This window comes from Adhaeretor mobilis (assembly GCF_007741515.1).
Taxonomy (GTDB): domain Bacteria; phylum Planctomycetota; class Planctomycetia; order Pirellulales; family Lacipirellulaceae; genus Adhaeretor; species Adhaeretor mobilis.
Map to the genome: position 1 here is coordinate 1,958,114 of NZ_CP036263.1, position 86,887 is coordinate 2,045,000.

Below are 86,887 nucleotides of genomic sequence, written 5' to 3' on the forward strand. Positions count from 1 at the left end.
CCTCGGCCACCATCTGCTCCGGTGAATCGGCCGGGTAGTTCGCCACGTCGTTGGAGGCGATGGCCACCACGGCGATACCCTTCTGCATGGTTTCCGCCCCTAACTGTGCCAAATGGTCCGCCACGTGTTTCACGTAAGGGCAATGGTTACTGAGGAACATGACCAATAGCCCTTTAGAGTCGGCTAGGTCCGCTAGCGAAACGGTCTTGCTATCTACGTTGATCAGTGAGAAATCAGGGGCAGCGGTGCCAATGGGCAGCATGGTGCTAGGGGTACGTACCATGGTTGAAATTCCTTGAGAGCGGAGATTTGGTTTTAGCGTGGTCTACGCATGATTATTACGCGTCAGGGATTCTAGGCAATTCCCCTGCGGACTCTACTAGAATGGACACCCTAAAGGTGCGATTTCGGCCGCCTCACTCGTTGACAGGTCCTCCGAACTGGTGCGATAATCCTTCTATTCTGCCGGGGTAACTGGGGTATCCACTAAGCGGGTGTCCCGGGATGATCGTTCATCTTCGATCGTGGCGAACCTTTCCCTGCGGATTTCGTACCTAACTGTAACAACGACGGTTTTTTGCTGGCCAAGCATGCTGGCTCGTCGTTGCCAAAAGATTTTTTTGAGAAAGAGGCCAGAAATGGGTGTATTGGAAATCACCGACGACAATTTTGAGAACGAAGTCACAAAATCTTCCGAGCCAGTCCTTCTAGACTTTTGGGCCCCGTGGTGCGGTCCTTGCCGTCAGATAGCCCCCGTGGTTGAGGAGCTTGCAGGCGAGAACACAGGTTCAGCGAAAGTCGCCAAGCTCAACGTAGACGATGCACCGAATGCTGCTCAGAACTACGGTGTGAGCAGTATTCCGACAATCATGGTCTTCAAGGACGGCGAAGTGGTCGACCGCTTCGTAGGCGTCCAGCCGAAGGCTCGTCTGCAGGAAGCAATCGATGCCGCCAAGGGTTAAATCCCCTCAGCCATCTACTAGCAACGCAAGCAGCACCGGACACAAGTTCGGTGCTGCTTTTTTATTGGTCGAGCGCTCCGTATGTCCAAACTCGCTTCGCGACTTACGGCAATCTAACCTGCTAGCACTGCCTGCTGGAAAAAACGTTGTAATCAGCAAAGTTTACCAGCCCCGCGCGACGATACTTCTCTACAAGGCAACCACTGCGCAAGCGGTTGCGCAGGGTGCGCGACATAGCAACAGAGCTGTACTGCAGCGAGAAAGCTTCGATGGCAAGTGACCAACAACAAGCCGACGAAATCAGACCGATAGATCCCCTCGAGCTGCGCATCGACGATGCCCACCCCATGCGCCGCGATGGCGATGAGGAGCGCGCGCCGCAGGCTTCCGTCTTGAATGCACCTCAATTTGCAGCGGTTGGCACCGGAGCTGAGTTGTCAGCGGGGCTTGCCCCTTTGCCACTAGAAGGCCAACAGCTTGATGGCCTTCAGGAAGGACGTCGACCCAAGCTGGTTGGCTCGCCTCAAGTGCTGGCACAACATGCGGCCGATCTCGCTGAGCGTTTACAGACACAACTTAGCGAAGTGGACCGTCGTGAGTCCCGTCTCAACTCGCAAGAGGCAGAATTCGACAGCCGCATTCGCAATGCTCGCCTGTGGATCGAAGAACGCGAAGGAGTACTCTCCGAACGCGATCAGCAATTGGCTGAGCAGGCCGAATCGCTGCAGCAAGAGCGGGAAGCGGCTGAGGAAACGCTCAGTGCCGCCGCAGGACTCGCCGAACGATTGGCCGAGGTTGAGGCACGCGAGCAAGCTGCCACGCGAGTGCAGTTGGAGCTGGAGATCGCCCTCACCGAACAGCAAACTAAGAACGATGCACTCGACTTCCAACGAGCGACTTCTCGCACGCGTGAGGAAGAGTCAGAAGCCGCTCGTAAACAGTGCGAGCAGCGGCAGCGCGATCTCGATGAGCGTGAAGCGGCTTTGTATGTCGAGCAAGAACGCCATAGCGAGCAACGGCTCGCCTTCGATCGCCTGCAGGAAGACCATCAGATTAGAGAGTCCAACCTTACCAAGCGTGAAGCGATGCTCGCTGAAACTGAGGAAAAGCTCTGCGAGCGAGCCAGCGAGTTAGAATTCGAACGGGCGGAACTGAATCGTAAAATCGATCAGCAACAGGCTAACAGTCGAGACTTCGAGGAACGTAAGTCACGCTTACTTGTGAGACAACGCGAGATTGAGACAGCGTTAGAAAGATTCCACCGGCTTGGCGTTGTCGAAGAGTGCATGGACGATCTGCAGCAACAGGCCGAAGAGTTCGCACAGCGAAGCAAATATCTCGACAATGCGGAGTCCCTGCTGGCTGAGCAGCAGAAAAAGAATTCTGAAGATCAGCGGGCGATCGAGCAGCAGCGTCTGGAGTTTGAGAACCAGATTGTTCGAGAGCGTCGCACTCTCAATCGCGAGAATGAAGCCCGTCAACGTGAGCAGGATGCCCGCGCTGCGGACTTAGCGCGTCGGGAGGCGGAACTCGACAAGCACCAACTCGCTTGCGACCAACTCACCAGCGAATTACGCGACGCCCAGCGTGAAGCTCTGGAAATGCGTTTGGCCACGGAAGAGACTTGGCAGCAGTTGCAGGGTGTGTTGGCGCCGGCAACGCTTAGCCGTTCGATCTCGATGGTGCGGGCACGCATTGCCGATCACTACAAATTAGCTGCCGAAGAAGTGAGCCAGCAGCGCCGACAGCTGGAAGCGGTTCGCTGCGATCTTGGCGAACAGCACGACCGCCTCTCCGAGCGATCGCGCGAACTACAGCGCTGGTCGCACATGAGGGAGAAAGACCTCGAAGAACAAGCCGCCCGCTTGGTCGCTCGCGAACAAGAATTGAGCGAGCAGGCACGCGAGTTCCAGCGTAGGGAGCAGCAATGGCAGGCCGATCGTAGCGAACAGCAGCAAGAGACTCAGCAGCTACTAGCTGCCTTACGCCGCAATCAGTTGCCTGCCGCAGCTTAGCACGTTACCAGGTTGGCACTAGCCCGCAGGCACAGGATAGTTCGAGTTGGCTCGCGCGGTTTTTCAACTGCTAAAGTGACTCGGGCTTTTCTAGCTAACTGCTTCCACCGTGACTTCGGAATCCGCAACCTCAGATTCGGCTTCTACCTCGACCTTAGCTTCTTCAGCTACTTCGCCCGGTGAAGTTTCTTCCAGTTCCCCTGGCGATACCTCTTCAGTCGGTTTCCGCAATGACTTTCTCGGCGTGACTTCTTGGCCGTAGGTCATTTGCTTCGCTCGCTCCGCAATGGCAACCGCGGCGCGGATCTGGTCGTTGCTAAAGTAAGAGCTCCGAACCGCATGGCGTTTTGTGCCGGTGAGTTTGGCCGAGAGTTCTTGCCAGCTCACGTCGTTGTTGAGATTCCAAACTGCCGCTTGAGCAGCCGCAGCAGGGAGTTCGCCATTGGCATAACCCTTTACAACGGCAATAACTTCTGGGCGATCGATGTAATTCTCGATAGGACGGATGTCGTAAGGCTTGCTGGAACTAGGGTCCTTCTTTCCATGGTCCAAGCACAGCAGAGGAACATCAACTCGCGTGACTTTCTCTGGCGGCAAGTTGAATCCGCCGCCTCGCCCGCCTCGCCCGCCGCCGCGTCCACCGCCACCGCGTCCGCCGCCACCGAAACCACCGCCGCCACCACCGACATTCTGCTGTTGGCCACCGCCACCGCCACCGAAACCACCGCCACCTTGCCCACCCCCACCAAATTGGGCGAGTACTGGAACGCCAATGAAGGCTTCGGGAAGTTTGACGTTGAGTGGCTTATCGGTGCGATTGGTCATCACAATACGACCCTTGCTCGCGCTTCGGGCGACGAACTTAACGTCCACCAAATCCTTGTCCATGGCGTCGAACAAATCGACGAGCGCTTCCTGGGCCGCTGAATCTGCTGGGGTGCTGACGGCAGGGTCCGCCGCAATGGCTCCACTAAGGAGTAGCTCCGCGTTACCGAGCACGCCAGTGCCGAGGATCAGTGCAGCAACTGCTGCATAAGTGAAAAGTCGTTTTAGCATAGGATTTACCAAGATCATGGGATTTACCAAGAACGATAGGTGTTTTGAATCAAGGAAGTGGCCGGAACCGTACAGTCAGCTCCATACCATTTCCGCAGCGGCCGGCGAGTTGACTTTCTAGCAGCTGCATTCTCCAGCAGCTATGTATCCTCCAGCATAAACGGAGCAGGTCGGAAATCCAAGCAAATAGGCCGGTTTCCCTTGCCCTGGGTCAATCTCGCCAACGCCCCGGGCCGTTAGTGAGTGTCATAATGGTTAAGTGACCAGATTTTCCCCGTTTCCGCTATGAATCGCCCGAGAGGCTGACCGCCCCGTGTCCACCGCCGTTCCCAGTGCTGAAAGTGCCGCGCCGGAGAAAATCGGCTCGTCCTCACCGGAGGAGGCTCCTCGACGGGCGTGGATTATCTCTCCTGCCTGGGACTTGGCTTACCTAGTCGCGACCCCGTTGGTGATCGTACCGGCCGTGCTCCTGGTCGTACGCAATTGGGTATCGCCTGAAAAAGTCGCCCTGACGGTCATTTCATTCGCTTCGTTGGGGCATCATCTGCCCGGGTTCATGCGTGCCTACGGGGATCGCGAGTTGTTCGCTAGGTTCCGCTGGCGGTTCCTGCTTGCTCCACCACTACTATTTCTGCTGGCTCTGCTGTTCTCTCCACCGGCTTGGCTTGCCCAGCGGTTGGATTTGCCGTGGGGGCATCTGCATGGTTTGGAACTCATTCTGCTTGTGTGGGGTACATGGCACGGGTTGATGCAAACTTATGGATTCATGCGCATCTACGATGTGAAACTCGGCGAGACAAAGCCGCGCGAAGCGCGACTCGATCATGCGTTGTGCCTTGTGATGTTCATCGCGGGCGTAGTGTTTAGCGATTCCCGAGTGTTCGGTATCGCTACTGCCATGTGGCAGGCGGGGCTGCCGGTATTCGGACCGGAGTGGCTTACCACGGTGCGCTGGACCGTCGGCTTGGCGGGTACGGTTGTCGGGTTGCTCTACGTCGTGAACCTCTTCGTTCGCTGGCGCGAAGGTCGCCCAGTGAATGGGGTGAAGCTGCTGCTCGCGTTGAGCACCGGTTGGTTCTATTGGTACACGGGGCGCCTCTCCACCAATTTACTGATCGGTCTCGCCATGTTCGAGATTTATCACGCGGTGCAATACTTCGCGATTGTGTGGATCTACAATCGGAGGCTCTTTGAGCGTGCCGGCGAGCGGTTTGGCTGGCTAGGCTTTCTGTTTCGTGATCGTGCTTCGATGCTCGGCATCTACTTGGCTTTGATCGCGGCCTATAGTTCGATTCGCTACTTCACAGGCGACGCCAGTAGCTACATTTTTACTTCCGGTGGTAACGATGCCTACCAGTGGCTATTTGCCTTGTTTGTCACTTCCTCGCTGCTGCATTTCTATTTTGATGGGTTCATCTGGAAGGTGAGCGACCGTCGCACACAGCAGAATCTGGTCGATTCGCAATCCAGCGCTTCACGACTGGAACTCTCCGTGCCAGCGATGAAGCACACAGCGAAATGGGCCGTGTTTGCGGTGTTGGCCTGTGGCTTGTTACTAAGTGAGCGAAAACTCTTGAGTGGCGAAACCGGCAAGCGGGAGGCTGAGATTCGAGAAGGACTTGCCGAGCTAACACCCGATTTACCCGAAGTACAGCTATTGCGAAGTCGTGCGGAACTCCTAGCTGGGAATAAGGTAGAAGCGGTGCGGCTTGCTCGAGCAGCCGTCCGTCTGCGTCCCAACGCTGCGAACATCCATCTTAATGCTGCGGCAGTTCTGATGGGCTCTGGGGATTTGGAAGCGGCCCGCGAACTCCTAGAGCCTTTAGTCGCAAAGAATTCCAAAGAATTCCAACCTGCCGCTGATTTGGCTTTCGTCTACGACCGCCAGGGCAACCCTGAAAAAGCGGACGCGATGTACCGCGAAGCAATTCGCCGCCAGCCAAGTCTAGCCGAACCACGTCAGCAGCTTGTGGAGTTCTTGCGTAGACATGATCGCCCGATCGAGGCGCTCAAAGAAATGCAGCGAGTCGCTCAGCTCTTGCCAAAGGACTACCAAACGGCTTTAGCGTTGGGCGATGTGCTTAAAGCCACGGGTGAGTTCGACACAGCTGAGCAAGAATTCCTACGCGCTGCTTCCTTGAAGCCCAACTCTTCTGAGCCGTACTACCAGCTAGGGCTACTCCACTTAAGTCAGCAAGCGCTGCCCCAGGCGACTTTGGCTTTCGAGCAAGCCATTGCGCTAAAGCCCAAGCGATTCGACGCGCAGCGACTGTTGGGCGAGTGCTACTACGAGCAACAGGCGTGGCCCGCCGCTATCGAGACCTTCAAGGAGTGCCTGCGATTGCGCCCTGAGTTGGAAGAAAACTATATCAACCTCGCCAGCGCGCACGACCAGAATGGCAATCTCACTGCCGCACGGGCGGTTCTCCAGGCGGGAATCAAACGGCTGCCTGACGCTCAGCAGCTGCAACGGGCGATTGAGTTGTTGGCGGAGTAGGTGCGAGTCTCTGGCAGGATTTTTGGCGATTTGCGGCTATAAAGGGAGTTGTTCAACGAATACCCTTCAGAAGTTGCTCCCGTCTACTAATCACAGGAACCCATGATTCGCGTCGTCAACCTTACGCAACATTACAGTGTCCGCCCGGTACTGATCGACATCTCTATGGAGATTGCCACGGGCGAGTTGGTCACCGTGCTTGGCCCGAACGGAATGGGCAAGAGCACGCTCATCCAGGCCTTGGCGGGAATCCTCGCTCCACAGGAGGGGTATGTGGAGTTCGACGGTGTCAGGCGCCGCAGCTCTCCCGAGGGAGAACTGGCGATCCGCAGCAAGGTCGCCTACTTGCCAGACAAGCCCTGGCTGCCAACTTCGTGGACCGGGCGCGACTTCATTCTCGCTGCCGCTCAGCTCTACGACATTCCGGCCAGCGGTGCGATGGACCACGCGGAGCGACTGCTCAAGTTGTTTCATTTAGAGAAAGAAGGTAACTGGCCCGTCAATAGCTACTCTGCCGGTCAGCAGAAGAAAATCGCGCTGGCCAGCGCGCTCATCACTGAAGCACCCTATCTATTGCTCGACGAGCCATTTTCAGGAGGGCTTGATCCAGCTGGCATCCTGGCATTGAAGCGAGTGCTCAAACGGCTAGCGCAAGATCAAGACGTGACCGTCGTTATGACCACTCCGGTGCCAGAGCTAGTGGAAGAGCTTTCCAGCCGCGTGGCGATCATCCGCGAGGGGCGACTGGCGACGTTCGATACGGTGGAGAATATCAAACGCGCCGCGGGTGTGGGCGAGAGTCTCGAGGAAGCCCTACAGAAGATGCTTGATCCCGATGCGCTGGCCAATATTGAGAGCTACTTTGAGGAGCTCCCATGAATCACCTAAGACAAGTTACCAACAGGTTCCTAAGACAGCACCCATTCTTGCTTGGGTACCTTGTTTTTCTGCTCTTGGTTATTGTCGTGGAGACATTCTGTGCCCACGTCGTCACACAATGGTACGGAGTTCCTTGGACAGGCGGCTACCTAGTTGCCTACCGTTTCTTTCTTCTGCTCGGATTTTTCTTCTTGGGAATCAGTCGTGCGGTCCAAGGGAATCCAGCCTACCAAGACGAGTATCGCCAGTGGCTGTTGACGACTCCCTGGAGTCCCGAGAAACCCTTGCCACTTGGTCCGGTCCGCTTGACGGTACTCGACCTCGTGTTGTTGCTCGTTGGTACTGTGGTCAGGCCTGTGGATAGTGCACCTTGGGCGGTCGCGCTGGCGTTTCTGGGCACCTATTCTGGTGTGCTCATTGCGACCAACTATCGTAGCGGGCAAGACGGCGCGACTTTTTTCTGTATTACTACAGCATCGCTTTTGCCGTTGGCAATTTTTTACAGCATCACCGATTCGATCGATTGGCCAGTCTTTGCCCTACTTTTTGTGATCACTGCCGTTTGTCAGTGGGCTTGGCTGAGAACGCTAAACTCATTTCCTTGGGAAAACTTGCCGGGATGGAAATTCCAGTTCTTGGGATCAAAAACCAAGAGACCAGAGCGACGCGACAACCTGTGGCCTCGCGTTCATCCATGGGAAGAGTTTGACGTCCAGACGCAAGTCACTCCGAGACAAATCCTCTACCTCGCTTGCCTGTGGGGTTGGGTGGCAGCAATGACTGTCTTCACAATCCAGGAAACGATAAAGTCTGCCGTTGGCGATTACAGCGAGGAAGAATTCGCACTAGTTGCCAGTTTGGCGTGGGGCATTCCGCTAGTGGCGGCGGTTACGCTCGCCTTGATGCGTTTTATTCGTTACCGACCGCATTGCTCGCCTCCGCTCAGCCTATGGGCTAGATTGCGTACGGGGCGCTGGCTGCTTTCTAAGCACGACCATGTTTATACTGCGCCCCTGGCAGTTCTACTTGGTGGACTAATGGGGGCAGGAGTGTTAGCACTGCTGCCATTTCACTTAGCTCTGGAGGCGTTTATTGGTACAGCTATACCGACTGCTCTCGCCTTCGGCCTGGGCCCGTCGCTCGCCGAGTGGCGGCTGACCGGTGGCTATCGCATGTCGGTCGCTCCGCCAACTGAAAACCGCACTCAGTGGGGCAAGGGAATCGAGCAACCAAGCAGACCTCCGATGAGCGTCCATTCGCAGTAGAGATTGGCCACCTAGGATGCCGCCTGATGACGGTCGGTGCTATGGATTCGCTGTGGACCAGCGAAGTTCTCACCCTCAGGGACGGTCCTTGTGAGCCTGCGCTGGCGATTTCTAATCCGGTCAAGCAGGTTGTAACACTTACGCCGCCCACTACGGACTCTCTCCTCTCGCTCAGTAAGCTACGTTTTTACTGTGCCTCCCTGCGCATTTTGCGCTAAGGCTGCAATGACCAACGAGCTTGCAAATGAATCCATCGAGTCTTGTATCAAGAGCTCAGCGCTCAAGTACCCGTCAAATAGATCGCCAGGGATTTACGTTGGTCGAATTAGCGATGGTCCTGCTGGTCATGGGTATCCTTGTCGCTGTGGCAGCTCCGAAGTACTGGACAGCGATCACCCAATATAGTTGCGACTTAGCGGCCAAGGAAATGGAAGCGGATCTCGCTTATGCCGCTGGTGTCGCCCAGCACACAAGCCAACCCGTTACTGTACAGTTCAACACCGCCAACCATAGGTACCGAATCCTCGGCGTCGACGATCACGATCACCCTGGGCAAGTTTTTGAGAGGAACCTCTCCACCGGCTCTGCCGGGGGCGTCACGCTGCTCTCGGCTGATTTCGCGGGGACCCAGGAAGTGACTTTCGACATCCACGGCCGGCCCGATTCCGCCGGTGTCGTAGTGTTGGAAGCTTCTTCAGAGCAACGCACTATCAGTGTGGATGTTACGGGCAGATCGGTTTCAGCGGTGACCGCAACTTATAATACCGGACCTTAAAAGGGTTTTCTTGTAGCTGCTTCGCTGAAGGTAACAAAGACTGTTCCGAGAACACCATGATATCACGTACTCCAGCACGACGCGGCTACACGCTAGTTGAGCTCATGCTCAGCTCGGCGATTACCGCCGCGTTGACAGGTGGGTTGGCGTCTTCGCTATACATCGCTTCCCAGTCTTTAGACGTGGCCGATGGCGAGTGGCAAGATACACGCGAGGCGCATCGCGTGCTCGCGACACTGAATCGCGATGTGCAGTCGGCACTGTCGTTTTCTGAATTGACGTCTACTTCTGTCACGATGGAAGTCCCCGATCGCGACGGTGATGACGCAGCGGAAACCATTCGCTACTCCTGGAGTGGCACGGTTGGCGATCCGCTCACGTATCAATTCAATGGCGGAACCGTGCAGACCGTTGCTGGAGATGTGCAGTCGTTTTCCTTGGAATGGGTCTCCAGGTTGATCGAAGGAGTGACACGTGGGTCTTAGAAGTTTACTCGTAGCTAGTGCGCGGCATCCTCAGCGCCGCGCTTTCACCATGGTCGAAACCGTTATTTGCTCATTGCTGGTGGGAGTTGTGATTACTGGGGCTTTGGCTTCGCTAGGGGCCTCAGTGCGGACCCAAGTGGAGATGACCAGTCTGATTGATGGTCCGCTTCTGGTGGATCAGCTTCTGGCCGAAATTATGGCGCTTCCCTACAACGACCCAGAGAACAACGGGAATTCTCTTGGCACGAACGCTGGGGAGAACGAAACGGACCGTACCACCTTCGACGATGTCGATGACTACGACGGCTGGTCGGCCAGTCCCGCACAGAACCACGATGGCACGGCTATGGTGACTTACTCAGGCTGGTCGCGTAGCGTGGACGTGGCATGGGCCGCGCGAACTAATGGTGGTGTATGGGGATTTTACGATACCGGACTCAAGCGAATTCGCGTCACCGTGACTGCCCCGGACGGTACCAGTACCGAGCGACTTGCCTATCGCTCAGAGGATGGTTCCCTGGAGCAGAAACCCGCGGTTGATCGCACAGCGGTTACTCAATTACAAGGCAAACTTCAAATAGGCAGTGGTAGTGCTGCTCAATGGACCACGAACCTCCTGAACCACGCGGAGGATCCCAATGCGAGCTAGGTGGATATCCCGCAGGATGCGTCGGGGATCAGCATACATCTCCGTCGCCGGCGTAGCGATGCTGGTTTCAATGATCAGTCTGACCTCCATGCATTTGTCGCGTTTGGAGCTTCGTGAATCCGTATCTCGCAGCGACATGGCCTATGCGAAGTGTTTAGCTCAATCGAGTGTCGAATTCGCTTTGGGTCGAATGAGTTATTATAGCAACTGGAGAACTCGCTACGCACACGATGAGACGATCAGCGTAAGTCCTCCCGACTCCGACGCAACCCTGAGCTATCGGTTGCTGGACGAGGACGGGGATCTGGCTGATGATGTTGATGATCCCGTCGAAATTCAGGGGATTGGTCGCTTCGGAACGGCAACCTACCTCCACAGTGTGACATGTGCGAATCGTAACACTCAGACGAAAAACTTGGGGCCGCAGGAAGTGAAAAGCTACGATGAAGGTTACAGCACCAGCGCGCCAATCAGCAATAGCAACTATCTTGGACAGTACTTCAAGCCAGTACTTCCTCCTGATGCATTAGATTGGAGAGTGAGTAGCGTCGAAGTTTATGCCGGCAATCAAAGCTTGGCGATTAGAGTGCTAGGAGTGAAACTCTATGCAGCTGATTCGAGCGGCATGCCTACTGAACAACTCGATTCGGACAATGTGGTTCTCGTTGCGTTGACGGGCCACGCGTGGCGCACCGCGACATTTGAGAATCACTCAGGGCTCGATCCCGAGGGCGGCTATTGTATCGGTCTGGAAGGAGACTCTGGGAATACAGCGGCTGACATTCGCTACCATACCTCCGTCTCGCAAACAAACGCCCACCTTCTGCGCGGGGGCAATAATGTTTGGTGGTCAAGCGAACCCACCCAATCGTTATTGTATCGGGTGTACGGCGAGTACACGACCATTGATGGCGATGTCAATGAATTCCAGATCGAACCTGGCAGCTGGAAGCGCGTCGCTGCACCTTAGAGGTGTCGATTGCTCTGTTCGCCTGCCCGCATGCTAGTAGTTTGCGACACTGAATCTACAGCTCGCAAGGTAGCCTATTTGCCCCTTCTTCGTATATGTTAGTAGCAACTGACTACTAGGTTCTTTCACGGAGACGTGTGTCAATGAAATCGCTAATTGTCGCTATCTGTTTGCTCGGATCTCTCTTGGCAATGCCCTCCCGAGCAGCCGAGCCCCTCAAAGCACTGATCATCGATGGCCAAAACAATCACGAAATGTGGCCCAAGACCACATTCATGATGAAAAGGTACCTAGAGGATACGGGGCTATTCGAAGTGGACATCGAGCGCACGAAGTTTACTTGGAAGGGCGAGTCGCAATTGCCGGACTATCCGTTGGAGGGCATCGAAACACAGGTGGTCGGCAAGCCGAGGACCGACCCTGATTTTTCGCCTACGTTTTCCGACTACGATGTCGTCATATCCAACTTCGGCTACAACGCTGCGCCGTGGCCTGAAGAGACGAAGAACAATTTCGAGGAATACGTGCGCACAGGCGGCGGCTTTGTGGTGGTGCACGCGGCCGATAATTCCTTTGGCGATTGGACCGAGTTCAACCAGATGATCGGGCTGGGAGGCTGGGGCGGCCGCACCGAGAAGACAGGCCCCTATGTGTACTACAACGACGAAGATGAAATCGTCCGCAACACTGACCCGGGTAAAGGTGGCAACCACGGACCGCAGCATGAGTTCGAACTCGTCACGCGAGTCGAAGATCACCCTATCACCAGCGGCATGCCCAAGCGTTGGCTACACACCAAGGACGAGCTCTACGAACGCCTGCGCGGTCCGGCCGAGAACATGACGATCCTCGCAACCGCCTACGCGCATCCCAAAAAGAGAGGCAGCGGTCGCCACGAGCCCATGCTCATAACCATCGACTATTATAAGGGACGCATCTTCCACACGCCCTTGGGTCACGCGGATTACTCCATGGAGTGCGTTGGCTTTATCACCAGCCTACAACGCGGCACCGAATGGGCCGCCACAGGTAAAGTCACACAAGAAATCCCTGAGGACTTCCCCAACGAGGAAAAATCCAGCGGGAGGAAGTACGAGCGGGAAGCCGTGTCGCAGTGATCGGTCGGTGACTTCAGCTTCGCTTTAGTGATCCTCGTGCTCGTCGTGATCATGCTTGATTTCGCCACGATATTGCTTGCCTTTTATCGTGAGCACGAGCGTAGCTTCGCGGCTTTCAAGATCCTCGGCCAGATGCACGTCTGAGGATTCAAATCTCGAGGAAGTTTCGGCAGGGTCGGTCGTGTCTGCATTGGCTGTTAGTGTGAATTGCTCTGCTTCGCCGTCGTGGCTCAGGTTGACGGTGACCTCGCTCGCCTCAATCGCGACGGATTCTTTGGCGGTAGAATCTAATACATAGATCGTGATGCTGCCTGCAATCTCGTCGTGGATCAGCTCGGCATGGTACTCCTCGTTACCCAACTCGATCAGTTCGCCCTGATGAGGCCCTTCGGTGGGATGCGCATCAACCACGCCAGCGCCACCATTACCCGTATCTTCTCCGCCAGGGCTTGCGTCTTCGCCGGAACAGCCAGCCAGGATCAGTAGTGCGAGGCTCAAACTCGCGGATAAGCCAATAGTTGTCGCGTGTGTTTTCATCGTTCGTCTCCTCATCGATTTAATAGAATTGCCACAGGGGCGTAGGAATATTTCCACTCCATCGGGTTGCATCATAGGTCAGGCAATCGCACTCTCCGCGACGAGTTCGACTCGTGCGCTGCCCCGTTCAAGCGCTCGTTGCGCGGAAGCCATACCTAGTTGCCAGAACAGGGCAGGGCGGACAAGAAACTCCAGCAAGGTACTCGTCACGAGCCCGCCGATAATGACCGTTGCGACGGGATAAAGAATCTCTTTGCCCGGCTCGCCCGCGGCCATAGCTAAAGGCACGAGCCCGATACCTGAAGTCAGCGCCGTCATTAGTACTGGTGCGAGTCGATCCTTGCCGGCCCGCACGATCATGTCGCTCGTCCACTGCTCTCCTTCGTGCTTTACGAGATGGAGGTAATGGTTGATAAGCAGGATTCCGTTACGCGAAGCGATACCACATAGCGAGATGAACCCGACCATACTGGCCACGGTGAGCGTTTGGTTGGTGAGATAGAGCGACGCCACGCTTCCGATGAATGCCATGGGCAGTGCCACCATCACCTGGAGGGCAAGATTCGCCGAGCCGAACATCTTGAAGAGTACTAGGAACATACCCACTAGCGAAATGGTAAATAGAATCGCAATCGCGCGAGATGCCGACTGCTGACTCTCAAATTGCCCGCTAAACTCAATAAAGTAGCCAGTTGGCAGTTCTTCGCGCACCCGCGTTAATCGCGTCTTGATGTCGCCCACGACATCCACGAGTCCTCGACCCGATACATTGCATTGCACCACGATGCGGCGGCTGACTTGCTCGCGATTGACCGTGTTAGGACCGCCTGCCTTGTAAATGCGAGCGACGTCTTCTAGCTTCACGCTGCCACCGTCGGGCAAGTCGATGCGCAGGCGTTTGAGGGCTGCCATATCTTCGCGGAACTCCTCCTCCAGTCGCACCAACAGATCGAAGGAACGTTGCCCGTGAAGGACCTGCGAAACGACTTCGCCTTGCATGGCTGTTTCGACGAATTCATTCACATCGCTGCGCCTCAGACCGAAAGTCTTGAGCTTCGCTCCATCGGCCTCAATGCGAAGCTGGGGCACGATGGTTTGCTGTTCGACTTGCAGATCACGGATGCCGGGAATGTCTGCAATTGTGTTCTTGATTCCCTCAGCCTGACGGCGCAATTCGTCTAGGTCTTCGCCAAACAGTTTGATTGCAACCTGTGCCTTCACGCCCGAAAGCATGTGCGATATCAAGTGCGCAAGCGGCTGCTCGACCGAGGTGACAATGCCTGGAATGTCTGCCAGCGCTTCGCTGATCTCTTCGAGTACTTCTTCGCGAGATCGCTCGCTGTGGGGGTCGACGGTCGCGATAAATTCTGACACGTTCACGCCCTCGGCATGTTCATCGAGCTCGGCTCGTCCGGTCTTGCGAACGAAGGCGACCAAATCGTCAATTTGTGCGAGGCGCTTCTCGACTCGGGCTGCCACTTGGTTGGAAGTTTCCAGCGAAGTCCCCGGAGGGAGCAGCACATTGATCTGCACAGCACCTTCATTAAACGGTGGCAGGAAGTCATTCTCCAGCTGCAGCAACGCCCACCCAGCCACTGCGACAGCCAAGGCGGCAGCGGCAAGGATTGGCCACGCTACTCGCAGGCTTATGCGAATCGCAACCTCGGCGATGCGTTTCAAGCCGCGTAGGAGCAGGCTGTCGCGTTCTTCATGGCCCTCTCCTTTGCGGTTGAGTAACCAGTAGCTCAGCACGGGAGTCACGGTGAGTGACACCAGTAGGGACGAGGCGATGGACACCAGATAGGAAATGCCCAGCGGCGTGAACAGCCGGCCTTCCATGCCTGAAAGCGCAAATAGCGGGATAAATACAATCATGACGATCAGTGTGCCGAAGACAATCGAGTTCCGTATCTCAACGCTTGCTTGGTACACAACCAGTAGCGGGTGCTTCGGGCTCTTGCTTAGCCGATTCTCACGCAGCCGGCGAAAGATGTTTTCTACATCCACGATCGCGTCATCCACTAGCTCGCCGATAGCAACCGCCAGGCCGCCGAGGGTCATCGTGTTCACCGAGAGCCCGAACGCAGCAAAGACGAGCGCCGTGATCGCTATCGACAGCGGAATTGCGGTGAGGGTGATCAGCGTCGTGCGCAGATTCATCAGGAACAGAAACAAGATAATCACCACCAGCACGGCACCGTCGCGAAGCGCTTCACTCACGTTGTCGATTGCCAGATCAATAAACTCCTTCTGCTGGTAGAGCTCGGGGTGGACGACGACATCGCTTGGCAAGGCGGATCGCATCTCCTTGAGCGCGGCAGTCACTCGATTAGTGACGGTCCGCGTATCCGCTTCCGGCTGCTTGAGAATCGTGAGCAGTACCGATGGACCGCCGATCATCTCGCCTTGTTCGTTTCGTGCGAACGCGGAGCTATCTCCCCGTTTGACTTGGGCGCCTTCCTCAATGCGGGCAATTTGCGCAAGCGTGATCGATTGCCGATTCCGCTGCTTCACCACGATGTCGCCAATTTCCTGCGTGGTGCGGACGCGTCCCAGCGAACGGACGAGGAACTCATTGGGACCCTGCTCGTCAAGGTAGCCGCCAGCGGTGTTCTGGTTGCTGTCCGCAATCGCCTGCTTCACTTCATGTAGCGACACCCCAAACTGCTGTAAAAGATCGGGATCGACCAATACTTGGTACTGCTTGCGATCCCCTCCCATGACAATCACCTGAGACACGCCGGGAATTGTTAAAAGACGCTGTCGCACCGCCCAATCGGCGAGCGTGCGTAGCTCCATTGCAGATGTATCCCCTTCGGCCGTCATGCCGATGATCATAATTTGGCCCATGATCGAGGAGATTGGCATCAACTGAGGAGAGACGTCTTCGGGTAGTAGGTCGCTAGCAAGTGCCATGCGTTCGGCAACGACTTGCCGATCGTTATAGATGTCCGTGCCCCAGTCGAATTCCACGTAAACCACTGAGAGCCCAATGCCGGAGGAACTTCGAACCGCTTGAACGCCGGTAGCTCCATTAAAAGCCGTTTCCAGCGGGAACGTCACGAGGGATTCAACTTCTTCAGGCGCCAGCCCGTGAGCTTCGGTCATGACCACAACGCGGGGCCGGTTGAGATTCGGAAACACGTCAATCGGCAACTGAGTCGCCTGCCACGCTCCATACCCAAGCAATGCCAGCGCAGCTGCCGCCACAAGTAGCCGGTTATAGAGCGCAAATCTGATAATGGCGTTGAGCATGGAGAGTCTAGAGTTGAGGGTCTAGAGACTAGGGTCTAGAGGTTGGTGGTTGGTGGCGTTCAATTAAGTTGTGGCGGGTCCGAATCGCAGCCAAGCTCCAATCGTTGCGCTCGCTAGGACGATTCCCAACCCAAAGCAGGGCCAAAAACTAAGCCCGAGCTGCTTGCTAAATGCTAACGGCACGAAAAACGGCAATCCCAGCGGCACGAGAATTAACGTCTCTCGTGCAAGTCGTGAGATGGTCGCCAAGTCGCGATGTTCCACCCAAGTGAAACCGAACGCGAGTAAGCTAACGATGGGAAGACTCAACAACAGCGCTCCTAGTCGAGGCTGTTTCTGAGCCAGCGTGGAAGTTGCTGCGATGAGCACGGCCGATATAATGACTTTTGCAATCTGCCAGTACATAGTTTTCAATCCCTCTAGGTCTCAGTGATTGTGTCCGGCATGTGGGTCGATAGCTCCGCCGGACTTGTTCTTCAGAGCTAGGTGCATTTGATACGCGCCCTTTCCAGCGATCACATCGCCAGGGAATAGTGCGCCATCATTGGCAACCACGATGGCGTCCTGTTCGCGATGTAACACATGCACTGCGATTTGATCGAAGTGGTCGCCATTCTGGCGATACACGTAGTTCTCTGCACCTTCCTCTGCGAGAGCTGTGGGGGGCAATACAATTTGATTCTCCCAGGTTTCCACAGGGATATGTATTTGCATGCGCTGTCCCGGCTTGTATCGCCATTCGAGAAATCGCCTCTTACCTTTGCCATTACGATCAAGGGCCACCTCATTAGGAAGGCGGAGGTACGCTTTCAGTGCCCGTGAGGTTGGGTCGATTTGGTCGGCCACGTTGAGCAGCTCTAATCCTTTGACGGTTGCCTCTTGCGTATCTCCATTTAGCAGGCGGGCGCTCACTTCTTTGCCAGATTTCGCCGCTGCCCGGATCGCTGCTGCATCGTCTGCAAAACCTAGCCCCTCTACGTGGAGCTCACAGTGGTCGCTCAAGACAGCCAGCTCTTGCCCCGCTTCCACCTGTTCCCCTCGGGCAATTTTCAAGCGTTGGACAGTGAACAAGTGATGGCCTTCGTCTATTGCCTCCGTATCGCTGTGCTGTGGCGCGTGGACTTTTAAGCTGCGAAACAATCGCTGCGAGGTTCGAATGTCAGCAATTTGCTCCTCGCTCAATCCGTGCAGCAGCATGGCTTGCTCATCAGCTCGCAGTGCGACCTCCAGCTTCTGCTTCTCGTACTTTTGCTCCAAGACTCGTTTCCCGGCTACAACTCCTTCGCCAAGGCTTTCCAATCGACTGATTTCCTGCTCGGCTATCTTCAGATTGGCAAGTGTCTTCAGGTAGTCTCGCTGCGAAACGACCAACTCTTCGTGCGTGAGCTCTAGGTCGAACAGCTCATCCCCGGCATCTACCGCTTCGCCATCGACGGCATGAATGGCAGAGATGTTGCCCGTAAACGGTGCCGTGATGTGAATTTGCGACCGGCCTGGTCGTTCGACAACAATTGCCGGCAGCGTGAGACTCCTCTCATAGTCGGACGCCTCTACGGTAAACGGCACGAAGCCAATGTTCTTGAGCCCCTTATCGCTCAAGTCGACCGAGGCAGTCGCGCTCGCTGCGCCGTGATCGTGCCCAGCATGAGGGTCGACGTGATCAGTTCCTCCGGTCGCAACTTGGGAGCTACGAACCAGTGGTAGCCAGCGATCTTGTGTGAAGTAGCCAGCGGCAGTCAGCAGCACTAAGCCAACGATAATAGCAGGAGTAACGGCCCGCCGCTGCGATGGTGTCGTCTGCGACGAGTTTTGGGGGGGCGTGTGCGTAGTCATAGAACGGGGCTCCCAACCAGCAAGCGCTGCACAACGGCAGGCTCGGAGGCAATGGGATACGATGAAGGCTAAACAACAGAAATCAAGAACCACAGAGAGGAGCAATAACGAGAAACGCCGCAGCAAGCTTCAAGACGCTCAGTTATCGCCAGTGGCTCAGATGAGTTGTACGTTCAGCGCCAGATGGGTGCGCACCGGTGGCGCCGGGCAGAGTCTGACCGAAGCAGCAGCTTCCGATGTAAATGTCGCGGGTAAGCAACAACCAGCGAGATCGCCAGCTGCTTCCAGCGCATTTAGCCAAGTGCTGTCGAGAAGCAAGCTCGGCAAGACGCTAAACTCACCAGCCGTCCATAGGCAATTGCGGTGATCGCACTCGGTGGGAGCAGCCGGCTGAGGGATCGGCTCTTCAGCATGCTGGCAAGCTTGTGGGCACTTGCGGTGATGAGCGTGTTCCAGGCTCTCAGTTGGGCAGCAAGAAGCGCCGGCCGCATGAGAATGATGCGCGCAGCAGCCAAGCGATGCGTGAGCCAAGATGGCTAAGGCAAGCAGGCTTTTGATAACTTGCTGCACGGTCAAATCGCAATGGGGTAATAGCAACACTGGGTGACGTCATTATAGCCAAGACCTCGTGAGATGGCGACCTCGTTATTCTCCGGAGACGGTCGCCAGGCTGTTCTCGAGTAGCAGTCCATCGATGCGGTTCTTACTTTGCCAGAGGGACTTTAGGGCATCGAGATACGAGAGATTCGCCTGTGAGAATGTTTGCTGGGCCGCTAGCAGGTCAAGGTAGCCCACTTCGCCCTCTTCGTAGCCTCTCTGGACTAGCGAGAAGGTTCTTTTCGAGCGGGGTAGCACCTCGTTCTCGTAGGTGGCAGCGGTGACTCGAGCGTCGGCGTACTGGCGAACGGTGTCGGCCAGTCGCCGCTGTAGATTCAGCTCTATACGTTCGACATTTCGCATTGCCTCGCTGATCTCTGCCTGCGCTTGGCGAATGCCTCCCTGGTTGCGATCCCAAATAGGCAGCGGAATGCCCACTTGCACACCGGTGATCGTGTCGCTGGTCGAATCGTCATACTGCACGCTCACCTGTGTGCTGATGTTGGGCACCGACTCAACGCACGCTCGATTGAGCGCCCGGCGGGCTCGCTCGACCTGGGCCATCGCGATGGCCAGCTCGGGGCTTTCTGTTTGCAACCGTGCGAGTTGTTCCTGCCAATCGAGCGCCTCGGGCAATGCGCTCACATCGCCGGTCAGTTGTTGAAACGCGAGTTGGCCATTTGCAACCACGGCAGACAATTCGCGCCAGGCTTGGTCTAATCCATTTTCTGCGGTTCGCAGCATTACCCGAGCGTTCTGTTGCTGGATTTCCGTTTGCAACAATCCGGCCAGGGGTATCTCTTCCGCTTCGAGCAACGACTTGGAAGCGCTTGCCGCTTTGGTGGTCACTTGCACGAGTTCTTCAGCCAACTCAACACGTCGTTGGGCAAGCAGCGCGCCATAGTAGCTTTGTCGTACGTCGGTGCGAACTCGGGCCTGCGTGGCGGCAAGCTGCTGCTCTGCTCGGTGTATTTCTGCCGCGACGATTGCTCGATTGCGTTGGAGCTTCTGCGCCGTAATAAAGTTCTTGCCAACAAACACTCCCTGCTGACCGGCCGCCCCATCGTTACCAATTTCGCCAGCGGTGTAGCCAACCGTCGGATTGGTCGGCAGCCCCACTTGCACCCATTTGCCGCGCAACGCGCAGATACGTGCTGCCTGTTGTGCGATCGCCGGATTGCTCTCGAAAGCCAACTCTTGAAGTGCCTCAAGCGTCAGTGCACCAACGCTTTCGCTAGCGATTGCTGGCAATCGTTGTGGCTCTGGTAGTGCGGCCTCGTTCTTAGTCTCATCAACTGCAGAGGGCTGCAGCAGTTCCGATGAATCGGGCTTCGTATTCTCAGTCGAGCCGCTATCGACATTAGCGATATCAGCAAATTCAGACTGCTTCTCCTCGGCAGACTCTTGATAGCTCGCCCGAGTAATTGCGGCCGAACCGATCATTGCAGGCGCACGCAACGGAGCAGATTTGTGCGCATCCGACGCGCAGCCGACTGCTAGCAGTAACGCCAACGGACAAAGAAAATTAGTTTTGATCATATTGTTCCCCTTCGTCCCCCGTTATCGGCGTTCTCGGGAGGGAGACTCAGGCAAGACATTGCGCGACCCGGAGACCTTACCTAGCTTGGCCATTGTTTTTCCCTAGGTGGGAACGGAAAATAAGCGAATTCCTCAGCCTCTATAGGGCCTCTATGCGTCAATTGGCCTGGGCCGGCTGCACGGGAGCAGTTCAGTGAGTACATTGGCGTGTGAAGCGATTCTTAAGAAAAACAGAAAACACGACTTCGATATCAGAAAAATGGGAGACCAGATGAACAACGAATCAGTCACACGGCGCAACTTCATAAGCGGCACGGTAGCTGGGGTCACGTCGCTGGCCATGAATACCAAGGCATTGGCGGCGACCACGGGTGCTCAGGGGAATGCGAATGAACGTTTGCGAATTGGCTTCATTGGCGTAGGCGGGCGTTGCAACGCACATCTGGACAGTGCGATCGCGATCTTCAAGAAATCGGGAACCGTTGAGCTTGCCTCCGTATGCGACGTGTTCAACCGTCGCATAGAAGAAGCGGCTACCAGAGTCGAGCAGGGCACCGGCAAGCGCCCCACCACGACGAGCGACTATCGTGAAATTCTCGCTGATGACTCGATCGACGCGGTGGTCATCGCAACGCCCGACCATTGGCACGCGCGGCAAACGATTGACGCCTTCAACGCAGGCAAGCATGTTTACTGCGAGAAGCCGATGACGCACAGCGTGGAAGAGGCGCTGGAGGTGCATAAGCAATGGAAGCAGTCTGGCAAGGTCATGCAGGTGGGCGTGCAATCGACTTCGCTACCCGTTTGGGACCACCTGAATCTGGCGATTCGCGAAGGCAAGATCGGCAAGGTCATGCAGTACCAAACGGAGTACTTCCGCAATTCAGATATGGGGCAGTGGCGCTACTATCCATTGGCTGAGGACATGACTCCCAAGAATGTCGATTGGAAGATGTTCCTCGGAACTGAATTCGGACTAGCCCCAGACATGGCTTTCGATCGTGCGAAGTTCGCCCAGTGGCGTTGCTACTGGGCATTCGGCTCAGGCATGTTCACGGATTTGTTTGTTCATCGCACAACGACCATGCTCAAGGGTACTGGACTGCGATTTCCAGGGCGTGTTGTTGGAGCGGGCGGACTATTCCTAGAATACGATGGCCGTCAGGTTCCCGATGTGGCAACCGTGGTTGCCGACTTTGACGAGGGTGTACAAGGACTAGTCACCGCAACTATGTGTAGCAACAATACGCCAATCAAGCAGGTCATTCGGGGCCACCACGGGGCGATGGTGCTAGGATCGGGCGATGCATTCACCGGCTACGATTTTGTCGCTGAACGCCCACAGGTGACTCACGACAGCTCGATTGTTGACGAACGAATTGAGTTGGGCAGAATCGGAAATCAATCGCTCGCTCACTTCCAAAACTTTGTCGATGCTGTTGCTAAGGGTGATCCCGAAGCGGTCAATTGCACTCCCGAACTGGGGGCTGCCGCGATGACGGTGGTGAAACTCGGCACGCGAAGTTACCGCGAAGGCAAGGTCTTCCACTTCGACAAGGAGAGCATGCAAATCTCCGACGGATCTCCAGCCTGGGCAAAAAAATGGGAGCAAGTGTCAGCCAATCGTGGCACACCCAATCACGTGCCCGGCTGGACAGCCGGAGACACAGGGAGTGTCATGCACCCGCAGTCTTACCAACGCCTAGAAGGTGAGTGGAACGACGGCGTAGATCCTGCGAAGGTGAGTTGAACGGGGAACTCGATTGGGGACCCGAATTTGGACTTGCAAAAAAGATCCACTGGCCGGGGTGTTCAAGAACCCCGGCCCATAGGTCTGAAACGGCCCGCATACCTACCGGAGTACGAGCCGTGCTTCTTTGGAAATTGAAGCATCATATGGAGCGGAGAGGACAGGATTCGAACCTGCGGACCAGCGTGAACCGGTCACCGATTTAGCAAACCGGCGCTTTCGACCACTCAGCCACCTCTCCAGGTGGACGGGATAAACCCGTGGGCGGAACACGCGGGGTGTTCCTCTGCGAACATAGATTCTAAGCGAAACGCGGAGGTTCGCAAGATTGAAAACTTTGCCGGCGAGCAGGAAGCGTTAGCGACCAGAGTATCTAGGCCTTGCTCGCACGGTAGCTACCCGGGCGCTTACGCTTCCGGCTCGCTTGATATCCTCCTTAAAACAGCCCCCAGGCTTCTAGGCTGTGTCTTACTACTAGTCCTGCGATTACCACGCTGGTCATGCTCATTAGCTTGATGAGGATGTTCAGGCTCGGGCCGCTGGTGTCTTTGAAGGGGTCGCCCACGGTGTCGCCCACAACGGCTGCTTTGTGGGCTTCGGTGCCTTTGCCGCCTTGGGCTCCGGCTTCGATGTACTTTTTGGCGTTGTCCCAGGCACCGCCCGAGTTAGCCATGAAAATTGCTAGGCAGAATCCTGTGGTGAGTGTGCCCATGAGCAAGCCGAGCACGCCAGCCACGCCGAGGATGAGTCCCACCACCAGCGGCAGTAGCAATCCTAGCAAAGCGGGCATGACCATTTCCCGTTGGGCGGCCAGTGTACTGATCGCTACCGGGCGCTCGTAATCGGGCTTGGTAGTGCCTTCCATGATGCCGGCTATTTCGCGGAACTGGCGGCGGACTTCCTCGACCATACCCTGCGCTGCACGACCCACGGCTTTCATCGTCATGGCACAAAACGCGAAAGTGGCCATCGCACCCAGGAACACACCGACAAGAACCTTGGGGTTCATGAGCGTGGCGTCGTAATATTGCGTGAACTGTGGCAGTGTGGCTGCGGATACCGGTAGCAGTTTGCGCCCGGTGGCATTGAAGGCCAACTTGTCGTCGGGTAATTCAGTTAGTCCGTTGGTGACTTTGCCGACGGGAATCTCCGCATTCAACTCCAATTTTGGCCATGATTCGCGAAGCTTTGGTGCACGCAGTAGCTCTGGCATAATGAGGTAAGGAGTGGAACTATTGGGCTTACCTTCTTCCGTGGATTTGTCGACACGTACCACGAAGCGGTTCGTTACTTTGTAATAAGCGTGATCCTCTCCCTCGGCGACCACGGTTTGTTCTGCAAACGACTCGCCCCAACGCTCGAAGCCGACACGCACGCCTTCCACGTAGGCAGCTAACAGGGCGAGTGCTGTGAGCGCGGCCGAGCCAATCGCAAAGCCTTTGCCCGTGGCGGCTGTTGTGTTGCCGAGCGAATCGAGTGCATCGGTACGTTGACGCACGATCTCTGGCAGACCAGACATCTCCGCATTTCCGCCGGCGTTATCGGCGATTGGGCCGTAAGCATCAGTGGCGAGCGTGATCCCGAGCGTGCTCAGCATTCCCACTGCTGCAATTCCCACACCGTAGAGTCCCAGTGAGAAGTACGTGACGTCTTGGAAATTCCATCCGCTGGCGAAACCGAAGGACATCATGGTCGCTAAGCACACCAGCAGCACGGGCACCCAGACGCTAGACATGCCGTCGGCGATGCCGCCGATGATGACTGTGGCCGGGCCTGTTTCTGCCTGAGCGGCGAGTCGCTGCGTCGGGCCATATTCGTCGCTAGTCACGTATTCCGTCCACCAGCCGATCAGAACGCCGGCGATCAGGCCAACCACGACACTCACTCCTACGCCGGGGATGCCGAAGCCGATTTCCGTTTCTGCGGTAGATGGCATGAGCAGCCGTGCGGCGATGATAGCACCCACGATCACGAGCCCCGTAGAGAGGTTAATTCCCTTGGCCAGTGCGTGTAACAAACTCTTTTGCGAGGCTTCGTCGCCCGTGCGAACGAAGTAAATGCCAATGATCGAGCAGGCAATGCCGATGCCGGCTACCACCATCGGCAATAGGAGAGCGCGGAGCTGTGCTTCCACCTGGGTCATGCCCTCAGGCAAGATCGCAGTCGCGCTGAAGGCAGCGGCACCGAGCGCGGCGGCGGCGAGGATCGAACCAGCGTAGGATTCGTAAAGGTCGGCACCCATACCGGCCACATCACCCACATTGTCACCCACGTTGTCGGCGATGGTCGCCGGGTTGCGTGGATCGTCTTCGGGAATGCCGGCTTCCACTTTGCCGACAAGGTCCGCACCCACGTCGGCCGCCTTGGTGAAGATGCCGCCACCCACGCGGGCAAACAATGCCTGAGCGCTGGCACCCATGCCAAAGCAAATCATGGTGGCCGTGATGTTTACCAGACTCAGCGGCTCGTTGCCCATCGCAGGCCAGATCCAGTAAAGGAACGCAAACCACAGAGCGATATCCATGAGCCCGAGGCCTACGACGGTGAGCCCCATGACCGCACCGCTGCGAAATGCAACTTGTAGACCTTGATTGAGCGATTTCTCTGCCGCGGCGGCGGTGCGACTACTTGCGGCAGTGGCCGTTCGCATGCCGAACCAGCCAGCCAGGCCGGAGAAAAAGCCACCGGTCAAGAAAGCGAAAGGAACGAACGGGCTTTGCACTTTGAGTCCGAAGGCAGCAAAGCCGAGCAGGATGGCAATGATCACGAAGAAAATTGTGACCACTCGAAATTGCTGATCGAGATAGGCCCGTGCACCATCGCGCACGTAGCCAGCGATCTCGCGCATGCGCTCGTTGCCTTGGCTGGCCCGCTGCATTTGAGCGTAGAACAGTCGTGCCTGAATCAGCGCGGCGAGTGAGCCGATAAACGCGATCGACCAGCAGATGATGACTAACTTGTCGTAAGGTTCTGCACCGCTATTGCCAGCCTCAAGCGTGGCATCGGCTGCAGACTGCGCCATCGCACTGTTGGCAGCGAGCCAACCAGTAAGCGCCGCAATGGCAGTAAGCAATCCCTTTACGCTGCTAAACTTGAGAAACTGATGAAATGCTTCCCGCCTAAACGTTCCAATCATTACTTCGTCATTCCTTAAAGGCTTCGTCGATCGAGGCTTCGCTGGGTGATTCAAGTTAACCGAGAATGGCTCGAATTGCTCTTCTCGACAGCAACGCAAGCCGTGAGTTTACGCTAGAGCGGCAGGGTGGGGAACAGCGGAATTGCGCTGGATTTTCTTAGAAATCGACCGTCGCTACGTGGGCCGCTGTTGCAACTCGGCGAGGTCGTCCAGCCAACTCTCCAGTAGCGTGCTTTGGTTGGCATTGCGGCTCAGTTGCTCTTCAGCTTCCAAGCAACGATCTAGCGCCGCCAAGGTGACCCCAGGGTCGTAGCCAGAGTCCTGTCCGGGTGTGCGAAGCTGGTGCGAGAATTTGCCGATTGCGGAAGAGAGGAGAGTGCGAAACCGCTGTCGACGTGCTTCCGCATCCTTCCCAGCCGAGGTGATCACGTCCATGAGGTCGGATGAAAGTCGTGGCACGTCCATGTTGGGACTGGTGAGTTGGGTAGTGAGCCGCTGCTGGGCGTCTCGAAGCTGCTCGTCCGCAAATTCGCTAGCCTTACTAAGGCTTCCACCGGCAGCAGCTGCGAGTTGCTCAGCCGTGGTTGATTCGGTTGTCAAATCCTGTTCGATGAGCAGAGCTGCCAAATCAGCGTTGGGTAGCGGGTTGAACCGCACGATTTGCGAGCGTGAGAGAATCGTTGGTAGCTGGCGGCTACGGCTGGTGCCGATCAGGAAGATGACGGCTCCGCGTGGCGGCTCCTCAAGAGTTTTTAGCAGGCAATTGGCACTTTCGGGCGAAAACCAGTCGGCATCTTCGATGATAGCCACCCGTCGCCGACCCAGCAGGGGACGCATCGCGATATTGTGACACATACCTTCCTTATTGCGATGTTCTCGATCGCCCAGGAACAGGTCGATTGGCAACGTGCGTTTCCCCGGGGGCCGAGCCACGCGGTCGACATCCGGGTGATTGCCGGCAGCGAACATTTTGCATGATTCACATTGTCCGCAGGGCGAGAGGGCGACTTCGTCCGGGTTGGCGCACAGCAGCACTGCAGAAAGGGCTTCGGCGAAGGTTCGTTTCCCAATGCCATCGGGACCTACGAAGAGATAGGTCGACGCCAAGCGACCACACGCCAAACTCTGGCGGAATCGCTCGGCAATTCGGTCGTGCCCTCGAACTCCTTGCCACATGGTCGTAATTCCCAGGGAATTGTTGAGTGTTACGGGCCATAATAGCGAATCGAACTGTGAGAAGGGAGTGTGGCAGTGGAAACTGTCTAAGATGGTGCATCAATAGCCTGCGATCGTAACTCTGTCAGAGTTTGGCTCCAGCGGCGTGCGAAGGAGGTAAGGCGCGCCGGCTAAGCTGTAAGCGGCCCAGATCGCGGACAATTCCTGAATTTTCTATAACCAAACGCATGTCTTCGACTGGACCACCTCCGGAGTACACTTCCTTTGGCTGCACGCTGTGCGGCACGCGACTTAGCTTTCGAGTGAAGTATGTGGGTAAAAAGACCAAATGCCCAGACTGCGGCAGAGTAAACGTCATTCCTCCACCGGAAGTGAAGCGGGCAGTGCCCAAGCCGCTTGCTATGGAGGGTGAGCAGTTCGAGCTGTGGGGCGTGGACGAAGCACCCTTGCCAGCGGAGCAAATTGCCAAGCAGCCGACGTTAATTCCCGTGAGCTGCCGGCTGTGCTACACGCTGATGTACGCTCGCGAAGCGCATTTGGGCAAGCAGGCGAAATGCCCAGACTGTGGAACCAAGACGCTGATCAAGAGACCGGCGGCTGAGCCAACAAGCGGACCGGTGGGCGTGCCCGATGGGCAAGAGTACCAGCTCGACCCGACCTCTGCCCCCACGCCGCGGCCTGTGCCCAAGCCAGTTGCGGTGCGTCAGGCGGAGATTCGTGAGGCGGAGCGGAGGGCCTACGAGGAAAAAGAAGGAGGAACTAGTGACAGTGATGCGCCCAGGAAAAAGAAGCGGAAGAAGAAACGGGCCGCATTGCGAGAACAGCCGGTGAAATTTCCGCTGGTGCAGCGTGTGCCGGCCATGTTGCTTACCGCTCCGATCCTGATTCGGTGGTTCGTGCTGTCGGTTTTTCTAGTCGTCGTGAGCAGTTTCGGAAGTTTTGGGGCGGGCGATGCCGCCAGCAAGTTTCATGCGGTTGCGATGGTCTGCTTTTTCGTCATCAGTTGTATCTTAGGGATCTTGTGGCTTGCGGCGGCATCGGCGGTGTGGCTAGCGATTCTCACGGAAAGCGCTGACGGTCACGATGAGTTACACAACCCACCTAGCACGGATTTCGTGGAATGGATTGGCGAGGCAATGTATTTTCTCATTTCGGCTGTGGCCAGCGCCGTACCGGCTGCACTCATCGGAAAAGCGATGACCCAACTCGCTGAGTCGCTATCTCCTTCGGTCGCGGACCTCGGTCCAGTGCTAGCAGGCACGGGTTGGCTATTGGCATTCCCGGTAGCAATTCTCTCATCGCTAGAACAAGGTTCCCCGATGGCCGTATTCTCACCTAAGATCGGCAAAAGCTTGCTGACCTGTCTGCCCACGTGGCTGCTCTACTACGCGGAAACCATGCTGCTGATCGGTGCTGCAGCGGCAGGTAGTGTTTGGCTGATCGGCAGGCATCCTCTGCTGGGAATGGCCGCTGCACCGGTGCTGTTTGCTGCCACGCTCCTTTATTTCCGCCTGCTGGGGCGATTGGCTTGGCAGTTGAGCGAGTTGACTTCGATTGAAATCGAGGGTGCTGAGTAGGCCATGCAAGAATCACTGTTTATTCAATGCTTGGTCAGAGGGCGCACCCCCTGCGTCGTAATCCAATGATCCACGATGGCCCCGAAGACGACGCCCACCGTGTAACACGCCAGGTCACTCCAGAGAAATCCAAATCCGAGAACTAGTCCTCCCAAGCGAGTCGCACGGAGAGAGTCGATCCACGGAGCGTGGTAGAGCTGACTCGCTTCAATGAGAAACGCAAAGCTCAAGGCGACTGCCGCTCGCAGAGCAATCTGCCGACAGGGCCAGAGGCAACTCACCAAAAAGAATACCATCAGGGCCCACAGCGAGTCTCCGGCATAGTCGGCAAGAAGAGTCGGAAGTGAGCTTCCAAAGTGACGCGAAGCCAAGCCGAGAGTAACTACGATTAAGGTTGCAATCAAATAGGCGAGTCTTCTCTTCCACGTGGGCATTCCAGAGTCCCTGCAACTCAATCAAAATAGCGCACTGCGTTCTTGAAAATTGCCAGTCCTGCGCCCTCGTCTCCATCCTTGGATTCCGGTAGGCGAGTCCACTGCGGGTGTTGCGTACGATCAACGAATCGCTCGGGGTGTGGCATTAGCCCAAATACTCGACCGGATGTATCCGTCATCCCCGCTACGTCTCCAGCTGCGCCGTTTGGATTGTAATCGCCGCTTGCGCTGTTCATTTCTCCTGGGTTGCCCTCATTCGGTACATAGCGCAGAACCAACTGCCCGGAGTTCGCCAGTTTTTCCAGTGTTGACGAATCCTTCGTTGCGAAACGTCCCTCGGCATGAGCGATGGGCAGATACATACGCTCGATGCCACTAAGGAAAACACAACGCGATGAGTCTGCTTCGAGATGCACCCAACGATCGATGAAACGCCCTGATGCGTTCCAGTCGAGTGTGGATGTGGGGCCCTCAGGGCCGTCGTTGTCAAGCAGGCCGCTCTTGATCAGTACCTGAAAACCGTTGCAAATGCCAAGGATCAGCTTGCCCGCTTCGCGAAACTCAGCGAGCGCGTCAGCTAGATGGTGACGCAACTGGTTAGCGAATATTCGCCCCGCGGCCACGTCGTCGCCGTAGCTAAAGCCTCCGGGCAGGCAGAGGATTTCATGATCCGCAATGCGGGTCGGCGATTCAAGCCAGCGATTCAAGTGAACCACACTCGGGGAACTGCCGGCCATTTGGAAGGCGTGGGCCGTCTCAGCATCGCAGTTGGTGCCAGGAGCTCGGAGAACTAGAACGCGGGGAGACATGTCGCTTAGGAGTAAGGATGAGGGAGGAATGTGGACGTGTTAAGTGCTTACCAGTCGAGCGGTGCTTGCCATGCGGCTTTCAATTCACTCAGCGAGCAATCGACTTGTCGCTTAGCAGATTCAGAAATCGTCAACCGATCTGTTTCGTTGACCGCGCCAACTTGAGCGTGAGCAACTTCAGACATCGCGGCCTCGAAGGCCTGTTGTTTCTCTGGCGGCACTTCGCACAGGAAGCGGCTGTTGGACTCGCTGAAGAGCCTTGTCGTTGCACAGATCGAATCGCCCTCGGCGGGCACTGCAGCGAGCGAAATCTCTGCACCAAGGCCACCAGCAAAGGCCATTTCGGCGGCTGCTACAGCCAAGCCGCCTTCGCTCAAGTCGTGACACGCGGCTAGGCAGCCTTGATTGATCGCGTTGTGGATGGCGTGAAAGGTTTGCAGTGCACTCTGCGTGTTTACCTGTGGCGGGCGGCCGCCTTGGAGATCGTTCACCAAGGAAAAGTGCGAGCCGCCAAGTTCGTCATCGGTGTTGCCCACAAGATACAACAGATTGCCGGACTGCTTGAGGTCCATCGTGACAGCGCTCGCCACGTCGGCGATTTGCCCCATGGCGCTGATCAAAAGCGTGGGCGGGATTGCGATGGTTTCTTTCTTGCCGTCTGGGCCCGCATAGCTGAACTCGTTGTTCAGGCTGTCTTTGCCGCTAATGAAAGGTGTTCCGAATGCGATCGACAGGTCGTGGCATGCCAGGGCGGCACGTACGAGCGAGCCGAGCGTTTCGTTGCGTTCGCAATCGCCCCAGCAGAAGTTGTCGAGAATCGCGATACGCGTTGGGTCGGCACCCACGGCCACGCAGTTGCGAATCGCTTCGTCGATGGCACTGGCGGCCATATGGTAGGGGTCGTAATCACCGTAGCACGGGTTCATGCCGTTGCTAATCACCACGCCACGCCGCGAAGTGAGCACGGGACGAACGATGGCCGCATCACTCGGGCCGTCGCTGGCGACTCCGACCAGCGGTTTCACGACGCTGCCACCTTGGACTTCGTGATCGTACTGGCGGATGATCCATTCCTTGCTGGCCACGTTTAGCGAGCCGAGGATGTTCAGCAAGTCGTCGTTGTGATTGTCCCGTTCGGGTAGTGAAATAGGTTTCGTGGCGAGAGGTTTGTAGTTTGCTTCACGAATCACCGGCGGACGACCGTTGTGGAGGAAGTCCATCGACAGATCGGCAACCGTTTCGCCGGCGTACTTTAATACGAGGCGTCCGGTCGGTTCGAACTTGCCGAGGATCGTGGCTTCCACGTCTTCGCTCTCGCAAAGACTACAAACCGCCTCCCACTTTTCTTCTGGTACGCTTAGGACCATACGCTCTTGGGCTTCGGAAATCCAAATTTCCGTGTAGGTGAGCCCGGCATACTTGGTAGGCGCCCGCTCCAGCCAAACTTCCGCGCCAAGTTCCTCGCCCATCTCGCCCACGGCACTGCTGAAGCCACCAGCACCGCAGTCGGTAATGGACGTGAACAGGTTTTGGTCGCGGGCGGCGAGCAGCACATCGAGAACTTTTTTCTCTTCGATTGCATTGCCAATTTGCACGGCACCACCGGATAGGCTCTCGCTCTCGCTGGTGAGTTCGGCACTGGAGAAAGTTGCCCCGTGGATGCCATCGCGACCAGTGCGACCGCCAACGGCGACAATGAAGTCGCCCGGCTGCGGCTCTTTGAACGACTTGTCTTTGGGAATGAGTCCCACGTTACCGCAGTACACCAGCGGATTGCCGAGGTAGCGGGAATCGAAGAATACGGAGCCGTTCACCGTGGGGATGCCCATGCGATTGCCGTAGTCACGCACGCCTTCCACGACGCCGCGCATCACGAGTTTTGGATGCAGCACGCCTGGCGGTAACGATTCAGGCGGGGTATCGGGCGGTGCGAAGCAAAACACATCCGTATTGCAAATCGGCTTGGCCCCGAGGCCCGTACCTATCGTGTCACGGATAACCCCGCCCATGCCCGTGTTGGCACCGCCGTACGGCTCGAGCGCCGAAGGGTGATTGTGCGTCTCCACTTTAAAGGCCAGATTGAACTGGTCGTCGAAACGCACGATGCCGGCGTTGTCTTTGAACACGCTCACGCACCAATCGTCCTGGGTCTCATCCTTGGCCCACTGGCGGCGCAGATGTTGGGTTGCCTCGAAAATGGTCTCTTTGAGCATGTTGTCAAACTGCCGCTCGCCGTTTTCATCTTTATAGGCAATTCGCCCGGCAAGCGTTTTGTGACTGCAGTGCTCGCTCCAGGTTTGGGCAATGGTTTCTAGCTCGATGTCCGTCGGATCACGCTGCATGTCCGTGTACAGTTGCCGAATGGTTTGCATTTCGGCAAGTTGCAAGTAGAGCTGCCCCTCGCGACTCAATCGCATGAGGCCTTCATCATCTAGCTCGCGGATCGGCGTGGTTCGGATCTCAAATTTGTAGTCCCCCCCCAATTGCAACCGATCAAACGGGAGCGGGCCGACGACCACTTGCTCGATGGCATCGTTGGCGAGCAATCGCGTGGCGAGCTGCTGGGCTTTCTCCTCGCTCAGTTTGGAACTGTCCTCACCAGCGATCCAGTATTTGCGGAGCGTACGCACGGCGTCGATCTCCAGGCCAAAATCGCGGGCCGCGGCTTCGGCGCTTTGAGCAACGGGGTCCATCACGCCCGGCTTAAGCAGCACGTGGACCAATTGAGCGTTTTCGCTTGCTTCCAGCCGTTGCGGAGTGGCGTGCAGCGACGCGTCGCCAATGGGCGCGACAATAGCCGTCTCAACAACCGGGTCGCTGAATAGTTCGCCGGCAAGTTTCTCAGCAGACTCCGCATTGAGTGCTTCGCCCTGCACGAGATAGCTACGGGCCGAGGCCGCTTGTAGCGGCTCGTCCCAGTGCAAATCGGCAGCGTCCGCAACAAGCTGTGCCGCAGCTCGATCGTCTTCCGCGTGGCGGGGGTGGAGGTCAATCTCCCAGAGCATTTCGAATCCGTTGTGCGTTTTGCAGGTGTTTTTCGAGAGTTGACCAATCCTGCTGTTCGCAAGCCTGGCGCAACAAACCCAAGTTATCCTCGTAACGAGTGAGCGCGTCGAGGAGCGCTTCGCGATTGGTGGCAAAAATTTGTCGCCAGAGAGCCGGATCGCTGGCGGCAATCCGTGTCGTGTCCGACCAGCCTGTGGCGGCTAGCGGCAGGAATTCTTCCGGGGTAGCACCTGAGAGGGCAAAAGCCGCCAGATGAGGTAAGTGACTCGTGGCGGCGAGAGCCTGGTCGTGCTCGGCGGGCGTCATTTGTTTGACAATTGCACCAAGAAGCCTCCAGAAATCGGAAATCTTTGCCGCAATCTCCGGCGGAGTTGAGGCGAAAGGAGTGACCACGACGGTTCGAGCTAAGAGCAAATCACCATCAGCATGTTCGGGCCCGCTACGATGTCCCCCGGCCAGTGGATGACTACCCACAAAGCGGCTGGCCAACTCCGGGTCTGCTGAAAGGATGGACTCGCAAATAGAGGCCTTTGTGCTGCCAGCGTCGGTGAGTAGCGATTCAGGAGCCGCCTTTGCCGCGGCGAGTGCTAGTGGTGCAATTTGATCTACCGGTGTAGCAACGACGATCAATTCAGAGCCGGCGACACCTTCTTTCAGATTGAGGGTCGCACGATCCACGGCCCCGATTTCGAGAGCCGCGTCGAGGCTCGATTGTCGTCGGCCGATGCCGACGACTTCGCTCGCCAGCTTACGTTGACGTATGGCTTTTCCAATGGAGCCCCCCAGCAGCCCGACTCCGATGATCGCAATTCTCTGGTAACGTGGCATGGGGCAGGGCAGGGTGTGAAAATTGGTAAGACCGTGGAGTCTACCAAATTCACCCCACCTGCGGCATGGGGCGCGTTCGAGTCGAATTTCGGGTGTCCATTCTGAGGCGGTAGGTCCAGATTCTCGAAGCCGGATTCGACAACGTCCCCTCTGGACTTTGCGGCTGCGGGGGTGGTGAAGAGGAGGAGGAAGAGGAAGGAGAGGAGGAGAGCCTTGCCGGCGGTGATTGGTCTGCCAACACCACCCGAGAGCTATCCGACAACAACAAGGGCGTTGACCACCCGGCTGACATAGATGGCGATGGCGACTTCGATCGCGCCGACCTGGACCTGTGGGGCGAGGAGCTCAAGTCGCTGGAGTAGCCGGCTACAGAGTGGCTGCGAAGTCAGGTTCCAGGGTAGGCCGCTATCAAATAGGGGCAATCCTCAGGTGCGCCGTTTGCCGACCAGTGGCCGTCTCATTCCAGAGAGAATCAATGCAGCGAAAACTAAGGCGGCTGAACTAGGCTCAGGCACCGCACCCACGAAGCCAAACCCGGGGGCCAACGACCAGTTACGCTCCCGCTGAAAAGCGAGCAAGTCCGCGCCGTTGACGGTGCCATCGCCTGTGATGTCCCCGGTGCTTCCCAGAGTGCCAAACTCCTGCGACCAGAGAGCCAGGTCGAGTCCATTTACACCCCCGTCGAGGTTTACGTCTGCCGGTGAATCCTCGGGCGGCGTACCCCATCCGAAGGCGAGCGTGCGGAAGCGAACTTGGCTGGGCCCGGCGGGACCCTCGTCGCCAAACTTGAATACGTTGGCGTGGTTGCCGATGTTTGGTGCCCAATCGGCAATAAACGCACCATCAAAGTAGAGTTGTCCATCGCCACCACCGGGAGCAGCACGAATTTCCAGCGTGTGATATTCCGTCCCGCTACCGTCGGTCGTGAGCGGGACGAATTGCTCCGTTTCTCCGAATAGCCGAGCCTGTAGATTATTGGAACTATCCAAATCGACGTAGGCGAAGTAGGCACGGTTGTTGAAATAGACGCTCATGCCGGTTGTGGGATCTGCGGTATCGCCGGGCAAACGAAAATGACTGCGGAACCACCAGCCCTGGCTCGTCGCGTTATTCAGGAAGTCTGAATAAAGATAAGCGTAGTACTCTGAGTCAAATAGCCCAGGGCCGCCTGTTACGTCCACTTCCCAACCGGCGTAGCCGGGACCCGCGTCATCGGGCACGGCACCGACCGACACCTGACTCCCAAAATTTGTGGAGTGAAAAAAGTTGCCGTAGAGCTGCGGATCGAAAGCCGCATTCCGGTCGCCCACCGCATAGTAGCCAGCAACCTCAGCACGGCAGGACGAAGTGTCCAGCGCCGCTAGCACTAGGCTGCACCTTGCAAAGAAAAGTATCAGCTGCGGCGCGTCCGCTAAAAATGGTGAGTATCGCCTCATGTTCGAGCTTTCTCTGAGTCCTGGAGAGCGGTTGCATAGAACGCCTTATCGTTACTATGCAAATTGCTGTTCCCATGATCCGCGAAAACTGGGAAAAATCACTTGAAAATCGTCCAAAGCTATGCCCTTTGCGGTGTGCCGCGGTACAATTCCGAAAAGAAAGGCATTTTGCCGTCGGTGTTTCACTAGGGAGCACCGCTGCCCGAGCACGATACTTGGAGCAGTACGACATTGAGGACCGCGTTGGCAAGACGAATTGCGAGGCGGCGACGGCCAATTCTCGCGAATTGGCCCAGCGGGGTGCATTGCCCCAAGGAAAATAAGATGCTTCAAGTAAAAACTATCGGTCTGACGCTGCTGCTTACAACGCTTTCTGTACCCGCTTTCGCCCAGCAGTGGGCGGAGCAAATGTTCGAGAAGCGCGAGCATAATTTCGGCACCGTCGCTGCCGGATCGGACACGGTCTACAAGTTTAAGCTTACCAACAAGTACAAGCAAACAATGAATATTGTGGGCGTTCGCACCAGCTGCGGCTGCACCACGCCGACTATCGAGAACGGTACCTTCAAGACACACGAGTCCGCTTACATAGTATGTCGATTCAACACGCACTCGCACTCAGGGCAAAAGGGTGCCACGGTAACGGTTACTTTCGGTGCCCCTTATCCTGCAGAGGTGCAGGTTCGCGTCCATGGCAACATACGTAGCGACGTGGTGTTTTCGCCCGGTGCTATCGAGTTCGGAGAGGTGGCGGAGGGGTCAACCCGCGAGCAAGTGATCAACGTGACCTACGCAGGCCGTGAAACATGGGAAATCTTAGATGTAACCAACGATAACGAGCATTTCGAGGTGGAGCTCAAGGAAAAAGCTCGTGGCAATGGGCGCGTCTCCTACGCTCTGCTCGTGCGTCTCAAGGACGACCTGCCAGTTGGGTATCTCAAGGACCAGCTCACGATCTTAACAAACGACGTCGGGGCAGACGCCCAGCGCATTCCGCTTTTCATCGGCGGCAGGATTCGGCCCGAGTTTTCCATTACCCCAGAGAACATCGTGCTCGGCACAGTCGCCCCTGGACAGGATGTGGTCAAACGCATCGTAGTCCGCGGTAGCGAGCCATTTAAGATCACCGAGGTTAAGTGCGAAGACAACCATTTCGACTTCAAAGTCGATCCTGCAAGCAAGCGGGTTCACCTCGTGGAAGTGCGATTCAAAGCGGGTGAGCAGGCTGGCAAAATGCGAGCCCCGATCCGCATCTTGACCGATCGTGGCAAGAATCGTGGCGCAACTTGCGTAGTTTCCGCCATCGTCGTCCCTGATTTGCAGCCGGCATCTACGTTCAGCAAGCAAACCGCTGCTAGCACTCCTCGCTAGTCTCCTACCCACTACTGGGTGCCATTTGGTTGGGCGTACGTAGCTAGTCCGCTAGCGGTACGCACGTAGGCTCCGATTGACGTGCCGCACTCTCGCTGGCATACTCCGCCACCGCATCCGGTTCGTGGTGCGTCTCGTTCTGCGCTAAATTCTTGAAGTCGAGCCCATGGGACAACTTTTGCTCCGTAGATTCTGCCTGATGCTGCTCTCGTTGGCAGTATGGTTGGAATGTTGCCCGTGCGTTGCCCAGCAGGCACCGTTGCCTTCGCTAGTATCTGGGCCCGAGATAGTACCCTACGAAGAGAGTGGCTACGAAGAGCCGGGCTCCAATGAGCAGGACGTTGAATGCGTCGGCTGCGACTCGTTTGGCGATGACTTTGGCTACGACGAAGAAATGGCCATGCACTGGGACGAACCGCTATGGCGACCATTTGATGTACTGCGCGACTTGGGATTCCGGCATTCCTCCACGCATGGCCGGCATATTGGCCGAGGTGTGCCGTTGGAGCGTTCGAGTTGGCTCAATCGTCCGTACCACGTTGATTACTTCATCGGACCACTGCTGAGCGACGATCTCGTAGCAGGTAGCGTGGGGCAATCGGACGGCGTGTTTAGCGGCTTTCGCATTGGCTGGGACTTCGACTACTACTGGGGTATCCAGGGGCGATTGGGTTGGTCAGATCCAGAGATTCAAACTCCCGACACGACAGCCAATCCACGCAGCGGAAACTATTTTGTTGGAGACGTAGACCTGCTGTACTACCCGTGGGGCGATACCAAGGTGCGTCCCTACATGCTGTTGGGCGTAGGCATGGCCGAGGTGGGATCGATCAACAACGACGGCACGGGCAATGAAGTGACCCTGCTTGGCATGCCGTTCGGCGCAGGAATCGAATTCCCTCAAACACCGTGGCTCGCCTGGCGACTGGAAGTGCTGGATAACCTTGCGTTTGGTGACAATGGAGTGTCCACCATGCACAACATATCACTTACTGCGAGTATGGAACTACGTTTGGGTGCCCGCCCCAGGTCGTACTGGCCCTGGCGATCTAGTCGCAACGTCTGGTAGAACAGAAGGTGCTATGGCTTGTTGCGCCACGGCCATTCTTTGTCTTTAGTTCTCCGCGATTTTCCGCCGTGTCTCCCCATCCCCCCCAAGATCAGTTTCAGAGTGGTAGGCCATTGCGAATTGCCGTCGTCGGGGGCGGTATCAGCGGACTGGTGGCTGCGCTTGAGGTGCAGCAGCAGTTGCCTGAGGCAGAGCTGCACTTATACGAGGCATCTCCCCGGCTGGGCGGTGCCTTGAACACGTTGCACGCGGGTGATTTCCTCATCGAGCAAGGCGCGGATAGCTTCATCACAAAAACGCCCGCCGCTTTGGACCTGTGCCGCGAGCTGGGCCTGGAAGATCGCCTGATTCCGACCAACGAGCAGCATCGTCGAGCACTGATCGTCCACCGAGGCCAGCTCGTGCCGGTTCCCGCGGGGTTTGTCCTCATGCGGGCCAACAATCTTGAGTCGATCAAGCAGACGCCGATTCTTAGCGACCAGGGGAGGCAGCGACTGCTGGAGGAAGAACTTGTCCCGCGCCACCCCGACGCAGACGATCCAGACCACGACGAGAGCGTGGCCAGCTTCGCGAGACGTCGACTAGGGCAAGAAGCCTACGAACGGCTCGTTCAACCATTGATGGCCGGTATTTACGTCGCCGATGCCCAGAAGCTGAGCCTGCGTGCCACGATGCCAGATTTCCTGGAAGCTGAACGCGTTCATGGCAGTTTGGCCGCGTCCGTCAAAGTAGAGGCGGCTGCCAACTCGGATGAAAAGCAAGCGAGCGGTGCTCGCTACCGTGCCTTCCTCACGCTACCAGGGGGCATGAGCGAATTGATTGATGCGTTGCAAGCAGCGCTGCCCGCTGATGGAATTCACCTCGGAAGCGGAGTCATAGGAATTGAGCAATCTGACCAGGGGCGGTGGAAGCTGATTGTTGATAGAGCAGAAGACACGGCGAACTTCGATGGCATAGTCCTAACTACTCCAGCTCAGGTGTCTGCCGAACTGCTACGTCCGACGGACGCGAAACTTGGCGAGTCGCTTGCTGAGATTGAGTCTGCCAGCAGTGTTGTAATTAGTTGCGCGTACCCGTTGGAGCGAATCAAGCGCGAACTAGACGGGTTTGGGTTTGTCGTTCCGCAGATCGAAGGTCGTCAAATACTCGCCGGCAGTTTCTCCAGCGTGAAGTTTCCAGGACGAGCGCCCGAGGATGCTGCCCTCATTCGTGTGTTCCTAGGTGGTGCGTTGCAGAGCGAACTTGTTGAGTTAGACGATGCGAAGCTCACCAAGATTGTGCAAGACGAACTCGCCGAGCTGCTCGGTGTTGAGGGAGAGCCTCTATACGTAGATCTGGCCCGCTGGAACGCAGCCATGCCGCAATATCATGTGGGGCACCTGGATCGGGTCGCCAGAATCGAAGAACTCACGGACCAGCACGCGGGACTCGCTTTGGCGGGCAACGCCTATCGCGGTGTGGGCATTCCGCATTGCATTGAAAGTGGAAGATCAGCCGCGAGAAGAGTTGTCGCCTCACTAGTATGAATCACGGGCAACATCAATTAGCCATGGTGCCAAGCACCGCTGATCTTCATCCCGTCAATCAACTCACTGCTGGTCAACACATCGCTCGCCGACGCCCCTTGCCGCATCGCTAAAAGTGGGAATCGGGCAAGTGTAGCATTCCTCGGGAGTGGCCTCGTCGCCACTGAGATAGCGATTGCCGAGCGTCACATCGACCGCTATTCCTAGCAGCAGAACCAAGGCAAACAGTAAGTAAAGACGACGGTGCTTCATATCGCCCCATTATAGGCTGAGCGTGCTGGTGAAGCAATTCTTGCCCGGAGCGTCATAGGAGAGCTACGATCTCAAAATCATGTCATTCAGAAAGGAGTCGAACGACTGAGGCAAAATATTCGATACTGGCTGTTCAAACTCTAGTTCCTACTGCCAATTTCAAAAACTTGGCTCGGGCGAGATGACATGACGCGACTACTCAGCCGTTTCCAGCCAATGGTTCACGTAGCCCTTGAGAGCCGCTTGACGGTCTTTCAGCAGGCGGCCTTCCATGCGGTGCTGTGTCGCGGAGCTCTGCCAGCTTTGGGCAGATGGACCAGACAGTTTAGCCTGGGCCGTATCGGTAAGCAGGTCCATGGCTCGGCTGTAGAGCCTCACACCATCTAGGTTCCACTGCTTCAGGCGAGCGGAATAGGAAACGACGCGGGAGTTTACTCCATGGGTGTCTAGCGGCTCGAGGCTTTCAAGAGCTGCGACGTGGAGCTGCTTTTTTTGAGCGAGCAGGTCGTAGAGTTGCATATTAGCGATTTGGTTCGCCGCTTGAGCCTCAGCCACCTCAGCTTGCTCCAAGGCATTGAGCAGAACTTTCCAGTATTGGCCAGTGAGTTCTTTCTGCACTTCGATGGGAAGTTCAGGGGGCATGTGATCATTGACAGCATTATTAATGGCTTCCTGCCAAGTGGGCGTCGCGGCCCCCTCTGTGGCTTCAACCGAATCGCTTCCACCTGAAAGTACGAGTCCTTTCTCATCGGTAGCTGAATCGCTTGCAGTATCGCCGCTGAAGGATTGATCTACTTCGCCAGCAGGCGTTTCGATGAGCTTGGATTGCTCGAGCACGCTGGTGGCGATGCCCTGCACATCGATGCCTAAGTACATGGAACCCAGCACCACACCGCCGGTCAGCGCGAATAGGCAACCAGTGAATTCAAAAAAGGAAAGACCGTTACGTGTAGCTGCAATACGCTGTGCGAGAGGAAAATGCATCGGGATGCCTGCAAGTTATGTGGGATCGCTACTAGTAGCTTGATGTTGCTCAAGATAAGGCATGCAGCAGTAGAGATTGCAGGCCTTGAGCAAACATAGCTCTCAGGCAAATTGGGGCAGGAGAAAAGATCGTTTTCTCGGTCTTGCGGTACTTTCGTGCGAGCGCAGCGATGTGTGCGGATTGCTTTGTAGCGACTAAAACGATTGCGCAGCGAAGCGATTGCGAAGTAGATGATCGCGCAGAGAAAGGAGTGCACCCAGAGAGATGCCCAATAGCCGCGACCTAACAGGTTGCCGGTGCCCTCTCGCAAGCGTCGCACTACCTAGCAAATTCCCGGCAGACTGTTAGCCTGCGGCTATTGAGAGGGGAGAGGGGGAGTCGCTTGCTTCTAGCTCGACGCTTTTTTGCGTGCCTCTCGGCGGCGTTCAGATTCAATGAGCAGAGATTTACGCAGGCGGACCGAATTGGGGGTCACTTCGACCAGTTCGTCGTCTTCGAGGTACTCCATGGACGCCTCGAGCGACATTTGCCGCACCGGGCGGACCTGGGAATTATCGTCTTTGCCGGAAGCCCGCATATTGGTGAGTTTTTTCCCGCGGACCACGTTGACGACCAGATCCCCACCGCGGCAGTTTTCACCCACGATTTGGCCCTCATACACTTGGTCGCCTGGCTTGATAAAGAAGATTCCCCGGTCGTACAGCGCATCGAGGGCATAAGCCGTGGCTTGGCCCGTCTCGTTGGCAACAAGCACGCCCATGGCCCGTTGAGGCACCTCGCCCTTGACCGGCTCGTAGCCTAGAACGGTATGGTGCATGATCGCTTGCCCCTGTGTCGCGTTGAGCATGCGACTCCGTAGGCCCATGAGCGAGCGAGCCGGTAGTTTGAATTCCAGGTGCACGAAGCCGCTGGTCTGCGATCGCGAGCTCATCTTTACCAGCTCTGCCCTGCGGTCGCCCAGTAGCGACATGACAGCGCTCTGGCAGCTATCAGGGCAATCGACGACCAACTGCTCGATAGGCTCGCACTTCTGGCCATCGATTTCCCGCAAAATCACCTGCGGTTTGCCGACGCAAAGCTCGAAACCCTCGCGACGCATGTTTTCGATCAGAATCCCCAAATGCATCAGCCCACGTCCGGAAACGCGAAACTGCTCCTGCGAGTCTCCTGGCTCGACACGCAACGCCACGTTGGAACGGAGCTCCTTTTCCAAACGCTCGCCGATTTGGCGACTCGTGACGAATTTTCCATCTTGCCCGGAGAGCGGACCGTCACTCACGCGGAACACCATGTGGAGAGTCGGCTCGTCGATGGGCGTCGATGGCAGCGCGACAGGCGAATCGGCATCCGTCACGGTATAGCCGATCTCGATGGGTTCTAAGCCTACCAGGGCACACAGGTCGCCGGCGGCGACTTCTTCGACTTCAACCCGATCCAGGCCCTCAAACGCGAGCACTTGGCTAATTTGTCGAGAGCTGGAGGAACCGGAGGGATCAATGACTTGTACTTTTTGCCTGCGGCGAACTACTCCGGCGTGGACACGCCCAATGGCTACGCGTCCTACGTAGTCAGAGTAGTCCAGTGTCGTGACCTGCAGTTGTAGTGGGTCGTCCATTCGGCTGCCATCGTGTGGCGGGGGGACTTGCCCGATAATTTGATCGAATAACGGCTGGAGGTTGTCGTTCGGCTCGTCGAGATTGAGGGTGGCCCAGCCTTCGCGGGCAGATGCGTAGATCACCTGGAAGTCGAGCACGTCGTCGGGCGCGTCCAGGTCGACTAGGAGGTCAAACACCTCATCGACGGCTGCCTGAGGCCGTGCATCGGGCCGATCGACTTTATTCACGACGACGATAGGCTTGAGACCACGCTCCAATGACTTTTGCAGTACGAACCGCGTTTGCGGCATGGGGCCTTCGTAGGCGTCCACGAGTAGAAGCGTGCCGCTAGCCATGCCGAGCACGCGCTCCACTTCGCCGCCGAAATCGGCATGGCCTGGGGTGTCGATCAAGTTAATGCGGTAGGCCTCACCATCGGGCGTAGTGTACGTGACCGCGCAGTTCTTGCTGGTGATCGTGATGCCACGTTCCCGCTCTAAATCGTTGCTGTCGAGAATCAGCCCGTGCTGCCCTCCAGCCAGTTTAGTGAGCTCTTCCTCGCGGTAGAGGCCCGACTGGTAGAGCATCTGATCAACTAGCGTGGTCTTGCCGTGGTCGACGTGGGCGATGATTGCCACATTTCGCAGGTGGGCGGCATCGACAATGTTTCGGGTAACAGTCATAGGGCTGATCTAATGGATATTGGGCTGCGGGAGCTTAGGGGGCCTGCGGAGAACATCCTAGGTACGGTTGGGTCGCTTTGGGTTTCGACCTGCGGCGGGGCGTCAGATTCTACGCGATTATTGCTTCCGGCGTTAGCGGGGCCTGTAAAACTTGAAACTGTCTCCGAGCAAGAAAACATTGGAGAACTTTGGAAAAGTGGCAGAGTTGTTGTTCCAAAAAACGATCTTATACTTACAGTAGCAATAGAGGGATAAGTTGAGGCGTGGAGTAAGAGAGCCATTGTGCGGCATCACGCTAGCAATTTTCCCAAGAAATTTCCCATCGCAGGGCCCTGACGGACCTGTCCTGCGATCTCTGAGCGTTCCAAACACAAGCTTAGAACCACGCCGTGCCATCGGGACCGACTTCCTCTGAGCCCCAGTCTACGGAAGCGAGCAATGCCGCTTCCCCTACTCGGATTCTCTACCTGGGTGGCTCCAGTGATTCCCTGGTCGCGCTGAGGGAAAGATGCGGCGAAAAGGTTGAGGTCGTCGAAATCGACTCCACCTTGAAAGCTTTGGCCCTCGTCGCACGCCACAACTATGCTGCCGTGTACGTCGATGCGGAGTACTTTGCCGACGTCACCAATGTTGGCCAACTGCTCCAGAACGATCGTATACTACGTAGCATGGCCGACGGGGTCGTCATGCTCGACCGCGAAAATACGGTAATGTGGTTCAACGATTCGTTTGAGGCATGGTGCAAAGACGGCCAGCAAGTCATCGGTGGAAATTTCTATCGCGTGCTGGGCGGGCCGGAAATTCTCGGTCCTGACTTTTGTCCGTTTCACTCAGCGTTTGCTACCGGGGCCTGCAGCGTCTCGACACTACGCACCGAAGACAATCGCTACTTCAAGATTCACGCCACTCCCGTCTCTAAAAATGGTCCTATCGAAGATGTCGCTACCAAGGATGGATTCAGCAGCAGGCCTGCCAAGTCCGAGCCTGCCAAAACTGAACACCTGATTGTTACGGTCCACGACGTGAGCGACGAAGTCCTCCAGCAACAAAAACTTGCGGCCATTCATCAGGCGGGGACTGATCTCGCCGACCTGCTTCCCGACGAAGTTGCTACGCTCGACTACACCGAACGGGTCGACCTGTTGAAGGAAAACATCCTGCATTGCATGCAGGATGTTTTGCAATTAGATGTGATTGAAATTCGCATGCTTGACCAGCAAACACGCAAGCTTGAGCCCGTGATGGCTGTGGGCATGGCACCGGTGGCTGTCGAGCGAGAGCTGCTTGCGGATAGCTCTGGAAATGGTGTCACAGGGTTTGTGGCTTCAACGGGAAAAAGTTACCTGTGCGGACACACGACCGAAGACCCGTTGTATCTCGAAGGTGCGGAGGGAGCACGCAGCTCATTGACCGTACCGCTTATGCTGCACGACGTCGTGATCGGGACGTTGAACGTGGAAAGCCCCGAGAGCAATGCGTTCACGGAGAGCGACCTGCAGTTTTTGGAGATTTTTGCCCGGAGCGTAGCGGCGGCAATCAATACGCTCGATCTCCTGGCCGCCGAAAAGGCGAGTACCGCGGCTGCCAGCGTCGAGGCAATTCACAGCGCCGTGGCCTTGCCTATAGATATCATCCTGAACGATGCTGTGAATGTCATGGAGAGCTACATTGGGCACGATGAGCCGGTGCTGGAGCGTTTGCATAGGATCCTGCAGAACGCGCGAGATATCAAGATGATGATCCATGAAGTGGGGCAAAGCATGGCCCCTGTGACCGCCCAGGTAGGGCCGGACACCGACGAAAAACGTCCCATACTGGCCGGTAAGCGGATTCTCGTGGTCGATGATGACGATTCGGTTCGCGCGGCAGCTCACGAGTTGCTCGACCGTTACCATTGCGTACTCGAAACGGCACACAACGGTAACGAAGCAACCTACATGGTTCGAAATCTTTCCGAGAACGAACGCTACGACATCATCCTTGCCGATATTCGCCTCCCTGATATGAGCGGCTATGACCTTTTCATGAAACTGAAAGAGTTTCTCGATCCCGTGCCGTTGGTGCTAATGACTGGTTTCGGCTACGATCCGGGTCACTCGATTGTGAAGGCACGACGCGAAGGCGTACGCTCGGTACTCTACAAGCCGTTCCGTCTCGACCAATTGATCAGCACGATCGAAGATAATCTGCAAGCGTTTCAGGCGTAGAAAGCCCCGGCGTGAACTGGTTTACTTACGCGATCGCTTTTATTGGCCACGGCTTCCTATGGGTTGCGATTGTCAATCGCGTACACGCTTTTCCAATTCCGCGTCCCGTGCTGAAGAGCTTTACGCGAGTTTGTGTTTCGTTTTTTGTCGCAATCCCTGTGATGATAGCTCTCGCTCCGCTAACAATGGACTTTATTGTTCCTGAAGGAGGAAGCCAGTCTCTAGTTTTTGCCTTGGATGTTTTAGCGAAGAACTACGTTTGGCTATGCTGCCTTGTTGCCGTGTGCTCGTTGCTTGCAAAATGTTACGAGGCACGCCATCGATATGATTCCCATGTGGTCCTTGAATCAACTACGGAGGAGTTGGATTTCACAAAGGACCTTACTGAGTCACCTTTTCACGGCAAGTTTTCCGCGCGGATCGAGAAGATTCCTGGCAATCAGACTACTAAGCTCGCCATTGAAAAAAGAAGTTTACTGCTGCCAAACTTTCCGCCTGACCTGAGCGGTTTGAAGCTCATTCATTTGAGCGACCTCCACATGACCGGTCGATTGGATCGCAGCTACTTCGAGCGACTCACCGAGGAGGTCAACCGTCAGCAGCCCGATGTGATTGCTCTCACCGGTGACATCGTAGAGAAAACCGAGTGCTGGCCCTGGTTGGAGTCGACGCTAGGGGAAATGAATGCGCGGCTCGGGCGTTACTTTATTATCGGCAATCACGATCTGTTCATCGATCACGGAGAATCGATTCGTAAGTTAGAGCAACTCGGCTGGACCTACCTCGGCGACGATTGGCACGCTACCGTGTGGGATGGTGTGAACGTGGCCCTTGGCGGCAACGAAATGCATTGGAAAGGCCCGCCGGCGGAGCCCCCAGGGAAGCAGCAGGGCGAGTTCCGCCTCGTGCTGACCCATTCGCCCGACCAATTCCCTTGGTGTCGCGAAGCAAAAGCCGACCTAGCCCTGGCAGGCCACACGCACGGCGGGCAATTTTGCGTGCCCGTGCTGGGCCCGATCGTCAGCCCCAGTGTGCACGGCACTCGCTATTGTTGCGGCGTGTTTCGCTTTGGCGAAACTGTGCTGCACGTGAGCCGAGGTGTCAGTGGGAAGATGCCTTTGCGCTTGAACTGCCCACCAGAACTGGCCGTACTAACACTAACGGTTGACGATTAGAGATCACCACAAAGGACACGAAGATCACAAAGATTTAGTTTCGTTTCTTTGTGCCCTTGGTGGTTCCAAAATATAGTGGTTTAAACCTTCTCAATCTCTACACAAATGCCACCGGCACGAATTGCCTGGTGCATTTTGGTGAACCAAAGTTCTTGCTTCCACTTGAGGTTCAACTTCTCGCATAGTCGCATGAGTTCCGCACGATTGTAAGTCCGGCAGCACCACAGGCGGCTTGTCCAAGCGCCCGAGAAGTTGTCCTCGGTCGTGAGTAAGAACATTCGGCCGCCCTTTTCCAACACGCGAGCCATCTCGGCTAGGCCCGGCTCGGGGTCGGGCAAGTGCTCCAGCACGTAGCCACAGGTAATGCAGTCAAACGCTCCATCGCGAAATGGCAAGTGCGCGAGGTCCGCTGTCACGAATCGGGGGCTACCATCCTTGAGGCGATTTCGTGCTCGTCGTAGCATCTGCCGCGATAGGTCGGTGCAGGTGAGCTCCGCTTCCGGATCGGAATAGCGTAGAACATGCCCGGCAAGTTGCCCGGCACCGCTACCAACATCAAGAATCGACCGGCAGCCGCGCAGGTCGAATTTTCTGTTACGGAAGATTCGCTTGCCCAGTGGGATGTGCAGAGAGAGTGTGCTGCAGGTTGATAGCAGTGCGCCCTTGGGGCCACTGTAGACGCGTTTCACCTTGCTACGATAATCGTCGCCGCTAAGTTTGCGGATCGCATCGTTCTCGATCAGCTTTTGCAGCGAACGCTTGCGAGGCTTTTTTCCACCGCGGCTACGACGTGGCACTTTGGATGGGCTCGATTTCAGGGCGTTGGGCATACTGGTTCCGTCTCACAGTTTCCGTTTCACAGGCCGCTATCCCCTAAGGACAACGGTACTACTCTTTAGGCCGAGAATCGCAGGCTCACACGTACACGCGACGATTGTATATGTACCATTCCAAGACCAGCACGGCCAGTACCGCTACCAGCAGCCACTGCCAAAGCTCCTTACGGGCAGGGCTTTCCCGTTGAGCGGCGTCAACGTCTACGTAACCGATAGAAAGCGACTCGACGGTCTGTACCTTGTCCTCGTCGTCCTGACGTACTCGCAGGGGCACATCGCTCTCCTCACGGTCGAAGAGGTTCACCGCAAACCGCCGCACCGTCTTCCCACCGGAGGTCACCTCGTAAATGCCAAGTTGATCAGTCTCGTGGAAGGTGAATTTGCCTTTTTCTGGACGCTGTCGTTCACGTTGCTGGCCGTCGGGTAGGGTGATCGTGACTTCCTTCTCGACGCCCACGAGATTGAGTTCCACGCTTTTGCCGGGACGGAAACTGGAGTCGCGCAGCTGTGACGCACCGCCCAGATATTCGATCGTGTTGAGGCAAAAGTTGGGGAAGCTGAACGAGCGCGGCCAGTTCGTATTCACATTCACGTTGCCCTCTTGATCGACGCCAACTAATTCGAATCCTAGCACGGCATCCTCGAAGGCACCGCGGGGAGCGATCGCGGCAATCGGTCCCTTAGTACTGTCAATGAGTATCGTTCCCCCCGGCGGCGGATCGACCTCGATCGTGTCGATGATCTGCACGTTGCCAAGTTCCACAAGATTGAGCAACGGGTGGCTGCGCTGCCAGTCGATGATCTGCGGACCGAACACCGGCTCTTTGCCAGACTCCTCCTGCCAACCGGGCAGCGGCGGAATGCGGCCGATGAACAGAGTGTTGGAGGGTGGCATTTGCTCGGGAGCGTACTGATCGTAAATGATCAGGTCGAAAACCTCCGCCTGAATCTGGCGTTTCAACTCTTCCTGCTTGAGCTCCTCAGGCGTCACTACCTTGATTTCAGCGAGTCGTTGGGTGCGTTCCGTGTTCAGAGCGATTTCTAGCGTAGTGTTGCCAGGCGTGACCAAGAGAACTCTCGTGTCGCGCACCGGATCCAGCACGGCGTAGGCGGTGTTATCGAGATCGAGTGCATCTTTGAAGGCAGCCGGCGCGGTGAGTTTGGCCTGCAGAACTCCACTGGCAACTTCTCCAAGACGAAACGTATACGAAGTGCTCTGGCCCGCAGGGCAGTCTACATCGGCTGCGTCGAGCAACGTACCATCAAGCGTGACCACCACTTCCGCCGATGTGTCTTGGGAGCTTGCGTTGGCAATTTGAACGAACGCTTGGCGCTCGTTCACGGAGTTCTCACTACGCCGAGTATTAAACGCGGTAATCGCCAGGTTTTCTGACTCTGGCGAGCCAATGGGCAAATACTTGGGCTTGAGATTCCCCAGAGAAAAGCCTTCGACAGGTCCAAATCGCCCGTCGCTGAATAGGAAAAGCTCGACCGGCTCGGGAGCCGCAGCATCGAACGCAGGGCCGTTCTCCTCAACGATCACTTTCTCCGGGTTGGCGAACCCGTCGGCCAATTCCAATGCTCCGCGAATCTCAGTCTGCCGCGCGGTAGGTTCGATGCGTTCCAACGCTTTGCGAAGGAGGCGGCGATTGTCGGTAAACTCCTGAGCCAAGTTGGGCCGGTCGGAGAAAGTGACGATCATAGCGGACATGTCGGACTCAAGTTGATCCACCAATGCCGCAACTTGCTGCTTTGCTGCGTCTAGCCGCGTTGCGTCATCAGCGTCTTCGGTATTCATGCTCGCCGAGTTGTCGATTACGAAGATAAACTTCTTTCCTTCCAGCCGTTGTCCTTGCCAGCCGGGTCGCAGCAGTGCAAGCATTGCCAGGAGTACCAGCAGCAACTGCAAGAGCAACAGCAGGCTCTGCCGCAGTCGTTGCCACAAACTGTTCACGCGTAGGTCTTCAATCACTCGATGCCACAAGTACGTGCTTGGCACTTCCAGCGGCGTGCGCCGCAGCTTCAAAAAATACAACGCAAAGATCGCCGGCAGCACCAATCCAATGGCGGTCCAAGCAGCAGGGCCAAGCGTGTTACGGAAGATGTAATCCATAAGGGTAAGTGCTTTTTTTGAACCACAGAGGACACGGAGGTTCACAGAGAGTGTTTTATGGGAGCCGCGGATGAACGCAGATCGGACGGATTATCTACATTTCTGATTCCAGGGTGATCCTCTAGGGTTCTTTCTACATAGCCAAATTGCAAGACTCTCAATCGATCTGCCTGAATTCGTCGAATTTGCATACACCCGCGTCCCATTCTTCTGTTCCCTCTGTGAACCTCCGTGCTCTCTGTGGTTCAAGAACAAAGGGCTTAACGCACCAAGCCACGTCGTCGCAAGTGCTGAGCGACCAACTGCTCCACCGGCGTCTGCGTATTGGCCAGCAAGTAGTTCATCCCACGACGGTTGCAAAATTCCTGCACACCACCAGTGAAGGCTTTCAGCGTGCGATCGTAACGGGCCAATAGTGGGGCGCTCACAGTAATTTCGGCCTCGTCGGCATCCTCACAATCGACCAGCTTCAAATCGCCCTTCACGTCCGGCTCCAGCTCTTCCTGCGAAAGGATTTGAATGACGTAGCAGTCCATGTCGTGCGACATAAAATAACGCAGAGCCTGCTCGTAGCCACTCTTATCCATCATGTCGCTCAGCAGCAGTACGATACCACGGCCCGAATTCCGCAGGCAGAAATTCTTCACGCCCTCCGCAAGCGTGGCCGTCTCGCCAGCTTCAATGTTCTCTAGCTGCTCCAGCATGCGCCAAACATTGTGCCGCCCACGCAGCACGGGCGTGCGCTCACGCGCTTGTTGGCCGAGCGTTTCAATGCGCACTCGGTCTGCCCGCACGAGGCCAATGAACCCCATTGCGGCGGCCAGTTGTTTGGCGTATTGCAGCTTGCTGGGATCGCCAAAGTCCATCGACATGCTGGCATCGATGAGCGTGTAAAAGTGCAGGTCCTCTTCTTCCTGGAACAGCTTAATGATCAGCTTGTCGAGCCTTGCGTAAAGATTCCAATCCAGCAACCGTAGATCGTCTCCAGCGACGTAATTGCGAAAGTCAGCAAACTCCACGCTCTGCCCCTTGCGCTTGCTGCGGCGCTCTCCTTTGAGTTGCCCGCGGAATATCTTACGCGTGACCAACTCCAATCGCTCGAGCTGATTAAGCAGCGCGGGGGTCAGCAGTTCAGATTCGGGGGCAGTGGGCATAGTTCTACAAGACTGAAGCTCTAGTTATTTGAACCACGGAGGATACGAAGAGCACGAAGTTCGGATTAATAATTTACACACTGAAAAACGCGGTTGCGGCGGATTGGCCTCGATGTCTATTTAATAGAGCTCATTCTTCCTCCGTGCTCTCCGTGTCCTCTTTGGTTCAAAGCTAAACGGTCTCAAAGACCGTTAATCTAAGCTGCTGAGGCATCGTCCGCTTTCTCGGGCACGTGCTTGAGGATGTCTATCAGCACGGCATCTGTCTCGATACCCTCGGCTTGGGCCTCAAAGTTGAGAATCACGCGATGACGCAAAGCCGGCAGGAACACGCGGCGGATGTCGTCGAAACTGACGTTGAAACGGCCGGCGAGCAGCGCTCGGACTTTCGCGGCCAGCGTGATCGTCTGCGCACCGCGTGGGCTGCTGCCCCAGCGGAGGTACTTGTTCGTGGCAGGCTGTGCGAACGGGCCTTCGGGGTGCGTGGCGAGCGTGAGCCTCACGATGTAATCCTGCACGTGCGGAGCGACGATTACCTGCCGGACCAGTTGCTGCCACTCGACGATCTCTTTGCCGTCCATGACTTTCTCTGGTTCGATTACTATGCCGCGAGTAGTGCGATCAATGATCGTGGCGAGTTCTTCTCTGCCAGAATAACCAACGATCAGTTTGAAGAAAAACCGGTCGAGCTGCGCCTCAGGCAGCGGATAGGTGCCCTCTTGCTCCAGCGGGTTTTGCGTTGCCATGACGAAAAAGGGCGGCTCCATAGGAAACACTTTGCCAGCGATGCTCACGCGTTTTTCCTGCATCGTTTCGAGCATGGCCGATTGGGTCTTTGGCGTGGCTCGATTGATTTCGTCCGCCAGGCAGATCTGCGTAAAGATGGGCCCTTTTTGAAACTGGAACTCGCGACCTCCCTCGGGCGTTTCGACAACCATATTCGTGCCAAGAATATCAGCCGGCATCAAGTCGGGCGTGAACTGGATGCGCGAGAAGTCGAGATCGAGCGTCTGCGAAAGCGTCTTCACGAGCAGAGTCTTCCCCAAGCCCGGCACGCCTTCCAGTAAACAGTGTCCACCCACAAACAGGCAGGTCAGCACGCCGTGGACGATGTCACTGTGGCCGACAATCACTTTGCCGATTTCTTCGCGCACCGCTTTGTATCGCTGGGCAAACTGCTCGGCTTGTTGTTCAAGTTTCGCTGCGTCGCTCATAGGTTTCTCTTCAGAGTTATGCGTTGATAGGTAGCACCCGGTTGTTTGTAGTTCCGACTGAAGGTGGGACTACGAACAGATAGCTGGATAAACTTCTTTCGATAAATGATTTACCTGTTGTCTTTGTCCTGGTCACGATCCCGCCAAACTTGCTTCTTCGCTTTAAGGAGTCGCTCAGTATACGAAATTCCCTCGTCCTCTTTTGAATCTTGCCCCATCGCTTGCGGTTTCGCCGCGGCGGGCTTCAGAACCGCTTCAGTAGCTTGAGGGCCTGTGGAAGCTGCTGTTGCCGATTTGTCCGCAGCTTGCTCGCTCTCAGGTTCCTCAAATCGCGTTGAAGCTTGTCGGCTAGCAATTTGTTTACCGACTTCCTGCTTGCGACTTCTCAGGCGGGACATCGTTTCAGGCACGGGCGCCTCTACTTGGCGACGGAGCACAAAGTTGGTGACCTTCAGCCATACAGGTTTCAGCCACTCAAGGTTCAGCTGCACACGGCGGATGAAGATGTCGCTCCAGAATAGGCAACTCCCCAATACAACAAGCCAGGGCCAGATCGATTGATTCGCCACTGCGGGCGGTAAGTCGAACCTAAATGGGTTAGGCGCGGAGCCATCGTCGCTACTCGTGGAAACATCGTTGAGCCCGCCCTCGAGGAGTTCCCCCACGGGGCCGTCTCCAGCCTGGAGGTCTGCGAGCGACTCTAGCAGCGTGAGGTTGGTCTCTGTGTCGCGATACTCGGCCGAGTAGCCGATGTTTACGCCGGTGCGAATCGGCGCTTTGCCTGGGCCCGGGTTCACAACCACTAGGTAGCTGCCAGCTTCTTCGGAGTCGAATTCGCCAACATAGCGGCCGGGGGCAGTCTGTTCGATGCGCACGGGTAGCGGTTTGCGATCAGGCGTGACTACCGTGGCAGACATCGATTGATCGTTGAGGAATTCCTCTTGGGCATCGAGCGCAGTGACGATGATCTGCGTCTTGCCGTCACGAACATCCGTGGCCACGTTGTAGTTGCCCGTGTCGCCGGTAGGTCGCATGGCCCAACGCACCGCTTGGCTGAACAGTTTGTCGTAGCCGTCCCAGGCAGTCCACTCGTCTGTCCACAGTGCCCCAGCATCAGTGGTAAGCGCCACGGAGCGGCCCGCGCCGTAGGTCCAGCTAGCAAGGACCGTAGCGTTTTTTTCCATCTCTGGCTTGGGCGCGCGCAAGATCACTTCGACCAACGGGTTCTCTTTGATGGTAGTCAGTACGTAACCTTTGATGGGCGGAATCGTCGTGATGTCGATTCCCTTAAGTATGTCGTGTTGGGTGACTTCGTACGGCTGAACCGGCGGCTTGGGTTCGTAAACCAACGGACGAGAAACGCGGCGAGCTTCTTTCTGATAAATCTTGGGTAGGGCTTTCGCGCTGCTTACGGCGTAATACTTGCCGCCGGTTCGCTTGGCGATGTCTTGCATGGTCTTGCTACCTAGAGCGCCGTGCGAGCGAACGGCAACCGTGGTAACTTTCGCCTTTTGTTTGATGAGCGCCTGGATGGTAGAGTTTTTCGGCGGTGTAGGATCGCCATCGCTGATGATAATCATATGCTTCACGGAGACTTCCCCCGGGGGTAGCCCTGCGAATCCTTTGGCAGCCATCGCCATCGCGCCATCGAAGGCGGGCATATCGCCGATGGCCATGCGATCGACGCGGGCGAGCATCATTTTCCTGTTCGGGCCGGTCCGCAGCAGGCCGCCCTTGGACTGGCCCCACAGCCATTGGTCGCTACCGTTCCACTGCACCATGCCGCAGAAGTCGCGATTGCCGAGCAGTTTGATCGACTCCACCGAGATGCGTTTTTGCCAGTAGTTGCTGTCGGGCATTTCGCCGGCGTGCATCATGAGCACCAACGCCCCAACGGGCACCACCTTCGCGCTCTTGATTTGAAAATCGACCGGCATGGCCTTCTCCAGTTCCGTACCGTTCCAACCGCCGGCTCCGTAGGTATCTGGTCCGCCGATCATGACTAGTCCGCAACCCAGCTCGCGTGTATTCCTCACGAGCATTTCAATCTGATCGTCGCTGAAACTGGCCACGTTGTCCGCATCGGAGCCCGAGCTGCGCGACACATTGCCGAGAATCACTGCGTCGTAGCGTTGTAGTTCTGCAAGCGAAGTGAACAGCCGGTCACTGCCGCGTAGAGTCACCTCGATATCCTTCTCTCGCAGCCGATTGGCCATCGTGTCGAAGCCGCCAGGTGTTTCCCAGTTTTCGATCAGCAACACGTGTCCTTTGCCCCGCACGTGTGAGAATGCGGTTGCGCGATTGTTTTGTGTCATCCCATCATCGGCAGTATTTTCAGGCGAGAAGCGCGCTGTGTACGTGTAGAAATCGGGTTGGTCGATCTTCTCTGAAATGGAGAACACGCGCTTGCCGGGCGGGATCTCTACGGTGTCTTCAGTGACAATTTCAGTGCGATCGCCCGCGCTGCGCGTGATTATCAGCTTGCCCCGGACCGGTTTGCCACCACTGCCAGAACCTTCGGTTGATTGATCGTCGTTACTCAGCACGACACGCATCTCGAAAGGTTGCCCACGTCGCACGCCTGAGGGCAAATCGACTTTCTCGACAGCCACTTCACTCCGCGGGGCGATCATCACAGGCACGACCCACAGGCTTGTGCCAGCGTCGGTTGCGGCTCGCGCTTCGCGATACGCGTCGCCCAGGTTTTGATTTCCGTCGGTCACCAGCACAATACGACGAGCAGCGTCATGAGGGAAGATGGCTTGCGCACGCTGAATGGCGGTGCCGACGTCAGAGTATTCTGGATCGAGCAGGCTCTCGACGCGACCGATCGGGATGTTCACATCGACCAGCGGAACTTCGACCTCTGCGTCTCGACCGAACACGACCACTGCGTAGCGATCGTTTCGGGCCGTGTTCCGATTGTTCTCTAGCGAAGCCTTCACATAGTCAAGCATCGCCTCGCGCTGTTCGCCGGGGATGCTCAGTGATTGGTCAAGAAGATAGATGACTGAGAGACGGTCGCTACGCCGTTGGTACTGCACATCGGCCAGTGCGAAGATGATCAACAACGCGACGAGCGTACGCAGCGTTAGTGCGGCCCAACGTCGCCAGCGTCCCAGCCCTGCCAGGCTGCGATATCCTAGCCACCACATCAGCGGAATAACCGCTAGGAATAGCAGATAGCCAGGACTATCGAAGGTAAGACTATGCTCGAACATGTGCGTCTATTGTAGCGAACTTGCTGGCAAGTTGGTGAACGCTCTCAGCCTGTTTTTAACCGCCAAGGATGCAAAGATCGCCAAGAGATTCAGTAGGCGACCGTCTCTCACTAAAATGCTGAACATTCTGCTGACGTAAGAACAATGCGGAAGGGTTGGAAATTAAAGCAAGAAATAATGAGTGACTGCCGCCCGCAGAGCTATACAAGCTCACTCGGCCAATACTCGATTCGAATCTTGGCGGTCTTTGCATCCATTGTGGGGTAATTGGCCTCTAGAAACGGATCCGTTGCACTCGGTGATTGTTGGAATCAACGACGAACAGCCGCCCCTTTTGATCTAATGCTAATGCCCACGGATTGTTTAGTTGACCAGACTCACGCCCGTGGGTGCCCCATATGCCGAGTGACTTGCCCTCAGGCGTGAACTTTTGCACGCGGTGATTGCCGTATTCGCAGATGTAAAGGTTGCCCTCGTCGTCGAGAACTAAATCGTACGGATAATACAACTCGCCCGGCTTGCTGCCCTCGGTTCCCCAACTGGTGAGCAATTCCCCTTTGGTGTCAAATGCTTGCACGCGATGATTGCAGGCATCAACGACCCAGATGCGGTCGCCCTCGGGCGTGCCTATTTGGACGGTTAAGTTTTGCGGGCGGCGGAATTGCCCCATTTCCTCGCCATGCCCGCCCCACTGCAGAAGAAACTCACCCTCGGGTGAAAACTTTTGGATGCGATCGTTCGTGCCATACTCGCCGACATAAAGATTGCCCTGGGAGTCTTCCACCGCATCAGTCACAAATCCGAATTCACCATGCGCTTCTCCCTTGGTTCCACCGAGGGTTTGCTCCTCAAGTAGTTCTCCGTCGGGCGTGTATTTGAGAACTTGGAAATAATGGGTATCGGCCACCAACAAGCGGCCCTGGTGATCGAAGCTCAACCCAGAGGGGCGGCCATTTATGGACGCGGGTGTCTTCCAACCTCTTAGGAAATTGCCTTCTGGATCGTAAACCTGAATCCGGGCAGTCATGTCCACGAGGTAGAGATTCCCCGCGGAGTCGATTGCCGCGGCTCGCGGTTTCTGCAAATCGCCCGCAGAGATACCCTGCTTTCCCCAAACTGCTTCGACACGGCCGGTTCCGGGCTCGCGCTCGCTTTGAATGCAGCCGCCCAAACCAACAATGACTAACGCCAGTGCCCAAATTGCGCAGCTTCTCTTCGATTGACTAGCTGGTCCGGTAGGGCATTTAGAGTTCACTTCGATCAGCGGCAACGCGTTAGCGTCCGATTTTGGGGTATGAGGAATGGCAGGAACCGTAGGTAAACCTCTAGCGGCTGATTCAAATTTTTAATCTGTGGTTTGATTGGTAGGTTTCGGCTACTGCTTGACCGTAAGGAAAAGCAGCCGATATATTCAGGGTCTCGCCTAAGCTTATCAGAGATAGGTGGATTAGGCCTGCAAGTATTGTTGCCTGAGGTCCACTGGCTGTCATCTGACAGACACTTCCTTTATTTCAGTAATCGTTCGTCGTCTATGCCGCCTTTGGTTATCAATCTACGGAAGGCGAGCGATCGACGTGATCTGGTACATCGCGCCGTCCAGACGCTGGCAGAGGGGAAACTGGTGGTGTTTCCCACCGAGACCGTTTACGGTGTGGCCGCTAGTGTGCAGTGTCCAGCGGCTGTAGATAGGATATATGCCGCCAAGGGGCGCCCACGGGACTCGCCGCTGGCACTGGCGATGAAGAGCTACGACGATGCAATGGACTATATTACTGGAATGTCTGGCATAGCCCAAAGGCTAGCTCGACGTTGTTGGCCGGGCCCGATTACACTGGTAATGTCCCACGGTGAAGATGGCAGTTTAGTTCAAAATCTTCATCCGCAGGTTCTCCAGGCAGTTTCCTCGGAAGGCCGCGTGGGCATTCGAGTGCCGTCGCACCCAGTGATTCATGACGTGTTGAGGATGCTATCCGGCCCGTTGGCATTCACGAGTGCGAATCTCAGTGGACAGCCAGCAGCCGTCACTGGAGAGGAAGCAGCAAAGAACCTCAGCGATTATGTTAGCCTCGTGCTGAACGACGGGCCGTGCCACTACGGTCAGCCGAGTACCGTGATCGCAGCGGATGCGCATGGTTGGCGGTGTTTAAGAGAGGGAGTGGTCCCTCAATCGGCTTTAGAAAGATACTCTAGCATGCTCATTCTACTGGTTTGCACTGGCAACACTTGCCGAAGTCCGATGGCAGAAGCTATTTTGAAGGGACTGATAGCCAAGAAACTCGCTTGCACGGTTGAGGAGTTGGAGTCTCGTGGTCTGAGAATTGGGTCGGCTGGGGTAGCAGCCTCCCCGGGATCCGCCGCTTCTCCCGAAGCGGTAGATGTGCTCAAAGGGCAAGGAATGGACATCTCCGGTCATCGGTCGCAACCCTTGGTTCAGGACTTAGTGAACGAAGCAGATTTAATCCTCACGCTCACCAACGTACACCGCGAGGCAATTCTGCGGACCTGGCCTCAAGCCGATTCCAGAACGAAGACCCTACGAGTAGACGGTGGCGATGTGAGCGATCCGATAGGGGCGCCTCTGGATGTTTACCGTCGTTGCGCAGCACAAATTGAACAAGCTTTGGGCGAGCGAGTCGAAGAAATCGTGGCGGAGTTGAGTTAGCTAATCCCGTCTCGACGGATATCGGTTTCACCGAATCACCAAGTCGAAAAATTACTGTAACACTGAGCTTCAACCAAATTATAGGGAGGTCCACGCCATGCGTTTTGTCATCGGAAGCGACCACCGAGGATTCCATTTAAAAGAGAAACTCACCGCCCTTCTGCAATCCAAGGGACATGAGGTAGAAGATGTTGGCACGTGCTCCCAGGAGGCGGTCGACTACCCTGACTTCGCCGTTGTCGCTGCCAGCAAAGTGAGCGAGGGGGAAGCCGATCGCGGCATTTTGATTTGCGGTACGGGCATCGGCATGGCGATTACAGCCAATAAATTCAAAGGAGTGCGCGCCGCGACCTGCACTGACGAGGTGACTGCTGAAATCAGCCGTCGCCACAATAACCTTAATATGCTCTGTCTGTCGGCCGACATGCTCAGCCCACGTATCGTCGAACGTATGGTTGAAGTATGGGTGGAAACTGAGTTCGAAGGAGGTCGCCACCAGCGGCGCATTGATAAAATCACCCAGGCTGAGGCAAGTAACTGTTCAAGCAGCTAGCTACTTCGCAGGAGCGACAGCCCGGGCAGCTTTCAAGAGGGCCACACGCAGCTCTTTTGATTTCACAGGCATCTGAAGCAGAATACGGTGCGGCGCGATTTCGACTTCCCCAGCCCAATCGGCATGTTGATCGCCGAGCAACAGAACTGCCGGCAGGCTTTTCGTCGCCGTTTCATGCCCTATACGATTGAACGCATCGAGCGACTCTCGACCAATTTCGCCTGTGCAAATCAGCAGTAGGTCGATACTACTCGCGTCGTTGTAGAGGCTCTCAAACACGCGATCAGGCGAACTCGTCACGAGCACGCGATATCCGCACGTTTTGAATAATTTTCGAAACAGGTTCTGCATTTTCACGTCGGATTCGACGATCATGAGCTTGCGACACTCCCCTTGGTCGTCATGCCCCTCGAGTTTCTTGCCTTCTTGTTGGTTGGCAGGAGAGCTACCGACACCATCCTCTACCCTCTTATGGGCCAGTTTCAAGTCCGCCAGCATCTCGCCAGGCGTTTGGTAGCGGCGCGAGGGTTCAAATTCCAGGGCTTTGGAGACGACGCGTGCCAAGGCGATTGGCACATCGGGTGCCACAATGCCGATCGCTTTAATGTCTTTGAATCGACTCTTGCTCAGGCGTTGTGCCCGTTCGCGAGTTTCACTCAGCGCGGCGACCCCACTTAGCAATTGGTAGTAGATGCTGCCCACGAAGAAGATGTCGCTGCGAGCATCGTCCTTGCGCACATTGGTAGAACGCTCGAGCCCCGCGTAGTCGATCGTACGCGGATTCGAGTCTTCGGCGTCCATACCCCCCTGGCCTGCCAGGCCAAAATCCAAGAGCTTTGCTTGTCCATCGCTCGAAAGGATGACGTTGGACATCTTTAAGTCACGATGCGACACGCCCTGCTGAAAGGAGTAGTGAAGCCCGGTAACCATATCGATCAGGATGCGTGTTGCTTCCAGTGGTTCGAATTTGCCGCGTACCTTGTAGAAGTCGCGCAGATTGCGGCCTTCGACAAAATCCATGACGAGATAGTGGACGCTTCCTTTCGAGAACACCTCGTGGATCGCCACGATGTTAGGATGTTTCAGCTGCATGCCGAGTTCTCCCTCGCGACGGAATTGCTCGGCCTCATCGGGGATTGAGCTGTAGCGTTTGCGAAGCACCTTGATGGCAAACTGTTCGCCCGTAACTTTGTGCGTTGCACGGAACACTCGCGCAAACGTGCCCGCTCCAACTCCGTAGAGGACTTTGTAGTCGCCGTAATAGAAGCCGGTGCGGAGTCCTTCACACAGTCGATCAAGCTGATAATTCGTCAGCAGGCCGCTGCGAAGTAATGATTGCTTGAAGGGTTCAAGCTCGACATTGCGCGTGCCGAATTCACTCCACACGTTCCGGAGGTCGGACTCCGTGACGACATCAACGTCGATCGCACGTTGGGCAAGTTTTTCAGCCGTCAGTGTGCCCATAGCGTGCTGCAAGTCCCACAATAAGCCTGCCTGTCAGCTCACTACTCCCCCAAGGCAAGGTGCTGGTCCTGCCTCTGTTGAGAACTTAGGCGAATTGAATTCAAAATCAGTAAGTGAACAATCAAGGATACCATACCGAAGCTACTCTGCCCTAGCGCCCCATACTCACCAGCTAGGGAAGGTAGTAGATACTGGATACGTCGCTGCTCAGTTTTCGGTATCTTCAAGCTTCACGCGATACTCGTCGCGTTCTCGGCGAGTCGCTTCCAAATCGAACATCAAGTATTTCATATCCAAGCGAAGCTGGCTCAGAGCATCTTGCACTAGTGAGAGTATCCGGCGGCGACGTTTTGTGCTTTCAACGACAGCATCCACCAAGGGAGCAACCTGGCTAGCGTACGGCTCGGGCAATGCCTGAATGGCAGCGGCAAGTTTTTCGAGATCGGCTGGCACCTGAACTTCAGTGGCAGCGGACGAGGGCATGTGACTCATGGTGCTTCTCCAAGTGACGAGTTTTGATGTTGGCTTAGAAAAGCACGCCGCGTACCGAAACCCGCCCTAGCTACTCTGTTTCCCAACGCAACTCATTGTAACGTAGTGACTTGCATCATATCAAGCATTTGGCAGCCGACTCGCTTGTGTTTACTACCAATGGTGAGCTCACGCCTCAAATTGATCTGGATATCGGACGCAAGGCTTGATACAAGCACGACTTACGAGAATAACGAGCTGCCTCAGCCATGTTGCAGTAATGCAACGTGGGTAACTACTAATGGCTACGCAGCGCAGCGTAAGATTGTTCCCAACCGCCTTTTGTGAAAAGTCGCCTTCGAAATGGGCCAAGCGAAATCCCAGAGTGACGCTTCGTTGCGATTCCTCACCACAATCAGTGGTTGCTGGTCTTCATTGATCGGCAAGGTGGTGGTTGCTGTGGGAATGCTCACGGCAATCTCCGTCAATCAGGTCTTTGCGGATTCGCCTGCACTGCTCGACGACATGGCGGGCAGTCGACCGACGCTGCGATTGGCCAACGCCGATGAGAACGTGCGACTACTAAGCCAGAGCCTTATCGAAAATGGCGGGCGAAAAGATAGCGTCGCCGAACGGATTCAAATATCCGCCCCGCCCGGCCAAACCGCTGAGATCGTTTATCAGCTGCCGCAGGCGACGGTCATCGATGAATTAGCCATTTCTGTATGGCTGCGTTGCAATCGACCGGGCATAAGACTGGCTGCAAGAGTGACATTGCCGCGCACCAAGAACCCGGAGACCGGCAAACCCTTCCAGCTGCTGCTCGTGGGGGAAACGCATTCTCAAGGGCCGTTTTGGGAGCGACTAGAGCTGCGCGACCTATCGCGAGAGCTTGCCCGCCAAGCAAGAGTTTCGCGAGCCAAGTATGGGCAGCTGATCGACGAGCGTGGAGCGGTGTTGCAGCAATTGGTGATTCTCACACCAGGAGCAGCCGGCGCTACTGAGCTAGTTGTGGATGAAGTCGCCCTTTATGGCGTGCTCAAAACGCGCCCCGGGGTGACGGCGGATACGAGTCGAGTCAAGCTAGCGAGCCACGGGGAAGCAATCAGGGGCGAATTGCCCGCGCGACCAAGCATTCCGCGGGTACTCCAATGGCAGGGCGAACCGTTTCAGCTAGTTCGCTCGCTAGGTTTCGATGCCGCCAGCCTCGATCGACTTCCCACGTCTGACGAACTGAGCGAAGCGCGTGAAGCAGGCCTGTACTTGGTTTGCCCGCCTCCTTCGATTGGTGAAATGACGCAGCACGGGATCACCAGTCGTTACGATGGCGTCCTCCTTTGGGATATGGCCGACTTATCGCGCCGCGACCAGATCGATGCCCTTGTTCAGCAAAAAGAAGAACTTAGCCGCTTTGAATCGCTTGCAGGGCGAGAAACTCTTTTGCGACCGCACACAAATTTGCGGCAGGCGAGTCGCGTTAGCGATTTACTTTTAGTTGGCCATGGCCAGGCGGGCTCTACGTCGTCGCTCAGTGATTTTTCATTGCGGCTTAACGGACAACAACGACATGCTTGCCCGGGAAGTCGTTTTTGGTTGAAGCTCAACACGCAGTACGCCGAAGGCCAAATGAAGCAGTTGACTGCGCTCAATGGGTCGCAGGGCGGGGCGGTCGACTATCGTGAAATGACCGAAATAGCATTCGCCTCACTAGGCTGTCGTCCTCGGGGCTTCTACTTCGAGTCCAGGGAAAGCCTCGCGAGTGCATCGCCGGAAACGAAAAAGCGTGCTGCCATCGTGGAGCTAGCCAATTTACGTCTCGGATTGGCAGAGCCCTGGCTGCGCTCAGGCAAACCTGGTTCTGCGCGTTCATCGCAACCAAACCTTAGTGCGATCACTTTGGATACCGAGCGATCCTACTTGCTCGCACCAGTTCATTGGAGCGGACGACTCGACAGTGCGCCGCCAGTGAGTTCTCAATCGCCTGTTTCCTTCCTGGTGCCTGGAGTGCCGGAGTCGATTGATGCTTACTTGTTGGATTGGAGTGGCCCGAAAATTTTAAGAACGCAGCGCGTGACTGGCGGCGTACAAGTCACGATCGACTTGTTGCCCAGCGATGCCCTATTGCTGATGACGCAGGACCCACGAGCGGTCGCACAAGTCGGCGGCTATCTGAGAAAACATGCCGCGCGCGCCACAAAACTGCGACTTGACCTCGCGCGGCTTGAACTTGCAGCAGCCACGCGAGCAATTCACGAGTTGCCGAGAACGGTCGCCGACCCGCGGGCTCTGCAACCAACCTTGCAGCACATTACCACGCTCGTCACACGCAGCGACACACAGCGGCAAGAGAGCAAGTATGCCACTTCGCTGGCTTCGTTGGCGCAGGCAGAGAGCCTGCTACAAACGCTAGCCGATCAGCTTGCGGGACGCGTCACCGGCGAGTCGCCTACGGGCGAATACCCTTGGCTGCCACGCTGGTCGACTCTCACCGCGATCAATCAGCTCAGCCGTTCGGCGAGCACTGCTACTGCAGAACCTCGGCACTTACCGGCCGGCCAGTTTGAGAGTTTGGAGGAACTGATGGGCTCCGGGTGGAGGCATCTTCAGCACGAGAGTGAGGGTCTTACGACTTCGGTTCGCCTTTCGGGTGAAGCGCCTGTCCAAGGAAACTACTGTCTTGAGCTGGAGTGTCGTCCAACACTGCCTGAGAGCCAACTCACCCCAGCCGCAACACCACCGGTCTGGGTTACTTCTCCAGGCCTGCCGATTCGTGGGGGGCAGTTGGTGGAGATCACCGGCAGGCTCCGCGTGCCTCAACAACCGCTGGGGGTGCAAGCGGAATTGCTGATTTTTGATTCTCTGGGAGGCGAGAGCTCCGCACTGCGCATCCAGCAGAGCCCTTCGTGGAGGGCTTTTCGTATCTTGCGTGTGGCACCTGAAGACGGCCCCATGAACCTCACCATAGCACTCGGAGGGGCCGGAATGGCCCAAGTGGATGACCTGAAGATGCGTGTGCTCTCTCAAGCTACGCCCGCAGCGGCGTCACAATCGCTACCCAGTGCCCAAGCTCAGCCTCCGCGCCAATTCCGACGAAGGTAAGCCGATTAGGTGCCCTCGCAGGCCATCTTTTCAGCGGCTCAGTCCTCGGGGCATCCTTGTTGAGTGCGATTCGAGGATTTATACTTGCCAGGAAGAGAATTGTAGGCTCCGACTGGACCGCATGACACTGAGTTGCGCAAGTGATTTCAACACAGTTGTGTGTTGCCGCAAGCAGAGTGGTTCCCTTGTCATGCTCACTGGGAATGCTCGCCAGTTCTCCTGGATGGCGTCACGCTGCGACATTTTCGAAACTACATCAAAGTACTCAAGCAGATTTGTCTCACCCACCACTTGATCGAAGCATCCTTATGAGTGAAGCAACCAGTGCAGAGACCGCCGGCGCAGAAACCGCCAGCTCAGAAATCGTCGTTCAGACGCGCGCCCTGAGCAAGGTGTACCGCGATTTCTGGGGCAGACAAAAAGTGCGGGCTCTCAAGTCGCTCGACCTCGAAGTCAGGAAGGGGGAAGTCTTCGGTCTGCTCGGGCCCAATGGTTCCGGCAAGACAACCACCATCAAGTTGCTGCTCGGCCTGTTGTTTCCCACCGAGGGCGAAGCATTGCTCTTCGGCAAGGACTCTTCTGACGTAAGTAAGAACGAGCGGCTCGGCTATCTCCCTGAAGAGTCGTATCTGTACAGGTTCCTCAACGCGGAAGAGACGCTCGACTTCTACGGCAGATTGTTCGATATGCCGGCGGATGTACGCGAGCAGCGTATCGACGAACTCATCAAGATGGTGGGACTCGATCGGGCACGCAAACGCCAGCTACAGGAATACTCCAAGGGTATGACTCGCCGCATCGGGCTGGCCCAAGCGCTGATTAACAATCCCGAATTGATTCTCCTCGACGAGCCAACCAGTGGCCTCGACCCCATTGGTACACGAGAGATGAAAGACATGATCTTGCGACTCAAAGCGGAAGGTAAAACGGTTGTGATGTGCAGCCACTTGCTGGCTGACGTGCAGGATGTGTGCGATCGCATTGCGATTCTCCACCAGGGTGAACTGAAGGAACTGGGGCGAGTCGATACGCTCCTTACCGTGGCGGATGTCACTCAACTGCGTGCGAAGGGGCTCACTGGCGAGTGTCAGCAAGAGTTGCGTGACGTAATCGCCCGGCATCACGGCGAGCTCTTGGAGATGAACAATCCGACGACCACCCTCGAAGACCTGTTCCTAAAGATCGTGCGCGATAGTGAGGCACGTCCAGGTCGTCGAGCGAGTATTGAGGGGGCCGATGACAACAAGACCGGCGGGGTCGCAACCGCCGACTAGCCTGCTTCACTGATTAACTCGTCCTACCACACGCTTATTTTTAATACGTTGTCTTCATGGTTCTCGAACGCGAAATTTATCCGTACCTCCAGTGGCTGCTCTGGGGCACTGGCGGCAGTAACTTCGGGGCGTTGCCACGATTCTTTGCCGTTTGCGCCGGCTTCGCAGTTCTCGCCATCTTGTTGGGGTACGTGGTATCTCTTCTTAGGGCAGAGCGGCGCGGAGGGTTCTTCACAGGCCTTCTGCAAGCTGGCGATCGAGTTTTTAAGACGCTCAAGAGTGGCATCGCCGAACTAGCTGCCACCTCCCCTCGACGCGTGTGGGCACTCGCCAAGCTAGCTATGAAGGAAGCCTGGCGACGGCGTATTCTCATCGCGCTGGTCGTGTACGTAGTTCTGCTGCTGTTCGCCGCTTGGTTTCTGAGCGTTGAACACCCCGACCCTGCACGCTTATATTTAAGCTTCGTGCTTTCTGCCACAACGGGCCTCGTGCTGCTCATTGCACTGCTCATCAGCGCCTTTAGCCTGCCAGGTGATTTTAAATCGAAAACCATCTACACGGTTGTCACCAAGCCGGTACGTGCTGGTGAGATCATCCTCGGTCGCATTCTTGGTTTTACGGTGGTTGGCACATTTCTTCTGGTAGCCATGGGATTGTGCAACTATGTCTTTGTAACACGCTCGTTGGGCCACGTGCATCAAGTCGAAGCCGATAGCATCGAGCGGCAGACCAGTACCGAGGGAGAAGACGAAGGCCGTACGGGCCGCACAACAAACACCGCTGGGCATCGTCATCGCATCGAGGTCGATAGTGACAATCAGGGTATCGCCCTCACAGAGAACGGCCATTATCACCCCTTGGATATCGACTCTGAGGGTCGAATCACCGTCCGGCCTGCTGTCGGTTTCCTCAGAGCTCGTCAGCCAGATTACGGCAAGTTGCGATTTGTTGATCGCACAGGCGTAGAGAAGGCTCGCGGCATTAGCGTTGGTAGCGAATGGACCTACCGCAGCTTTATCGATGGGAACACACTCGCGACGGCTATCTGGACTTTTAGCAATATCTCGGCAGCGACATTCGAGGAGTCGAGGAACGACCAGGGCGAAGCATCTGGGGAAGTGTTGCCGATTGCCTTGAAAGTACGAGTATTCAAGACGCACAAAGGCACGATCGGACAGCCCATCTCTGGCACCATTCAATTTCGCAATCCGGAGACAACAGCGGTTAGCGACCCCGAGCCGTTCTATGCCAAGGACTCGCAAATCGACGAAATGTTCCCTTCGAGAGCGCAGGTGACGCCGGAGGGCGAGCCCATCGATCTGCTGGACGATCTCACTACCGAAGATGGCCGCCTTGAGATACTCGTGAAGTGCGCCGAACGAGGACAGTACTTCGGTTTCGCACAAGCGGACCTTTACATCAGCAAGCCAGACGGCTCTACGCTGATGAACTTCATCAAAGTTCATCTGAGCATTTGGATTCAGATGGTCATTGTCATCACTGTGGGCGTGGTGATCAGCACGCTCGTCAGCGGTCCGGTGGCGATGATGTTCACAGCCTCTTTCATTATTTTGGGAATCTTCCGCGAGAAGTTTCTAGAAATTGCGACCGATCAAGCCTACGGCGGCGGACCGGCCGAGGCGCTAGTGCGAATGGGTACGCAGGCGAATGTGGTTTCGCAGCTCGACCAAACCTGGGGCGTGATGATTGTCCAGTTCATTGATACTTTCATATCGAGGCCTTTGATGTGGGGCGTCGGGCAAATTCTTCCAGACTTCCAGTATCTCGATTCCTCCAATTACGCCGCCGAGGGGTATAATCTGCCCTGGGACCGTATTTTTCAAGACCTGACCATCTGCGGCGGTTACGTCGTGGCGTTTTCCGTTCTCGGCTACTTCCTGTTGAGAACTCGTGAGGTAGCTCGATGAATCGACGTAGCTCTTTCTATCGCAAAGTTGGTTATGGCTTGGCAATCGCCATGCTGTTGGTTCCCATCGCATTGTTAGGTGCTCCCGCGGTAACCTCGCAGGGCAATCGTGGCGGAAAACTGGCCCAGCTTCGCGATGAGTACGATCTCGGGCAGGCAGATCTCGGCGAGATTGACCCCGCTAGCGAAACCATTCGCTTAGCAACCCTCGGCATGCGGGGCATTGCCGTCACGTGGCTGTGGAACAAAGCCAACGAGTACAAGAAAACCGAAGACTGGACCGCACTCAACGAAACGCTCCGACAGTTGGCTCGCCTGCAGCCCTACTTTATCTCGTTCTGGCGCTATCAGGCCTGGAATATTACCTACAACGTCTCGGTGGAAGTCGACGCGGTTGAGGACCGCTACTACTACGTAAAACGCGGCATCGATTTCCTCAAAGAGGGCATCCATTACAATCGCGATAGCCCCTACCTCTTGGACGAAATCGGGTGGTTCATTGGCAACAAGATCGGACGAGCGGACGAGCATGTGCTTTATCGCAAGCTCTTCAAAGCGGACGACGACTTCCACCCCGAAGATCGCCCGCCGACCCAGCGAGACAATTGGCTCGTTTCAAAGACTTGGTACGAGAAGGGCGTTGAAGCCGTCGATGTGAAGAAGCAAAGCCTGGGTCAAAAGAACCCGACGACGTTCTTTGAGAAACCGGCTCGCTCGCAAATTAGCTATGCCGACGCCATCGAGGAAGAGGGCGTATTCGGCCGCCGTGCGAAGGACGCTTGGGAAAAAGCATCTGAGTTGTGGAATGCTTTCGGTCGCAGGGAGATGCGCGCCTCCAACGGCATGCTGATCAGGCTAGCGGATTTGGAACGCTGGGAAGAGGAGGCCCAAGATCTGAGCAAGCAACTTGATACGCTCGACCCGGGCTTGCCGCAGCGTATGCTAAAGGCCGCTCAAGATTCGTTAACCGACGAGGAGAAGAATGCGCTTAATGTGAATATCGAAGAGCGCACGCCGGCTCAGTCGAAACTCGCTGATGCTGCAAACCAGCGATTGAATATTACGTACGATAAGATCGCTCAAGAGCTCGCACGCACCAACCCTGAGAAAGCCGCCGAAGCCCGCCGCCTGGCTGGTCGAGTCGCTGAAGCGGCGACTCGCGCGCGTTACATCAGTACCAACCGCGATGTGGTTCAGTATGAGTTTTGGGGCGCACGAGCTGAGTTCGAACAGGCGAAGGAAGTGCTAGAGGCCCGCAAGTTAGCGCACGATGCTGAGAAGGCGTTCGCTGAAGGTTCGCCTCCAGAAGCGAGGAAGCTCTACGAGCAGAGCTTCGACCTGTGGGCAACGGCTCTCGACAAGCATCCAGAAATTGAGCCCGACTCCGCGTTAGGTGGCGATATCATGGAGTACATTGAGAAGTACAACAAAGTGCTGGCTCAACTCGACAAGCAACTTGGCGATCCAGAGATTGGGGATGCGTTTCCACTTTGGGACATCGTCGATTCCAATGGTAGTAACAGCGATTTCCGCGACGCGTATGCTAGTTATGCGACGCGGCAGGCAGATGTAGAGAACTTGCCACTGGAGCAGCGTCCCCTCATCAACCCCGCAGACGCTCACTGAGTGCCTCCTCATTGCCCCATTCCAGGGGATAGGGAGTAAATTGGAGTGCGCTGGTAGGGCTATTCCCCCTGAGACCACCGGTCGAGATAGCAAGCATCGCCAAATGTGCCTTTCGCCTAACCTACCGCATGCGTAGAATCAGCGACTTCCTGAGGTTCGCAACGTCGCGAAAGCTCTCCCCCCGGTTTGATGAAGGCTAGCGATGCGAATAGTGGTCCTTGGTGCCGGCACGGTCGGAAGTTCTATCTCTTCGTTGCTGTGCCTTCACCGGCACAGTTTGACGATCATTGATACCAATGCCGACCGCGTCAAGCAACTCAATGAGACAATCGACGCTCGTGCGATCACTGGCTCAGCCTCGCAATCTTCGGTACTGTTTCAGGCGGGTATCGGCTCTGCCGATTTGGTACTCGCCGTCACAGGCGACGACGAAGTAAACATCGTTGCCGCTAGCATGGGGAAGGCGATGGGTGCCAAGCGTGCTGTCGCACGCGTCTATGCTCCCGTATTTCGTGACCTAAGCACCTTCGACTATCAACGACATTTCGGTATTGATCGGCTGCTGAGTCTTGAGCACCTTACAGCGATGGAACTCGCCCGTCGAATCCGTCACCCCGGTTCGGTTGCTGTAGAGAGCCTCTCTGGCGGCGACCTGGAAGTTCATGAGTTGCTTGTGTCTGATTCGGGAACTGGCATCGGCAAGTCGCTCAAAGACTTGAGCATGCCCCGCGGAGTGCGCATCGGATCGATCGCACGAGACGGACGTACGTGGATTGCTGGTGCCGGCGACGAAATCCAGGCGGGTGATCGTCTCACGATTCTCGGCAAGCGAACTGAAGTGGAAGATATCAAGGAACTGTTCTGCGCGAAAGCAAATACCAAGTTGGGCGTTGTGATCGCTGGTGGTGGGGAAACGGGTTACCATTTGGCGGCTACCCTAGAAGGCCCGCGGATAGCTGTAGTGCTCATGGAACGCGATCGGGAACGCTGCGAATTTCTTGCCGAACATCTCAAGCACACTGTGGTGGTTAATCGCGACGCCACGCGGCGCGTGAACCTCGAAGAGGAACGAGTCGGAAGTGCTGACGTCTTTGTTTCCTGTACGGGTGATGACGAAACCAACATCGTGGCGGCCGTCGAAGCACGAGACGTTGGTGCCAAAATAGTGATGTCGCTCGTCGGCAGGCCGGATTACGCACACGTGGTTTCCAAATTGGGCATTGATCACACTGTCAGTCCCCGTGAAGTTGTTGCGAAGCAGGTACTCGGATACTTAACGTCGGGTGCCGTCGTTTCAAAAACGCCGCTCAGTGTGGATAGCCAACTGAGTATCCTCGAATTGGAAGTTGCCGAAGGGTCACTCGCCACAGAGCATGTGCTCGCCGGGTTGAATCTTCCCGAACAGTGCTTGATTGCCGCGGTCATACGCGAAGGTTATGCAAGCGTTCCCGGCGCGGACGATCACCTGCAAGCCGGTGATACCGTGGTGGTGCTTCTGGCCGACGAGGTTCATTCCGAGGCGGTCGCCCTGTTTGAGTAGGCTACGCTTGAGTAGGCCGCTCTCGATTCTTGTGAGCATCTTCAAGCTTTGAGTTTTCAGCAGTACTCTTGAATATTCCGAACAACCAACATCGTCTCGTATGAACTTACCTCTCGTTGCCCGCTTGCTCGGAATGGTTGCTTGGCTGATCGGCGCTACGATGGCGTTCAGCCTGCCGTGGGCATTCCCGGCTTTCGGTGCCGGCCAAGATAGATTCGAGAAAGACGGCTTTCTGGCCCTGGTAGCTTCGATGTGCGTTTGTGCAATTGTCGGGTGGGGCTTGCGAAGGTACGGAGACGACAAGTCGGACGACCAGAGCCTGTTTCGCAAAGAAGCCATGGCCGTTGTTGGCTTAAGTTGGGTGCTGGCGACCATCTTGGGTGGGCTACCATTCTTGCTTGGTCGGGTGGCGTATCGCAGCGACGAAGGGAAACCGGTCGCGATGGGCATCGCGGATTGTTTGTTCGAGTCGCAATCTGGTTTTAGCACAACCGGGGCAACGGTGCTCACGGCGATTGAAAACCCAGACTGGGTTCCGCGATGCCTGCTCTTCTGGCGTTCGAGTACACACTTCTTGGGCGGCTTGGGCATTATTGTGTTGTTCGTGGCGATCCTCGGACATGGTTCAGCGGGCAAGGCAATGATGCGCGCTGAAATGCCGGGTCCCAACAAGGAGGGCTCCCAGGAGCGTATGCAGCACGCAGCATGGACGTTCGCTGGGATTTACGTTGCGCTCAATGTCCTCCTGGCCGTGCTCTTGAAGTTGGAGGGCATGACTTGGTTCGAAGCCACGTGCCATTCTTTCGGCACGATGGCCACCGGGGGCTTCAGCACCCTGGATACCAGCCTAGGAGGATTCGAATCGCCACTAATCGAGTACACCGTTATCCTGTTCATGTTGTTGGCGGGAACGAACTTCACGCTGATCTACCTAGCCTGCCTAGGAAAACCAATGTCGCTCCTGCGCGACGTGGAGTGGCAGACCTACGTCGGGATTATTCTGCTTGCCTCGGCAGTGATCATCGTAGCCGGAATGTGGGGTCGCAGTGACTTCGCACCCGAGGATACTCTTTCCACCGGTGACGAGCTTGAACTAGCGTTTCGGGACTCTCTCTTTCAAGTGGTATCGATTGTCACCACTACCGGTTTCGGCACGAGCGACTTTGATCTCTGGAGTGATACTTCTCGGGCGATCTTAATTTTTCTGATGTTTGTTGGCGGTTGCGCGGGCAGCACCGGCGGTGGGATGAAAGTTATTCGGCATATTCTGTTTGTGAAAATCATCGGTCGCGAATTCGAGCGCGCTTATCACCCCTCGGTCGTGCGACACATTCGCCTGGGCGGGGAGTCAATCACCGATCCAGATCTCACGCGGCAGATTCTCACTTATGTTGGACTCGTGGCTATGATTTTCGTGACAAGTTGGATCGCCTTGGTGGCGATAGAACCGGCCGAAACTTGGCGGGCTGCCCAGCAGCCTGAGGCGAACGAACTCATCGACTCTGCCGGCGCAGTTGCCGCTACGCTGCACAACATTGGCCCGGCCATCGGGATCGTCGGACCCACTCGCAACTATGCGTACTTTACCGCTCCGGCAAAGTTACTCTTCACGTTCCTCATGATGCTGGGGCGCTTGGAACTATTCGCAATTCTCGTCCTCGTGCTGCCAAGTTTCTGGCGCGTTCGATGACCTACCCATGCTTGGGTGGGCAGATTTAGGTCTGCTTGTAACGAATGGGCAGCCTTTGCTGGTTCATGGTGGTGAGTTGGCGTGATCTTGTGCCATTGCAACTTGGCTGCGCTCAGGGTTTGCGACGATAGTGGACGTAGGGCCTGCAAGCTTTGTTGCTGTGCCCTTTCGTTTTGCCCTTCGCCTCGCAACTGCGGTCTTTGCCACGTGAGTCTCCATTCCCGATCTTGTTGGAAGTCACGTCGCTGTCGCTTCGAGTCGTTGGAACCGAAGCGCCTCTTGGCAGCCGATCTGGCGAGTGCCGATATCGCCACGGCGAGTCTTGCGGGTCGAGTTCATCTGACAAGTACGCCAACCTGTCAGACAGATCACCAACAAGGGCTTGCCGAGGTTACGCTGCTCTTGCTCGATGAGCAGGGGCAATCGCTACAAACAGCTACCTCCGATGAAACAGGCGCCTACGAGTTTACAGGGCTACAGCCAGGGCTCTACGCGGTACTACAACGACAGCCTGAGGGCTTAGGCAACGCGGGCACTCACGTGGGTTCAGGGGGTGGGCAAGTCCTTGCGGCAAATTTAGTGGGTGAGATTGAAGTCGCTGCGGGGGATTCGCTCACGGGATACAATTTTTGCGAGACGAACGACGGCACGGCGAATAACGACGGGCCGCCCGTGCTCACTCAATACTCAACCACTGCACTCACTGTTGGTAGGAACAATACCGTACTGCAAGTCCCTGCTTCGCGTAGCGGAGTTGCCGCCTCGGAAATCCAACTGCAGACGATCGCTGTTTCGGTTTCGGCTCATGCAGATGTTGTTGCCCAGGGCAAGAGCGACCCACTGCTGCAAAAAACGGTGTTTGACTCCCAAGGTTTCAGCAAAGCAACTTCACGTAGCACGCCCGCGGAAGCCGAAGATTCTGAGGCTCGCGGCGATCTGTTCGGCGCTGCACTTCGAACGGTACGCAAGGCCACGATGGTCGACGAGCTGTTTGAAAGCGCCAGCTGGCTGGATGCAGACTGGCACAACTCCGTGATTGATCAGCTAATGTTGTTCGCCCCGAAAACGCCTACCAGCGCCGCGGCCGAAGCCGAATCTGCAGAAAGCCAGCCAGCACCCGAAGTGGAAGTCGCACGACTACCCGAGCAGACTGCCGAGGTGGCAAAGCCTCACGCTGGGCAAGTCTCAGCCGTCGAGGCTGAAGCGGCCGCAGGCAAAGCTTCCAGCTAGCTCGATTTCAGCTCCGCCATCTCGGCCTTGAGCTTCTCGATCTCTGCTTCCAATCGAGCCGGTTCGTCAGGATCGTCCGGCTGCTCCTTCGCCGCGGCTAGCAGCACTTGATTGGAGGTGATTTTCTTGCGGATGACTTCAATACGTTTCTTGGCTTTCTTGTCCATGTGATACCTCTTCAGTGTTTCTACACTCGGTTGACTTTTATGAATCTAGGTCTCGCGCAGAGTCGCGGAGTTATCTAGTTGCATAATAAGAATTCGAAACGACAGTTAACACTCATTGTTTTGTAGGATTATTCTGCCCGTTTTTATCTGATTGTAAATCTCTGCGTCTCTGCGTCTCTGCGCGAGACATTGTCGTTATTAGAGCAGTGGCACGCTCAAGCTACGCATCACAGCGGCAAGTACCACGATTGCCAGCACAGCCGCCCAACCGAGGTTCAGCCACTTTGGCATCGCTGCGCGGAACTTGTCTGCCGCCTCCGTTTTGCCAGCGAGAATGGAACCCACGAACATAACGAAAACCCCCAGTAGCGCTTTGATGCCGAACAGCATGTGATACGGCTTGGGTAGCTCTGCCCCGTCAGCCTTCACGGTGCTGTTGATCGCCCAGAAGTTGTATAGCCCGGTGACGATCAACAGCAAGCTCGCAATGCCAACCCACTTGGCCCACACGCCGCGGCGATCGGCAAATGCACCATCGCTTTTCTTAGAAAACACCGTCTTCAGATAAAACAGTCCGCCGCCCAGCACGATCGCCGAGAGGATGTGCAGCACGCGACTGGTGATGCCTAGCATGTACTTCGCATCGACCGTGGGTTGTAACGCCTCACCGGCAGGCGCGGCACCGTTGGGGTCGATCAACTCTGGCGCGGTTTGAGCCAGAAGTGCGGGGACGGCGTCCAGCCAAGTCATGTCGAGCATTGTGGGTTTCCGGATTGTTCAGGGGGGGAATACTTTTGCTTATTGCTCAGAAAACACGTTTTAGAGAGCAAAAGTCCGTATTGCTATTGCTGGTAAATCGTCGCAAGCTCTTTATCGGTAGGGGTTTGTCACTTGCGATGTGATTTTTGCCAGCCGACTTTTGCTTGCAACAGTACCTGGGCAGTTGTCTCGATGAGAGTGGCGCGAATGCATCCATTCGTGCTGCTTCCCGAGGCAGTTCCATTCTAGCGGATTAACTGACTTTTTTCAGTCGTGAAATCACTGTTTCCTCTCGCAGCTTTCTCACGCTGCAGAAGCGAGACGGTGGATGACGATACCCACCGCCGTTAAGCCGCAAGCGGCTAGGGTTGATGCCTTGCGATCCACTGGTCGGCGGCAGTGAGAGAGTCCGCCAGCGTGTGAAGCCGCCCCTCGAGCTGTTCGTCGCGCAAGAATTCCAGCAGCGTAGAAAAGTGCTTGCCAGGTGCGATGCCGTGCGAGATCAGGTCGTCGCCGGAGACCAACGACGGCGGATTGAGCTGCTCGGGCGGTAGTTGCAGCAATTCTTGGCAACGACCTAGCCCCCTATGATCCGCTGGCCAAGTGGCGCTGGCTAGTTGCATCAGTTCCTCACTCCCGGGAGCGGTGAGAATGCGTTGCAGTTTGGGCCACGAGAGTGCTTCCGCTTGGTCAATCAGCGGCAACTGTGCCAACAACCAAGCCGTTTGATCGCCCTCTTGATTGGTGAGCCGCAAACGCCGGCAGATGGCTTTTGATTCTAGTGGTGTTACGGTACCGGCCAGCAACGCTGCAAGTACCGTTGGCAGTGACTGGGTCTCCAAATATGAAAGCACTTCCAATAGCGATTGCCAGTTGGATTGCTCGGCAGGCAGGTTGGCCAGCTCGGGGAGGGTAGCGGCAAGCAGACGAGTCTCAGCGAGTAGCTTCACTCCCCGCGCTCGGTTATCGTGCGTGAGCAGTCGTTTCAGCTCTGCACCGATACGTTCTGCACTGACGACAGTCACCTGGTTGGCCATCTCGTTGATCGCGTCACGCGTGACCGGATCGAGTTCGAAGTCGTAACACGCGGCAAAACGCACGGCGCGTAGCAGGCGGAGCTTGTCTTCTTCAAATCGTTCGTGCGGGTCGCCAATGGCGCGAATCGTACGCTGCTGCAAATCTTCGCGCCCGCCGACGTAGTCGACGACTTGCTCCTCTTCGTTGTCGGCGAGCGGATCAAGGAACATGCCGTTGATGGTGAAGTCGCGGCGCTCGGCATCTTCCTCGGCTGTGGTGAACACCACTTCTGCCGGTCGTCTTCCGTCGACATACGCTCCATCGCTGCGGAAGGTGGCTACCTCGATTGGGTCATGGCCCTTTTTGCCGAGCACAGCAATCACGCCGAATTGCGCACCCACGGCCAAGGTGCGGCGCTTGCCGAACAGTTCGCGCACCTGCTCGGGCGTGGCGCCGGTTGCCACGTCATAGTCCTTGGGCGCAATACCCAGCAATTGATCGCGTACGCACCCGCCCGCCCAGTAGGTCTCGTAGCCCGCGTCGCGCAGCTTTCGCAACACATCGAGTGCCAGTTCGCGTTGGGTATTGGTGGATTCCAAAGGAAAGTCTAGTGTTGAGATGCGTGTGCTGCGAACAACCGGTGACGAAGCTTACTTGGTCACATCATTGAGCATAGCGATGGTCGATTCAATGCGGTCTCTGATTTCGCCTGTCGATTGTTGATCAAACTCATAAGTGTGTTCGCTCTTGTTGGATAGGAAGCAAAGCGTTGCCTCCTCGATTGAGACATTCAGGGCCGATTCGCACGCCTGCTTGTACAGATACATCTGCATGGCGTAGTGTTCGACCAATTGTTTGCGATCATCCGCTGAATCGATGCGGTTCGACTTGTAGTCCAACAGCTTCCATCGTCCCTGAGTATCTTGATAAAGGCAATCGAGATATCCCTGGAAGTAACGTGGCGTGGGCTCGCTGGTAGGTTCGAGCTCGCCAACAGGTTTGGGCCAAGGGAGCAGGAATTCGATTTCTTTTTGCAGCACTTTGGCATTCGCCAACTCCTTGCCTCGGGGAGATGCAACAAAGTGTGTGACCATTTCTGCGGCCGCGGCAGTATGCTTCGTGGCGTTGCGTGGTGCATGGAGCTGAGCAGCGAACTGGCAAAGTGATGCGATTGATTCCGGGGTAAGTGATTCGGGCGTGCTAAAGTTGAGCCGTTCGAGTACCCCGTGAATGAGTGTGCCCAAGGCGCGGGCATCCGCTTGGCTTTGGGAACTAGCTTTGCCTCTGCGTCCCGAGGAACTGGCCGGGGTGAACACGCCGGAGAGTCGCGAGAAGGAATATCGCTGGGGTCCGGATGCCGGCACTACTGAGCGGCTGAGAGTTGCGGGCGTTGGTATTGGCTGAAGGTTCTCAAGCTTGCTGCGAGCTTCAGAAAGTACTGCCGTCAAGTCTGCACGATGGGTGCGACCAATGAGCTTCCCGCCGAGCTCCGGTTCCTCAGAGATCACACGAATTTGTGGTGTTGCATAACCCTCGGGCAACGGGTTGGTCGTTTCGCCGGTTTCTAGATCGAACCGAGTGGAGAGCAGCTTGAGCGGGTCCTGCTCGGGTTTCTCTAGGTTTCTGACGCTGCTCGAAAGAATGAGAAAGTCGGCAGCCCGCGTGCAGGCGACATAGAACACGCGGTCGCGCTCCTGCTGTTCTTGCCGCTTCAAGTGGTAACGGTATAAGTCGAGACCCACGGGGAATTTGTCTCCGTCCTCGTCCAAGTTTTTCACCAACGGGCCAAGCTGGCGGTCGAACACAGGGTCTCTGCTCACATTGGGTACCTTTCGTTCGAGATCGGGAACCACCACCAGTGGGAACTCCAATCCCTTGGCGTTGTGGATCGTCATAATACGGATGACGTTCCCCTCAGCCTGGGTTGCGGCCAACGGCTCTTTGGGCGCTCGGACGACGAATTCGCCCAGCTGGGTGATAAAGCCTGCCAAGTCGCCGGGCGAGGTGCGATCGTGCGTACGGGCTTGCTCGACGAGTTTTTGCACGTTGGCCGTTTTGCGATGACCGAGAAATTCACTCAGCAGCGAAGCATCGAAGCCGGTGATCTCGATCGCTTCGAGCAAAAGTTCTGCAACCAGCGTTTCGTTTTTCTGGGCTCGAAGTTGGCGCAAGGTCTGGCCGACGCGTCGCAGCTTGGCTTGCTCTGCTGGGGAGATTTCCGGTGTGAGTCGCTCCGCGTAGAGCCCCTCGTTGAGTGAACCGTGTTTTTCGACCAACCAAAAGAGCGTTTCGTCTTGCAAAGCAAAGAACGGGCTACGGAGCGCACCGGCCAGGGCGATTTCGTCGGCCACGCTGTCGACAGCCTTGAGCAAGTTGAGCACATCGTAGATTTCCTGCTGAGCGTAGTAGGCGTGCCCACCGGCGAGGTAATAGTCGAGTCCGTGCTGTCGGAAGGCCTCCTCGTACACCGCCACATCGCTGAGCGAACGCAGCAGCACGGCAATATCGCCCAGTTCGAGCGGACGGGCGGCTTCGGGATCGTCTTTACAACCGACCAACGACTCGCCACTTTCGAGGAGCTGAACCAATCGGCGAGCGATCCAGTGCGCTTCCCTCTGGCGCGAGACTTCTTTCGCCTCCGGTTTTCCCGCAGCATTGTCTTCAACAGGCGACCAAAGAAACTCGATGGCCGGCTCGGGGGTAACCTGAGGCCGATTCGCTATGAGTGGCTCGTACTCCTCGCCAAAGGCATCGACGAAAAGAGCATTGACAAAGTCTAGGACAGCTGGCTGGCTGCGGAAGTTTGTGGTGAGCGACAGTCGCCCCTCGGGGGCCAGATCTTTTCGGAGTTGGTTGGATACCTCTGGCTCCGCACCGCGGAAGCCGTAGATCGACTGCTTGAAGTCGCCAACGACAAACAGCTTTTCCTCCCGCCAGGCGTCTCCGCAAAAAGCCTGCACGATGGCCACTTGTAGTGGATCGGTATCTTGGAACTCATCGACCATCAGCAGTCGTGTATCTTGGGCCAATCTCTGGCGAATAGCCGAGTGCTGCGGATCGGTAAGCAACCGATGCGCCAGCTCCAGTAAGTCGTCGAACTCCAGCTTGCTCTGTTCACGCTTGATGTCTGTGAAAGTCTGCGAAATCGAGTCGGCCAGTGCAAACAGGTCGAGCCCCCGCTGGGCAGCCGCTTCGGTGTGTTCGTTGACGGTGAACGTGCCGAGGAGGCTCTTCTTGATCGCGTCGCGAACTTTGCTGCAAGCTGCCTTATACTGTTCATACTCCTGGGGGGCCGCCCAGTGCCGTTTCGCCATCACGGGACGTGCTTGCGCCAGATTGCTTAGTTCTTCGAGCGGAGCTTCCGTGGGAGCGGACTCCTTGATGGAGTGAATCGTCGCGTGGATGTCGGCAAGCCGCTCCCGTAGGTCGTCCGTCTCAGCAGAGATCGTCGTGCAAAGCGTTTCCAGCTGCTCCAATTCGGGGAGGGTCAGCAAATCTGCAATCAGCAAAGGTGCCAACTGCAAGCTGTACGCTGCTTGCCAAGTCTCAATGAGCTGGTCGGCGCTCACGCCGCGCCACTTCTCAAACACGGCAGCTGGGGTGTCGCGGATAAGTTTCATCAGATGCCCGCGCAGCGGGGCAAGCCCGAAGCTTACGGCCAAGTCGAGAGCCGTTTCGTTGCGATCGATCAGCAGCGTACGGAGTGCGTCGTCGATGGTTTCGATACGCAACAGATCGGCCGCGGCCGGTTCGAGCTGCTCGAAGTGTGGATCGAGTCCCGCTTCGACGGCGTGGTTGCGTAGCAACGTGCCGCAAAAGGAGTGAATCGTGCTAATTCGACTAGAATCGAGAGCCCGCAATAATTTCTGCCAGACGGCTGCCTCCTCAGCGGCTGGGCCTTGCGCTTGATGGGCACTCCTCAGCCGCGACCAGCAGCGTTCGCGAATGCGTTTTCGCATTTCGCGCGCCGCAGCATCGGTGAAGGTGATCGCCACCAACTGGCCCAACTCGGCTGCCGGTTCCGGGACACGCGGATCGACGTAGGAAAGGAAGCGTTCGGTAAGGACGAACGTCTTCCCGCAGCCAGCACCCGCGGCGAGCGAAACGCTGCGGTCATGTGCGTCGAGCGCGGCTTGCTGTTGTAGGGTGAGTGTGGTTTCCAAAATAGGGCTCATCTCGCGTCCCCGCTACCTTCGGTTGACGCGGTTTCTTCGATCTTGGACTCTTCAGGGGGCGGCCATTGTTTATCGAGGCTTCTGATCTGGGCGATGCGGCAGATGGTGCTTAGCGAACAGAATTTTGTGCAATCTTTGTTGTCGTTGAACACGGGGAAGTCAGCTTGCCGAATGCCGGCAATCAGTTCTGTAATTCGCTCGACAAGCTGGCTTTTCGCTTGCAGCCACGTTGCTGTGACCTCTAGATTGCCGTCGACCTCTTCACGCATTTTCAGTTGCGGTGTGTGTTTGCCCTTGGCGGTTGCCTTGCCAAAGCCGGCGCCTTGTACGCTCCAGTAGCCGGCCTCCCAGGCGAGTGCCTTCGATTCACGCATGAGCAGTTCTTCAGCCGCGAGAGCATAAATCGGAAGCTGCAACTGTGTGCCGGCACTTAGCTTCGACAAGTCAACCTTCTGTGATTTGCTACTCTTGTAGTCGATCACGTTGAAAACTTCTTGTCCTTCGATGCGCCCTACATCAAGCCGATCAATTTGGCCGGTGAAGCGAATTGTCTCGCTGCCCCCGGCGGCAGTAGGAATGACTAGCTCGTAAGCTTCGCTGCTGGAAAGTTGCGATTCGAGTTGCTCGTCCGCATGGCGACTCCCGGGTCCGAATCGCACCTCGAAGTGTGTCGGCCGCGGCGGAACGTCGAAGTCGTTCCACATGCGTTGATAGTTATCCGTTTGCCCAGCTAAGTTCTCCCCCCAGTTGGCCAATTCGCGCCGCTGGATTTCTCGCAACGCGCCAGGCAGGCCGTAGATCTGTTGGCTGGCGGCGATTTGTTCCAGCACTTCAATAAAACGCTCTACGATCTCGACGCGTAGCGTCTCGCTGGGCGCATTGAGCATCTGCTCGTGTACTGTGGCCAGTGCTTCGTGCAGCAAACTACCGCGATGCCGCACATCGGTTTCCAGCGTGAGTTCCGGTAACGGCTCCAGCTTTAACGCATGCTCGCCAGCGAAGCGGAAGCCGCAGGCGGCGTAGGATTCCAGCTGGCTGGGGCTCCAAAAGTGCTGGGCTCCGAACTGTTCGGCGAATTGCCGTTTCGAGGCATCGCTTGTGTAGAGCCCCTCCCACATGCCAAATTGCTCGCGCCGGCTGCGACTGTTGATCATTTCTAGTGCTGCCAGGATCGACTCTCCGCATCGCTTGCCGCGCGATGTGCCGGAGAGTTGCACGAGCGGTCGCGGCTTGCCCTCCAGCAGTGCTGACACGGCATGGCGACGCCCGCCGCTGCGCGAGAGCGGTGCTGTTGCATCTTCACCGTCAGCCAGACTTCCCAGTGGTAGCGTCGTGGTCGGTACTTCGGACTCGCCGAAAGCCCGCCGCAGGTCGGCCAGATAGGGGCTCGGCTCCAGGGGTTGGGCCTTGGCATCGAGCGCCGGGTAGGAAAGAGTGAGCGACTCTGCAGGCCTGGTGACGAGCTGGTAGAACAGAAGCATCTCATCCGAGCTGTGCTGCTGTTCTGCGTTGCTTGTTGCTCTCCCGCTGGCCGCAAGGCGGTCTAATTCGCCAACACTGAGAAGCGAATCGCTCTGACCTGGCGCAGGGAAGGAGCGCTCGCCAAGGCCGCCCAAGAAGAGGTGACGCGGATGGAGGTGACGAACATTCTCTGCGCTAGTGGTGAGCACGCCACTATCGCCGCTTGAAGTCTCTTGACGCTGGGATTGCGAGGCAACGTATTGCACCGCAGAGAGAAAATCGGCGAGTGACCAACCCGTAGAGTCAGCGGGCTTCGTTGCTTCAGGCTTTACCACTTTGGCATTCAGTAAGTCAAACCGTCGCCAAGAGTTGCCGAGACGCTCCAGGCCAGCGACCAGCGTTTCCCAATCACTCTGCGCGCGATCCTCTCCTGATTTGCCTTGCAGAATACCCAACGCTTGTGCAAGTGCTTCACAGCTTTCGATCCACTGCTCGGGTGTGGCGCGGTTCGGCAAGGTTTCTAGCAATTCGGCTAGGCTGCGAAGTACGGCAACTGCTTGTTCGGTGGGAGAGCTCTCTGGTTCGACGATACCCGCGGCAATCTCCTCAGCTTGCTCATGCTTCGCCCACGCGGACAACTGTTCCAGCAGGGCACGCTTGCCACGGGGGAGTTGGGCGGAGCGAATTAGTCGCTCCAGAGTGCGTCGAAGTTTGGGGAACGTATCAGCACCCTTGTCGACAGCCTGCGGAGTCAGGACGATGCCGCTATCCCCGATAACACGTAGCAAGTCGCGATACGCCCAGTCCTGAGTGTGCAGCGAGAGCAGCAGCACCAAGCGGCGCACTGCTGGCGCGGTCGCTAGTGACCGGCGCGTCTCGAGCTGCACGGGTATCGAAAAGTCGGCAAACACGCTGCGCAGCCGATCGGAAACATCGCCAAGCGAGCGGAAGCAAACGACGATGTCCGCCGGCAGAACGCCCGTTTGCAGGAGCCGCTTCACGCGGGTGGCAATCGCCTCCACTTCCTGCTGCTCGCTACTAGCGGCCACGATTTCAATGTGCCGAAGTCCGGCAATCGCCTGTTTCGAGGGTGGCTTAACGGCGGCGTAGTCTCGGAAAAGATTCGTGAGCAGGTGCTCACGAGTTTCCCAAGTGTTGTTCTGCGTCTGGTGATCCGTTCCATCGACTTCCGGCTGGCCTAAGTTGGCTCGAAGCAGCGCTAGCGTCCGCAAAGGTTTGGCGAACAGGTCGTTGCGACTGGATTGATCACCTGGTGATTGAACACTCGCCGCTGAATCCAGCGGCAGGCTGATGTGCGTCGAATCGCAGCGTGCGGTCAGCAGCTTCAGAATGTCGTGCTGTGCGGTGGTGAAATCGCCGAAGCCGTCCACGTGGATGAGTTGCAAGCCGGTAGCCAGGTTTGCATTGTTGGTAAGCGCTTCCCTCGCCGCCCAGAATCGCCCTTCCGCATCGTAGAGATTGTGCTCAATGAGGTGCTCTTGATAACGCGCGTAGAGCAGGCCCAGCTCGCGCTCACGGACTGAGCGAGCAGCCTTAGTAAACTGTTCCGGCCAGATGTCGCGCCGTTTCAGGTCGACGATCAAGCCCTCCACCTGCGTGGCAAAACCGGTGCTCGCTGCGATGGGAGCAAAGTAGACGAGTTTCTTTTCCGCCAACGCCTGCTTAGCAAGCTGACCGAGGACCCAACGACGTTCCAGGCTAGAAAGTGGCAAGATTCGCTGATCAGCTTGCACGAGCAACGCTTCGGCAAGCTGCGCGAAAGTGCCAATCCCCGGACTTAGCAGTGCCCCAGGCGAGAGTTGGGCCTTGCTAGGCTCTCCTCGCCCCGCGGCCAAATGTGCTTGCAGATATGAAACCGTATGCTGCGACGCGCAGATCCAAAGCGCCCGCCAGCGAGAATGACTGGCCGCGTCTTGAGCGGTACCATGTTCTAGGACGTTGTCTTCTAGGACGCGGCGGTAGTCAGCGATTCTCGCTTGAAGGCTACGAGAATCGCGGCTGCTTGAATCGGAAATGGCCAATCGGAATGAGGGCATCGACAGATTCTAGAGTACCAAGGGATGTCAGTCAGTAGGCCGTAATATTTGGCCGGTCAGTTAGAGACCACTCGATCATTCGGGTAGCACCGACACTTACTCCGAGAAATGCGCAGCCATACTCTTCTAGATGCAAGGGAGTTGTGTCGGTGTGCGCAGCACAAGAGGCGATAAGGCATCAGGGGCAGGGGTTGATGGCCTCTTGCCGCAAGCGGCGCTAGACACTTGTCCGAGCAATCTGCCAGAGCAGGCATTCCTTGAAGTGGACGAAGTGTCGCGGCTATCCAATTGCACGGCATCAAAGGCTAGCTACTCTTTGTCGTTACCGGCACTCATGCGTCTCGTTCTGGCCTTACTGACGTGCGTCAATCCACCTAAACCACGTAACCGACAGCACTTAACGCTGCAGAAGCCCGCAGAATATCGTTTCTTGGCGAATTGACAGCACTTGCCGTTTATGTCTACACTGTAGTGTCCCGCGACTCTTATGGACTAACGCCCTCGGCAGTGCGAAAGCAACCAAGGGCGTGTCGAAAAGAGCCTGGGAAGTTGGGCGCCCGTTGGCGTGCAACGAGTTTGGATGTGTTGACGAGTGTTTTATTCCAGCCACTCTATTTATTTCGCTGTATCTGGCGGGTGGCTGGGCTTTTCATCATTCCCTTTTTTTTCGTTTTTCTCTTGAGAGGAGACACAAAATGGAACGCAAGTGTCAGAGTCCCAGACGAGGTTTTACCCTCGTCGAACTGCTGGTGGTGATTGCCATCATCGGTGTGTTAGTCGGCCTATTGCTGCCGGCCGTGCAAGCGGCCCGTGAAGCGGCCCGGCGTAATTCGTGCTTGAATAATATCAAGCAAATCAATCTGGCGATCCAAAACCACATCAGTGCGCAACAGGATCGCATCCCACTGGCATCGACCGCAGCTTACGATCCGACGATCCAGTTTGGGGGATCCAATGACCAGAGTCTTCGCGACCCTACAGGATGGACCGATGGCGATGGTTACAGCTTTCTGTACCAGTTGCTGGGATTTATGGAAGGTGACACACTGGTCAATCGTGCCGACGCGGTTTCGCTGAAAGGCAAGATCGGGCCTTTCCTGCCAGCCTTGGCAGCACCGAATGATCTGATCATCGGTCAAGATTCCAGTGGCCAAGATTTGTATGCCTATTCGCAGAAAGTCCCCGCTTTTGTATGCCCCAGTTTCCCTGGTGCGGAAGAAGTGAAGTCGGCAGCCGACTACGGAGTGTCCAATAAACCTGCCATTGGCAATTACGTTACTGTGGCTTCGACGCACTTCGATTCCTCGGGTACTGGTGCGGCAACTGATAGCGCCGGTCCAGAATTTATCTACCCTAGCAAGGGCCAAACCGTTGGTAATGGTGCGATCGTGTTCGCAAAGGCTCCAACGACTGCTGGACAGCGCATGAAGGGTGCGACCTTCGCTAGTATTGCTCGCGATGGTTCCTCCAATACGATTGCTTTTACCGAGTCTCGCGAGGAGACTTACGGCTCCTGGATCAGTGGTTACTCGACTTACGTGGTTGGTATCCTGCCAGGTCAAGGTCAGGTCGAGAAGGTTGCTATCCCCGTGGGGCAGCCTGCGACGCTACAACCCGTTGATGCCACAACCGTGGTTTCCCTGAACGTTGGTAGCGACTATAAGCGTAGTCCTACTACCGCCCTGGTATACCAGCTGGCTGCACAGAACCCGCACGGCTCGAAGGAGCGCATCTTTGGTCCAAGTAGTGCTCACTCCGGTGGCATCGTGCTGCACGGGTTCATGGATGCCCACGGTACGAGTATCACTGACGATATCGACCCAGCGGTCTATATGGCTCAGGTCACTCGCAACGGTGGCGAAGTGATTCCTAATAACTAGGCCGAAGTTGGCTTAGTTAGCGTAATAATCGAACCGTCGCGGTGGCTTAGGCTGCCGCGGCGGTTTTTCATTGGGCGCTGGTTATTGGGCGCTAGGCGCTGGTTCTCAGCCTACAAGCCAAAACCAGCGCCTAGCGTCCAGTCGCTAGCGCCTTAATTACGGGAGCACTTTAATGGCCGGCTATCAAGAGCTTGACGTCTGGAAATTAGCCATGCACTTTACCTCAGCAATTTATCGACTCACCGCGTCGTTTCCGAAGGACGAGCAGTTTGGTCTTTCCAGTCAGTTGCGTCGTGCTGCGGTCTCTATACCCTCAAATATTGCAGAAGGCCATGCTCGCAGCTCAAACAATGAATTGAGGCGCTTCTGCACGATCGCGCGAGGCTCATTGGCTGAGGTTGAAACACAGTTAGTAATCGCAGAAGATTTGGGGTATTTGAATCCGAAGGAGACAGAGCAGGCTCACGAAACAACCACCAAACTCGGCAAGATGCTGAGCGGTCTGATACGATCGTGTAATCGATAGCGGCCAAATCGCCATGAAACTTACCACCAGATAACCAGCGCCAAGCGCCCAACAACCAGCGCCCCAATGAACCAACTCCCCCTCGAAGTTACCTGCCAAGACGTCAAACAATCGCTCGACGCTAGTGAGGACTTTGTGTTCCTGGACTGTCGTGAGGCAGTCGAGTATGAAACGGCCAAGATCGAGGCGGCCACGCTGCTGCCCATGAGCGAGCTCTCTGAACGCGTAGGCGAGCTCGACGGCAAGCAGGGTGAACGCATCGTCGTACACTGCCACCACGGAGGGAGGAGCCTCCAGGTCGCCAACTGGTTGCGTGAGCAGGGCTACACGGGCGCCCAGTCGATGGCCGGCGGGATTGAGGTGTGGGCACTGGAGGTGGATGTGAGCGTGCCGCGGTATTGACAGAAAAGGGAAAGGGGAGGTGTCAGTTGGAGTACGGAAAACAGCCGCGACCTAACAGGTTGCCGGGAGTTTGCTCGCAGGGCACCGGCAACCTGTTAGGTTGCGGCTATTTTAGATTTCCCGATGTACTCCCCTTTCGGCATTCCCCTTTCCCCTTTTTCAAAACGCTTCGACACTGGGAAATGCGTTCCCCTTGTGCGCACGCCTCCATTCTGAGAAATTGCCTGATAGGCCCGAGTGGCGGAATTGGCAGACGCGCATGGTTCAGGTCCATGTCCACGCAAGTGGGTGGAGGTTCAAATCCTCTCTCGGGTACTTAGAAGAGTCCAGCGGTGAGAGTTGAGGGACTAGAGGAGAGCTCAAGTGCTGAGCTTTCCTCTAGTCCCTCAACTCTCTCCCATCTGCTCGTTGATCCACACTTCCAGCTCTTCCCAATCGACTGGTGGTAGCTTGGAGAGATCGGGCCGCAGCCGCTTCGCTTCTCGCACGTAAACGTGTTCGATCTCCGCCTGCGGCTTCTCCGTATTCCAGTGAATTAACACGCGAATACACAGTGGCAAGCTCCCCGGCACAGTCATTTCGTGGCTGCAGATCAATGGTACATCCAGCCATCGCATCTGCCGGGCGGCTAGCGCCGGGAATTCCGCGTCGATGTCCGGCGTGGTGGTGAAAATCGCACTGGCGATGTCTTCGGGAGCCATGTCGTTCTGGCGGATCAGCAGCGCCAATAGCTGACGCGTCGCGATGAGGATCTCCTCGCGATCGTTCTTCTCGATGGTAGTGGCGCCTCGAACGCCGCGGGTTGGCATAGGTTCTAGTATAGAGTGGGCAGTACGCAGTGGGCAGTGGGCAGTTTGAGAGCCAGGTTGTCCCGATCCCGATACCATCTCTGCTTTTAAAGAAAAATTTGCCTCATTAGGATTTCCCTCCTAAGTTGAACTCTTGAGAGGAAGGAACGTACACAGGAGAGCTTTTCCGGGGGGGGGAAGCCTTAGATCAGAGGACGTTCGCGATGAAGCTGCGCATATTTGGTATAGCGATTCTTTGGCTTTCCAGCTGGGTCTGCAACGGCAGTCAGGCTGGGGCTTTCGACTTCCATGTCTCCGACAACTCCCAGTTCGCTTCGGCGTTCAGCAACGCTTCTCCGGGGGACAACATCCTCCTTCAGCCCGGCAATTACAACGGTGGCCGCTACCGGTTGGGGCTCTCGGACGTAACGATCCGCAGCGTCGATCCGGCCAATCGGGCCGTTATCCAGGGCGGCACCAATGGCATCCAGCTCAGCTCTGCCCAGTCAGTCACGCTGCAGGACCTTGTTTTTGAGGGTCAAGCGGCCAATGGTGTGAATATCGACGATGGTGGCAACATCTCGACGCCGTCGACGGACATCACGCTCCGTCGGGTCACGTTTCGCGATATCGGTTCCTCGGGCAATCACGACGGCGTGAAGCTCTCCGGCGTAAACGATTTTCTTCTCGATCAGGTGGAAGTTCTCAATTGGGGCAACGGGGGGAGCGCCGTGGACATGGTGGGCTCGCATCGCGGGGTGATCCAGAACTCTTACTTTTTCGATCCAGGAACGACGGTCGCCTCAGCCGTGCGGCCTAAAGGGGGCAGCAAGGACATCACCATCCGCGGCAACCGCATCGAGCTACCCAGCGGGGCAGGGCGGGCTATCCAGGCAGGTGGTTCTACAGGCACACAGTATTTCCGCTTTCTTGATGGAGATTCTGGCTACGAGGCTGATGAAATCATTGCCGAGGGGAACGTTATAATCGGCGGCGTCTCAGCGTTTTCATTTGTGAACATCGACGGCGGGCTGTTTCATCACAATTATGTCCAGCGGCCAAGGAACTGGACGGTTCGCATCTTGAACGAAAACCAAGGCAACCCCATCGTGGACACACAAAACGGAGTCGTGCGAGACAATTCCATCGTGTTCAGCGATACGCCTGGTGAGTACAGCACCGCGGTAAACATTGGTCCGGAGACCTTGCCAGAGACTTTCACGTTTGCAAGGAACCAGTGGCTCAACTTGGCCAACCCCACGTCCGCTGGTTCTACGCCGCAACTGCCGGTTACCGAAGCCAGCGGAATCTACGGTCAAGACTCCGGCATCGATCCCGATGAGGTGATCGCCTGGGACTTCGAGTGGGGCGTATGGCTTGTGAATGCGTCTAGCCAGACTAATTCGTTCACGGTGGCAAATCCGGACGAATACCAAGAAGCAGTAGTGCAAGCCTCGGGCAACTTTGTGCCGAGCGGAGGAGATCCCTTCGTTGGGGCGTGGCAATATACGGACCTCACAAGCGGCCAATTACAGTTGGAGCCTTTCTCGCAACTGGTCCTTCGACTCAACTCGGACTTGCCTAGTGCAGACGCGAACGACGACGGCCAGGTCGATGGCAGCGACTTCCTCGATTGGCAAGCCGGCTTTGGCACGAGTTCTCCCGCGAAAGTCGATGGCGATTTCACTGGAGATAGTGAAGTCGATGCGAATGATTTGGCGCTGTGGCATGATCAGTATGGGAGCGGAGTCGCTTCGTCCTTCAGTAGTGCGATAGTACCTGAGCCAACTAGCGTTGCGATGTTCGTGCTGGGTACCGTGTTCTGTGGTCGGCTAAGCCGCAAGCGGCACTGACTCCTCGTTTGCGTTTTCGACGTCATTCCTCCCTTCAGCTTGCCCAGGCGGTAAGGTTCTCTTTGGCAAGAGAACCCTTTTTCCAGAAAAACGAAGAGAGCTGTTGACTCTTCTGGGCCGATAGCTATATTTCCTACTTCTCACGTGGGGCCGACGGCTTCAGCCGCCAGACTCAGGTGAGATTTTTCTTTTGAGAATCGGGAAGCTAGCACTTGTCAGCCTCCTGATTCGATGTAGAATACGAAGCTCGCATCAAGTCACGAGAGTGAAGTGAGCGAGAC

General features: G+C 56.4%; 62 protein-coding genes and 2 tRNA genes (1 of these 64 only partly in view). 31 read left to right on the forward strand and 33 right to left on the reverse strand.

What is annotated here, in order from left to right:
- On the reverse strand, positions 1-283 hold the 5' end (the start) of the coding sequence (locus HG15A2_RS07665; RefSeq protein ID WP_145059396.1) for a thioredoxin family protein. It extends 296 nt beyond the left edge of the window; the window shows 283 of its 579 coding nt (coding positions 1-283); its start codon is at positions 281-283; the stop codon falls past the left edge of the window.
- 355 nt (positions 284-638) lie between these two features.
- Here HG15A2_RS07665 and trxA point away from each other — a divergent pair, with 355 nt between their 5' ends.
- Positions 639-962 (forward strand): thioredoxin, encoded by a 324-nt coding sequence (trxA, locus tag HG15A2_RS07670; protein ID WP_145059398.1) that lies wholly within the window; start codon positions 639-641, stop codon positions 960-962.
- Between the two features lie 269 nt (positions 963-1,231).
- Entirely contained in the window at positions 1,232-2,977 is a 1,746-nt protein-coding gene (locus tag HG15A2_RS07675) for a coiled-coil domain-containing protein (protein WP_145059400.1), read from the forward strand.
- A 90-nt stretch (positions 2,978-3,067) separates the two neighbouring features.
- On the opposite strand, the gene HG15A2_RS23860 is transcribed toward HG15A2_RS07675, so the two are convergent.
- Positions 3,068-4,033: a hypothetical protein gene (locus tag HG15A2_RS23860; RefSeq protein WP_218932397.1), complete on the reverse strand. Its 966-nt coding sequence runs from the start codon at positions 4,031-4,033 to the stop codon at positions 3,068-3,070.
- Positions 4,034-4,346: 313 nt separating this feature from the next.
- Here HG15A2_RS23860 and HG15A2_RS07690 point away from each other — a divergent pair, with 313 nt between their 5' ends.
- The 8 genes from HG15A2_RS07690 to HG15A2_RS07725 all read left to right on the forward strand — a co-directional run bounded on the left by HG15A2_RS07690 (position 4,347) and on the right by HG15A2_RS07725 (position 12,671).
- Complete coding sequence (locus tag HG15A2_RS07690) at positions 4,347-6,530, forward strand: tetratricopeptide repeat protein (protein WP_145059404.1); 2,184 nt, start codon at positions 4,347-4,349, stop codon at positions 6,528-6,530.
- A 102-nt stretch (positions 6,531-6,632) separates the two neighbouring features.
- Positions 6,633-7,409: an ABC transporter ATP-binding protein gene (locus HG15A2_RS07695; protein ID WP_145059406.1), complete on the forward strand. Its 777-nt coding sequence runs from the start codon at positions 6,633-6,635 to the stop codon at positions 7,407-7,409.
- Positions 7,406-8,674 (forward strand): hypothetical protein, encoded by a 1,269-nt coding sequence (locus HG15A2_RS07700; RefSeq protein ID WP_145059408.1) that lies wholly within the window; start codon positions 7,406-7,408, stop codon positions 8,672-8,674. The genes HG15A2_RS07695 and HG15A2_RS07700 overlap by 4 nt, the downstream gene beginning before the upstream one ends.
- Positions 8,675-8,918: 244 nt before the next feature.
- A complete protein-coding gene (locus tag HG15A2_RS07705) occupies positions 8,919-9,449 on the forward strand; it encodes a GspH/FimT family pseudopilin (protein WP_145059410.1) in 531 nt (176 codons plus the stop codon).
- Positions 9,450-9,505: 56 nt separating this feature from the next.
- The gene (locus HG15A2_RS07710; RefSeq protein ID WP_145059412.1) at positions 9,506-9,934 is read left to right on the forward strand and encodes a PulJ/GspJ family protein; all 429 of its coding nucleotides are present in this window, start codon (positions 9,506-9,508) and stop codon (positions 9,932-9,934) included.
- Positions 9,924-10,583 (forward strand): type II secretion system protein, encoded by a 660-nt coding sequence (locus tag HG15A2_RS07715; RefSeq protein WP_145059414.1) that lies wholly within the window; start codon positions 9,924-9,926, stop codon positions 10,581-10,583. The genes HG15A2_RS07710 and HG15A2_RS07715 overlap by 11 nt, the downstream gene beginning before the upstream one ends.
- A gap of 70 nt (positions 10,584-10,653) precedes the next feature.
- Positions 10,654-11,553 carry a hypothetical protein gene (locus HG15A2_RS07720; RefSeq protein ID WP_218932398.1) on the forward strand — a complete coding sequence of 300 codons (900 nt, stop codon included), beginning with the start codon at positions 10,654-10,656 and terminating at the stop codon, positions 11,551-11,553.
- Between the two features lie 143 nt (positions 11,554-11,696).
- Entirely contained in the window at positions 11,697-12,671 is a 975-nt protein-coding gene (locus tag HG15A2_RS07725) for a ThuA domain-containing protein (RefSeq protein WP_145059418.1), read from the forward strand.
- Between the two features lie 24 nt (positions 12,672-12,695).
- Here the strand turns inward: HG15A2_RS07725 and HG15A2_RS07730 are convergent, their stop codons facing one another.
- The 6 genes from HG15A2_RS07730 to HG15A2_RS07755 all read right to left on the reverse strand — a co-directional run bounded on the left by HG15A2_RS07730 (position 12,696) and on the right by HG15A2_RS07755 (position 20,432).
- Positions 12,696-13,208 (reverse strand): hypothetical protein, encoded by a 513-nt coding sequence (locus HG15A2_RS07730; RefSeq protein WP_145059420.1) that lies wholly within the window; start codon positions 13,206-13,208, stop codon positions 12,696-12,698.
- A 78-nt stretch (positions 13,209-13,286) separates the two neighbouring features.
- A complete protein-coding gene (locus HG15A2_RS07735) occupies positions 13,287-16,463 on the reverse strand; it encodes an efflux RND transporter permease subunit (RefSeq protein ID WP_145059422.1) in 3,177 nt (1,058 codons plus the stop codon).
- Between the two features lie 63 nt (positions 16,464-16,526).
- A complete protein-coding gene (locus tag HG15A2_RS07740; protein WP_145059424.1) occupies positions 16,527-16,868 on the reverse strand; it encodes a hypothetical protein in 342 nt (113 codons plus the stop codon).
- Positions 16,869-16,889: 21 nt separating this feature from the next.
- The gene (locus HG15A2_RS07745; protein ID WP_145059426.1) at positions 16,890-18,296 is read right to left on the reverse strand and encodes an efflux RND transporter periplasmic adaptor subunit; all 1,407 of its coding nucleotides are present in this window, start codon (positions 18,294-18,296) and stop codon (positions 16,890-16,892) included.
- A 156-nt stretch (positions 18,297-18,452) separates the two neighbouring features.
- Complete coding sequence (locus HG15A2_RS07750) at positions 18,453-18,866, reverse strand: hypothetical protein (RefSeq protein ID WP_145059428.1); 414 nt, start codon at positions 18,864-18,866, stop codon at positions 18,453-18,455.
- 75 nt (positions 18,867-18,941) lie between these two features.
- A complete protein-coding gene (locus HG15A2_RS07755; protein ID WP_145059430.1) occupies positions 18,942-20,432 on the reverse strand; it encodes a TolC family protein in 1,491 nt (496 codons plus the stop codon).
- A 271-nt stretch (positions 20,433-20,703) separates the two neighbouring features.
- On the opposite strand from HG15A2_RS07755, the gene HG15A2_RS07760 reads away from it, so the two are divergent.
- Positions 20,704-22,182 (forward strand): Gfo/Idh/MocA family protein, encoded by a 1,479-nt coding sequence (locus HG15A2_RS07760; RefSeq protein ID WP_145059432.1) that lies wholly within the window; start codon positions 20,704-20,706, stop codon positions 22,180-22,182.
- A 152-nt stretch (positions 22,183-22,334) separates the two neighbouring features.
- On the opposite strand, the gene HG15A2_RS07765 is transcribed toward HG15A2_RS07760, so the two are convergent.
- From HG15A2_RS07765 to HG15A2_RS07775, 3 genes are all read right to left on the reverse strand, one after another.
- A tRNA-Ser gene (locus tag HG15A2_RS07765) sits at positions 22,335-22,423 on the reverse strand.
- Positions 22,424-22,618: 195 nt separating this feature from the next.
- Positions 22,619-25,318: a sodium-translocating pyrophosphatase gene (locus HG15A2_RS07770; RefSeq protein ID WP_246117905.1), complete on the reverse strand. Its 2,700-nt coding sequence runs from the start codon at positions 25,316-25,318 to the stop codon at positions 22,619-22,621.
- 174 nt (positions 25,319-25,492) lie between these two features.
- Complete coding sequence (locus HG15A2_RS07775; protein WP_145059433.1) at positions 25,493-26,494, reverse strand: DNA polymerase III subunit; 1,002 nt, start codon at positions 26,492-26,494, stop codon at positions 25,493-25,495.
- 227 nt (positions 26,495-26,721) lie between these two features.
- Between HG15A2_RS07775 and HG15A2_RS07780 the strand changes: the two genes are divergently transcribed.
- Positions 26,722-28,071 carry a hypothetical protein gene (locus tag HG15A2_RS07780; protein WP_145059435.1) on the forward strand — a complete coding sequence of 450 codons (1,350 nt, stop codon included), beginning with the start codon at positions 26,722-26,724 and terminating at the stop codon, positions 28,069-28,071.
- A 23-nt stretch (positions 28,072-28,094) separates the two neighbouring features.
- On the opposite strand, the gene HG15A2_RS07785 is transcribed toward HG15A2_RS07780, so the two are convergent.
- The 5 genes from HG15A2_RS07785 to HG15A2_RS07805 all read right to left on the reverse strand — a co-directional run bounded on the left by HG15A2_RS07785 (position 28,095) and on the right by HG15A2_RS07805 (position 34,584).
- On the reverse strand, positions 28,095-28,505 hold the full coding sequence (locus tag HG15A2_RS07785) for a ribosomal maturation YjgA family protein (protein WP_145059437.1): 411 nt from the start codon (positions 28,503-28,505) through the stop codon (positions 28,095-28,097).
- 17 nt (positions 28,506-28,522) lie between these two features.
- A complete protein-coding gene (gene purQ, locus HG15A2_RS07790) occupies positions 28,523-29,314 on the reverse strand; it encodes a phosphoribosylformylglycinamidine synthase I (protein ID WP_145059439.1) in 792 nt (263 codons plus the stop codon).
- 47 nt (positions 29,315-29,361) lie between these two features.
- The gene (purL, locus tag HG15A2_RS07795) at positions 29,362-32,319 is read right to left on the reverse strand and encodes a phosphoribosylformylglycinamidine synthase subunit PurL (RefSeq protein ID WP_145059441.1); all 2,958 of its coding nucleotides are present in this window, start codon (positions 32,317-32,319) and stop codon (positions 29,362-29,364) included.
- Entirely contained in the window at positions 32,303-33,148 is an 846-nt protein-coding gene (locus HG15A2_RS07800; protein WP_145059443.1) for a prephenate dehydrogenase, read from the reverse strand. The genes purL and HG15A2_RS07800 overlap by 17 nt, the downstream gene beginning before the upstream one ends.
- Positions 33,149-33,573: 425 nt before the next feature.
- The gene (locus HG15A2_RS07805; RefSeq protein ID WP_145059445.1) at positions 33,574-34,584 is read right to left on the reverse strand and encodes a dockerin type I domain-containing protein; all 1,011 of its coding nucleotides are present in this window, start codon (positions 34,582-34,584) and stop codon (positions 33,574-33,576) included.
- Positions 34,585-34,908: 324 nt separating this feature from the next.
- Here HG15A2_RS07805 and HG15A2_RS07810 point away from each other — a divergent pair, with 324 nt between their 5' ends.
- From HG15A2_RS07810 to hemG, 3 genes are all read left to right on the forward strand, one after another.
- Positions 34,909-35,955 carry a DUF1573 domain-containing protein gene (locus HG15A2_RS07810; RefSeq protein WP_145059447.1) on the forward strand — a complete coding sequence of 349 codons (1,047 nt, stop codon included), beginning with the start codon at positions 34,909-34,911 and terminating at the stop codon, positions 35,953-35,955.
- A gap of 166 nt (positions 35,956-36,121) precedes the next feature.
- Positions 36,122-37,024: an outer membrane beta-barrel protein gene (locus HG15A2_RS07815; protein WP_145059449.1), complete on the forward strand. Its 903-nt coding sequence runs from the start codon at positions 36,122-36,124 to the stop codon at positions 37,022-37,024.
- A gap of 68 nt (positions 37,025-37,092) precedes the next feature.
- Positions 37,093-38,550, forward strand: a complete 1,458-nt coding sequence (gene hemG, locus HG15A2_RS07820) for a protoporphyrinogen oxidase (protein ID WP_218932399.1) — start codon at positions 37,093-37,095, stop codon at positions 38,548-38,550.
- Positions 38,551-38,613: 63 nt separating this feature from the next.
- Here hemG and HG15A2_RS07825 read toward each other — a convergent pair whose 3' ends face one another.
- From HG15A2_RS07825 to typA, 3 genes are all read right to left on the reverse strand, one after another.
- Positions 38,614-38,802 (reverse strand): hypothetical protein, encoded by a 189-nt coding sequence (locus tag HG15A2_RS07825; RefSeq protein ID WP_145059454.1) that lies wholly within the window; start codon positions 38,800-38,802, stop codon positions 38,614-38,616.
- Between the two features lie 195 nt (positions 38,803-38,997).
- On the reverse strand, positions 38,998-39,786 hold the full coding sequence (locus HG15A2_RS07830) for a hypothetical protein (RefSeq protein WP_145059456.1): 789 nt from the start codon (positions 39,784-39,786) through the stop codon (positions 38,998-39,000).
- Between the two features lie 389 nt (positions 39,787-40,175).
- On the reverse strand, positions 40,176-42,065 hold the full coding sequence (gene typA / locus HG15A2_RS07835) for a translational GTPase TypA (protein ID WP_145059459.1): 1,890 nt from the start codon (positions 42,063-42,065) through the stop codon (positions 40,176-40,178).
- Between the two features lie 548 nt (positions 42,066-42,613).
- Between typA and HG15A2_RS07840 the strand changes: the two genes are divergently transcribed.
- Positions 42,614-44,272 (forward strand): hybrid sensor histidine kinase/response regulator, encoded by a 1,659-nt coding sequence (locus HG15A2_RS07840; protein WP_246117906.1) that lies wholly within the window; start codon positions 42,614-42,616, stop codon positions 44,270-44,272.
- A gap of 11 nt (positions 44,273-44,283) precedes the next feature.
- Complete coding sequence (locus HG15A2_RS07845; RefSeq protein WP_145059461.1) at positions 44,284-45,447, forward strand: metallophosphoesterase; 1,164 nt, start codon at positions 44,284-44,286, stop codon at positions 45,445-45,447.
- An 80-nt stretch (positions 45,448-45,527) separates the two neighbouring features.
- Here HG15A2_RS07845 and HG15A2_RS07850 read toward each other — a convergent pair whose 3' ends face one another.
- The 6 genes from HG15A2_RS07850 to HG15A2_RS07875 all read right to left on the reverse strand — a co-directional run bounded on the left by HG15A2_RS07850 (position 45,528) and on the right by HG15A2_RS07875 (position 55,240).
- Entirely contained in the window at positions 45,528-46,277 is a 750-nt protein-coding gene (locus HG15A2_RS07850) for a class I SAM-dependent methyltransferase (protein ID WP_145059463.1), read from the reverse strand.
- An 85-nt stretch (positions 46,278-46,362) separates the two neighbouring features.
- On the reverse strand, positions 46,363-48,396 hold the full coding sequence (locus HG15A2_RS07855) for a vWA domain-containing protein (RefSeq protein ID WP_145059465.1): 2,034 nt from the start codon (positions 48,394-48,396) through the stop codon (positions 46,363-46,365).
- Positions 48,397-48,656: 260 nt separating this feature from the next.
- A complete protein-coding gene (locus HG15A2_RS07860) occupies positions 48,657-49,550 on the reverse strand; it encodes a DUF58 domain-containing protein (RefSeq protein WP_145059467.1) in 894 nt (297 codons plus the stop codon).
- Positions 49,551-49,747: 197 nt separating this feature from the next.
- Entirely contained in the window at positions 49,748-50,764 is a 1,017-nt protein-coding gene (locus HG15A2_RS07865; RefSeq protein ID WP_145059469.1) for an AAA family ATPase, read from the reverse strand.
- 110 nt (positions 50,765-50,874) lie between these two features.
- Complete coding sequence (locus tag HG15A2_RS07870) at positions 50,875-53,985, reverse strand: VWA domain-containing protein (protein WP_145059471.1); 3,111 nt, start codon at positions 53,983-53,985, stop codon at positions 50,875-50,877.
- 274 nt (positions 53,986-54,259) lie between these two features.
- Positions 54,260-55,240 carry an NHL repeat-containing protein gene (locus HG15A2_RS07875; RefSeq protein ID WP_246117907.1) on the reverse strand — a complete coding sequence of 327 codons (981 nt, stop codon included), beginning with the start codon at positions 55,238-55,240 and terminating at the stop codon, positions 54,260-54,262.
- Between the two features lie 276 nt (positions 55,241-55,516).
- On the opposite strand from HG15A2_RS07875, the gene HG15A2_RS24950 reads away from it, so the two are divergent.
- Both HG15A2_RS24950 and rpiB read left to right on the forward strand, forming a co-directional pair.
- The gene (locus HG15A2_RS24950; protein WP_145059473.1) at positions 55,517-56,647 is read left to right on the forward strand and encodes an L-threonylcarbamoyladenylate synthase; all 1,131 of its coding nucleotides are present in this window, start codon (positions 55,517-55,519) and stop codon (positions 56,645-56,647) included.
- Between the two features lie 97 nt (positions 56,648-56,744).
- Positions 56,745-57,200: a ribose 5-phosphate isomerase B gene (gene rpiB / locus HG15A2_RS07885; RefSeq protein ID WP_145059475.1), complete on the forward strand. Its 456-nt coding sequence runs from the start codon at positions 56,745-56,747 to the stop codon at positions 57,198-57,200.
- Here rpiB and HG15A2_RS07890 read toward each other — a convergent pair whose 3' ends face one another.
- Together HG15A2_RS07890 and HG15A2_RS07895 are read right to left on the reverse strand one after the other, a co-directional pair.
- Positions 57,201-58,664 (reverse strand): serine/threonine protein kinase, encoded by a 1,464-nt coding sequence (locus HG15A2_RS07890; protein ID WP_145059476.1) that lies wholly within the window; start codon positions 58,662-58,664, stop codon positions 57,201-57,203. It lies immediately after the preceding gene.
- A gap of 207 nt (positions 58,665-58,871) precedes the next feature.
- A complete protein-coding gene (locus HG15A2_RS07895; protein ID WP_145059478.1) occupies positions 58,872-59,156 on the reverse strand; it encodes a transcriptional regulator in 285 nt (94 codons plus the stop codon).
- Positions 59,157-59,498: 342 nt separating this feature from the next.
- On the opposite strand from HG15A2_RS07895, the gene HG15A2_RS07900 reads away from it, so the two are divergent.
- The 7 genes from HG15A2_RS07900 (at position 59,499) to HG15A2_RS07930 (ending at position 71,521) form a co-directional block, all read left to right on the forward strand.
- A complete protein-coding gene (locus HG15A2_RS07900) occupies positions 59,499-62,234 on the forward strand; it encodes a hypothetical protein (RefSeq protein WP_145059480.1) in 2,736 nt (911 codons plus the stop codon).
- Between the two features lie 308 nt (positions 62,235-62,542).
- Positions 62,543-63,508 (forward strand): ABC transporter ATP-binding protein, encoded by a 966-nt coding sequence (locus HG15A2_RS07905; RefSeq protein ID WP_145059482.1) that lies wholly within the window; start codon positions 62,543-62,545, stop codon positions 63,506-63,508.
- A 56-nt stretch (positions 63,509-63,564) separates the two neighbouring features.
- Positions 63,565-65,436, forward strand: coding sequence for an ABC transporter permease (locus HG15A2_RS07910; protein ID WP_145059484.1), 1,872 nt, complete (start codon positions 63,565-63,567; stop codon positions 65,434-65,436).
- Complete coding sequence (locus HG15A2_RS07915; protein ID WP_145059486.1) at positions 65,433-67,061, forward strand: hypothetical protein; 1,629 nt, start codon at positions 65,433-65,435, stop codon at positions 67,059-67,061. Before HG15A2_RS07910 ends, HG15A2_RS07915 begins: the two co-directional genes overlap by 4 nt.
- A gap of 202 nt (positions 67,062-67,263) precedes the next feature.
- Positions 67,264-68,601, forward strand: coding sequence for a Trk system potassium transporter TrkA (trkA, locus tag HG15A2_RS07920; RefSeq protein ID WP_145059488.1), 1,338 nt, complete (start codon positions 67,264-67,266; stop codon positions 68,599-68,601).
- A 100-nt stretch (positions 68,602-68,701) separates the two neighbouring features.
- Positions 68,702-70,291, forward strand: a complete 1,590-nt coding sequence (locus HG15A2_RS07925) for a TrkH family potassium uptake protein (protein WP_145059490.1) — start codon at positions 68,702-68,704, stop codon at positions 70,289-70,291.
- Between the two features lie 279 nt (positions 70,292-70,570).
- Entirely contained in the window at positions 70,571-71,521 is a 951-nt protein-coding gene (locus tag HG15A2_RS07930) for an MSCRAMM family adhesin SdrC (RefSeq protein ID WP_218932400.1), read from the forward strand.
- On the opposite strand, the gene HG15A2_RS23865 is transcribed toward HG15A2_RS07930, so the two are convergent.
- The 5 genes from HG15A2_RS23865 to HG15A2_RS07950 form a co-directional block, all read right to left on the reverse strand.
- Positions 71,518-71,688 (reverse strand): hypothetical protein, encoded by a 171-nt coding sequence (locus HG15A2_RS23865; RefSeq protein WP_218932401.1) that lies wholly within the window; start codon positions 71,686-71,688, stop codon positions 71,518-71,520. The two genes, HG15A2_RS07930 and HG15A2_RS23865, sit on opposite strands and share 4 nt — an antisense overlap.
- A gap of 198 nt (positions 71,689-71,886) precedes the next feature.
- Complete coding sequence (locus tag HG15A2_RS07935; protein WP_145059494.1) at positions 71,887-72,447, reverse strand: hypothetical protein; 561 nt, start codon at positions 72,445-72,447, stop codon at positions 71,887-71,889.
- A 362-nt stretch (positions 72,448-72,809) separates the two neighbouring features.
- Positions 72,810-74,063 carry a CCA tRNA nucleotidyltransferase gene (locus HG15A2_RS07940; RefSeq protein ID WP_145059496.1) on the reverse strand — a complete coding sequence of 418 codons (1,254 nt, stop codon included), beginning with the start codon at positions 74,061-74,063 and terminating at the stop codon, positions 72,810-72,812.
- Positions 74,064-74,114: 51 nt separating this feature from the next.
- The gene (locus HG15A2_RS07945; protein WP_145059498.1) at positions 74,115-77,639 is read right to left on the reverse strand and encodes a UvrD-helicase domain-containing protein; all 3,525 of its coding nucleotides are present in this window, start codon (positions 77,637-77,639) and stop codon (positions 74,115-74,117) included.
- A complete protein-coding gene (locus tag HG15A2_RS07950) occupies positions 77,636-81,157 on the reverse strand; it encodes a PD-(D/E)XK nuclease family protein (RefSeq protein WP_145059500.1) in 3,522 nt (1,173 codons plus the stop codon). The genes HG15A2_RS07945 and HG15A2_RS07950 overlap by 4 nt, the downstream gene beginning before the upstream one ends.
- 695 nt (positions 81,158-81,852) lie before the next feature.
- Here HG15A2_RS07950 and HG15A2_RS07955 point away from each other — a divergent pair.
- The 4 genes from HG15A2_RS07955 to HG15A2_RS07970 all read left to right on the forward strand — a co-directional run bounded on the left by HG15A2_RS07955 (position 81,853) and on the right by HG15A2_RS07970 (position 84,280).
- Positions 81,853-83,037, forward strand: coding sequence for a DUF1559 family PulG-like putative transporter (locus HG15A2_RS07955; protein WP_145059502.1), 1,185 nt, complete (start codon positions 81,853-81,855; stop codon positions 83,035-83,037).
- 172 nt (positions 83,038-83,209) lie between these two features.
- Positions 83,210-83,563: a four helix bundle protein gene (locus HG15A2_RS07960; RefSeq protein ID WP_145059504.1), complete on the forward strand. Its 354-nt coding sequence runs from the start codon at positions 83,210-83,212 to the stop codon at positions 83,561-83,563.
- 66 nt (positions 83,564-83,629) lie between these two features.
- The gene (locus HG15A2_RS07965) at positions 83,630-83,965 is read left to right on the forward strand and encodes a rhodanese-like domain-containing protein (RefSeq protein WP_145059506.1); all 336 of its coding nucleotides are present in this window, start codon (positions 83,630-83,632) and stop codon (positions 83,963-83,965) included.
- Between the two features lie 231 nt (positions 83,966-84,196).
- Positions 84,197-84,280: transfer RNA gene (locus tag HG15A2_RS07970), tRNA-Leu, on the forward strand.
- Between the two features lie 71 nt (positions 84,281-84,351).
- Here HG15A2_RS07970 and aroH read toward each other — a convergent pair.
- Positions 84,352-84,774, reverse strand: coding sequence for a chorismate mutase (gene aroH, locus HG15A2_RS07975; protein ID WP_145059508.1), 423 nt, complete (start codon positions 84,772-84,774; stop codon positions 84,352-84,354).
- 203 nt (positions 84,775-84,977) lie between these two features.
- On the opposite strand from aroH, the gene HG15A2_RS07980 reads away from it, so the two are divergent.
- Positions 84,978-86,606: a PEP-CTERM sorting domain-containing protein gene (locus HG15A2_RS07980; protein WP_145059510.1), complete on the forward strand. Its 1,629-nt coding sequence runs from the start codon at positions 84,978-84,980 to the stop codon at positions 86,604-86,606.
- Positions 86,607-86,887: the final 281 nt, after the last annotated feature.

Excerpts from the sequence above, each read along its gene's own strand:
- HG15A2_RS07910 (WP_145059484.1), top strand. The coding sequence starts at position 63,565 with ATGGTTCTCGAACGCGAAATTTATCCGTACCTCCAGTGGCTGCTCTGG.
- HG15A2_RS07725 (WP_145059418.1), top strand. The coding sequence starts at position 11,697 with ATGAAATCGCTAATTGTCGCTATCTGTTTGCTCGGATCTCTCTTGGCA.
- HG15A2_RS07890 (WP_145059476.1), bottom strand. The coding sequence starts at position 58,664 with ATGGGCACACTGACGGCTGAAAAACTTGCCCAACGTGCGATCGACGTT.
- HG15A2_RS07865 (WP_145059469.1), bottom strand. The coding sequence starts at position 50,764 with ATGAGCGACGCAGCGAAACTTGAACAACAAGCCGAGCAGTTTGCCCAG.
- HG15A2_RS07675 (WP_145059400.1), top strand. The coding sequence starts at position 1,232 with ATGGCAAGTGACCAACAACAAGCCGACGAAATCAGACCGATAGATCCC.
- HG15A2_RS07935 (WP_145059494.1), bottom strand. The coding sequence starts at position 72,447 with ATGCTCGACATGACTTGGCTGGACGCCGTCCCCGCACTTCTGGCTCAA.
- HG15A2_RS07720 (WP_218932398.1), top strand. The coding sequence starts at position 10,654 with ATGATCAGTCTGACCTCCATGCATTTGTCGCGTTTGGAGCTTCGTGAA.
- HG15A2_RS07980 (WP_145059510.1), top strand. The coding sequence starts at position 84,978 with ATGAAGCTGCGCATATTTGGTATAGCGATTCTTTGGCTTTCCAGCTGG.
- HG15A2_RS07955 (WP_145059502.1), top strand. The coding sequence starts at position 81,853 with ATGGAACGCAAGTGTCAGAGTCCCAGACGAGGTTTTACCCTCGTCGAA.
- HG15A2_RS07945 (WP_145059498.1), bottom strand. The coding sequence starts at position 77,639 with ATGAGCCCTATTTTGGAAACCACACTCACCCTACAACAGCAAGCCGCG.
- HG15A2_RS07700 (WP_145059408.1), top strand. The coding sequence starts at position 7,406 with ATGAATCACCTAAGACAAGTTACCAACAGGTTCCTAAGACAGCACCCA.
- HG15A2_RS07780 (WP_145059435.1), top strand. The coding sequence starts at position 26,722 with ATGTCTTCGACTGGACCACCTCCGGAGTACACTTCCTTTGGCTGCACG.
- HG15A2_RS07805 (WP_145059445.1), bottom strand. The coding sequence starts at position 34,584 with ATGAGGCGATACTCACCATTTTTAGCGGACGCGCCGCAGCTGATACTT.
- HG15A2_RS07925 (WP_145059490.1), top strand. The coding sequence starts at position 68,702 with ATGAACTTACCTCTCGTTGCCCGCTTGCTCGGAATGGTTGCTTGGCTG.
- purQ (WP_145059439.1), bottom strand. The coding sequence starts at position 29,314 with ATGTCTCCCCGCGTTCTAGTTCTCCGAGCTCCTGGCACCAACTGCGAT.
- HG15A2_RS07860 (WP_145059467.1), bottom strand. The coding sequence starts at position 49,550 with ATGCCCACTGCCCCCGAATCTGAACTGCTGACCCCCGCGCTGCTTAAT.
- HG15A2_RS07800 (WP_145059443.1), bottom strand. The coding sequence starts at position 33,148 with ATGCCACGTTACCAGAGAATTGCGATCATCGGAGTCGGGCTGCTGGGG.
- HG15A2_RS07760 (WP_145059432.1), top strand. The coding sequence starts at position 20,704 with ATGAACAACGAATCAGTCACACGGCGCAACTTCATAAGCGGCACGGTA.
- HG15A2_RS07855 (WP_145059465.1), bottom strand. The coding sequence starts at position 48,396 with ATGGATTACATCTTCCGTAACACGCTTGGCCCTGCTGCTTGGACCGCC.
- purL (WP_145059441.1), bottom strand. The coding sequence starts at position 32,319 with ATGCTCTGGGAGATTGACCTCCACCCCCGCCACGCGGAAGACGATCGA.
- HG15A2_RS23860 (WP_218932397.1), bottom strand. The coding sequence starts at position 4,033 with ATGCTAAAACGACTTTTCACTTATGCAGCAGTTGCTGCACTGATCCTC.
- HG15A2_RS07710 (WP_145059412.1), top strand. The coding sequence starts at position 9,506 with ATGATATCACGTACTCCAGCACGACGCGGCTACACGCTAGTTGAGCTC.
- HG15A2_RS07870 (WP_145059471.1), bottom strand. The coding sequence starts at position 53,985 with ATGTTCGAGCATAGTCTTACCTTCGATAGTCCTGGCTATCTGCTATTC.
- HG15A2_RS07740 (WP_145059424.1), bottom strand. The coding sequence starts at position 16,868 with ATGTACTGGCAGATTGCAAAAGTCATTATATCGGCCGTGCTCATCGCA.
- HG15A2_RS07895 (WP_145059478.1), bottom strand. The coding sequence starts at position 59,156 with ATGAGTCACATGCCCTCGTCCGCTGCCACTGAAGTTCAGGTGCCAGCC.
- HG15A2_RS07905 (WP_145059482.1), top strand. The coding sequence starts at position 62,543 with ATGAGTGAAGCAACCAGTGCAGAGACCGCCGGCGCAGAAACCGCCAGC.
- HG15A2_RS07830 (WP_145059456.1), bottom strand. The coding sequence starts at position 39,786 with ATGCATTTTCCTCTCGCACAGCGTATTGCAGCTACACGTAACGGTCTT.
- HG15A2_RS07730 (WP_145059420.1), bottom strand. The coding sequence starts at position 13,208 with ATGAAAACACACGCGACAACTATTGGCTTATCCGCGAGTTTGAGCCTC.
- HG15A2_RS07915 (WP_145059486.1), top strand. The coding sequence starts at position 65,433 with ATGAATCGACGTAGCTCTTTCTATCGCAAAGTTGGTTATGGCTTGGCA.
- HG15A2_RS07755 (WP_145059430.1), bottom strand. The coding sequence starts at position 20,432 with ATGATCAAAACTAATTTTCTTTGTCCGTTGGCGTTACTGCTAGCAGTC.
- HG15A2_RS07705 (WP_145059410.1), top strand. The coding sequence starts at position 8,919 with ATGAATCCATCGAGTCTTGTATCAAGAGCTCAGCGCTCAAGTACCCGT.
- rpiB (WP_145059475.1), top strand. The coding sequence starts at position 56,745 with ATGCGTTTTGTCATCGGAAGCGACCACCGAGGATTCCATTTAAAAGAG.
- HG15A2_RS07695 (WP_145059406.1), top strand. The coding sequence starts at position 6,633 with ATGATTCGCGTCGTCAACCTTACGCAACATTACAGTGTCCGCCCGGTA.
- HG15A2_RS07850 (WP_145059463.1), bottom strand. The coding sequence starts at position 46,277 with ATGCCCAACGCCCTGAAATCGAGCCCATCCAAAGTGCCACGTCGTAGC.
- HG15A2_RS07960 (WP_145059504.1), top strand. The coding sequence starts at position 83,210 with ATGGCCGGCTATCAAGAGCTTGACGTCTGGAAATTAGCCATGCACTTT.
- HG15A2_RS07775 (WP_145059433.1), bottom strand. The coding sequence starts at position 26,494 with ATGTGGCAAGGAGTTCGAGGGCACGACCGAATTGCCGAGCGATTCCGC.
- HG15A2_RS07965 (WP_145059506.1), top strand. The coding sequence starts at position 83,630 with ATGAACCAACTCCCCCTCGAAGTTACCTGCCAAGACGTCAAACAATCG.
- aroH (WP_145059508.1), bottom strand. The coding sequence starts at position 84,774 with ATGCCAACCCGCGGCGTTCGAGGCGCCACTACCATCGAGAAGAACGAT.
- typA (WP_145059459.1), bottom strand. The coding sequence starts at position 42,065 with ATGACTGTTACCCGAAACATTGTCGATGCCGCCCACCTGCGAAATGTG.
- trxA (WP_145059398.1), top strand. The coding sequence starts at position 639 with ATGGGTGTATTGGAAATCACCGACGACAATTTTGAGAACGAAGTCACA.
- trkA (WP_145059488.1), top strand. The coding sequence starts at position 67,264 with ATGCGAATAGTGGTCCTTGGTGCCGGCACGGTCGGAAGTTCTATCTCT.
- HG15A2_RS07825 (WP_145059454.1), bottom strand. The coding sequence starts at position 38,802 with ATGAAGCACCGTCGTCTTTACTTACTGTTTGCCTTGGTTCTGCTGCTA.
- HG15A2_RS07785 (WP_145059437.1), bottom strand. The coding sequence starts at position 28,505 with ATGCCCACGTGGAAGAGAAGACTCGCCTATTTGATTGCAACCTTAATC.
- HG15A2_RS24950 (WP_145059473.1), top strand. The coding sequence starts at position 55,517 with ATGCCGCCTTTGGTTATCAATCTACGGAAGGCGAGCGATCGACGTGAT.
- HG15A2_RS07950 (WP_145059500.1), bottom strand. The coding sequence starts at position 81,157 with ATGCCCTCATTCCGATTGGCCATTTCCGATTCAAGCAGCCGCGATTCT.
- HG15A2_RS07770 (WP_246117905.1), bottom strand. The coding sequence starts at position 25,318 with ATGATTGGAACGTTTAGGCGGGAAGCATTTCATCAGTTTCTCAAGTTT.
- HG15A2_RS07745 (WP_145059426.1), bottom strand. The coding sequence starts at position 18,296 with ATGACTACGCACACGCCCCCCCAAAACTCGTCGCAGACGACACCATCG.
- HG15A2_RS07815 (WP_145059449.1), top strand. The coding sequence starts at position 36,122 with ATGGGACAACTTTTGCTCCGTAGATTCTGCCTGATGCTGCTCTCGTTG.
- HG15A2_RS07900 (WP_145059480.1), top strand. The coding sequence starts at position 59,499 with ATGGGCCAAGCGAAATCCCAGAGTGACGCTTCGTTGCGATTCCTCACC.
- HG15A2_RS07810 (WP_145059447.1), top strand. The coding sequence starts at position 34,909 with ATGCTTCAAGTAAAAACTATCGGTCTGACGCTGCTGCTTACAACGCTT.
- HG15A2_RS23865 (WP_218932401.1), bottom strand. The coding sequence starts at position 71,688 with ATGGACAAGAAAGCCAAGAAACGTATTGAAGTCATCCGCAAGAAAATC.
- HG15A2_RS07735 (WP_145059422.1), bottom strand. The coding sequence starts at position 16,463 with ATGCTCAACGCCATTATCAGATTTGCGCTCTATAACCGGCTACTTGTG.